The sequence below is a fragment of the Rhizobium quercicola genome (assembly GCF_021168455.1).
Classification (GTDB): domain Bacteria; phylum Pseudomonadota; class Alphaproteobacteria; order Rhizobiales; family Rhizobiaceae; genus Ferranicluibacter; species Ferranicluibacter quercicola.
On record NZ_JAJOZR010000014.1, the window covers coordinates 57,672 to 141,000 of the forward strand.

Genomic DNA, 83,329 nt, shown 5'->3' on the forward strand with positions numbered 1-83,329 from the left:
AGCCCGAACTCCTGCCGCCGCAGGACATCGCCATCCTGCGCCACGCGATCGGCCTGGAAATGCGCGCGCAGGAGCGACACGCGCTCGGCGAAGGCGATGCGCTTTTCGGCGACATCGCCGGCCGGGAGGCCGAACGCATTGCCATCCTCTGGCTTGCTGCCGCATAGCATTTCAAAGGTCATGCCTGTTGAGAAGCGCACGGCCGCCGGCTATCTCTGCGGCATGTCCCGCTCCGCCCGCCTTCTCGATCTGTTGCAGATCCTGCGCACCCACCGCCGGCCGGTCAGCGGCGCGGCCCTGGCGGAGGCGACCGGGGTCAGCCTGCGCACTCTCTATCGCGATATCGCCACGCTGCAGGCGCAGGGTGCCGACATCACCGGCGAGCCGGGCCTCGGCTACATCCTCCATCCCGGCTTTCTCCTGCCGCCGATCATGCTGTCGAGCGAGGAAATCGAGGCGCTGGTGCTGGGCGCACGCTGGGTCCGCGCCCATACCGACGATCGCCTGAAGCAGTCCGCGGCGCACGCGCTTGCCAAGATCGCTGCCGTTCTCCCGGGCGACCTGCGGCGGGAACTGGAGACTTCCGCCCTCCTCGTCCCCGACACGCGCTGCCGGCAAGGCCCGGAGCGCGATCTCGGCGCTTTTCGCGATGCCATCAAGGCAGGCGTAAAACTCGACATCACCTATCGCGACGAGCGCGCGCAGGAAACACAGCGCCGCATCTGGCCCTTTGCCCTCGGCTATTTCGAAGGGCTGCGCATCCTCGTCGCCTGGTGCGAGCTGCGGGAAGGCTTTCGGCATTTCCGCATCGACCGCATGATCGAGGTCACATCGACGCGGGACATCTACCCCCGTCGCGGCGAGGTGCTTCTGGCCGAATGGCGCCGTGAGAACGGCATCGTCCACGATCTCTGACGACGCATCCCCTGCTGACGGAAACTGACAGGCGCACGGTCTAAACCCGGTTTGCCGGACAATCCGGCCCATCAGGAGACAGCCATGCAACCGACCTACGTTCTTCTCGCCGTCGACAATCCGCTCGCGAGCGCCGCCTTCTACGAGACCATTCTCGGCACGCCGCCGCTGGAAGCACAGACGACCTTCGCCCTTTTCCGCATGAATCCGGCGATCATGCTCGGCCTCTGGTCGACGCATTCGATCCAGCCGCCCGTCGCCGTCGCCCCCGGCAGCGCCGAGCTCTGCTTCGTGCTGGAAAGCGACGAGGCCGTGGATGCCTGCCATGACAGGTGGAGGGCACAGGGTCTGCCGATCCTGCAGGCGCCGGTCGAGGCCGATTTCGGCTACACCTTCACCGCCACCGACCCGGATGGTCATCGCCTGCGCGCGTTCTGCCCGATGCGACAGGGATGACGGCACCGGCCGCCACAGGCGGGTGATTGCGCGCGCGCGCCGAACGCGGTATTTCACCGCCCATGACGAACAGCGCAACGACACTGCCCCCGGAAGCCCAAGGCTCGTTTCTGGTCGCGGCCCTTTACCACTTCGCCCGGCTCCACCGGTTCGTGGATCTGCGCGATCCGTTGCAGGCCGTCTGCGACGAGAACGGGGTAAAGGGCACGCTTCTGCTGGCGCAGGAGGGCGTCAACGGAACGATCGCCGGGACGGACACCGGCATCGCCGCCGTGCTCGCCTTCCTGCGCGCCCAGCCCGAATTCAGGGAGCTGGAGCACAAGGAGAGCCGCGCGGCGGCCATGCCCTTCCTGCGCATGAAGGTGCGGATCAAGAAGGAGATCGTCACCATGGGCGTCGAGGATATCGACCCCCTGACGATCGTCGGCACCTATGTGGAGCCGAAGGACTGGAACGCCTTGATCTCGGACCCCGAAACGCTCGTGATCGACACCCGCAACGATTACGAGACCGCGATCGGCACCTTCCGCGGTGCGCTCGATCCGCAGACGAAGACCTTTCGCGAATTTCCGGACTGGGTGAAGAACAATACCGGCCTGCACAACAAGCCGAAGATCGCCATGTACTGCACCGGCGGCATCCGCTGCGAAAAGGCGACGGCCTTCATGAAAAGCCAGGGCTTCGACGAGGTCTACCATCTCAAGGGCGGCATCCTGAAATATCTGGAGGAAACGCCGCCGCAGGAGAGCCTGTGGGAAGGCGCCTGCTTCGTGTTCGACGATCGCGTTTCGGTGACGCACGGGCTGGGCGAGGGCGAGCATACGCTCTGCCACGCCTGCCGCCAGCCGCTGACGCTGGAAGAGCGCGCCTCACCGGTGCATGAGGAAGGTGTGGCATGCGTTCACTGTCATGACACACGAACCGACGAGGACCGGGAGCGCTACCGGCAGCGGCAGCGCCAGATCGAGCTTGCGAAGAAGCGCGGCTCCAAGCATTTGAGAAGCTGAGGCCGAAAGGGACGTGTATGGCTCCAGTCCGCTTCGAGTTCGATTGGAATCCGGCAAAAGCACAGACCAATCTCCGAAAACATGGTGTATCCTTCGCCGAGGCGCTCACCATTTTCGACGACCCGCGAATGCTCTCGTAGTATGACGAGCAGCATAGCGACAGCGAGGATCGGTGGATCACGATGGGCATGACCCGCTCGCTCCATCTGCTCGTCGTCTGCCACACCTATACGGATTTGGCAGCGGACCGTATTTCGATTAGACTGATTTCGGCACGACGGCCCACGGCGCGCGAACGTTTGCAATATGGGAGCGGACCATGAAGGAAGAGTACGACTTCTCGCATGCCGAGCGCGGAAAATTCCACCGCCGGGGTGCCACGCTTGTGGCCCCCGTCCACCTGGACGACGATGTCATCCACGCACTGTCGCAGGAAGCAGGCCGTCAGGGCGTATCCCTGAGCGATCTGGCAAACCGGCTTCTGAAGCGGGATCTCGATGAGATGCAGCGTACAGGCTGAGCACCGGCTGCCGTTCTCCTCTCAACCCGCTGTGTAATTGCCCTTCGGGAACGCGCTGGCGAGATCCCTGTACCAGAGACCGCTCTTCTTGATGGTGCGGACCTGGGTCTCGTAATCGACATGGACGATGCCGAAGCGCATGCGGTAGCCTTCCGCCCATTCGAAATTGTCCATCAGGCTCCAGGCGAAATAACCCTTCATCGGATAGCCCTCGGCGATCAGGTCGGCCGTAACAGTGAGATGTGCGGCGATGTAGTCGAGCCGCGGCTGGTCGTTCACCTCGCCGTTTTCGACGCCCATATTGTAGCAGGCGCCGTTCTCGGTGATATAGCAATCCGGCAGGTCGTAACGGTCGTTGACGGTGCGGATGAGATCGCCCAGCGCCTGCGGGAAGATCTCCCAGCCGATATCCGTCTTTGCCGCGCTGACGAAGGGCGCCGGCTTGGTGGCGGGAAACTCCGCGCCCTCGGTCGCATCGTCGCTGACGCGCATCGGCGTGTAGTAGTTCACGCCCCACCAGTCGAGCTTCTGGCTGATTACGGCCATGTCGCCGGCCTCGACCTCCGGCATGCGCGCGCCCAGAGCCTCGAGCACGCTGTCGGGATAAGCACCCTTGAAGATCGGGCCGAAGAACACGCCGTTGTGGAAATCGAACGCGCGTTCGGCCGCGGCCTTATCCGCGGCGCTGTCGCTGCCGGGATAGACATGCATGGGATTGATGACGATGCCGACCGGCAGGTTCGCCCGCTCTTCGCGCACGGCGGCAACGCCCAGACCGTGCGCGAGATTGGTCACGTGCATCGCGTGCAGCGCCGCTTCCATGTTCTTTTCGCCCGGCGCGTGGATACCATAGAGATGGCTGAGCCAGACCGAGCACCAGGGCTCGTTGAAGGTCGCGACCGCATCCAGCCGATCGCCGAGACGGGCGATGACGGTGCGGGCATAGCGCTGGAACGCGAACGCCGTGGAGCGCGCGGTCCAGCCGCCGTCCCCGGCCAGCGTCAGCGGCAGGTCCCAGTGATAGAGCGTCGCGAAGGCCTTGATGTTGCGCGCCTTCAGCCCGTCCACCAGCCGGTCGTAGAAATCGAGGCCCGCTTCGTTCACGGGTCCGGTGCCATCGGGAATGATGCGCGGCCAGGCGATGGAGAAGCGATAGGCCTGCACGCCGAGGCTCGCGATCAGATCGAGATCGTCCTCCAGGCGATTGTAATGATCGCAGGCGACATCGCCATTGTGCCGACCGAAGACCCGACCCGGCATGTTGGAAAATGCATCCCAGATCGACGGCTTGCGCCCGTCCGCCTTCGACGCGCCCTCGATCTGGAAGGAGGCCGTGGCCACACCGAACAGGAAATCGCCGGGAAAGCGCGCGGCCAGCGTCTTGGGATCGGTCATCACTCGTGTCCTCTTCAATCGTCGTCTCGGGCGACGCCCTTACCGCTGCCGCGCCGGGAAAGCCAGTGCGGCAAAGCGCGGCAAGCTGGAAAGACTATCCACGCCAACATGAACGGCGGATGACCGCAGACGCAAAGGCAACACGAAAACGCCACCGGACGTCGAACATCCGGTGGCGATCATCCGCAAGCGTGTGGGCGGATCAGACCGAGACCCAGGCGCCGTTCCGCTTGGAGGAGCGCACGCAGGCATCCACGAACAGCATGCCCTTCATCCCGTCATCGATCGTGGGATAGGTGACGGCCGGATCGACCTTGCCGCCGGAGCGCTTTGCCTGGATGGCGCGGGCGGCCTCCGCATAGATCGTCGCAAAGCCTTCGAGATACCCTTCGGGGTGGCCGGACGGGATGCGGGAAACGCGGTTGGCCTCCTCCCGCGCGCCCGCGCCCATGCGGGTCAAGAGCTGCTTCGGCTGGCCGAAGGGAGTGTACCAGAGATAGTTCGGGTCCTTCTGCGTCCATTCGAGCCCGCCCTTGGTGCCGTAGACGCGCACCTGCAGCCCGTTTTCGTGGCCCGGCGCCACCTGGCTGCACCAGAGCAGGCCCTTGGCGCGCACGCCGTCCTTCTCCTTGAAGCGCAGCATCACATGGGCATTGTCGTCGAGCGCACGCCCCTCCACGAAGCTGTCAAGATCGGCGGCGAGTTCGCCGAGCTCCAATCCGGAAACGAAGGCGCCGAGGTTATAGGCATGCGTGCCGATATCCCCGGTCGAGCCACCCGCCCCGGACCGCGCCGGGTCCGTGCGCCACTCCGCCTGCTTGGAGCCCGACTTCTCCACCGCATCCGTCAGCCAGTCCTGCGGATATTCGACCTGAACGAGACGCACCGTGCCGATATCGCCATTTGCGACCATGGCGCGCGCCTGCCGCACCATGGGATAACCGGTGTAATTGTGGGTAAGAATGAACAGCGCCTCGCTCTCGTCGGCAAGCGCCTTCAGCTTGCGGGCGTCGCCGAGTGTCGAGGTCAGCGGCTTGTCGCAGATGACATGGATGCCACGCTTGAGAAACTCCCGCGCCGCCTCGTAATGCACATGGTTCGGCGTGACGATCGCCACGGCCTCGATGCCGTCCTTCAGCTTCGCCTCGCGGATCGCCATCTGCCGATAGTCGGCATAGGTGCGGGCCGGATCGAGCCCGAGTTCGAGGCCCGAGGCCTGCGCCTTTTCCGGCGTCGAGGACAAAGCGCCGGCCACCAGCGTGAACTGGTCGTCGAGACGCGCTGCCATGCGATGCACGGCACCAATGAAGGCACCCTGCCCGCCGCCCACCATTCCGAGCCGGATGCGCGGCTGGCGCGCCTCCGCTGCCTTACCTTCGATGGCCATTCACGTTCTCCGTTTTCGTGTCGCTTTGATCTGCTGTCGTCAGATACCGAGCATGCGCCGGTTGGCGGCCTCGTCCGTGCCGCCGGTGGCGAAATCGTCAAACGCCTTTTCCGTCACGCGGATGATATGGTGCTTTACGAACTCGGCGCCTTCGCGGGCACCATCCTCCGGATGCTTCAGCGCGCATTCCCACTCGACCACGGCCCAGCCGTCGAAATCGTTCGCCGTCATCTTGGAGAACACCGCGCCGAAATCCACCTGCCCGTCGCCCAGCGACCGGAAGCGGCCGGCCCGGTTGACCCAGCTCTGGAACCCGCCATAGACGCCCTGCCGGCCGGTCGGGTTGAACTCGGCATCCTTGACGTGGAACATCCGGATGCGGTCCTTGTAGATGTCGATATTGTCGAGATAGTCGAGGCACTGCAGGATGTAGTGCGACGGATCGTAGAGCATGCAGGCGCGGGCATGGTTGCCGGTGCGCTCCAGAAACATCTCGTAGGTGATGCCGTCATGCAGGTCTTCGCCGGGGTGGATCTCATAGCATATATCGACGCCGCACTCCTCGGCATGGTCGAGGATCGGCTTCCAGCGCTTCGCCAGTTCGTCGAAGGCGGTTTCCACGAGCCCTGCCGGACGCTGCGGCCACGGATAGAGATAGGGCCAGGCAAGCGCGCCGGAGAAGCTCGCCATCGCGTTGAGACCCAGATGCTTCGACGCGGTCAGCGCGAGCTTCACCTGATCGACGGCCCAAGCCTGCCGCGCCTTCGGATTGCCGCGCACCTCCGGTGCTGCAAACCCGTCGAACCCCTCGTCATAGGCCGGGTGCACGGCGACCAGCTGGCCCTGAAGATGCGTCGAAAGCTCTGTGATGACCACGCCGTTGTCGCGCGCCTGGCCCGCCAGATCGTCGCAATAGCCCTTCGACTCCGCCGCCTTTTTCAGGTCGATGAGGCGCGCATCCCATGTGGGCACCTGCACGCCCTTGTAGCCGATATCGGCCGCCCATTTCGTAATGGCATCGAAGGAATTGAACGGGGCCTCATCGCCCGCAAACTGCGCCAGAAACAAGCCCGGCCCCTTGATCGTCTTCATCTTGCAACTCCTCCATCCTGTCGATCGGCCGCAGCGCGGCGATCGTCCTCGGGCAGGCCTCCCGGCCCGCCGTCCTCTTCATCATCCCGCCCGCCTGCAACGTTGCAGCCCGGCGGCACGGTATCACTCTGACATCGGCGCGCAACCCGTTCCGGCCATCGGCCGTGAGACGTTCCGTCCGCGCAGGGCATGAAAAAGCCGCCTGCGGATGTCCGCAGGCGGCCCTCGATCGCTGATCAGAACGGCGAATCCGGGAAATAAAACTTCTCGGCATTCTCCTTGGTCACCAGCGTCGCATCGAGCGTGTAGGTGCCGCTGACGGGGACCTGATCGTAAAGCGCGGACGCCGTCAGTTCCATCGCCGTGCCGACCATGGCCGGGGGATAGAGCACGTCCACCGGGATCATCGTGTCGCCATCCATGACCTTCTTGATCATGTCCTTGGAACCGGCACCGGCGACGACATACTGGATGTCCTTGCGACCGGACTGCTCGATCGCCTGCAGCACGCCCACGGCCATGTCGTCGTCCTGGCACCAGACCACATCGATCTTCTGGTACTTGGTCAGGAAGTCCTGCATCACCTTGAAGGCGTCGTCGCGGTTCCAGTTGCCGAACTGGCGGTCGAGCACCTTGACGTTGGAGCCGGCAATGCCCTTGTCGAAGCCGTCCTGACGCTGCTGGTCGATCGGGATCGGCAGACCGCGGATCACGACGACTTCGGCGTCCGGCGTCTTGCCCGCGATGTACTTGCCGGCGACTTCGCCGAGCGCCGGGTTGTTGCCGGCGACGTAGAGATCGCGGATCGTGTCGTCGTTCACGCTCGGTGCGCGGTCGACGATGGTCACGAACTTGCCCTTGTCCTTGACTTCCCGGATGGCGTTGACCAGCGGATCCGGATCGGACGGCAGGATGACGAGCGCGTCGATGCCCTGCGTGTTGAGGTCCTGCACGGCGTTTGCCTGATTGGCAGCGTCCGGCGATGTCTTGACGATGACATTGAGGCCGGGATGTTCGGCCATCAGAAGCTTCGCCACGCGCTCGGCATGGAACACCACGCCGGACGTCCAGCCGTGGTCGGCGGCCGGGATCGACACGCCGATCGTCTTCGTCTCCTGCGCGAAGGCACCAGATGACAGGGCCGTGCCTGCCAGCGCCATAACGAATGCCAGTCCCAGAATACGTTTTGTCATGTTTCTCTCCTCCCGATGATGCGGGCTTCTGGGCATTGGCTCGGGCGCCCGCAAACCCTTATCCCGTTCACGGCCGCCGGATCAGGAACCTCTGGACCAGCATGGCGATGATGATGATGGCGCCCTGGATCGCGCTCAGCAGATATTCGCTGACCACGTTCGACAGGAGCATGATGTTGCCGACGATCTCCAGAATGAACGCGCCGCAGATCGTTCCCCAGATGCGCCCGACGCCGCCGCGCAGCGCCGTGCCGCCGACCACCACGGCGGTGATCGCCTGCAGCTCCCAGAGGATGCCCGTGGTCGCCGATGTGGATCCGAGCCGGGGCACGTAGATGAGAACCGCGATGGCGACGCAGACGCCCTGGATGACATAGGCGATGGTGCGGACGCGGTTGACCTTGATGCCGGAATAGCGCGCGACGTCCTCGTTCGAGCCGACGGCGACGACATGGCGACCGTAGCGCGTGCGATAGAGCACGAAGGCTCCGATGGCGGCCGTGACGAAGATCACGACGATCGGCACGGGAACACCGAGGATGGTGCCGAAATAGGCCGGACGATAGAGCGACTGGACGGCGGGATCGCGCAGCGTGATGGCCCCGCCCTGCGAGAGCCATGTCGTCAGCCCGCGATAGATGCCCATGGCGCCGAGCGTCGCGATGAACGGCTCGATCCGCCCGACGGTGGTTACCAGACCGTTGGCGAGCCCGCAGGCCGCCCCCACCAGAAGGGCGATGCCGACCCCCGCCAGAAGCGTCATGCCGGGACTGCCCGCCGCACCGCTGTTCAAAAGCAGGATCATCACGCTCGCGACGAAGGCGACCATGGCCCCGACGGAGAGATCGAGCCCGCCGGACGAAATGACGAAGGTGGCGCCGACGGCGATGACAGCGATGAAGGCACTGCGCGCGAGCACATTGGTCAGGTTGTCGATGCTGAGGAAATTCGGATGCGCGAAGGCGCCGAGCACCAGCAGCAGCGCCAGAGCGATGAAGGGCGCGACGGCCCCGAGGTCGATATTGCGAATGGATCGTGCCGGCTTTGCGCTGTCTGCAGTCATATTAGTCATTGTCCCCCGCGTCACGCGGCCTCCCCAGAAACGCCCCCGGACACCCCCGTGGCGAGCACGACGATATCGTCTTCCGTCATCAGCTCGCCCGAAACCTCGCCGACGATGCGGCCCGACCGCATGACGACGATCCGGTCGCAGATGCCGATCAGTTCCGGCATTTCCGAGGAGACGACGATGATGGACCGGCCCTCCTCGGCCAGACGGGCGATGAACGCGTAGATCTGCTCTTTGGTGCCGATATCGATGCCGCGCGTCGGCTCGTCGATGATGACGATCTGCGGATCGAGCATCATCATCTTGGCGATCAGCAGCTTTTGCTGGTTGCCGCCGGACAGCTGGCCCGCAAGGAGGTCCTTGCGACCGGTTCGGATATCGAAATCCTTGATCGCCGTATCGAGCGCCGCATGCTCCTTCTTGCGATCCACCTGAAAGCCGCGCACGAAGCGGCCGAGCGATGCGAGCGTCAGGTTGACGCGCAGATCCTTGGTCAGCAGCAGCCCCTTGCCCTTGCGGTCCTCCGAGAGATAGACGATGCCGGCCTTGAGGCTGGCATGCACGTCGCGAAACTGCACCGGGCGGCCGCGCAGCATGACGGTGCCATGCGCCGGGCGCAGACCGACCATACCCTCCATCAGCTCCGTCCGCCCCGCGCCGACGAGACCGGCAAAGCCGAGGATCTCCCCCTTGCCGAGCCGGAACGTGGCATTCGTCGCATAGCCGGGCACGGACAGGCCGGACACCTCAAGCACCGCCTCGCGCGAGGCGACGGAGACGCGATCCGGATACAGCTTGGCGACGTCGCGCCCGACCATGAGCCGCGCCATGTCGGCGGGCTGCAACGTATCGGCCGGATGCGTGGCGACGGTGCGGCCGTCGCGCAGCACGGTCACCGTATCGGCGATATCCTTCACCTCCGGCAGGCGGTGGGAAATGTAGAGCACGGCGACCCCGCGGTCGCGGATGTGCCGGATGACCTGCAGAAGCGCTGCGGTCTCGTGCGGCGTGAGAGACGCGGTGGGCTCGTCGAAAATGACGACGCGGTGAGGCACCAGCAACACGCGGGCGATCTGCACGAGCTGGCGCTGCGCGATCGACAGCCGGGCAACGATCGTGCGGGGATCGATATCGGCACCCAGCGCACGGACCGCGTCGCGCGCGCCCTCGTTCATCGCCTTGTCGTCGAGCGTCAGTCCACGGATCTTTTCACGGCCGAGATAGATGTTCTGCGCGACGGTGAGATCGGGCGCGAGCAGGATTTCCTGGTGCACCAGCACGATGCCGCGTGCCTCCGCATCGACAGGCCCGGACAGCGTCACCGGCTGGCCGTCGATCAGGATCTCTCCTCGCGTCGGCGGAAGATTGCCGGCGATGAGCTTCATCAGCGTCGATTTTCCGGCGCCGTTCTCGCCGATGATCGCATGCACCTTGCCAGCCTCGATCGTGAGATCGATGCCCTTCAGTACCTCGACGATACCGAATGTCTTCGACAGTCCCCTTGTCTCCAGCAGGGGCGAGAGGGAAACAGCGGCGCCGCTCATGCAGCGCTCCGCATCGCGAACGCCCGATGCGACCTGCGGCATCCGGAACAGAAACGCAAAAATACAGATCGGCGCGCTGACGGGTGTCCGCCGCAAGCGCCAAAAGGTGCTGTCGAAATCACGCTGAATCTCCTCCGAAATCGAAGCTAGCGCAATTGATGAGGTACGTAAAGCAGCTTTGTTCGTCTGATCACGGAGAGGTGTTCGCCTCTCTCTAAGATATTGTTAAAGTACGATGAACCTGAAAAATGGGGTTTGCGGCGCATGAAAAACACATCCGGCGCGTTCGCGTCCACGAACGCGCCGGATGTGGGTCATGTCTCGGTCATCTAGACGTAGCGGTTGACCACGTTCTCCAGATATTCCTGCCGGCCGGAGCGCGGCTGCGGATTGAGGTCGGTCGCCTCCACATGGGCTGCAAGGTCCTCGAGCGACATGGATGTCAGCCGCTTGCGGCCGTCTTCCGTGCTCCAGCCCGCATAACGCGCATCCAGCGGTCCGGACAGAGCCTTGTCCTCGATCATCTTCGCCGCCGCCTTCAGGCCGCGGGCGCAGCAATCCATGCCGCCGATGTGGCCGATGAGAAGGTCTTCGGCATCCAGCGACTGCCGGCGCAGCTTGGCGTCGAAATTGGTGCCGCCCGTGGTGAAGCCACCACCGGCCAGAACCTGATAATAGGCGAGCGCCATTTCCGGAACATTGTTCGGGAACTGGTCGGTATCCCAGCCGGACTGGTAGTCGTTGCGGTTCATGTCGATCGAGCCGAACAGGCCGAGCGCATTGGCGAGTGCCAGCTCGTGCTCGAACGAATGACCGGCCAGAATGGCATGGCCCTGTTCGATGTTGAGCTTCACCTCGTTCTCGAGCCCGTAGGACTTGAGGAAGCCGTAGACGGTCGCGACGTCGTAGTCGTACTGGTGCTTGGTCGGCTCCTGCGGCTTCGGCTCGATCAGGATCGCGCCCTTGAAGCCGATCTTGTGCTTGTACTCCACCACCATGTTCACGAAGCGGCCGAGCTGGTCGAGCTCCTGCTTCAGATTGGTGTTGAGCAGCGTCTCATAGCCTTCGCGCCCGCCCCAGAGCACATAGTTCTCGCCGCCGAGCTTGACGGTCGCGTCCATGCAGGTCTTGACCGTCGCGGCCGCGAAAGCGAACACATCAGGATCCGGATTGGTGGCCGCACCCGACATATAGCGGCGATGCGAGAAGAGGTTCGCGGTGCCCCAGAGCAACTTGACGCCAGTCTGCTGCTGTTTGCCGGCGAAGTAATCGACGATCTCGTTCAGGTTCTTCGTGTTTTCGGCAAAGCTCTTGCCCTCCGGCCGCACGTCCGCATCGTGGAAGCAGTAATAGGGCACGCCCAGCAGGTCGAAGAATTCGAACGCGACGTCGGCCTTCAGCTTCGCCGCCGCCATGCTGTCTTCGAACCAGGGTCGCTCGAAGGTCTGCCCGCCGAAGGGATCGCCGCCCGGCCAGACGAAGGTGTGCCAATAGGCAACGGCAAAGCGCAGATGGTCTTCCATCCGCTTGCCCATGACCACCTCGTTCGGGTCGTAGTGACGGAAAGCCAGCGGGTAGGTGCTGTCGGGCCCTTCGAAGCGGATCTTCTGGATATCCTTGAAATAACCGGTGCTCATAATGTCTCCTCCAATGATGTCTGTGTTTTGGATCAGTAGGCGGCGCGGATGGCCGGGTAGAGCCGGCCATAGCGCTGATAGGCATCCTCGTAAGCCTCGCGCAGCGAAGCGACAGGCTCGACCGTGTGCGCGGTCTCGGGCGGCGTGAAGACGGACAGCGGATCGGCACCGGTGGCCGCGACGAGGCCGAGACGGGCAGCCCCGAAGGCCGCGCCGAAATCGCCATCGGCCGGCACGTCGACCGGCAGGTCGAGCGCGGTCGCGATCGACGACAGCCAATAGGCCGAGCGCGATCCGCCACCGATCGCGGTCACCCGGTGCAGCTGCGTTCCCGCATGTTTCAGGGCCTCGAGGCTGTCGCGGATGGCGAAGGACACGCCTTCCAGCACGGCCTGCGTCAGCACGGCCCGGCTGCTTTCATGGCCAAGGCCGAGGAAGGCGCCGCGGATGGCCGCGTCGTTGTGCGGCGTGCGCTCGCCGGAGAGATAGGGAAGGAAGGTGACGCCGGTCGGCGCCTGCAGCGTGCTCCCCAGCTCCTGCGTCAGCTCGGAGGCGCTGCGGCCGGTGACGCCCGCATGCCAGTTCAGCGCATCGGTCGCCGACAGGATGACGCCCATCTGATGCCATGTTTCGGGCAGCGCATGGCAGAAGGCGTGGACCGCACTTTCCGGATTGGGCAGGTAGCGGGCATTCGCCGCAAAGAGCACGCCGGAGGTGCCGAGCGAGACGAAAGCATGGCCCTCGCCGATGGTGCCCATGCCGCAGGCAGATGCCGCATTGTCGCCGGCACCGCCCGCCACGACGACCCCCGCGCCCATGCCCCAACCGGCGGCGAGATCGGATTTCAGCATGCCCCCAGGCGCCGTTCCCTCGACCAGCGACGGCATCTGCCGTTCGCTGAGCCCCGTTGCCGCAAGCAGGCTTTCCGACCAGGCGCGCTTGCCCGTATCCAGCCAGGACGTGCCGGCGGAATCCGACATTTCCGAGATGTGCTCGCCCGTCAGCCAGAGACGCAGATAGTCCTTCGGCAGCAGCACCCAGCGCACCTTGGCAAACACGTCCGGCTCGTTCTTCGCCACCCAGGCGAGCTTCGGTGCGGTGAAGCCGGGGAACACGATGTTGCCGGTGATGGCGCGAAACTGCGGATCGGCATCGAGCGCCGCGGCCTCGGCATGAGAGCGCGTGTCGTTCCAGAGAATGCAGGGGCGCAGCACGGCGTCACTCTCGTCGAGCAGCGTCGCGCCGTGCATGTGCCCGGACAGGCCGATGCCGCGCACGGCGGCAAGCTCGGCGGGATGGGATGCCTTCAGGCCGGCGATGGCCTCCTGCGTGGCGCGGACCCAGTCTGCCGGATCCTGCTCGGACCAGCCGGGATGCGGGCGCAGGACGTCGCAGGCGCCGGTCGCCGAACCGATAATGCGCTGCGCGCCGTCGATAAGCAGCGCCTTGACGCCGGACGTGCCGAGATCGATGCCGAGATACATGGAATGCTCCTAGTTTGCGCCACTGGCGGCGCCGGATGGGCGAAGGGACAGACCGTCCGCGTCGTCTGCGAAGGGCAGGTTGTCCTTGAGAAAGATATCGATGCGGATGCGCTCCTGCGCCTCGACCGCGGGAATGCCGTCCGCCTTGGCCTTGAGAACGCGGATGGCGCTGCGCACCTCGTGGCCGGCATCCTGGTTGAGCACGGCATCGATCAGGTCGCCTTCGAGGGCAGCGCGGGTATGGGGCGTCAGCTCATGCGCGATGACGGCGCGGGGGCGCGGCCGGTTATGACGCTGCAGGGCGGCGATGAGGCCGCGATTGCCGGCGCCCAGACTATAGATGCCCGCGACATCCGGGTAACGCGCCAGAAGATCGGCGATCAGCCGCTCCGTTGCCGCCGGGTCGTCCTGCCCTTCGAGCACCGGCAGCAACCGGCAGGTGCCGGACAGCGCGGCGCGGAATCCGTCGAGCCTGTCGCGGTGGTCGCGCACCAGCATGGAGCCGGCGAGCACGGCAATCGTGGCACGCTCCTGCCCGACGAAGCGGCGCATCAGGCTGCCGGCCGTGCGCCCGGCCGCGTGGTTGTCGATACCGGCGAAATGGTCGCGGCAGGAGGGTCCGAGGTCGGACACCAGCGTCACCAGGGGGATGCCGGACGCCTGCACGCGCAGCGCGGCCTCCACCACGTCGGGCGCATCCACGGCCACGACCGCGATTCCGGCCGGCTCGGCCGCGATCGCCGCGTCGAGCGCTCGGGCGACCGCCGCCCCGTCGAACGGGGGAACGATGACGAGCGAGATCGCCACGCGGTCGGCGGACGGTCGTGCCATGGCCTCGCGCACGTGCCGCTCCAGCCCGCGCATGAACGAGTTGTCGCCGGAAGGAAGAATGAAGGTGAAGGGATAGACCCGGCCCTTGGCAAGGTTCGCGGCGGCCATGTCGCGGACGAACCCGATGGCCGCGATGGCGGCCTCGACCCGCATGCGGGTCGCCGCCTTCACGCCCGGCCGCCGGTTCAGAACCCGGTCGACCGTGGCCAGGCTGACGCCCGCCTCTGCAGCGATATCGTGAACGGTCGGTCGCATGACTCCTCCGGAAACGAGGTCTAGAGGAATTCTTGATGTACGTAAATCAGAAATTATCGCGCCCTATCGGCAAAACGAAAAACACCGGCATTCATGCCGGCGTCGATCACAGAGAATAGGCGTCTGTCAGTGCCCGCCCCCGGCACTGGGCGCCACGGGCTTCGGCTTCTGGATGACGAGGACGCAGAAGATCAGCGCACCAAACAGGCCCGTCAGCAGCACGAAGATATCGGCGAACGACAGGATGGACGCCTGCCGCTGGACGATGCCGGCAAGCTGCTTCATGGCGATCGTCGCGCCGTCCATCCCGTGGGCATTGTAGTTTCCGGCGATCTGGTTCAGCTGCTCCATCGCCTCCGGGTTGCTCCAGGTCACATGCTCGGAGAGCTGGGCGTAATGCACGTCCTGCCGCCGCGTGAGGATCGTGTTGATCGCCGCTAGGCCCACCGCGCCGCCGAGATTTCGCGTGAGGTTGAACACGCCGGACGCGCCGCGGATTCTGTCGGGCGACAGCGTGCCCAGCGCCACGTTGTTGATCGGCACCATGCACATCATCATGCCGAATCCGCGCAGGATCTGCGGGACGAGGAGTTCGTAGAAGTCCCAGTCCGTGGTGATGTTGGTCATGATGTAGGTGCCGCTGGAAAACGAGGCGAAGCCGATGACCATCAGCACACGCGGATCGAACTTGCCCGAGAGAATGCCGGCGATCGGCGCCGTACAGAACATGGCGACGCCCGAGACGAACATGGTCTCGCCGATCATCAGCGAATCGTAATGCCGGATCTGCCCGAGATAGAGCGGATAGAGATAGGTGAGCCCGTAGAGCCCGATGCCCATGATGAAGGAGAAGAGTGAGCCGAAGGCGAAGTTCCGGTTGGAGAAGGCACGCAGGTCCACCACTGGGAAATCGACCGTGAACACCCGGTAGAAGAACACAACGGCCGCGACGACGCAGGCGACGGCGCCCATCACGATATGCCCGTCGCTGAACCAGTCGTTCGTGTTGCCCTCTTCCAGCACATATTCGAGGCATCCGAGAAACACGCCCATGGAGAGAAGGCCCCACCAGTCGAATTTCTTGACGAGGCTGAGCTCCGGCTTGTCGAAGTCGATGTAGTTCCAGGTGACGATCGCCACCACGATGCCCGGGGGAATGTTGACGAGGAAGAGCCAGTGCCAGGAGAAGGCATGGCTGAGATAGCCGCCGACGGTCGGCCCGATGGTGGGCGCCAGCGTGGCGATGAGGCCGATGATCGGCGAGACGATGTTGCGCTTGGACGGCGGGAAGATGGTGAAGGCTGCGGCGAAGACCGACGGGATCATGCCGCCGCCGATGAAGCCTTGCAGTGCGCGATAGATGATCATCTGGTCGATGTTCGTGGCGGTGGCCGCGAGAGCGCTGGCGATCGTGAAGCCGGCCGCCGAGCAGGCAAAGAGAACGCGGGTTGAGACGATGCGCGCCAGCGTGCCCGAGAGCGGGATCATGATGACTTCGGCGATGAGATAGGCCGTCTGCACCCAGCCGATCTCGTCGGAACCGGCCGAGATCCCGGCCTGGATCTCGGCGAGCGATGCGGAGACGATCTGGATGTCGAGGATCGACATGAACATGCCGACCACCATCGCGAAGAAGGCGATCAGCCTGCGCGGGTCCATCTTCTCGTCCACGCCGGCTTTGGAACCCGCGCCGGAGCCCGCCGTCATCGCGCCAGGCCGCCCGCCGGCGGTCGCAGTTGCACTCGCAGCCATGGGCTTGCTCCCGTGCGAACGCCGCCGCCTCTCGAAAGGCCTGCGGAACGCTCGATATCGTCAGAAAGGAATCGTCCCGGGCGGCGGGGCGGAGCCGCTGTCGCCCGGGAGGCAGAGAAAACGCGATGTTATCGCGCGGCAGCCGTGTCGGTCGTCTGCGGCGCCGTGCGCGTGTCCACGTCCACGACGACGCTGAGGCCCGCCTGCAGGCGACCGCTGTCGAGCACGTTCTGCGGCAGGGCGATGCGCACCGGCACGCGCTGGATGACCTTGGTGAAGTTGCCGGTGGCGTTCTCCGGCGGCAGCAACGAGAAGACCGAGCCTGATGCCGGCGCGATGGACTCGACGGTCGCCTCGATCGGCTTGTCGTCATAGGCGTCCACATGCACCATGACCTTGGACCCCGGCACGAGACCGGCAATCTGCGTCTCCTTGAAGTTCGCATCGATATAGAGCTTGTTCACGGGAACGAGTGCTGCAAGTCGCTGGCCGGCCGAGACGAGGTCGCCATCCTGAACCGCGAGATTGCCGACGACGCCATCATACGGAGCCTTCAGCACCGTGAAGGCAAGATCGCGCTCGGCCTTGTCGCGCGACAGTTCCAGCGATCGGATCGTGCTTTCCGCCTCGGCGCGCTGGGCCTGCAGCACGGAGACATTGGCCGCCGCCGCCGCAATCGTCGCATCGGCTGCGAGCACGTTGGCGCGTGCCTGGTCGAGCGCCACATTGGCGCTGTCGAGGGAAGCGACCGAACCCACGGCCTTCGACTGGAGGTCGCTTGCACGCTTCTGCGTGATCTCGGCCCCGCGCACGGTCGCTTCCAACGCGGTCTTCTGTGCCCGGGCCTGCAGCAGGCTCGCCTGGGAACCGGCGATCTGCGCATCGAACCGCGCCAGAGACAGTTTTTCGGTTTCGATCTGGGCCTGCGCCTGATCGGCGGCGATCCGGTAATCGCCATTGTCGAGCGTGACGAGCGGATCGCCTGCCTTCACCCGCTGGTTGGCGACGACGTTGACCGCCTCGACATAGCCGGAGACCTTCGGCGCGATCGAGGTCAGGTCGCCCTCGATATAGGCGTCGTCGGTCGAGATCATGAAGCGGCCGTTGGTCCACCACTCGTAGCCGAACCATCCGGCCGCGCCGAGAACGGCAAGGCCGATGATGGGCACGACCAGACGGCGGCGCTTCGGCTGCTTTTCCGGTGCGTCCGGAGCCGGTGCGGCAATGGGCGCGACGGCGGCAGGCTTGTCCTCGGCCCGGGCCGTGGCCGCACCCTCTGCCGTGTCGAAATCCTCACCCACCGGACGCACATGCGCTGCCGATGTCTTGCTGGAACCTGCCATGGTCGACGTCCCCGGAAATAGTAAGAAAAGCAAACTGAACCGCTCAGTTCGATTTGACATAGGCAAGTCCTTCCCGCATATCAAGCGAAATCGAACCGCGCGGTTCGAAAAGTTAACAGAGGGAGAATGCGATGCCTGCGCTGCAGCGAGCCGATGCCCGAGCGACCGCGATCGAGGACACCACGGTCGAGGACGAGGCGCCCGCGACCGAGGCGACGCAGCACGGCGTTTCGCGGAATCCCGCTCCGGCGGATACGGCAACGGGGGGCCGGCGGGCGGCGGGCGAGGACCCGGTCAAGCGCGAGCAGATCATCGACGGCGCCAAGCGCGTCTTCATGGCCGTCGGCTTCGATGCCGCCAGCATGAACGACATCACCCGCGAGGCGGGCGTCTCCAAGGGCACGATCTACGTCTATTTCGACGGCAAGGAAGATCTGTTCGCGGCCATGATCGAGCGCGAGCGCGCGAAAGTGGTGGCCAGCATGAAGCATGTCCTGCAGAGCAATCACGGGCCCATCGACGCCGTCCTGCAGGATTTCGGCGTGACCTTCGTCACGCATATGTGCGCCGACAAGACGGTGCGCGGCATGAAGATGGTGCTGAGCGTCAGCGAGCGCATGCCGGCCCTCTGCCACCGTTTCTTCTCGGCCTCTCCCGAAAACGGCTACACGATCCTGCGGGCCTATCTGGAGGACAAGATCGCCGAGGGACTGCTGGCGATCGAGGACACGGATCTCGCCTCAAGGCAGTTCATCGAGCTCTGCATGCCCGGCCTTTTCAAGCGCCGTCTGTTCGGCTGGCTGCCCGTTCCGCCGGACGCGGACGAGATCGACCGGACGGTGCGATCCGCCATTGCGATGTTCCTGACGTTCTACATCGCGAAAAAGTGAAAGAACGTGACGCCGGGACGGGTTCGGCGCGCGGCGGGCGACTTGTCGCGTCACGATTTGCCTTTACATGGGGAGCGTTGAACGCCTGCAGCCGCAGGCACCCCGCACCAGCCTCTCACTGAGGCCACCCCTATCGAGGAAGGACCCGCCCCGATGCAGGATATCCTGCTGCTCATGCAAGACCCAGCCGCCTGGATCGCGCTCATCACGCTTGTTGTCATGGAGGTCGTGCTCGGCATCGACAACCTGATCTTCATCTCCATTCTGACGAACAAGCTGCCCCCGGAGCATCGCGACAGGGCCCGCAAGATCGGTATCGGCCTGGCTCTCATCATGCGCCTCGGCCTGCTCTTTGCCATTGCATGGATCGTCAAGCTCGATTCCGATCTGTTCACGATCGCCGGCATGGGCTTCTCCGGCAAGGACCTGATCCTGATCGCCGGCGGTATCTTCCTCGTCTGGAAGGCCACGAAGGAAATCCACCACTCGGTCGACGTCCAGGACCACAAGGAAGACCTCGTCGGCGCCGGCAAGAACGTCGTGAAGATGACCTTCGGCGCGGCGATCGGCCAGATCCTCGTGCTCGACCTCGTCTTCTCGATCGACAGCATCATCACCGCGGTCGGCATGACGCCGCACGTGCCGATCATGTTCATCGCCGTCATCACGGCCGTCACCGTCATGCTGGTGGCCGCGACGCCGCTCGCCAACTTCATCGAGAAGAACCCGACCATCGTCATGCTGGCCCTCGCCTTCCTGCTGATGATCGGCGGAACGCTGATCGTCGAAGGCTTCGGCGTTCATGTTCCCAAGGGCTACATCTACGCCGCCATGGCCTTTTCGGCCGGCGTCGAGGCGCTCAACATGTTCTCGCGCCGCAAGCGTGAGCGGGAGCGCGCCGCCAACGGCGGCGTCACGCCGACGCAGCATTGATCGCCTGAACGAAAGGGTCCGGCCGCAAGGCCGGGCCCTTTCGCTTTGCCTAGACCCGCCGCACACCGCCTCCGCCTTGACGCGCGCCGGGGAATATGGTCTCACGCCCGCGATTGAAGATGCCCGGCCGCCCGCACGCCGCGTGGCCGCGCGTCTCCGCCTTTGAGGGCTCGGGCCGGTGCGGCGGCGCTTGCCCGGAAACGCCAGCAGCACGCCAACAGGCCGAGATCATGACAGACACACCAGTCCGGGTGCGCATTGCCCCCTCCCCCACCGGCGAGCCGCATGTCGGCACGGCCTATATCGCGCTGTTCAACTATCTCTTCGCAAAGAAGAACAACGGCACCTTCATCCTGCGTATCGAGGACACGGATGCGACGCGTTCGACGCCGGAATTCGAGACCAAGGTGCTCGACGCGCTGAAATGGTGCGGGCTGGAATGGTCGGAAGGCCCCGATATCGGCGGTCCCTATGGTCCCTATCGCCAGTCCGACCGCAAGGACATCTACAAGCCCTATGTCGAGAAGATCGTCGATGCCGGCCACGGCTTCCGCTGCTTCTGCACGTCCGAGCGCCTTGCGGAGATGCGCGAAGCCCAGCGCGCCGCCGGCAAGCCGCCGAAGTACGATGGCCTCTGCCTGCATCTGAGCGCCGAGGAGGTGACGCGGCGGGTGGACGGCGGCGAGCCCCATGTCGTGCGCATGAAGATCCCGACGGAGGGCGTCTGTTCCTTCGTGGACGGCGTCTACGGCCCCGTCGAGATTCCGTGGGATGCGGTCGACATGCAGGTCCTGCTGAAGGCCGACGGCATGCCGACCTATCACATGGCAAACGTCGTGGACGACCACCTGATGCGCATCACCCATGTGGCGCGCGGCGAGGAGTGGCTGTCCTCGGTGCCCAAGCACATCCTGCTCTATCGCTATCTCGGCCTCGAGCCACCGGTGTTCATGCATCTCTCGCTGATGCGCAATGCCGACAAGTCGAAGCTCTCCAAGCGCAAGAACCCGACCTCGATTTCCTACTACTCCGCGCTCGGCTATCTGCCGGAAGCGCTGATGAACTTCCTCGGCCTGTTCTTCATCCAGATCGCCGAAGGCGAGGAGATGCTGACCATGGCGCAGCTGACCGAGCATTTCGATCCGGAGAACCTGTCGAAGGCGGGCGCGATCTTCGATGTCCAGAAGCTCGACTGGCTGAACGGCCGCTGGCTGCGCGAAGGTCTTTCGGAAGACGCCTTCGTCGGTCGCGTGCTGGCCTGGGCCATGGAGAACGACCGGATCAAGGAAGGCCTGCGCCTCTCCCAATCCCGCATCTCCAAGCTCGGCGACCTGCCGGATCTCGCCGGCTTCCTGCTGAAGGCCGATCTCGGCCTCGACGCGTCGTCCTTCGCCAAGGTGAAGACCGCGCCGGAAGAGCTGGTCGAGATCTTCAAAACGGTGCAGCCGGATCTCGAAACCATCGTCGAATGGAACGCGGAATCGGTGGAAGCCGAACTGCGCGCCAGCGCGGACCGCATGGGCAAGAAACTGAAGGTGGTTCTCGCACCGCTCTTCATCGCCGTTTCCGGCTCGTCGCGCTCGCTGCCTTTGTTCGACAGCATGGCCATTCTCGGCCGCTCCGTCGTGCGCCAGCGCCTGAAGGTCGCGGGTCAGGTGGTAGCGGCGATGGCGGCTGCGGCAAAGTAAAGTCGCGGGCTTGGCTGCCCTTCATCCGGCTGCCGCCACCTTCTCCCCGCATGCGGGGCGAAGGGACACGCGGCATCCGCCCACCTCTTTCAGGGCACGTCCCCTCGCCCCGCCTGCGGGGAGAGGGCTAGGGTGAAGGGCAGAGGCACCCGCCGACACATACGAAGACATCGCGGCCTTGCCGCCACAGGACAGGCAACCATGACCGAAACGCTTGACACCACCCTCTCCTCCGACGTCACCGAAGTCCGGGCCCAGAAGCTGAAGCTGCTGCGCGCGCAGATCGGCGATGTCTACCCCGCGCATTTTCACCGGACGATCACCAACGCCGAGCTTGCGGAGAAATACGAGGGGCTGGAGCCGGATGCGGTGACCGAGGATGTGGTCACCGTTGCCGGCCGCGTCTTCTCGTCGCGCAATTCCGGCATGTTCATGGATATCCGCGATGCCGGGGCTAAGATCCAGATCTTCTCGCACAAGGACACGACGCCGGAGGAGGCGCGCGCCCTGCTGCCGATGGTCGATATCGGCGACATCATCGGCGTTACCGGCGTCGTGCGCCGCACCAAGCGCGGCGAGCTGACGATCAACGCGCAAGAGATCACCATGCTGACCAAGGCGCTGCTGCCCATGCCGGAGAAGTGGCACGGCCTCTCCGACGTCGAGCTGCGGTATCGCAAGCGGCACCTCGACATCCTGACCAACGAGGATTCGAAGCTGCGCTTCCAGCAGCGCGCCCGCATCATCTCCGGCATCCGCCGCTTCATGGAAGAGGACGGCTTCATGGAGGTCGAAACCCCCATGCTGCATTCCGTCTATGGCGGCGCGACAGCCGAACCCTTCAAGACGCACCACAACACGCTGAAGCTCGACATGTATCTGCGCATCGCGCCGGAACTGTTCCTGAAGCGCACGCTGGTCTCGGGCCTCGCCGACAAGGTGTTCGAGGTCAACCGCAACTTCCGCAACGAAGGCGTCTCCACCCGCCACAATCCCGAATTCACGATGATGGAGTGCTACTGGGCTTATGCCGACTACGAGGACATCATGGACCTCGTGGAACGCCTGTTCTCGTCGCTCGCCATGAGCATCCACGGCTCGACGGACGTGACCTTCGGCGACAAGACGATCTCCTTCGCCGGCCCGTTCAAGCGCGTCCCCATGCCGGAGGCGGTCAAGGACGTTACCGGCATCGACTTCCTCGCCATCAAGACCGACGAGGAAGCCCGCGCGGCGTCCAGGGCGGCCGGCTTCGAGATCGAGAAGGACTGGACGTGGGGCGAATGCCTCGCCTTCATCTTCGAGGAAAAGGTCGAGGGCACGCTGATCCAGCCGAGCCACGTCACGCATTTCCCCAAGGACATCTCGCCCTTTGCCAAGGAAGTGCCGGGCGAGCCGCGCTTGGTCGAACGCTTCGAGACCTACTGCAATGCCTGGGAAGTCGGCAATGCGTTCTCCGAGCTGAACGACCCGGAAGAACAGCGCCGCCGCATGGTCGAGCAGCTGGAGCAGGCGCACGCCCGCGGCGAGAAGGAAAAGCAGCTGGACGACGATTTCCTCGATGCGATCGATCAGGGCATGCCGCCCGCAGGCGGTCTCGGCATCGGCGTCGATCGCCTGGTGATGCTGTTGACGAACGCCCCGTCGATCCGCGACGTCATCCTCTTCCCTGCCCGCCGCAAGGCGGACTGAGCAAAGCGTCTTCCCGGATCGGCGCCATCAATGGGTGGCGCCGGTCTCCTCGGGCGTCACGGCATGCGGCACCGCCGCCTCGTGCTCCGCCTCGGTCGCGACAGGGGCATGGGCCGCGTCGTCCGCAATCACAGCATGTCCCTCGGCCTCGGCCGCATCCTTTCCGTGACCGCCTTCGGGCGCCGTCACAGCCTGTTCGGGTGCTTCATGTTCGGGCGTCCCATGCTCCAGCGCCCCATGTTCGGGCGTCTCGGGTGCAGGGTCGGCATTCGCCACCGGCGCCTCCGCCGTGTCCCCGCCCAGTCCCGGAATCAGGCGCATGACCGTGGACAACATGCCGTCCCGAGCCGGTTCCGCAGCCTTCGCCGTCTCCCCATCCGCATGCGCGGTCTTGCCGCCCATTCCTGGGATCCAGGCGGTGACCGTGGAGACCCATCCGCCCTCTGCGGCCGCGGGCTGTTCGCCACCGGCGTTATCCTCCGCGTGTTCGCTCGCCGGTGCCGCGTGGCCGGCTTCGCCCTCGGCGGCCGGCGCATCGTGCCCTTCGGCCGGCGCGCCATGCTCTGCCGCAGTCTCGCCATGGCCTTCCGCAGGCGCACCATGTTCGCCCGCGGCTTCGCCATGCCCGTCAGACGGCGCATCATGTCCCTCGGCGGCAGCTTCGCCATGCCCGGCGGGCTTGCCGTGTCCGCCGACCCCATCGCCCTCGACCGCGACGGACGCATCGGCGACCAGTGTCTCGCAATCGGCGCGATCGGTCATCGCCGTCAGCGTCGCGCGGATGTCGTCGGGAGAGAGCGCCTTGCGCTCCCCGTAGAACAGACCGACCGCGTTGGCCTTGCCGTCGGCGTAGCGGGCGATGAAGGGCTGGTCCATGTCCGGCAGCTTCGTCGGGTCGGGCGCAAACAGCACCTCGGCGCCGATCGCGGCACCGCGCAGGTTCGCCCTGCCTTCCGGCCCCGCCCGGTCGAGCACGACGATCTGGTAGAGATCCGCCTTCTCCGCCTTCGCGAGCACGCCGGCGACGCGCAGCGCGGTGCGGACCCGCTCGATGCCGTCGACATTGTCGGTGCGGACATATTTGCGCAGCCAGCGCTGGCCGCCGCGGTTGAGCTTGATGAAATCCGACGTGGTGCAGGCGACGCCCGACGGCTGCGCAGCCGTCATCTCGGCCTCGGCATGCGACAGAAGCCCGCTCTGCAGAACGTAGACGCCGGCGCCGCCCAGGAGGACGAGCACGGCAGCCGCGCCGAGAAGACGCTTCTTCGACAGCCGGACTTTCAGGGACATACCTTTCACCTCGGCCGCTCCATGCCCTATCACGCGCTCCAAAAGGCCTGCCGGCGGCAGACATCACGGCGGGACCGTAAACGAACAGGGTTGAGGAAGCTTTAATCCGCCCGGTCCGCAGGCATGCCGTACCTCGCGAAAAACCGCGCGCAGCCTGTGTTTGCCCTTGATTGCCGATGGCCGGATGGCGCATGAGCTTGGGCAACAGGCTTCTCGAGCAGCGGACGGAACGGCATGGCACGGATCGGCATAGTGGGCGGCGGCATCATCGGCTGTGCGACAGCGATCCACCTGATCGCGCGCGGCCATGACGTCACCCTGTTCGAGCAGGACGCGACCGGCCTTCCCGCCTCGGTCGGCAATGCCGGCATCATGGCGATCCCGGAGATCGACCCGATCGCCCGGCCGGACATGCTTCTCTCTGCCCCGCGCTGGCTTGCCGATCCGCTCGGACCGCTGACGCTGCGCTGGACCGACCTGCCAGCCCTGACCCCCTGGCTGCTGGCCTTCCTGCGCTCGGCCCGCCCGGCGCAGGCCGCCCGCACCCGCAGCGCGCTGCTCGGCCTCATGCGAACCGTCCTCGACGACCACAGGCACCTCGCCGAGATGGCCTCGCTCGTCGATCCCGTGCAGCACACCGGCGCCATGACGATCTTCGACGCACAGACCGCGCTCGATGCGGCCTTTCGCCATGAGAGCGAAACGGCAAGGCTGCTCGGCTTTGCCGTGGAGCGACTCAGCCCCGCCGAGGTGCGCGCGCGCATTCCCGCCCTTGAGGGCGCGATCGCGGGCGGCATCTTCTCGGCCGGCTACCACACCTTCCGCCACCCCGAGACGTTTCTGCGCGCGCTGCAGGCGCATGTCCGTGCCCGGGCGACCCTGGTCGATGCGGGCATTGCCACGGTGCGTCCGAGCGCGGACGGCATCACGCTCACGACCTCCGCCGGCGTCGGCCACAGCTTCGACAAGGCCGTGATTGCCGCCGGCGTCTGGTCGCGCGACCTCGTGCGCGGCCTCGGGCTGCGCGTCTCGCTGGAAACCGAGCGCGGCTACAACACGACCTTTACCGATCCGCATCTGACGCTGCCCATGCCGATCTTCTTCTCCGAACACGGCTTCTGCGCCACGCCCTTCGACAATGCACTGCGGGTCGGCGGCGCCGTGGAACTGGCGCGCCCCGATGCCCCAGCCAACTTCGCCCGCGCGAAAGCGATGCGCACCAAGATGCGCCGCTATGTGCCCGCCCTGCCCGAAACGGGCGGCAAGGAGTGGATGGGCCGGCGTCCCTCGACGCCCGACAGCCTGCCGGTCATCGGCCTCAGCCCGGACGATCCGCGCATCGCGCTCGCCTTCGGCCACGGCCATCTCGGCCTCACGCTTTCGGCCACCACCGGCCGGCTCGTCGCGGAGCTGTTCGACACGGGCGAGCAACCGGCGCTCGCGCCATTCAGCATCCGCCGCTTCCAGCGCGGCACCAAGACCTGAGGGGGCATCATGCACAAAGTCATTTTCGATACCGATCCCGGCGTGGACGACGCCATGGCGCTGCTCTTCCTGCACCAGCACCCTGACATCGATCTCGTCGGCATCACCACCATCTTCGGCAACGCCTCCATCGAGACGACGACCCGCAACGCGCTGTTCCTTAAAAGCGCCTGGGACATTCCGGCACCGGTCGCAAAGGGCGTGGCCGAGACGATCGACCCCGCCCGCGCGCATGTCGGCTGGCCCGTCATGATCCATGGCCATGACGGGCTCGGCAATATCGGGGTTCCCGACACGGTCGAAGGCGCGCCGGATGCACGCCCCGCCCATCGCTTCATCATCGACACGGTGCGCGCCCATCCGGGCGAGATCACGCTCATTGCCGTGGGACGCATGACCAATCTCGCCCGGGCGCTCGCGGAAGATCCGCAGATCGTCTCGCTGGTCAAGGCCGTGGTCATCATGGGCGGCGCCTTCGACGTCGCCGGCAACATCACGCCCGCCGCCGAGGCGAATATCCACGGCGACCCGGAGGCCGCCGACATCGTGATGGGGGCCGCCTGGCCCGTCACCGTCGTCGGCCTCGACGTGACGATGAAGACGGTCATGACCCGCCCGGCCCTGGCTGCCATCGCCGCCGCCTCGGGACCGCGCGCAAAACTGCTGGCTGATATCTCCGACTTCTACATCGACTTCTACGCCCATATCGTCGCCGATGGCATGGTTGTGCATGACAGCTGCGCCTGCGTCTATGTCGTGGCGCCCGAGCTTTTCACCACGCGGACCGGCGCCATCCGCGTCGTCTGCGGCGGCATCGCCGATGGCCAGACCATCCAGAAGGCAGACGGTCGCGCCTTTCCGCCGAGCCCCTGGGACGGCCTGCCGAGCCAGACCGTCTGCACCGATATCGACGCGGATGCCGTGATGGCGCTGATCACCGAAACGCTGTCGCGCGCGTAAGCGTCTGCTGCAAAGAATCCCGGCCGCCTCTCTGGCGGCCGGCCCCGGTCCGGCTATCTAGATCCTCATGAGACCGGAAACGCTGCTTTATCCCACGCCCAAGGGCCTGTTCTGCGAAGCGGGCGGCTTTTACATCGATCCGGTGCATCCGGTCGACAAGGCGCTGATCACCCACGGCCATGCAGACCACGCCCGCTCCGGCCACGGCGAGGTGCTGGCGACGCGGGAGACGCTGGAAATCATGGCGATCCGGTACGGCGCGGATTTCTGCCGCCAGTCGCAGGAGGCGGTGCTCGGCGAAACGATGGCGATCGGCGATGTCACGGTCAGCTTTCACCCGGCCGGCCACGTTCTCGGCTCCGCCCAGATCGCCGTCAGCCGCGGGGGCACGAAGATCGTCGTCTCCGGCGACTATAAGCGCCGCCGCGACCCGACATGCCTGCCTTTCGAGCCCGTGCCCTGCGATGTCTTCATCACGGAGGCGACGTTCGGCCTGCCGGTCTTCCATCATCCGCCGGATGCGGACGAAGTCGGCAAGCTTCTGACCTCGCTGCGCCAGTTTCCCGAGCGCGCCCATCTGGTCGGTGCCTATGCGCTCGGCAAGGCCCAGCGCGTCATCATGCTTCTGCGGGAGGCGGGCTATCACGAACCGATCTACATCCACGGCGCGCTGGTCAAGCTCTGCGATTACTACCTCTCCAAGGGCATTCCCCTCGGCGAGCTGCGCCCGGCGACCGTGACGGCGAAGGAGAAGCCGGCCTTTGCCGGGGCCGTCGTCATCGGCCCGCCCTCGGCTTTTGCCGACAAATGGGCCCGCCGCTTTCCCGATCCGATCCCGATCTTCGCCTCCGGCTGGATGCTCGTGCGCCAGAGGGCAAAGCAGCGCGGCGTGGAACTGCCGATCATCATCTCCGACCATTGCGACTGGGCGGAACTGACCGATACCATTCGCGAGATCCGGCCAGGACAGGTCTGGGTGACCCATGGGCGCGAGGAAGCGCTCGTCCGCTGGTGCGAACTGGAGGGCATCAAGGCCCGCCCGCTGCATCTGGTCGGCTATGACGACGAGGGCGAATGATGCGGGATTTTGCAGAACTTCTGGACCGCCTCGTCCTCACCCCGTCGCGCAATGCGAAGATCCGGCTGCTGACCGACTACTTCCGCACGGCACCCGACCCGGATCGCGGTTATGCGCTCGCCGCTCTGGCCGGCACGCTGACGCTTTCGACCGTCAAGCCGAACGTGCTGCGCCAGCCGATGCTGGAGCGGATGGATCCGGTTCTCTTCCAGTATTCCTACGACTATGTCGGCGATCTTGCCGAGACCATTTCGCTCGTCTGGGAAGGGACCGAGCCTGACGAGGCCGACCTCGGCGATCTCTCGCTCGGGGCGATCGTCGCGCAGCTCCAGACGGTCGGCCGCGCGGATGTGCGCAATCTCGTGCGCACTCTGCTCGACCGCCTCGACGGCTCCAGCCGCTTCGCCTTCCTCAAGCTCATCACCGGCTCCATGCGCATCGGCGTCTCGTCCCGCCTCGTCAAGCAGGCCCTGGGCGAGATGGGAACGGTCGATGTCGGCGAGATCGAGACGCTGTGGCATGGCCTGCTGCCACCTTATGTCGAACTGTTTGCCTGGCTCGACGGCCATTCAGGTCGCCCGGAACTCACCATGCCCGCCGTCTTCCACTCGGTCATGCTGGCAACACCGGTGGGCGACAGGGATCTCGACGGGCTCGACCCGGCCGATTTCGTCGCCGAATGGAAGTGGGACGGCATCCGCGTGCAGCTTGCCAATCTCTCGGGCACCCGCCGGCTCTATTCCCGCAGCGGCGACGATATTTCCGGAGCCTTTCCCGACATTCTCGAAGCGGTCGACTTCGAAGGTGTGATCGATGGCGAGCTTCTGGTCGGGGGAACGCTGCGCTCCAACCAGGCGACGCGAACCTTCTCCGACCTGCAGCAGCGGCTGAACCGCAAGGCGGTGACACGCAAGACCATCGAGGAATACCCGGCCTTCCTGCGCGGCTACGATCTCCTGTTCGACGGCCCGCGCGATATGCGCCCGGAGCCCTTCGACGTCAGGCGCGACGCGCTGGAAAGGCTGATCGCCAACACGCCGCCGCTGCATTTCGACCTCTCGCCGCTCGTGCCGTTCGCCTCCTGGGAGGAGCTCGACCGGCTGCGAACCGCGCCGCCGGATCCCGTCATCGAGGGGATCATGCTGAAACGCCGCGATTCGCCCTATACACCGGGGCGGATGAAAGGGCCGTGGTTCAAGTGGAAGCGCGAGCCTTACAATATCGATGCCGTGCTCATGTACGCGCAGCGCGGCCATGGCAAACGCTCGAGCTATTACTCCGATTTCACCTTTGGCGTCTGGACGGAAGGCGATGCGGGTCAGGGCGACATCCTCGTCCCCGTCGGCAAGGCCTATTTCGGCTTCACCGATGCAGAGCTCGAAGTGCTCGACCGCTATGTCCGAAACAACACGGTCGAACGCTTCGGCCCGGTTCGCTCGGTCCGGGCGGAGCCGGACCAGGGCTTCGTGGTCGAGGTCGCGTTCGAAGGCATCGCTTTCTCGTCCCGCCACAAGTCGGGCGTCGCCATGCGGTTTCCCCGCATTTCCCGCCTGCGCACCGACAAGCTGCCGCGCGACGCCGACCGGCTGGAGACGCTGGTATCGATGATCGATGCGGGTGCTCCGGTAATCGACGACGCGTGATCCGGACGGCTCGGGCCGACGGCTTTTTGCAACCGGCCGGATGGCGCGGACCGTTACGCCTGTTTGTTCCCGATGTCGTGTCGCGACAACGTCCGACCGGCCGAAGGAGGGTGATTCTCCCTCGGGCCTGGATCTCGACCGTTCGTCGTCGGTAACGCGACCGCCACGGCGACCAGTGCCCGCCCGATGCGGCGGGACCGACACCGAAATCGCGCAGCGAGCCGGTTTCGAGGCCCGAAAGAGCCGAATGCGGCGCTCCGATCCTGCGGCAGACAGCCGAAAAGCGAATAAGGAAAACACAACCCGCATGCATGGCACGGATTGGGACACATGCGGAAATAATCAATTGCAACAGATGATTAGAACGGATCCGGCTGTCCGCCGCCATGTGGTCCGCGCCACATCGTACGCGCGAAGCGTGGCATGCGGGGAACACTTTCAGACAATAATGCGGAAGGCCCTCAGCTTTCGGATTGTTTCCTCGCTTCGGATGGTGAACATGGTAAAGACCAGATGTGAATCATTCGTTACCGGCGCATCATCTGCCGGATGGGGACCCTTATGAAGATTGCTCAAGCGCTCCTTCCCATGAGCATGCTCCTGCTGTCCGGCTGCGTGGTGGGTCCGGATTACCAGACGCCGGCCGACAACCTGCCGGCAAAATTCTCCAAGGCCGACACCCCTGCGGCCAACGTCACCCTGAACCCCTGGTGGCAGAGTTTCCACGACAAGAAGCTTGACGCTCTCGTCACGCAGGGCATGAACCAGAACCTGAGCGTCCAGCAGTCGATCGAACGCATCGTCCAGGCCCGCGCCAACGTCGTGATCGCCGGTGCGGATGCCCTTCCCGCGCTCAACGGCAGCGGATCCGGCAATGTGCAGGGCTCCGACGGTTCCTACCTGCAGAAGACCTCCGGCATCAGCCACACCGAGACCAAGTCGCTCGATGGCGGCCTCGGCGCCTCCTGGCTGCTCGATCTCTTCGGCCAGTACCGCCGCGCGCGCGAAAGCGCCAATGCGTCGCTCGATGCCGCCTACAACAATATCAACGTCGCCCGCCTCGCCTATCTCTCGGATCTCGTGACGTCCTACATCGACGCCCGCTACAACCAGGAAGCTCTGGCCCTGGCCCGGCTGAGCCTGTCGTCGCGGCGCGAAACGCTGAAGCTGACCAACGACATCCGCAGCGCCGGCGCGGCATCCAGCCTCGACGTCGTGCAGGCCGAGGGTCTCGTAAACTCGACCCTCGCCGAACTTCCGGCCTATGAGACCGGTTTCCATCAGGCGGCCAACCACATCGCCACGCTGCTCGGCCTGCCCGCCACCTCGGTCACCGCCGAACTGACGCGCGGCAAGGCGCAGCCCTGGCCGAAGTTCAACACCAAGGTCGGCGTTCCCGCCGATCTCGTGCGCAACCGTCCCGACATTCGCGTCGCCGAGCGGCAGCTGGCCGCCGCAACCGCCAATATCGGCGTGGCCGAGGCGCAGCTCTATCCGAGCCTCTCGCTCAGCGGCTCGATCAATGCCGGCCGCACCTTCGGCAATGCCGTCACCGGCAACCTGACGAGCTGGTCCTTCGGCCCGACGCTCGACGTGCCGATCTTCAACGGCGGCCGCCTGCGCGCCAATGTCGAGGCCCAGCGCTCGATCGCACAGGAACAGTATCTCGCCTGGAAGCAGACCGTCCTTAACGGCATCGAGGAAGTCGAGAACGCGATGATCGCGCTGCGCAAGAACTACGAGACGGTGTCGGCCCTGCGCCGGGTCGTCGCCTCCTCGGAGCAGGCCCTTGGGCTGGCTCGCGAAAGCTACCGCGGCGGCGCGACCTCGCTGCTCGACGTTCTCGACGCGGAACGCACGCTGTCCGACAGCCGCATCCAGCTCGCAGCGGCCATCCGCAGCCTCGCTGCCAACTACGTCGCCCTCAACGTGGCCCTCGGCGGCGGCTCGGGCATCGAAGTCGCGACGAAGTAAGCGACGGCAACAGAACCAGCAACCAAACGCACCGGAGATACCCTCTCCGGTGCGTTTTGCGTTTTTGCAGGGACGCGGCCTTTGGGCACCCCGCGCCATGGTCGAACGGGGGCGACCCAGATCACGACGCAGTCACGCAATGTTTCCTTGGCGCTCCGGCGCACGGAACGTTAGGCAAGGCGACATCCGACAAAAACATCGCAGGATGTTTATAAGACAAACTGGAAAAACGACGCGAAGCATCTATTTGCAACGTTCGCGGGTTGGCATCGCGGCGGAATACCGGCATAAATTTCCGGCATGTCGCGCGGCGTTCGCCCGCGCCGACCCTTCACGCCACCCGGCCCCGAAGGCTTCGTCCGCCGCTGCATCGCGCCGTGGCCGGCACGAGGACGCCGACATCGTAACGATCAAACTGGGGACATGACCATAGAGATCGCGCAAACCCTGCTGCTGTTGCTCGTGCTCACGCCATTCGTGGGAAGCCTCATCGCCATCAGCCTGCCGAGCGACCGCAGCACGATGGCCGCCTGGCTTTCGGGCTCCATCGCCTTCCTGTGTCTGGCGATCACGACGTCGCTGTATGTCTTCGTGATCGAAGGCCGCGTGCTGCGCACCGATATCGCCTGGATTCCGCAGTTCGGACTGAATTTCACGCTGCGCATGGACGGCTTTTCCTGGCTGTTTTCGGCCCTGATCAGCGCGATCGCGCTGCTGGTCGTCGTTTATGCGCGCTACTACATGTCGGCGGAAGATCCGGTTCCCCGGTTCTTTTCCATGTTTCTCGCCTTCATGGGCGCCATGCTCGGCCTCGTGCTCTCGGGCAATCTCATCCTCCTGTCGATCTTCTGGGAACTGACCAGCATCATCTCCTTCCTGCTGATCGGCTACTGGTATCACAATGCCAATGCGCGCGACGGCGCCCGCATGGCGCTGACCGTGACGGGCACAGGCGGTCTCTGCCTGTTCGTCGGCCTGCTGCTCGTCGGCCATGTCGTCGGCAGCTACGACCTCGACGTGGTGCTCGCCTCCGGCGATACGATCCGCAACCATCCGCTCTATGTGCCCATCCTCGTGCTCGTGCTCATGGGCGCGCTGACCAAGAGCGCGCAGTTTCCGTTCCACTTCTGGTTGCCGCAGGCCATGGCGGCGCCGACGCCCGTCTCGGCCTTTCTCCACTCGGCCACGCTGGTCAAGGCCGGCGTCTTCCTGCTCACCCGGTTCTGGCCGGTGATGGCGGGCACGGATGCCTGGTTCTGGCTGGTCGGCCTTGCCGGGCTCTCGACCCTGCTGCTCAGCGCCTATTTCGCCATCTTCCAGCAGGACCTCAAAGGCCTGCTCGCCTATTCCACCATCAGCCATCTCGGCCTCATCACCGTTCTCCTGAGCCTCGGCAGTCCGCTCGCCGCCGTCGCCGCGATCTTCCACACCATGAACCACGCGACGTTCAAGGCGTCGCTGTTCATGGCGGCCGGCATCATCGATCACGAGACCGGAACCCGCGACATGCGACGCCTGAGCGGGCTCTTCAAATACATGCCGATCACCGCCACGCTCGCCATGGTCGCGAGCGCCTCCATGGCAGGCGTGCCGCTGCTCAACGGCTTCCTCTCCAAGGAAATGTTCTTTGCGGAGGCGATCGAGACGCACCGGGTGAACCTGCTCGACACGCTGACGCCCTATGTGGCCACGCTGGCGAGCCTCTTTGCCGTCACCTATTCGCTGCGCTTCATCTACACGGTGTTCTTCGGCCCGAAGCCACACGACCTCCCGAACGAGCCGCATGAGCCGCCGCACTGGATGATCGCGCCGATCGGCTTCCTGGTTCTTGCCTGCCTCGTGATCGGCATCGTCCCGAGCCTCACCATCGGGCCGCTCCTGCACACGGCCGTGGTCTCCGTGCTGCGCGAGGAGACACCGGTCTACAGCCTTGCCGTCTGGCACGGGTGGAACCTGCCCTTCTTCATGAGCCTCTTCGCGCTCGTGGCCGGCATCCTGCTCTACGTCGTCATGCGACCCTATCTCGCCACCAGCGTCGAGGGTCCGCCCTATTTCCGCAGGCTGCAGGGCCAGCGCGTCTTCGAGCGCATCCTCGTCACCATCTCCTGGAAATGGGCGCGCATGGTGGAGATGAAGGCCGGTACGCGGCGTCTTCAGCCGCAGATGCGCATCCTCGTCTTCGTCGCCATCGTGGCCGCCGCGACACCCCTTCTCTGGGGACGCTTCCAGCCCGCCGATTTCGCGTTCCGCAACATAGACCCGGTCTTCGCCATCCTCTGGCTGATCGGCATGGCCTGCGCCGTCGGCGCGGCCTACCAGGCGAAGTTCCACCGGCTGGCATCCCTTGTTCTTCTGGGCGGCGCCGGCCTCGTCACCTGCATCACCTTCGTCTGGCTGTCGGCGCCGGATCTTGCCGTGACCCAGCTTCTGGTCGAGATCGTCACGACGGTTCTCATTCTCCTCGGCCTGCGCTGGCTGCCCAAGCGCTTCGAGAAAACCGATGCCGCCGCCATGTCCGTCGGCGTGCGCATGCGCCGCCTGCGCGATCTCGTTGTCGCGGTCACGGCCGGGGTCGGCCTGATGCTGATCTCCTACACGGTCATGACGCGGCCGATGCCGGAGACGATATCCAGCTACTTCCTCGAGCGCGCCTATTCCGAAGGCGGCGGCACCAATGTGGTCAACGTGATCCTGGTCGATTTCCGCGGATTCGACACGTTCGGTGAGATCGCGGTTCTCGCCATCGTCGCGCTGACGGTCTTCTCTCTGCTCCTGCGCTTCCGCCCGGCGGCCGAAAGTCTCGAGCGTCCGGAACAGCAGCGCGTCCAGAATGCGTTCGACGCGCGCCATCCCGAGCGGGAGACCGGCGAGAGCGTGGCGGAATATCTGCACATTCCCTCGGTCATCATGCGTTGGCTCTTTCCGGTCATCGGTATGTTCGCGGCCTTCCTGTTCTTCCGCGGTCACGATCTGCCGGGCGGCGGCTTTGCGGCGGGCATCGCGCTCTCCATCGCCTTCATCCTGCAATATATGAGCAGCGGTACGCGCTGGGTGGAGGAGCGGCTGCGCATCCATCCGCTGCGCTGGATCAGCGTCGGCCTTCTCGTCTCCACCGCCACGGGGCTCGGCTCCTGGATGTTCGGCTATCCCTTCCTCACCACGCATTCTCGCTATGCGGACCTGCCGCTCATCGGCGAGATGCCGCTTGCGAGCGCCATCCTGTTCGACCTCGGCGTCTTCTCGCTCGTCACCGGCGCCACCGTGCTGATCCTCATCGCGCTCGCCCACCAGTCCGTGCGCTCGCCGCGCGCCCATATGCGCAGCGTCAAACTGTCCGGAAAGGAGAAGAGCTGATGGAACTCGTTCTGTCCGCCGGCATCGGCGTCTTCGCAGGCTCGGGCATCTGGCTCCTCTTCCGGCCGCGGACCTATCAGGTCGTCGTCGGGCTGGCGCTGCTCTCCTATGCGGTCAACCTCTTCATCTTCGGCATGGGACGCTTGCGTCTCAACGCGCCGCCGGTGCTCGAAAAGGGCGTCGCCGGCGGTTTCCTCACGCACACCGATCCACTGCCCCAGGCGCTGGTGCTCACCGCCATCGTCATCGGCTTTGCCATGACCGCCCTCTTCCTCGTCGTGCTGCTCGCCTCGCGCGGCTTTACCGGCAACGACCATGTGGACGGGAGGGAAGAACGATGAGCTGGCTCGGTCACCTGATCATCCTGCCGATCCTCCTGCCCTTCGTCACCGCGGCGGCTCTCATCCCCATCGACGAGCGCCGACGGACGCTGAAAGGGGCGCTGAGCTTCGGCGCGACGCTCGTGCTGCTGCTCACGGGCACGGCCCTGATGATCGCCGCCGCCACGGCGCAGGACAACGGCTCGCTGGTCTACCAGCTCGGCAACTGGGCGGCACCCTACGGCATCGTCCTCGTCGTCGATCGCCTGTCGGCGATGATGATCACCCTGACGACGCTGATGGCGCTCTGCGCCCAGATGTTCTCCATGGCGCGCTGGCACAAGGCCGGCCCGCATTTCCACACGCTGTTCCAGTTCATTCTGGTCGGGGTCAACGGCGCATTCCTCACGGGCGACCTGTTCAACCTGTTCGTCTTCTTCGAGATCATGCTGGCCGCCTCCTACGGCCTCATGCTGCACGGGTCCGGCCCGATGCGCGTCAAGGCCGGCCTGCATTACATCGCCATCAATCTCGCCGCGTCCTCGCTGTTCCTCATCGGTGTCAGCCTGATCTACGGCGCGTCGGGCACGCTCAACATGGCCGATCTGGCGCTGCGCATTCCGGATCTGAGCGCCGAGAACCGCATGCTCATGGAGGCGGGTGCTGCCGTTCTCGGTATCGCCTTTCTCGTCAAGGCCGGCATGTGGCCGCTCGGCTTCTGGCTGCCGCAGGCCTATTCCGCGGCAACGCCGCCGGTGGCGGCGATGTTCGCCATTCTCACCAAGGTCGGTGTCTATATCCTGCTCCGGCTTTCGCTCCTTCTGTTCGGCAGCGAGGCCGGCACGTCCCAGGGCTTCGGACAGGGCGTCCTCCTCTATGGCGGCCTGCTCACCGTCACCTTCGGCACGATCGGCGTCATGGCGTCGCAGGCGATGGGACGCCTTGCGAGCTACTACGTGCTGATCTCGTCCGGCTCGCTGATGGCCGCCATCGGCCTCGGCATCACCGGCGTCATTCCCGGCACGCTGTTCTACCTGATCTCGTCCACGCTCGGCATCTGCGCCTTCTTCCTGCTCATCGACCTCGTGGAGCGCGCGCGAGACGCGGGCGCCGACGTTCTCGCGGTGACGATGGAAGCCTATGGCGACGGCGACGACGACGAGGCCGAGAAGGAGGTCGGCGCGGCCGTGCCCGGCACCATGGCCGTGCTCGGCATCTGCTTCGTCGCCTGCACCATGCTGATGGCGAGCCTGCCGCCCTTGTCGGGATTCGTCGCCAAGTTCGCGATCCTGCACGGCCTGTTTGCGAGCCTCGGCGAAACCGCGCCCGTCACGGCGGGGCAGTGGACCTTCGTGACGCTGCTCATCCTCTCCGGTCTCGCAGCGCTGATCGCGCTCAACCGGGTCGGCATCCGCACCTTCTGGAATTCGATCGAGGGCACCGTGCCCCGCGTCCGGCTGATCGAGATCACGCCCGTGCTCGTGCTCCTCGCCGCCTGCGGCTTCCTGACCCTGCAGTCGGGCCATGCGCTGCGCTATCTTCAGGATACGGCGACGGCCCTGTCGCAGCCGCAGATCTATATCGGCAGCGTGCGCGATGCCGTGCCGGTCGTTTCCCATGGGGGGTCCTGATGCGTTACTGGTTCCCCTACCCCCTTCTGTCGCTCCTGCTTCTCGGCTTCTGGCTGCTCGTCAACCAGTCGGTGTCGCCCGGGCAGATTCTGCTCGGCACCATTCTGTCCGTGTCCCTCTCCTGGGCGATGGTCAATCTGGAGCCGAGCAAGTCCCGCCTGCGCCGGCCGGGTGCAGCACTCCGCCTGGCGGGCTCCGTGATCAAGGATATCGCGCAATCCAACGTCGCGGTGCTGGGCGCCGTGCTGTCGCGGCGCAAGCCGCCCGTGCAGTCGGCCTTCGTCATGCTGGAACTGACGCTGAAGGACGACAACGCACTGGCACTGCTCGCCTGCATCCTCACGACCACGCCGGGCACCGCCTGGCTCGAATACGACCGCCAGACCCGCATGCTCCTCATTCACGTGCTCGACACGGCCGACGGCAAAGACTGGCAGTCGATCGTCGCCCATCGTTACGAGCGGCTTCTCAAGGAGATCTTCGAATGACCGAACTTCTCATCATCTGGTCGGTGCTGATCTCGCAGATCATGATCGGTCTCGCCATGATCTGCGCGCTCTATCGCGTTGCCAAGGGGCCGCGGGCGCAGGATCGCATTCTCGGGCTCGATACGGTCTATATCACCGGCATGCTGCTGCTTCTGACCTTCGGCATCCGCACGGCCAACGTGCTCTATTTCGAAGCCGCGCTCACGATCGCCCTGCTGGGCTTCGTTTCGACCATCGCCTTTGCCAAGTTCCTGATGCGCGGCGAGGTGATCGAATGACGTTTCTGGTCGATCTGCCTGTCTGGGCCGCCATTCCCGCCTGCCTGCTCCTGCTGTCGGGCGCCGCCATCACGCTGGCCGGCGCCATCGGCCTCGTCCGCTTTCCGAGCTTCTACGAGCGCCTGCACGCACCGACGCTCTGCACCAGCGGCGGCGTGCTGCTGATCGCCATGGCCTCGATGCTCGTCTTTGCCGTGCTTCAGAACCGCTGGATCGTGCACGAGGTCCTCATCGTGATCTTCATGATCGTCACGACGCCGGTCACGCTCATGCTGCTCGGCCAATCCGCGCTTTATCGCGACCGCGCGGAAAAGAGCGCGGACGTCCCGCGCAAGACGGAAACGGCAAAGGCCGATCCGGGCATCGATATCTAAAGCAGCTTCGGTCGCGCGCTCACCGGAACGGCTCTATAGCCCGTCGCGCCCGCGAAAACGCCGCTGATACCCGGCATCGTAAAGCGCACTCTCGCGGAACCCGTCGGCCGTGAGCGTCCGCCCGACGAAGATCAGCGCCGTCCGCTCGATCGGGCTTTCCGCCACGAGCACCTCGATCGTCTCCAGCGTACCGCGCACCACCCGCTCGTCCGGCCACGACGCCTTGACGACGATGGCGACCGGGCAGTCTCCGCCATAGAGCGGGGTCAGCTCGGCGACGATCTGCGGCAGCGCGTGGATGGCAAGGTGGATGGCGAGCGTCGCCCCGGTCGCGCCGAAATTCGCCAGCGTCTCCGCATTCGGCATGGGCGAGGCACGGCCGGAAACCCGTGTCAGCACGAGACTCTGCGCCAGCGCCGGCAGGGTCAGCTCGCGCCCAAGGGCGGCGGCAGCGGCGGCAAAGGCCGGCACGCCGGGCGTCATCGTATAGGCGATTCCCAGCGCCTCCAGCCGCCGCACCTGCTCGGCCACCGCACTCCACACGGAGAGATCGCCGGAATGCAGCCGCGCCACATCCTCGCCGGCAGCCTCCGCCCGCACATATTCCGCCTCGATCTCGTCCAGCGACAAGGGTGCGGTGTCCACGATGCGGGCGCCCGGCGGGCAGTAGGCGAGCAGGTCGCGCGACACGATGGAGCCGGCAAACAGGCAGACCGGCGAGGCTGCGATTAGATTCCGCCCGCGCACGGTGATGAGATCGGCCGCACCCGGACCGGCGCCGATGAAATGAACGGTCATACCGGCTCTCCCTGCGTGTTTTCCTGCGGGCGTTCCTGGGCGTCGTCGCCCGTGTCGTCCGGCAGCGGCCTGGTCCAGGACCACTGCGTCACCGGCATGGCCGGGCGCCAGCCCGTCATCGTGCCCACCGGCGAGGCGCGCGCAACGTCGATGCGCGTCAGGCTGCCGCCATGAGCCGCATGGGCGGCGAGCAGCACCGCCTCCATCTCGGTCGTCACCGCATTGGCGACCAACCGTCCGCCGGGCCGCAGGGCCGCAAGTGCCGCGTCCATCACACCCGGTTCGCTGCCACCGCCGCCGACGAAGATCGCATCGGGCCGGGGCGCCTCGGAGAGACCCGCCAGCGCCTGCGGCACCGAGCCCGCGACAACGCGCAGATCCGGCACACCGAAGGCGCGCGCATTGCGGCCGATGCGTTCGGCCCGCTCCGGCTGCGCCTCGATGGCGACGGCGCGCAGTGACGGATCGGCCAGCATCCACTCGATCGCGATCGATCCGGCGCCCGCGCCGATATCCCAAAGCCACTCCCCCCGTCGCGGCGAGAGCGCCGAAAGCGTCAGCGCGCGCACCTCCCGCTTGGTGATCTGCCCGTCATGCTCGAACAGATCGTCGGCAAGGCCCGGCGACAGCGCAAGAACCCTGGCTTGCCGACCCGCAACCACCGCGATGGCGCAGACATTGAGCGAATGGCAATCCACGAGATCGAACCCGTCCGCCGTATGAAGGCTGACCCGCTCCTGCGGCCCCCCCATCGCTTCGAGCACGGTCAGGGCGGAGGCGCCGAAGCCGGTATTTCGCAGAAGTTCGGCGACGGCCGCCGGGCCGTCCCCATCGGAGGTCAGCGCGAGGATCCGCGTTCCCGCGTGCAGATGCGGCCGGATGAGGTCGAGTGGCCGGCCGTGCAGCGAGAGGCAGACGGTGTCCTGCAGCGCCCAGCCGAGCCGCGCCGCCGCGAGACTGAAGGCCGAGGGCGCAGGCAGGACGCGCATCTGCGCCGGGTCGATGCGGCGCGACAGGGTGACGCCGACGCCGAAAAAGAAGGGATCGCCCGAGGCGAGCACGACGACCGGCATGCCGGCCATCGCCACCACGACATCGATGGCGGTCTCGAACGGGCTCGACCAGGGGCAGCTTTCGCCGGTGATGAGCGGCGCGGCCAGAGCCAGATGCCGCGTGCCGCCGAAGACGAGGCGCGCCCCGGCGATCGCCTGCTTGGCCTCCTCGCCGAGACCCGCTAGACCGTCTTCTCCAAGGCCGACGATCGTCAGCCAGGGCTGCGTTGTCAGGGAAGCGTTCTCGCCGTCACACATGGGCCATCATATCCTTCTTCTCGGCGGCACCACGGATGCCCGCGCGCTGGCCGCTGCGCTGGCGCAAACCACGCACCGCGTGGTGCTGTCGCTGGCCGGCCGCACACGCGCGCCGATGGCGCAGCCCGTTCCCACCCGCATCGGTGGCTTCGGCGGCGCCGAGGGCCTTGCGCGGACGCTGAGAACCGAAGGCTTCGATCTTCTCATCGACGCGACGCATCCCTTTGCAACCCGTATCTCGGACAATGCCGCCAAGGCCGCCCGCGACACCGGCATTCCCGCCTTCGCCCTCCGTCGTCCGCCCTGGGAGCGTCAGGCGGGCGATCTCTGGACCTGCGTTCCCAGCATCGGCGCGGCCGTTGCGGCGCTGGGCGAAAGGCCGCAGCGTATTCTTCTGGCCATCGGCCGGCAGGAGGCGGCGCGCTTCGAGGCGGCACCGCAGCACGCTTATCTCGTGCGCAGCGTCGATCCCGTCACCCCGCCGCTCACCCTGCCGGATGTCCGGTACATCCTCGCGACGGGGCCGTTCGGTGAAGCCGAAGAGCATGCCTTGCTCGTGGAACACCGCATCGACCGCATCGTCGCCAAGAACAGTGGCGGCAGCGCCACCTATGGCAAGATCGCCGCGGCCAGAGCGCTGCAGATCCCCGTCCTTCTCGTCGAACGCTCGAGCGGAGCGGCGCTGCCCGCGGTCGGGACGGTGGAGGCGGCGCTCGCCCGCATCGATCACGAGCTCGCTCCGGGCAGGAAACGCGGCGTATAGACCAGATCGCCAAGGCTCGGCCGGGCGATGACACGGGTTTCCGGCGAGCCGATGATGACGCAGGTCGCCATGTCGGCCACCGTCGCATCCGCCTCGGCCAGCGGCATGACGCGCATCCGCTCGTCCGGCCGGCCGGCCGCGCGGCCGAAGATCACCGGCGTCTGCGCCGGCAGGATCGGCCGCAACACGTCGAAGGCGGCGCCGAGCTGCCACGGCCGCGCCTTGCTGATGGGATTGTAGAGCGCGATCACGAGTCCCGCCTCCGCCACCAGCGCCAGCCGCCGCGTGATGATCTCCCAGGGCTTCAGATTGTCGGAGAGCGAGATGGCGCAGAAGTCGTGGCCGAGCGGCGCGCCGATCCGGGCCGCAACCGCCAGCATGGCCGTCACGCCGGGCGTCACGCGAAAATCGATGCCGCGCCAGGCGGCCGGCCCGTGGTCGATCGCCTCGCAGACCGCGGCGGCCATGGCGAAGACGCCCGGATCTCCGCCGGAAACAACGCAGACGTCGGCCCCCTCTGCCGCTTGGGTGAGCGCAGCTTTCGCACGGTCGAGCTCCTCGCGATTGTCCGAGGCGACGCGCATCTGATCGGGCCGCAGCGACAGGCGGTCGAGATAGGGCCCGTAGCCGAAGAAATGGCTGGCGGTGGCGATCGCCTCCAGCGCCTCCGGCGTCGTCTGGCGCGGATCGCCCGGCCCGGTGCCGACGATGGTCAGACGGCCGCTCATAAAGAACCGTCCGCGATCCGGCCGCTCCAGCCGGGCACGAGCACGAGCGAAAAATAGGGCGCCTCGTCGGTCGGCTTGTCGGCAAGCGGCGTCATCGCCGCATTCGCCATCGTGCCGCGCTCGACATAGATGGCGTTTTCGAGCTTGCCGGCGGCGGCAAGCGCACGGCGGATTTTTGGAAGGTTGCGCCCCACCTTCATGATCACGGCCGCCTGGGTATCGCCGAGCCGGCGGCAGAGTTCGGCTTCGTCCATGGTGCCCGGCAGCACGGACAGCACGTCGTCGCCCTGCACGATCGGCAGGCCCGCAAGCGACCAGCAGCCCGACATCGCCGTCACCCCCGGCACGACCTCGGCGGCGTAGCGCCCGGCGAGCCGCACATGCAGATGCATGTAGGAGCCGTAGAACATCGGATCGCCTTCGCTGAGGATCGCGACTGTCCGCCCGGCATCCAGATGCGCGGCGACGCTGGCGGCCGAGGCGTCGTAGAAGCCGGTGATCTGACCCTTGTAGTCCTCGTGCTCCTTGTCGATCTCGACGGTGACGGGATAATAGAGCGGCAGCTCGATGCGGCCCGGCTTCAGGATGCCCTCCATCTGTCCCGGCGCAAACAGGCCGGCAAGGCCGGACACCTTGCCGAGGCCGTCGAGAATGGTGCGCCCGTTGCCGCGCCGGCCGGCCTTTGCGAAATAGGCAAGCACGTCGGCCTCGGCGAGCGCCCGCACGGCCTTCAGCGTCAGCAGCTCCGGATCGCCCGGCCCGGTACCGACACCGATGAGCCGCCCGGCCGTCACGCCCGCAAGGGCTGCGCCGCCGGCGCTCAGCTCCACCGTTTCCAGATCTCCGGTCATCGATGCTCTCACAGGCCCGGCCTCGCCAGCGCGTTGATGGCGGCCGCCGTGATGGCGCTGCCACCGAGCCGGCCGCGGACGATGGCAAAGGGCACGCCATAGGACTGTTCGGCAAGCGCATCCTTGGATTCCGCCGCGCCGACGAAGCCGACCGGCATGCCGAGGATCGCCGCGGGCTTCGGCGCGCCGTCGCGCAGCATTTCCAGAAGATGGAAGAGCGCGGTCGGGGCATTGCCGATGGCGACGACGGCGCCGCCCATGCGCTCACCCCAGAGCCGCAACGCGGCAGCGGACCGGGTATTGCCAATCTCGCGGGCAAGCCCCGGCGTTTCCGGTTCGCGCAGGGTGCAGATCACGTCGTTTCCCGCCGTCAGCCGCGCGCGCGTCACCCCGTTCACCACCATGAAGGCATCGCAGAGGATCGGGGCGCCGCCCGCCAGCGCCGTGCGCGCCGCCGTCACGAAGCCGGGCGAGAAGACGAAGTCGCGGGCCGCCTCCACGAGACCGCAGGCATGAACCATGCGCACAGCAACGTCGGCCTCCTCCGGCGAGAACCGCGACAGGTCGGTTTCCGCCCGGATGATGGCGAAGGAGCGTTCGTAGATGGCGTCGCCATCGCGGATGTAGTCATAAGCCGGCATGGTCAATCCCGTTGAAGCGAGCCCCTGAAAAGGCGGCGGCGATTCCCGCCGGCCCCAGCCGCGTCAGGCAGGCGGCAGCCGATTCGCCCTTCTCTATCGTCTGGGCAACCCATCGGCCAAGCGCCGTGATGGCGCAAGCGCCGTCTTCGAGCCGCATTGTCGCAACCGGAGCATCGCCGGCGCGCCCGTCGACGACGAGGCCGATCCCCGGCCGGCCGTCACAGGGTGCCGCGACCAGGGTCAGATCCGCAGCGCGCGGCCGGGCGCAGCCCTTGGCGCAACCGGACACATGCAGGTCGAGCGAACCGTCCATCAGCACCGGCGCCTGCGCGATCAGGCGCTGGGCAAGGGCATGCGTATCGATGCGCCCGGAGGCACAGCCACGCGCACCGGCGCAGGCATCGATCCGCAAAGCGGGATCGCCGGCGTCCACGACGAAGCCGAGCGACGTGGCGAGGCGCGCCAGCGTCGACAGATCGCAGCCGGCAGGACCGACGAGGAGAAGCGCCCGCCCGGGTGCCAGCCGCACCTCGGAGAGGCCACCCGCCCTGGCGGCGGCGACCAGCTGTCGAGCGACCTGCGCTTCCATTTGCCCGAACGGGGGCGCCACCCCCAGCACGACATGCGCGCCGAAATCGAACCGGTCCACCGGCGACATGGCGACATCCCGTTTCGTGAGCGACGACGAACCGGACGGCACCCGCTCCGCCGGAAGGTCGCGCGCCCGCGCCGCTGGCCCGCAGGCCGCGATATTAGCGACCACCGACATCGCGGCGTCGAGCATGTCGTCCCCGGAGCCGGAAAGGCCTGTCGGCCGCCCCGCTACGAGCAGATGCCAGAGCGGCGAGCCGCCGGACGCTTGCGCCACGAGCTTGATATCGGCCGCGAGGCCATCGAGATGCAGCCTTCCCCCGCCATCGACGACGACCGCCAACTTCGGCGCAAGATGAAAGCCGCTGTCGCCGATCCGGTCGGCAAGCATTCGCGCGAGCGGGCGCGGATCGGCCCCTTCGGACGGGTCGAGCCCCGCAAGCGGCGGCATTTCCACGGCAATGCCTTCGCACGGCACGATGCCGGCCTGGGCGACGGCCGCCGACAGGGGCGCGACGCTTTCGGGGCGCAGCCCGCGGATCTGCAGGTTGCCCCGCGCGGTAATGTCGAGCCGGCCCGAGCCGAACGCCTCCGCCGCATCCAGAAGCGCTAAAAAGGCCTCGGCCGTGAAGAAGCCGGAGGCCGGCCGCAACCGCGCAAGCAGGCCGTCGCCGGTCTGCATCGGGGCGGCCAGCGTCGGGCAGACACCGCGGCGCAGCGCCGATGGTGATCCCGTCGTCGTTCTATCCCTGTGCAGTGCTGTCCCGGCCGTCATCATCTCGGTGCCCTTCGATCAGCCGTCATACAGCATGCGGCAAGGGCCGCGCAAATCCCGGCTCAAAGGCCTGTCGTCTCTGCCGCCGGGGGCGTCGCGGGCCTACGCAGGAGATAGATGTCCATGATCCAGCCATGCCGCGCCCGTGCCGTGGCACGCGCCGCGACGATCGCCTCGCGCACCGCACCGAGCCGTCCGGCAATGGTGATCTCCTGCGGCAGGCCCAGATAGGCGCCCCAGAAGATCTCGGTCTCGAGATCCTCGACCGCCAGAAACGCCTCTTCGCCGTCGAGCATGACCACGACCGCCTCTGCCGTCTGCGGGAAAACCTCCGAAAGCCGGCGGCCGGGCGTGATGGTCACCGGCTGCCCGATGCCGTTGATCGGAATGCGGTGGCGCGCCGCCAGCAGCTGCATGCTGGTGATGCCCGGCAGCACGGAGACCGTAAACGCAACGCGCCCGCCGTCGCGCACACGCTCCAGAATGCGGATCGTGCTGTCGTAGAGCATGGGATCGCCCCAGACGAGGAAGGCCCCCGTCTCTCCCTCCGCCATATGGTCGAGAAACAGCCGCTCGTGGATATCGGCGATCGCGGCATGCCAGAGATCGACGCCCTGCCGATAGCCGACGCCATCTGTCTGCCGCCGCGGCACGGCGAAATCCACAAGCTTCACCCCGGCCGCTCCGTGCCGGGCGATCATGCCGCGACGGACATCGGCAAGCTCGGCCTTGTCCTCGCCCTTGGTCGGCACGAAGATCACGTTCGCCGCGCCGATCACCCGAATGGCCTCGAGCGTCAGGTGGTCGGGATGTCCCGTTCCGATGCCGATCACCAGAATCCGTCGCATGGCCTCTCCTTCACGGCACGGTCTTGCCGGGCGCATTCGCCCCGCCGCAGCACCTGCGGCCTTCTGCCCGTCCCTATAGCCCGCCGGGCCGAAGAACGGGTAATGCTAAAATAAAATCGAAAATGCGCGTTCGGTGATGAAAAATTGACATCATCCTCTCTAATGTGCCTGCATCTACAAGGGCAAGCGACCGCGGACGGTGGCTTGACGTTCGGGATGGCAGGCGGCTGCGGGGCGCTCGGGGTGACGATGACACAGATCAGACAATCGGGCGCCGAACCGGCGCAGGCATTGCGGGATTGCAAGGGCGCCTTCATCGGCGTCGGTGTCGCCAGCGCGCTCGTCAACGTGCTCTACCTCACCGGCTCGTTCTTCATGCTCGAGGTCTACGACCGCGTCCTGCCGAGCCGCAGCATTCCGACGCTTGTCGCGCTCTGCATTCTCGCGCTCATGCTCTACGCCTTCCAGGGCGCATTCGAGTGGATCCGCGGCCGCATGCTCGTGCGCATTGCCGGCGCGCTCGATGAGGCGATGACGGGGCGGATCTACCGCACCGTCGTGCGCCAGCCGCTGAAGATGCGCACGGCCGGCGACGGCCTGCAGCCGCTGCGCGATTTCGATCAGGTGCGCGCCTTCCTGTCGGGCGCCGGCCCCGCCGCCTTCTTCGACCTGCCCTGGCTGCCCTTCTATATCGGCATCTGTTTCCTGTTCCATCCGGTCATCGGCATCGTCTCGGTCGTCGGCTCGCTGATCCTCATCGCCCTCACATTTCTCACCAATCGGGGAACACAAGGGCCGTCCAAGAAGGCGTCCGAAACCGGAAACCTGCGCAATGCCTTCGCCCAGGCCTCGCAACGCAATGCCGAGGTCATGCAGTCCATGGGCATGCTGGGCCGCATGTCGACGCTCTGGGGCGAACGCAACGATGTCTATCGGCACCACAACCTCGTCAATTCCGACGTCTCGAACGGCTATGGCGCCCTGTCGAAGGTGTCCCGCATGATCCTCCAGTCGGCGGTTCTGGCCACGGGCGCGGTGCTCGTCATCGAAGGTCTGGCCTCGCCCGGCATCATCATCGCCGGCTCGATCCTCACGGCCCGGGCGCTGGCGCCGGTGGAACTGGCGATCGGCAACTGGCGCTCCTTCGTGGCGGCACGCCAGAGCTGGAAGCGTCTCGGCGAACTCCTCACCGCCCTTCCCGAACGCGACGCGCCGCTGGAACTGCCGGTGCCGCGCGAAAAGCTGACCGCGGAAGGCATTGCCGGCGGACCGCCCGGCGTGCAGCGTCTCACCTTTGCCGACGTTACCTTCACCCTGAAGAGCGGCAGCGCGCTCGGCATCATCGGGCCGAGCGCCTCCGGCAAATCGTCGCTCGCCCGCGCATTGATCGGCATCTGGCCGACCCTGCGCGGCGCGGTGCGTCTCGACGGGGCAGCACTCGACCAGTGGGACAGCGACCGTCTGGGCAAGCATATCGGCTATCTCCCGCAGGACGTCGAACTGTTCTCCGGCACCGTGGCGCAGAACATCGCGCGCTTCGAGGACGATGCCGCGCCGGGCGCGATCGTGGAAGCCGCCAAGGCCGCCCGCGTCAACGATCTCATCCTCAAACTGCCGAACGGCTATGAGACGGAGATCGGCGACGGCGGCTCGTCTCTGTCGGCCGGTCAGCGCCAGCGCGTCGCCCTCGCCCGCGCGCTGTACGGCGAGCCCTTCCTTGTCGTACTCGACGAGCCCAACTCCAATCTCGATGCCGAAGGCGAGCAGGCGCTGAGCGAAGCGATCCTCGGCGTGCGTGCCCGCGGCGGCATCGTCATCGTCGTCGCCCACCGCCCCTCTGCGCTGGCGAGCGTCGATCTGGTGCTGATGATGAACGAGGGCCGCATGCAGGCGTTCGGGCCGAAGGACGAGGTTCTGGCGCAGATCCTGCGCCGGGAGCCACTGCGCCCCGCAGCTGGACAAGCCTTCCAGCCGAATTTCCAGACACAGCTGCAGGCGCAGCCGCCCGTGCTGAAAGCCGTGGGCAATGGACAGGAAACCGCATCATGAGCACCAGCGAACCGTCCGCCGCAACGCGCCCCGCCCCGTTACACCCCGCCCCGCTACGCCCGGCACAATCGCGCCGCTCCCTCTCCCGCCACATAACGGCGGTCGGGGCCATGGCAGTGGTGCTCGTCGGCGGCATCGGCGGGTGGGCCGGCACGACGGAGCTTTCGAGCGCCATCGTCGCCTCCGGCACCGTCGTCGTCGAGAACAACGTCAAGAAGATCCAGCACCTGACCGGCGGCATCGTCGGCGAACTAGACGTGCGCGAGGGCGAAACCGTGGAGGCCGGGCAGGTGCTCGTGCGGCTGGACGGCACCACCGTGCGCGCCAATCTGTCGATCGTCCAGAACACGCTGGCCCAGCTCTATGCCCGCCGCGCCCGGATTCTCGCCGAACAGGCGGGAGAGAAGACCTTCACGGTGCCGCCGCTCGCACAGGTCGTGCCGACGGACATGGTGTCCAGCGGCTTCGAGGAGAGCGAGCGACGCCTCTTCGACAGCCGCCGGAGCGCGCTGGTCGGCATGAAGAACCAGCTCGCATCCCGCAAGGCGCAGCTGAACGACGAGATCGAGGGGCAGACGGTTCAACTCAACGCCATTGCCGACAGCCTGACGCTGATCCGTCAGGAACTCGAAGGCGTCGACAAGCTCTATGCCCAGGGTCTCGTCTCCATGCAGCGCGTGACCGCCCTCAAGCGCGACCGCGCCCAGCTCGAAGGCGACCGCGGCGCCCGCATCGCCGCCCGCGCGCAGGCCGCCGGGAAATCGAGCGAGATCGACCTGCAGATCCTGCAGCTGGACGAGGACCGCCGCACCGAGAACGCCAAGGACCTGACCGATGTCGAGGCGCGCATCGCAGAATACGAGGATCGTGGCGTCGCCGCCCTCGACCAGCTGAAACGGCTGGACATCCGCTCGCCGATCTCCGGCCGCGTCTCCCAGCTTGCCATCCACACGGTCGATGGCGTCGTCAATCCCGGCGAGGTCCTGATGCTCGTCGTTCCCGCCACCGACACGCTGACCGTCGAAGCCCGCATCGCCACCAGCGACATCGACCAGATCACCCTCGGCCAGCCTGTCGAGATCCGCTTCAGCGCCTTCAACCAGCGCACGACACCCGTGGTCGAGGGCGAAGTCGCCAATATCGCGCCGGACCAGGTGACCGACCAGCGCACGGGCGCCAGCTATTACCCCTTGCGCATCCGCCCGAAGCCGGAGAGCCTCACCGCTCTGAAGGGCCTCACGCTCTATCCGGGCATGCCGGCGGAAACCTATATCAAGATCGCCGACCGAACCGTCATCTCCTATCTCGCCAAGCCGCTGACCGAACAGATGCAGCGCACCTTCCGGGAGGACTGACGGGGCGAGCGGGCACACGGGCCTTCAGGCGCCTCGTTTTCCGCAGCAGGCTGCCGCACCCAGCCCGTTCAACCGGTTGAAGAATTCCGCGGGAAACCGGTACCGGTCCTCCACATAATGCAGTAGAGACAGGCGTGCCCGACCGGGGCATGTCCCAAAAGACCTGAGTGCGTCCATACGGTCGTCGAGGCGAGCACGGCAAGACGACTGATGACATCCAAGCGCAAAGGCTATCTCTTCGTCTTCATCGCGATCCTGATCTTCACGTTGCAGGATGCGACGTCCAAGCACATGGGCGGGCTCTATCCCCCCGTCTTCATCACGATGATCCGCTACTGGGCGTTCGCGGCCTTCGTTCTCATCCTGGCGGCCCGGTCGAGCGGCGGGCTGAGGGCGGCGGTGACCACCAGGCATCCCGTCCTGCAGATCCTGCGCGGGCTCTTGCTGGTAAGCCAGATCGTGCTGGTCATCGCCTCCTTCGCCAGCGTCGGGCTTGCCCACTCCCAGGCAATCTTTTCCGTCGGGCCGATTTTCGTGGCGCTTCTCTCGATCGTCATTCTGGGCGAGCGCGTCGGCTGGCGCCGCTGGACGGCCATCTTCGTCGGCCTCATCGGTGTCATGGTCATCCTCGATCCGACGGGCGACGAACAGGCCTCCCTGCTCGTCGTTCCCGTCTCCTCCGCGCTGATCTTCGCCTTCTACGTCGTCACCACGCGCCTCGTCAGCCGCGAGGATTCGGCGATGACCAGCTTCTTCTACACGGGCGCCGCCGGCGCAGTGGCGATCACGCTGATCGGGCCGTTCTACTGGACATGGTTCGCCCCGGTCGATTGGCTGTGGATGGGGCTTCTCTGCATCACCGGCACGTCGAGCCATTTCTTCCTGATCAAGGCCTATGAGTATCTCGACGCGTCGGAGGTGCAGCCGCTGACCTATCTCCAGCTGGTCTTTGCCAGCATCATCGGCGTTTCCGTCTTCGGCGAGGTGCTCAGCGTCAACATGATCGTCGGTGCCGTCATCGTCGTTGCTGCCGGCATCTTCACCGTCTGGCGCGAAAGCGTCGTCGCCCGCCGGGCCGGCGCGGCGGGCACGCACCCGCCGCGCGCATAAGACCGGCAATCAGAGCGGCGGCAGCGCCCAGTCGATCGGCGGGCGGCCATGGGCTTCGAGAAACGCGTTCGCCCGGGAGAACGGCGCCGTGCCGAAGAAGCCATTATGCGCCGACAGCGGGGACGGATGCGCCGAGCGGAGCACCAGATGCCGGCTCTGGTCGACGAACGCGGCCTTCTTCTGCGCATAGGACCCCCAGAGGATGAACACCACCGGCCTCGGCTGGTCGTTGACGGCGCGGATGATGGCGTCGGTGAACGTCTCCCACCCCCTCTTCTGGTGAGATGCGGCAAGCGCCCGCTCCACCGTCAGCACGCTGTTGAGCAGCAGGACACCCTGTTCGGCCCAATGTTCGAGAAAGCCGTGGCGCGCCGGCGGAATGCCGAGATCGGTCTGCAGCTCCTTGTAGATATTGACGAGCGACGGTGGAATGCGCACGCCGGGCCGCACGCTGAAGGACAGCCCATGCGCCTGCCCCTCCCCGTGATACGGATCCTGCCCGAGAATGACGACGCTGACCGTGTCGAGCGGCGTCAGATCCAGGGCCCGGAAATACTCCGAGCCTTTCGGGAAGATCTGTTTTCCCGCCTGTTTCTCCGCCTGGAGGAAGCTCTTGAGCGTGCCCATGTAGGCGCTGTCGAACTCCTTCGAGAGCGCCTGTTTCCAGCTCTCCTCCAGCCTGACCGTCCCGTCCATCCTGCCCGTCCCCGCCTGTTTTCCGTGATGCCTTGCACGGCAAACGATAGATCATCGCGCCGGCATCGCAAGAGCGGTCTAGCAATGTATTTCAGCAAACATATCGCTGGCCAACCGCTCGACACGCGTTATATTCTTCGAGATATTTCGATCTCCGGAGGGGCAAGAATGCCGACGATGCAAGGACTGAAGACGAACATCGGGGCCGCACTCGCGGTTCTCCTCCTGGCGCTCGCGTCGCTGGCAAGCCCCGCGCTGGCGGCGGAAAAGGTGACGGTGTTCGCCGCCGCCAGCCTCAAGAACGCGCTGGATGCCGTGAACGACGCCTGGCAGCAGCAGAGTGGCCATGCCGTCACCGCTTCCTATGCCGCAAGCTCGGCGCTGGCCAAGCAGATCGAGGCGGGCGCGCCCGCCGATATCTTCATCTCCGCCGATCTCGCCTGGATGGATTACGTCGCGGGCAAGACGCTGATCCGTGAGGACAGCCGCTCGACGCTCCTCGGCAACCGTCTCGTCCTCGTCGCACCGGCAGCCGATGCCAGGCCGGTCGAGATCGGCGAGGGGTTCGACCTGAAGACGCGGCTCGCCGGCGGCAAGCTCGCCATGGGTGCGGTGGACTCCGTGCCGGCCGGCAAGTACGGCAAGGCGGCGCTCGAAAAGCTCGGCGTCTGGTCGTCGGTCGAAAAGGATGTCGCGGGTGCCGAAAACGTCCGCGCCGCCCTCCTCCTCGTCTCCAAGAGCGAGGCGCCGCTCGGCATCGTCTACGAGACCGATGCCGCGGCCGACCCCTCGGTGAAGATCGTCGGCACCTTCCCGGAAAGCTCCCACCCGCCCATCGTCTATCCGATCGCCATCCTGTCGGAGAGCACCCATCCCGAAGCCGCCGCCTATCTCGACTTCGTCCGCTCGCCGGCCGCAAAACCGCTCTTCGAGGCACAGGGCTTTACCGTTCTCGCCAAATAGGGGAAGGCTTGCCTCCGGCCTCGAAACCGGACCCCGGCGGCGTGAAGGACATGGCGACTTTGGACTGGCTTGCTCTCAGCGATGCGGAATGGACGGCGATCCGGCTGAGCCTCAAGGTTTCGGCCGTCGCCATGCTGGCGAGCCTGCCCTTGGCGCTTCTGGCGGCCATGGCGCTGGCACGCGGCCGGTTCTGGGGGCGCTCGCTTCTGAACGGGCTCGTCCACCTGCCGCTGATCCTGCCCCCGGTCGTCACCGGTTTCCTGCTGCTGATCCTGTTCGGCCGGCGCGGGCCGGTCGGTACGTTCCTCGAAACCTATACAGGCCTCGTTTTTTCCTTCCGCTGGACCGGTGCGGCGCTCGCCTGCGCCGTCATGGGCTTTCCCCTGATGGTGCGCAGCATCCGCCTGTCGATCGAGGCCGTGGACGGGCGGCTGGAACAGGCCGCCGCCACGCTCGGCGCCTCGCCGGCCTGGGTTTTTGCCACCATCACCTTGCCGCTGATCTTACCCGGCATCATCGCCGGCATGATCCTCTCCTTCGCCAAAGCCATGGGCGAGTTCGGCGCCACCATCACCTTCGTCTCCAACATTCCCGGGGAAACGCAGACATTGTCGGCCGCCATCTATACCTTCACGCAGGTGCCGGGCGGCGATAGCGGTGCGCTCCGCCTCACGCTCGTCTCCGTGGTCCTCTCCATGGCGGCCCTGTTGCTGTCGGAATGGCTGGCGACAGCCGCCGCGCGCCGGGTCTCCGGCACATGACGCTCGATGTCTCCGTGCGCCACCGCCTCGACGCCTTCTCGCTCGACATCGCCTTTTCAGCCGAGGGCGGCATCACCGCTCTGTTCGGCCGCTCGGGCTCCGGCAAGACCTCGCTCATCCGGATTCTGGCCGGCCTGATCCGCCCGGACGAAGGCCATGTGCGGCTCGATGGCGAAACGATTATCGACACGGCAAGCAAAGCCGTCACCCCGCCGCACCGCCGGCGCTTCGCCACCGTCTTTCAGGAAGGCCGCCTGTTTCCGCATCTGAGCGTGCGGCAGAACCTGCTCTACGGCCGCTGGTTCTCAAGGCCCCCTGCCGAGACCGGCGAAATCGAGCGCGTCGTCGGTCTTCTCGGCATCGCGCCGCTGCTCGCCCGCCCCACGGCCCATCTCTCCGGCGGCGAGAAACAGCGCGTGGCGATCGGCCGGGCGCTTCTGGCACGCCCGCGCCTTCTCCTGATGGACGAACCGCTTGCCGCCCTCGATGACGCGCGCAAGGCCGAGATCCTGCCCTATCTCGAGCGCCTGCGCGACGAGACGGCCATTCCCATCCTCTATGTCAGCCATTCCGTCACGGAGGTCACCCAACTCGCCGACCGCGTGCTGATGATCGAAAACGGACGGCTGACGGCCAGCGGCACCGCGTCGGACATGCTCAGCCTGCCCGGATCGAGCGCGGCGATCAGTCGGCGCGAGGCGGGAACCGTGATCGAGGCGACGGTCTTGCCACACCAGCCCGATCCCCGCATCGTCAAGGTCGCAGCCGGCGGCCTGACGCTGTTTCTGGCCGGCACTGCACGGCAGCCCGGACAGCGCCTGCGCCTGCGCATCGCCGCCCGCGACATCCTGCTCGCCACGAAGAGGCCCGAAGGCCTGAGCGCGCTCAACATCATCGAGGGGGTCATGACCGGCATGGCGCCGTGCGGTCAGGATCAGATCGACGTGACGCTCGATTGTGCGGGCACACGGCTGACGGCGCGCATCACCACCGTCTCCGCCGATATGCTGGCGTTGACGTCCGGAATGCCGGTCCACGCCGTGATCAAGACGGTGGCGCTGGATCCTTGAACGCCTGTCGCCCGAACGTATCGAGCGGTTTCGGGAAAGCGACTGGCCTCACGGCGAGGCGCGATGCGCCTCCAGCCAGGCGATATCGTCGGCCATGGCTGCCAGGGCCTTGTCCTCCATGGCCCGGAACCGGGCGATCAGCGCTTCGCCGAAGGGTGTGACCGCAGCGCCGCCGCCCTGCTTGCCGCCGCGCTGCGAGATGACCGAATCCTCCTCGAACATCGCATTCACCGCACTGACCAGCAGCCAGGCGCGGCGATAGCTCATGTCCATGGCACGGCCCGCGGCGGAAATGGACCCCGTCTCGCGAATATGTTCGAGCAGCGCGATCTTGCCACGCCCGAGGCGCTCCGGGCCGGAAGGGCCGAGCAGATCGAGCCGGATGACCGGCCGTGGCGGCGATGTCTGGACCATGGCGTCATCCGGATGGGCAAAAGCGACCTGCATGGGAGCGTGAAGCGACCGCGCCTGTCAACCCGCCATCGCGCGCGAAAAAAGCCTCAGCCCATCCGCTCGGACGCGTAGGAGCCCGGGCTTGCCGGAAAGACGATGGTGCGGTTGCCGTTCATGAACACGCGGTGGTGGATATGGGCATGCACGGCGCGGGCGAGAACCTGGCTCTCCACGTCGCGGCCGATGGAGACGTAATCGTCGGGCGACTGCGCATGGGTGATGCGGGCGATGTCCTGCTCGATGATCGGACCCTCGTCGAGATCCTCGGTCACGTAGTGGGCGGTCGCGCCGATCAGCTTCACGCCGCGCTCATAGGCCTGCTTGTACGGGTTTGCCCCCTTGAAGCTCGGCAGGAAGGAGTGGTGGATGTTGATGATGCGGCCCGACATCTTCTTGCAGACGGCATCCGAGAGCACCTGCATGTAGCGGGCCAGCACGATCAGCTCGGCATTGGACTGTTCGACGATCTCCATCAGCCGCGCCTCGGCCTCGATCTTGTTCTCCTTCGTCACTTTGATGTGATGAAAGGGAATGTCGTGATTGACGATCACCTTCTGGTACTCGAAGTGGTTGGACACCACGCCGACGATCTCCACCGGCAGCGCGCCGATCTTCCAGCGATAGAGAAGATCGTTCAGACAATGTCCGAAACGCGACACCATCAGCAGCACCTTCATGCGCTTGGCGCTGTCGTGGATCTGCCACGTCATGGCGAAGGTTTCGGCGACCGGCACGAACCCCGCCTGAATATCCGCCTCGGCGACGCCCTCCTCGGAGATGAAGCTGACCCGCATGAAAAACAGGCCGGTCTGCAGATCGTCGAACTGCGAACTGTCAACGATATTGCAGCCTTGCGTCGTCAGATAGCCGGAGATGGCAGCCACGATGCCGCGGGTGGATTTGCAGCTGACGGTCAGCACATAGCTCTTCATGGGTTTGTCTCTCGCCTTCGCAGATCGCCGCGGACGCAATCGTCCGGCACGCTGCAAGCTAGCGTGCTTGCGAACCTCGCGTCCATCCGCTTCGCGACATCCGCTAGCAGGAACCGGCCATCGCGTCACGCCGGCGCGGCCGCCATGACGTTTCGGGCCGGCCGGCGCCCCGCATGCCGTCGGTCCGCTTGCCGGCGTGCGCTTCCGTTAACGCCGCGGTTACCCTGCCGAACACATGCCCCGATCTCTGCAGCATCCATTAGTCTTTGCCCTCTACATCTGGCCCTCGAACGACCATCTGCGTCCACACGCGGCGCTGCGTCCTGTTCGGCGACGGCAATGACCCGGGAAGACCCAATGTCCACGGAAAAGCCCAAACGGCAATTATCGGTGAACTTCGCCATCAATGTCGCGGGAGCGATCGCGCCGATCGTCATCGCGCTCGTGACGGTGCCGATCCTCGTGCGCCATATCGGCGACGCCCGATACGGCGTCATGTCGATCGTCTGGGTCCTGCTCGGCTATCTCGGCTTCCTCGATCTCGGCCTGTCGCGCGCCTCGACCAATGCCCTGTCGCGCCTGCCGCTCTCGGCAAAGCAGGAGCGCTCGGAGATCGTCGCGACCTCCTTCATTCTGAACATCGCGCTGGCGACGCTCGGCGCCGTCTTGCTCTACTTCGCCGGCAACTTCCTGCTGCTCACCGTCTTCACCGTGCCGCCGGAACTCGAGGCGGAAATCGCGACCGCCCTGCCCTTCATCGCCTGTCTCCTGCCGCTCGCGCTCATTTCCGGCTTTTCCATCGGCATCCTGGAATCGCGCGAGCGCTTCCTGCTCGCCAATGCGCTGCAGATCGGCGGGATGATCGTCGGACAGATCGTGCCTGTCCTCTGCGCCATCTTCATCTCGCCCGATCTCTCGGTCATCATTCCCGCCGCCGCCCTCTCCCGCGCGGCCTCCGTCATCGTGGCGACGCTGATCGCGCTCTATACCGAGCAGGGCTTCCGCTTCGACCGGTTCCGCTTTGCCAAGGTCCGCTCTCTGATGAACTATGGCGGCTGGATCACGCTGTCCTCGATCATTCTTCCGGTCCTCAACACGCTCGACCAGATCGTCATCGGCAAGACGCTCGGCGTCAGCGCCGTTACCTATTACTCCGTGCCGATGAATCTCGTGATGCGCAGCCAGGTCTTCACCAGCTCGCTCGCCCGGACGCTGTTTCCCCGTCTGTCGAGCCTCCCGCGCGAAGAGGCCATCGCCATTTCGGAGCGCGCGATGATGGTCAGCGGCATTCTCTATGCGGGGCTCTGCGCGGCCGGCATCTTCCTCATGCGGCCGTTCCTCGACCTCTGGATGGGGCCGTCCTTCACGGCGATCGCCGGCGCCGTCGCCATCGTCCTGCTCATGGGCAGCTGGCCGAACGCCTTGACCTTCGCGCCGTTCACCCTGTTGCAGGGACAGGGCCGTCCCGACATGACGGCGAAGATCCATGTGGCGCAGATGGTGCCCTATGTCCTGCTGCTGCTGGCTCTGACGCACCAGTTCGGCATTCTCGGCGCCGCCATCGCCTTTCTCTGCCGCGGCTATCTCGATTGCAGCCTGCTCATTCTCTTTTCCCAGATGCCCCGGCGCATCTTCCGCGCACTCTTCCCCTCCGCCGTTCTGGTCGTGGCCGCCGGTGTGCTCCAGTTTCCTCTTTCGGGCTCGCCCGTCATCCTGTTCGTGGCCGCCTGCGTCAGCATGCTCATCGCCATCGCGCTCCTGCGGTTTCAGGAGCGCGCGATCTTCGATGAGACCCTGTCGGTCGCAACGGGCGCATGGAGCCGCCGGAGATCGCGAGCGGGGGCGGCACCCGTCACGAATCCGTCGACCGTGGGGCGCACCTTTCCGCCCGCGGTCGCCGCGCCGGCGACGGTCGAGAGCCAGGGAGTCTGACGGTGGTGGGCCAGCAGGAGCGGACCGAAATGCCGTCACAGACGCGAAAGCCCCTGATCGTCCAGGTCGTGCGCCAGTTCCTGCCCAATCGCGGCGGACTGGAGGACGTGGTCGCCAATCTCTGCCGATCGCTCCCCGAGCGCGGCTTTCGCGTGCGCGTCGTCACCTGCGACAGCCTGTTCTCCGAGCCGGAACGGGGACGCCTGCCGGCCGAAGAGGTGATCGACGGCATCGAGATCGTCCGCATCCCCTGGCGCGGCTCCACCCGCTATCCCGTCGCCCCCGCCGTCTTCCGGCATCTTCGTGACGCCGATCTCGTCCATGTCCACGCGATCGACTTCTTCTTCGATGCCCTGTCCTGGGGCCGCCGCCTCCATCGTCGCCCGATGGTCGCGACGACCCATGGCGGCTTCTTCCACACCAAGGCCTTTTCGGCCCTGAAAACGACGTGGTTCAACAGCGTCACGCGTATGTCGGCACAGGGATATGCCAGCATCATCGGGTGCAGCGAGGCGGATGTGCGCACCTTCCAGCCCATTGCCGGCGACCGCGTTCGCCTGATCGAGAACGGCGTCGATATCCGCAAGTTCGAGGACGCCGCCAGCCGGACGCCCGCCCGCCGGCTCGTGACCATCGGCCGCTTCTCCTCCAACAAGCGCCTGCCTCTGCTGATCGCGCTGACCGCGGCCCTGAAGGCCCGCCATCCCGACTGGAGCCTCGACATCATCGGCGTTCCCTCCGACCTCACCGTGGACATGCTGCAGGCCGAGGCCCGCAGGCAAGGGGTCGAGACGGCCGTCACCGTCCATAAGGGTCTGACCAATCCCGAGATCCGCGATCGCCTCGCCGAGGCATCCCTCTTCGTTTCCGCCTCCGACTACGAAGGCTTCGGCCTTGTGGCCGTCGAGGCCATGAGCGCAGGGCTTCTTCCGGTGCTGAACGCCAACGCGGCCTTTGCCGATCTCGCAGGGCGCCACCCGGAACTGTCCCTTTGCGATGCCTCCGACATCGCCGCGACGGCCGATACGGTGGACGCCGCCTATGCGCGTCTCGAGACGCAGGGGCCGGCACTCCGGGCCGGTCTGATGTCCGCAGCAGAGATCTATGGCTGGAATGCCGTGGCCGACCGCTACTGCGACGTCTACCGCTCGGTGCTCGGCCTTGCCTCCGTGTCGCGTCCCGCTATGTCGTTCGACACGACTGCCCCTGCCCGATGAGGACCGACACCATGCAACCGACACGTTCTCTTGCCGGACGCGCCGCCCGTCTCGTCGCGCTTGCGGCCTGCCTGTCCACCGGCGTCCAGCCGGCGCTTGCCGGCTGCTTCAACGGCGTCAATCTTGCCGGTGCGGAGTTCGGGACCATGCCCGGCGTCTTCGGCAAGGAATATACCTACCCCTCGAAGGAAACCATCGACTACTTTGCCGGCAAGGGCTTCAACACCATCCGCCTGCCGTTTCGCTGGGAGCGCATCCAGCGCAAGCTGAACGGCCCGCTCGACCGGGAGGAGCTCGCCCGCCTGAAGGAGAGCGTCGCGGCCATGCGCGCGCACGGCCAGACCGTCATTCTCGACCTCCACAATTTCGCCCGCTACAACGAGAAGATCGTCGGCACGAAGGACGTGCCGGATTCCGCCCTTGCAGACGTCTGGGCGCGCCTCGCCCGGGTCTTCGCCAACCAGAAGGGCGTCGTCTTCGGGCTGATGAACGAGCCGTTCGACATGGCCCCTACCGCCTGGCTTTCGCCGGCCAATGCCGCGATCGCCGCCATCCGTAAGACGGGTGCCAGGAACCTGGTGCTGGTGCCCGGCGTGTCCTGGACGGGCGCGCACAGCTGGCAGGCCGATATCGAGGGGTCGTCCAATGCCGCGACCATGATCCATGTCAAGGATGCGGCCAACAACCTGGCCTTCGAGGTGCACCAGTATCTCGACAGCGATTTTTCGGGCACCAACGACGATTGTCCGCGTGGCGACGATGCGGCAGCCGCACTTCGCGCCATGACGGACTGGTTCCGCGCCAACAAGACACGCGGCTTCCTCGGCGAATTCGGCGGGTCGGCGACCTCGGACTGCATGATCGGGCTCGCCCGCATGGTCGATGTGATGGCAGACGCGGACGATGTCTGGATCGGCTGGACCTATTGGGCGGCCGGCGACTGGTGGTCGCCGGACGAACCGCTCAACATCCAGCCGACAGACACCGGCGACAGGCTGCAGCTGAAAGCCCTGACGACGCGCAAGCTCGCCCGTGAGGAAGACGCCTGCCCCGCCTTGGACGCGGTCAGGCTGCGCTGAGGCGGCCGCCGGCAGGCGCTGCAGGGCTCGGGTCACGCGGCTTGCGTGCGAGCGCCGCGTCGTCGAGCACCGAAATGGTGCCGAACAGAAACCACAGCAATCCCGCCGTCTTGATGGAGTAGCCGCTGTCGCTGATGATCATCAGCAGCAGCAGGTAGACGACGACCATGCCGTGAAAGGTCCGGGCCTTGACGCTCCTGAGCGGCGCGAAGACGAGCAGGCCCCACAGCCCCATGAAGCCGAACAGGCCGAACTTGGTCAGCGTATAGGCAAGACCCGAATCCGCCGTGAACTGCGTCGTCGTCTGGGCGCCGAACACCACGCGCAGGTCGAGCGAGGTGAGGAGATGGGCGGTCACCTGGAACCGTCCGCCGATATCGTTCGGCCCGCCCTGCGTTCCCGACTGGATACCGTAATAGGCGAGCACCGACAGCATGATGAACGGCAGCACGTACCAGGCAAGGCGCGGCATGAAGCGGTAGACCGGCAGAAGCAGCGTCATCAGGATGCAGGTGTAGAGCCCGAACCGGGCATCACCGAGCGCGATCACCGTCAGCGCGAGAAAGAGCGTCACGAAGCGCAGGCGCATGGTCGGCCGGAACAGACACCAGCCATAGACGATCGCGCCGAAATTGCCGACGGACACCGGCTCCAGAAACACCGAGGACACGCGGTGCATGCCGAGAAACGGCAGGATGGTGCGCGCGCTCGGCCGCATGCCGCTGATGAAGAGGCCGGTCGTCTGCCCATAGAGCTGATCGACGGTGACGCTGCCGCGCGCGAGATAATAGCCGATGACGTTGAAGAAGGAGATGTAGACGTCGAGCGCCATGTATTCGAACAGGCCGACGGCCACCACGATGGCCGCCGAGATGAAGACCAGCCGGTCGGCAAGCTTCAGGTCCTGCAGCGTCCGGCCGGCGAAGTAGAAACCGATGGGGATGAGGATGTCGCGCACGGCCTTGAGGTCGGGCGCGCCGCGCATGGTGAAGAGGAAGATCATATAGGAGATGTAGACGGCCAGCAGCATGTAGGGTGCCGTCCGCCGCCCGAGTGCCACGATGAAGACGCAGCCGACCAGCACCATTTCCGACATCATCACATGCCCGTCGGACACGCGCATGACCCGCGTGTTGACGAGGCAGAGAAGCGCGTTGAAGACGAGGCCGCCGATGACGCTGAAGGCGGCAAGGCGCGTATAGAGCCACCGCCAGGCATCGCCGTCGTCGGTTGCCAGACCGCCGACCGGCAGGGCGTATCGCGCCGATGCGTCCTGAAGGACGCTCATCAGGCCACAGCCTCGACGATCACGACGCCGACGAGTTTGGTTCGCCACGGGCCGAGCGCCTGCGCGAGATCCTTGAGGTCGGCGCGACCCGCGCGGCCGGGCCGGATGACGATGGCGATGGCGTCGCTGTCCTTCACGAAGGCCATGAGCCGCGCGCCATTCTCCTCACCCGTCGCATCGACGACGGAAAAATCGGCCGGTGCCGGCTTGATCGCGGCCGAAAGGAGGGAGCCCGAAGCGCGGCTGCGCTGGCGCGGCATGGCATGGCGGTCGAGCCGGCGATAGGTGACGCTTTCGAAAGCCGGAACGCCGCCCATCTGCATGCGCCTGAGCGTCCCGGCAAGCGGCGACGATGCGGAGACGGAGGCAGCTGCGATATCGACGGCAGCGCCCGTATCGGCCAGCGCGAGCGCGATGTCGCCCACCAGCGCCCCGTCCGGCTTCTCCATGCCGGGCGAAAGAAACACGATGCGGGCCGGCAGGGAGGCAACGGCATCCGTCAGCACATAGGCCGCGCGCGTGACGCCCGCCTCGCGTTGCCGTTCGGCGGCATGCGACCGCGCAGCCGCCTTGCCGGACAACGGCAGGCGGCGCGTCATCCGCGCGACGAGACCGCCGGTGCGCCGCGGGTGGCCGGAAGCCCAACCATCGTCCGGCGCATCGGACGCATCCCGCGTCCGGCCCCGCATGTCGCGTGCCGCGATGCGCGCGATGACGGGAACGCCGAGCGTATCGACGATCTGCCGGTCGGACGTCACCCGCCCGTCGATGAGGTCGAGCCCGACGGCGATGGCCGAACCGGCGGCAGCCCCGAACAGGAAACCGGCGATGGCCACCAGCAGGGCGGAGGCTCGCGTCGTCTTTACCGGCGGCAGGGCCTCCGAGATGATGCGGGAATTGCCCGAGCCGATATCGTACTGGCGGCTCAGCTCTTCCGAGCGCGTGACGAACGAGGTGTAGACACCGCGGATCGCATCGGCTTCGCTCTGCAGCTGCGCCAGCGTCGTGCGCGCATCGCCGCTGGCGCCATTGGCGTTGCGCAACGCGGCGAAGCGCGTTTCCAGCGCCGCGACATTGGCCTTGCTGCGCTCGTACGTGTTGCGCACCGAATCCTGTACCCGCTTCAGCTCCGACTCCAGCGCCCGCCGCATGCTTTCGGCCTGCGCCTGCGCGGTCTGAAGCTGCGGATGGCGGCTGCCGAGGCTGGTCTGCAGCTCCGCCAGCCGGTCGAGCGTCTGCGCATAGCGCGTGCGCAACGTCGTAACCGACGTCTGCTGCAACGCTTCGGGGATCGCGCCCGAGGCGAGATCGCCTGTCGTCAGCGTACGGACCTGGTTGTAGTTGATCTCCTGCTGCTCGAGAGCGGCGCGCGCGCTGCCGAGCTGCTGCGTCACATCCTCGAGTTGCTGGTCGGTCACGAGGCCCTTCTCGCCGGTGCTGATCAGGCCGTTCTGCGTGCGGAACTTGACGACCTTGTCTTCGGCTTCCAGCAGGCGCTTGCGCAGCTCCTCGGCCTCGACCTGCAGGCTCATGCTGGCCTTGAGGCTCTTGTCTGACCCGATCTTGTTGGCCTTCTCCAGATAAATCGTCGAGACGGTATTGGCGATCTCGGCGGCGCGCGCGGCGTTCGGATGCTGGGCCGTGATGGTGAAGACCAGCGACTGGTCGGCGCGGGTGATGATGAGGTTCTGCGCGAGCGCCGCCGCGGCACCGGCTGCGGCCGCCTCCGGCGAAACGGGGGCCGACGGCGACCGGCCGAGAAGCCGGCCGATCAGGCCCGCCTTCGCGTGGAAGAAGGGGTCCTCCTGCAAGGCGAGCGTGCGCGCCGCCTCGGAGAGGACGCTGAAGGACTGCATGACATAGATCTGGCTGTCGATCGCCTGCTGCGCCTGCGCCGGTGCGGCCGTGTCGCCGGCGGCCTGGCCGACGGCGGCCAGCCGCTCGGGGTCGAGCAGGATTTGGGTGGAGGCACGGAAGACGGCCGGCTGGGAGAGGACGAAGGCAAACCCCAGACCGCCGAAGATCAGCGCCGTCACGATGACGATGCCGATCCGGCGCATCACGATCGACGGAAGTTGAAAGACGTCGATGTCCATAGGGCTTCCATATCCACGCCAGGTTGTTTTTCAGCGCTTACGTCACGGCTCGGCGGGTTTCAGACAACGACTCGCAGGCCCGCACGAGGGTCTCGATCCGCAGGATTGACAGCTTATGGTTAACAACCGCTGAACGTCGCGGCTTACGCTGATGCGAAGCTCAGCATTTGCAGGGACTTATACCGCGTGTCCCGGGCGTCGGGCCATATCAGGCGTGGCTTGAGGAAACTTTAGCTATATTCCTTAGCCCGTTTTTAGCCCGCAACCGGTATCCCTGCGTCATCGAATCCACAGGCCCGCAAGCCGCACTGCAAAGGAGTGATGCCGTGAAGACCCAGATCCGTGAGATGCTTGCCCAATATGCCTCCCTGCCCTCGGCGGCCGGTCTGGACGGCGATGCGGACCTCTATGCCGCCGGCATGTCGTCGCATGGCTCGGTGCAGCTGATGCTGGCGCTCGAAGACACGTTCGACGTCGAGTTCCCCGACAACCTGCTCAACCGCAAGTCCTTTTCCACCATCGCCATCATCGAGCAGACGGTCAACCAGCTGGTCGCCGGGAAAGAAGCCGCCTGATGGACGTCGCCCTCAACGCTCAAGGGTCGACGCTGCTGGAGCGCGCCCGCCGCGTGGCCGGCATCGCCGGCCAGCACGCCGACGACGTGGACCGCCATGCCCGCTTCCCGCGCGAAGCGGTGGATGCCCTGATCTCGGAACGGCTGCTGTCGATCCAGATCCCCGTCACCCTGGGCGGCGAGGGCGCGACGACCGCACAGATCGCGGAAGCCTGCACCGTTCTCGGCCAGGCCTGTTCGGCCTCCGCCATGATCTTCGCCATGCACCACATCAAGCTGTCGAGCCTGGTGACCCACGGCGGTGACAGCCCCTGGCACCAGAGCTTCATGCGCCGCATCGTCGACGAACAGCTCCTCATCGCCTCGGCGACGACGGAAGGCGGCATCGGCGGCAACATGCGCAACTCGATCTGCGCGATCGAGGTCGACGGGGACACCTGTCGGCTCCAGAAGGATGCGACCGTCATCTCCTACGGCCGCCACGCCGACGCGATCCTCATCACCTCCCGCGCCCATCCGGACGCCGTGACGACCGATCAGGTCATGACCGTGTTCACGAAGGACCAGTACACACTCGAGCGCACCAACGAATGGGATACGCTCGGCATGCGCGGCACCTGTTCGGAAGGCTATCTCTTCAAGGGCGAGGCCCCGAAGGAGCAGATCCTGCCGAAACCCTTTGCCGAGATCGCGGCGCAATCCATGCTGGCAAGCTCGCACCTGCTGTGGGGCGGCGTCTGGTACGGCATCGCGGTCAATGCGATGACCCGCGCGCAGGCGTTCGTGCGCGCCGCAGCCCGCAAGAGCCCCGGCCAGACTCCGCCCGGCGCGCTGCACCTCGCGGAGGCCTCGAGCCTCCTGCAACAGGTTCGCGCCAATGTCACGGCCGGCCTCGCCCGCTACGAAGCAGCCCTTGTCGAGCCGGAACTGCTCTCCTCCATGGGCTTCTCGGTTGCGATGAACAACGTCAAGCTTGCGGTCTCCCGCACCGTGCCCGAGATCATCGACCACGCCATGCAGATCACCGGCATCATGGGCTACAAGAACGGCACCCCGTTCTCGCTCGGACGCCACCTTCGCGACGCCCAGTCCGCGCAGCTGATGATTTCCAACGACCGCATTCTCGCCAACACGTCGAACATGCTTCTCGTCAACAAGATTGAAACCAACCTTCTGGGGTAACCGACCATGGATATGCAGCTTCCCTTGCTCGACCGGCTGTTTGCGGCCGGTCTCCTCATCGACACCGGCGTCGATGGCCTCTATGGCCGCAGCGGCGCGTTCGAAGATGTCATCACCCGCTTCGAAGCCGTCATCGACAGCCTCGGCGGCGTCGACAAGCCGGAGGCGATCCGCTTTCCGCCCGGCATGAACCGCGCCCATTTCGAAGGCTCGGGCTATATGAAGAGCTTCCCGCAGCTCGCCGGCACCATCCACTCCTTCTGCGGCTGCGAGCTCGACCATGTCAGCCTGCTCACCTGCATGGAGGAAGGCAAGGACTGGACCGGCCAGCAGCAGGCGACCGACATCGTTCTGACGCCCGCGGCCTGCTACCCGCTCTACCCGACGATCGCCAAGCGCGGCGCCCTGCCGGCCGGCGGCGGTCTCTTCGACCTGCAGTCCTACTGCTTCCGTCACGAGCCGTCGAAAGAGCCGACCCGCATGCAGCTCTTCCGCATGCGCGAATATGTCCGCATGGGCAAGCCGACGGACGTCGTCGCCTTCCGCCAGGATTGGATGGAGCGCGGCACCAAGCTGATGGAATCGGTCGGCCTGCCCGTCGAGATCGACGTCGCCAACGACCCCTTCTTCGGCCGCGCCGGCAAGATGTACAAGAACAACCAGCGCAACCAGAACCTCAAGTTCGAGCTGCTGATCCCCGTCAACGCCAATGCCGGCCCGACCGCCTGCATGAGCTTCAACTACCATCAGGACCATTTCGGCAAGACCTGGGGCCTGACGACGGAGGACGGCGAAACCGCGCACACCGCCTGCGTCGGCTTCGGCCTGGAGCGCATCGCGCTGGCGCTCTTCAAGCATCACGGCCTCGACGTCAACGAGTGGCCGGCGCATGTCCGCCAGACGCTCTGGGGCTGACGACACCATGCAAGCCGTCTTCCCCGGCATCGCGCCCGAGACCTATCGCCCGCATGCGCTCCACGACACGGCGCGCATGTGGCCGGAGACCAACTGCTACATCGATCTCTGGATCGAGGTCTTGAACACGCTGGGCCTGCCGCCGGAAGCCATGCTCGGCTTCACGCTGACGCAGGACTTCGAGGGCGACCAGTTCACCTTCTTCAAGGTGCCGCTGGAAGACCTCGAAGCGCTCTACGGCATCACCTGCACGGAACTCGCCATCTTCGACAGGGTCGAGCGGCATCTGGAGACCCAGATCGCCCGCGGCCGTCTCTGCCTCGTCGAGATGGACAGCTTCTTCATGCCCGACACCGCGGGCGTCGCCTACGGCCGCGAACACGGCAAGACGACGATCGGCATCAACCGGCTGGACGTGGCCACCCGCAGCCTCGACTATTTCCACAATGGCGGCTTCTTTCATCTGGAAGGCGACGATTTCGACGGGCTGTTCCAGACGCTGAGCCCTGCGGGCGCCTTGCCGTTGCTGCCCTATACCGAGTTCGCCAAGCTGCCGACCGTGCTGCCGGACGACGCGGCGATCCGGGAAAAGGCGCGGGCGCTGCTCGCCTTCCACTTCGCCCGCCGGCCGGAAGAGAACCCGTTCGGCGCCTTCGCCGCCGTCTTTCCGGCGCAGGTCGAGGCGCTGGCAAGCCGCGACTTCGATTTCTTCCACAAATACGCCTTCAACACGCTGCGCCAGTTCGGTGCGAATTACGAACTGCTCGCCACCCATCTCGGCTGGCTCTCGCCGGACGGCTGTTTCGAGGCGGAGCGGCTCGCCGCCCTGAAGATCTCCGAGGTCGGCAAGACCGTGCAGTTCCAGGTCGCCCGCGCCGTAAACCGCAAGAGGTTCGATGCGCTGGCAGGCACGCTGACGCCGGCCGCCGACGCCTGGGACGCTCTGATGCAGGGTCTGGCGGGCAAGCTCGCCTGACATCGACAGTCGCGGCCGACAGACAGGAAGCCACAGGACATCATGACAACGCTGCCCGCCCGCCTTCGTCTCGTGGATGAACGCCCCCTGACGCAAGGCTGGCGCATCGTCCTGACGCCCCCCGGTCTCCACGCCGACCCATCGGCGCTGGCGGACGAGGACGCGATCCCCGCGATCGTTCCCGGAACCGTTGCCGGTGCCTTGGAGGCGGCAGGCCTGTTCGACCGCGCGGCCCCCCGCCCGCTGAACGGGGAGGATGCCTGGTTCGTGACCGTCATCGCGGATGCGCCGCCGGGTGCGGCCGTTCTTCGTTTCGAGGGCCTCGCGACCGTCGCCGACGTCTTCCTCAACGACGAGAAGATCCTGTCCTCGCACAGCATGTTCACGCGCCACGACGTTCCCGTGCGCCTCACCGGCAACGACCGCCTCGCCATCTGCTGCCGCGCGCTCCTGCCGCATCTGTCGCGCAAGCTGAAGCGCGCCCGCTGGCGCACCAAGATGATCGTGCCGGCAGGCCTGCGCGGCGTGCGCACCACGGCGCTCGGCTATATGCCCGGCTGGTGCCCGGAGATCCATGCGGCGGGGCCCTATCGCCCGATCACGCTCCGGCGCACGGATCCGGCTTCCGTCGGCAATGTCGATATCGCCGCCTCGCTCGATGCCGGCGGCACCGGCCACCTGAATGTCCGCTTCGAGACGACGGCAACAGGGCCGATCCGGCTGCGCTGCGCCGGCGCGGAGGCCGCCATCACCGTCGAGAACGGCCGCGCGGAGGCGACCCTCGCTTTGCCCGGCATCGCGCCCTGGTGGCCGCGCAGCCATGGCGAGCCGGCGCTCCACGACGTCGAGATCCTCGTCGGGGATGATCGGCTCACCCTCGGTCGCACGGGCTTCCGCCGGATCGAGGTCGACCGGGGTGCCGATGGCACGCGGTTCGCCTTGAAGGTCAACGGCGTCGATGTGTTCTGCCGCGGCGCGGTCTGGACCAATGCCGACATCGCGACCCTGCCGGGCTCGCGGCAGGCCTACGCGCCCTGGCTGCATCTTGCGGCCGACGCCAACATGAACATGATCCGCATCGGCGGAACGATGACCTACGAGACGCAGGCCTTCTTCGCGCTTTGCGACGAACTGGGGCTGATGGTCTGGCAGGAGGCCATGCTGGCCAATTTCGACTATCCGGTCGAGGACGAGGCCTTCGCCGCGCTGCTGCGCGAAGAGGTCGAGACGCTGCTGCGGGTGACGCGCGCCTCGCCGTCGCTGGCCGTCTTCTGCGGCGGCAGCGAGATGTACCAGCAGGCAGCGATGATGGGCCTGGCCGAGCGCGTGTGGGCCGGACCTCTTACCGAAACGATCCTGCCGGGCATCGTCACAGCCGAGCGGCCCGATATCGCCTATGTCCCCAACTCCCCCTTCGGCGGCGCGCAGCCCTTCTCGCCCAATGCCGGCGTCGGCCACTACTACGGCGTGGGCGCCTATGAACGTCCGCTCGAGGATGCGCGCCGCGCCGATGTCAGCTTCGCCGCCGAATGCCTCGCCTTTGCCAATGTGCCGGAGCAAGCGACGCTCGATGCGCATCTACCCGTCGCTCCCGTCCACGATCCCCGCTGGAAGGCTCGCGTTCCCCGCGACCGGGATGCCTCCTGGGATTTCGAGGATACGCGCGACCACTATCTCGGCCGTCTCTACGACCTCGATCCGGCCCGGCTGCGACGGGAAGATCCCGCCCGTTATCTCGACCTCTCCCGCGCCGTGACCGGCGAGGTGATCGAGGCGACGTTCTCGGAATGGCGCCGGGCGGGATCGAGATGCGGCGGCGCGCTGGTCTGGACGTTTCAGGACCTCCTGGCCGGCGCCGGCTGGGGTCTCGTCGATGCCACGGGCCTGCCGAAGCCCGTCTGGCACGCCGTGCGCCGCGCTTTCCGCCCGGTTCAGGTGCTGCTCCTCGACGAAGGGACGAACGGCCTCGACATCCACCTTGTCAACGATACGGCACGCGACGAGCCGGTGCGGATCGATCTCGCCTGTCTGCGCGCGGGCCGCCAGCCCGTCGTCTCCGGCCGCCACGACGCCGTCCTGCCGGCGCGAACACGGTTGCGGCTGCCGGCGACCGACATCTTCGGCGCCTTCTTCGACACGACCTATGCCTACCGCTTCGCCGGCCCGCAGCATGACGTGACGGTTGCCCGCCTCGTCTCGGCGGACACGGACACCCTCCTTGCCGAAGCCTTTCACTTCCCGCTCGGCCGCCGCCCGGCGATCCACGATGCGACGCTGACGGCAGCGCTCGTCGAGACCGATGCGGGCTTCGTGCTCGACATCGCGACCGATCGCCTCGCCCAGTCGGTGCACATCGATTGCCCCGGCTTCCAGCCGTCCGACAACTGGTTCCACCTCGCCCCCGGCCCCGCCCGCCGCATCCGCCTCGTTCCGCGACAGGATCGGCGAGACATCGGGGAGACGCCGGCACGCCCCTCCGGCGAGGTCGCCGCCATCGGCAGCGTCCTTCCCGTTCACGTCTGATCTGGGTCGAGAGCGTCCCTGAAAAGCCGGAGGGCTCCGATCAGGAGGCCTTGCGCGTGCCTGAGGCGATCGCCAGGATCGTGTCGCGAATATGCTCGCGCAGCTCGCGACGCGCCTTGGGCGGCGTGACGTTGTGGTCGGCATCGGCAAGCAGGATGCGCGAGACGTTGGGATATCGTGCCAGAAGCTGGCCGTCCCGGCCGAAATGCTGGGACAGGCGGGCAAGGCCGATATCGCCTTCGCTATAGACGAGCGACACCGGCACCTGCCGCTCGCGCAGCTGGCGGAACGCGCGGTGGACGCCGTTGCGCAGCCTTGCCTCGACCGACAGGGAGCCGAGCACCGGAGCTGCCGTCCGCGAGACGCGGCGGGCAACGATCTTCAGAATGTTGCCGGCCGCGCGCGGCACGTCGATCTTGCCGGAGATCAACCGGTAGGCCGTCTCCATGCGCAGCGCGCGTCGCTTGTAGTCGTCGAGCGAGCGGGGATTGTAGCGGATCATCTGATCCACATCGTCGCGCGGGTCCCAGGCGAAGGTGAGGATATTGATGGCGATAACGCCGCGGCAGCGCGGATCGGCCAGCGCCGCGTTGAACGCAAGGTAGGCGCCGCTGCAGCGTCCGACGAAGACGGGATCGGGCAGGCCGATGGCTTCGATGCGATCGAGCGCGGCGCGCACGTCGGAAATCTGTCCGGGCGAATAGAGCACCTGCCGATCGCCCTCCGGCACCGGCGGGCTGTCGGCGATGCCGGCGGCGTCGAACCGGAACGAGGCGATGCCGGATGCCGCCAGCATGCGCGCCGTCTCGACCGTCGAGCGGGCCCAACCGGACTGGCGGTCGTAGCCGGTGCCCAGCAGCAGGGCGGTCCCCGCGGGCACGGCGTCGGCCGGCGTGCAGAGGATGCCGAGGAGCCGGTCGCCAGCGCCGAACCGCATGGGGCATTCGATGAAACCGCCGCCATCGACGACACCGGAGGACGGCACGCCCTGCCCGGAACCCGCCTCGACCTTGGAAGAATCGAGGCCGAGAATCCACGCCGTCAGGGCCTCGAACACCGCGACGGGCGTCTCCGCGATGGTCGGGTTCGACACGAGGTCGGAATACCCCTCGAAGACGACCCGGGTGACGTCGGCACCCTCCGTCTGCAGCTGAACAGCCAGCGCGCCATCGGCATCCGACTGCGGCCGTTCCGCCAGGAAGAAGCGGGTGGCGCCCGCCGGTTTGAACGCCTTGGCATCCGCGCTGCGCACCGCGGCGGCAACGCTGTCCTCCATTGCGAGACCGGCGATCGACGTGCCCGGACCGCCGCTGCCGGGCGGCAGGCCGAGCCCCTCGTCCACCACTTTCGCCCAGAGCGAAAGTTCGCGCAGATACCGCCGTCCGCTGGTGACAGGTGCCAGGAGCGCGACACCCGCAAACCGGAAAGAGGGATCATTGGCCTGCAGCAGATCCGGAACCGGCAGCGACCCGAAGCCCTGCGCCACCACCACCAGACGGTCAAGCCCGGAGAGATCGCGAAGGCATCGCGCAGCGGCAAGCGCGGTCTTCGCGAAGGGCTCGAGACCCGAAGGTTCGGAGAGGTCGAGCGCGTCGCCGGTGCCCGGATGGTCGTAGCGCAAGCTGGCGATGCCGGCATCGGCAAGGCTGTCGGCCAGCTCGCGCCATGCCTTGTGCACGCAGAGCTCTTCCAGCCCCCAGGGGCTGACGAAGAGAACGGCCGCACGCGTCCGCGCCGTTTGCGACGGCGTGAAGAGGCCGACGGTCTTTTCGAACGTGACCGGCCGGCCGGCCGGACGAGGCATCGGGATGGCATCCATGCTGACGGCAGTCATTGTGCATTCGGTTCCGTTGGTGGGATGCACATGCGTGCGGGACTGTTCAATCTAAAGCGGTACCCGTTAATATTCGATCATGCTGATCGACATCGATGCTCAGACCTTCGACCGGGCAGGCGCGGTGCGCCACCCTTGCAGGCGGCCGAGAAGCAAATGCCGCGAGCGTCGGGCCATCGGCCCGTCGCCCTTGAGGCCGTAGACGACCATGCCCGCGAGCGGGCGCAGGATCTCCGGAAGACAGCGCCGCATCGAAAAGCGGTGTCGCCGCAGCACATAGCCGAGCCCGGCGCCGTAGCGGTACATCTTCTGCGCATGCTCGCGCGTCCGCCGGTCGCCATGGTCTTCGGGATGGTGGGCCGTCAGCGTCGGGGAATACCATCCGGTCGCGCCCGTCTCCAGGCACGCGAGCACCATGTCCTGAATCTCATGCGCGCCCCAGATCGTGCCCGACCCCGGCCCCAGAGCCACATCGAAGCCGCCTGCGGCCTCAAACACCGGCCGCCGCACGACCACGATCCACTCCATCAGCGTGTCCCAGACCGTGTCCCGCGTAAGCAGGGTCGGCGCCGCGGCAAAACTGCCCATGATCGTCCGTCCATCGGGCGCCGTCGGGCGCCCGCTATAAATGTCGACCGGCTTCGCCGCCATCAGCGCGTCCAGCGTCCGGAAGAAGGCGTCGGGGTACCAGCAGTCGTCGTCCGGAAACATCAGCCATGTGCCGCGGGCCTCTGCCGCGCCGCGGTTGCGCGCGCGACAGACGCCCTTCTCGGCCGACCGGATATGCACGATGTCGATCTGTCCGGAAAACCGTACGAGAAGCGGCACGAGCCGGTCGTCGCCATTCTGATCGACGAAGAGAACCTCGAGATCCCGGCGCTGCTGCGCGACGAGCGACGTCAGAAGGCGCTCGATCTCGTCCACGCGCCCAAGGGTCGCCACGACGAGGGAAAAGCGATGCTGCAGTGGTCCTTCCACGTCGAACCTCCCGATCCGCCAAAGCTGCGGATACCGTGACGTTCGCCCCTGAGGGCGGCTGCATCCGGGATAGGCCAAATTCTCCAATAGCCGATTAATGGCGGCGCGAAAAAGCCGCCTAACCGTCGCGACGCGTCCTCAGGCTTCGCGGCTGCAGGCGCTTCAGCGTCTTGCCGCCAGGGTCGTTTTCCAAATGCAGCACGCGCTTGAAAAACGTGTCGTTCGGCTGCATCCGCCCGATATTGACGATGGCCGCCTTCGCCGTCTCCACCGTGAAGAAGGTGACGACGCGCTGGTATGTCTCCGGATCGAGCGTATCGAGCACCTCCTCGACCACGATCCAGCGCGGCTTGTGAAGGCCGAGCCGGGCGATGGCGAGCAGGCGCAGCTCCGCCTCCGTCGGCTTCACCTGCGACTGCAGCGACTGATCGAGCGCGGCCACGAAACGATCGAGCCCGAGGCGCGTCAGCACCGAGGCGAGCTGTTCGCGCGGGAAGCGGTCGGGCGCCGCAGGATGGATCAGGGTTTCCGCCACGCTGCCCGGCGGGAAATAGGGTGCGCGCGGAATGAACGCCATGTTCTCGGACGGCGGCAGCGCAAGCCGTCCGCGCCCCCAGGGCCAGAGGCCCGTCACCGCGCGGAAGAACGAGCTCTTGTCGACGTCGGTGCGCGCCGTGATCAGCACCCGGTCTCCGGGCAGGATCTCGACATGCGCATCGGCAAGCTTGACGCTGCCGGAGGGCGACGCGACCGCAAGGTCGTCCATGACGATGCTGCCGGCACTCGGCTCCGCATAGACGATCCGCTTGTCGTTCTCGTAGCGCTCGTCCGTCATGAGCATGGCCGAGCGGAAGGCGGAAACCCGCAGCAGCGTCGCGCGCCAGTCGGCCACCGCCTCGATATTGTCGACGAACCAGCGCAGCGACGCATGCACCTGGTTGAAGGCGCCGACGGCCATCATGAGCCCGCCGAAGGAGAGGTTTCCGGCAAAGAACACCGGCGCCGCGATGACGATCGGCGCGATGACCGTGACCCAGCCATAGCCGGCGGTGACCCAGGTCAGCCGGGTCATCGCGAACATCAGGCCGCGGCTGATCTCCAGCACCGAGGCGAGGTCACGCTCGATCCGGCGTTTCTCGTTCGCCTCGCCACCCGAAAGCGACACCGCCTCGATATGTTCGTTGACCCGCATGAGCGAGAACCGGAGGGCTGCCTCGCGCTGGTAGTGCTCGCCGTTCAGCTTCACGAGCGGCCGTCCGACCAGCCAGCTGAGCCAGGAGGCGATGCCGGCATAGAGGATGGCGGCCCAGACCATGTAGCCGGGAATGGCCACGGCATAACCCTGGAAATGGAAGACGAAGCCGGCCGAGAGCGACCAGAGCACGCCGATGAAGCTGACGAGCAGGATGCCGGACTGCACGAGCCCGATGCCGAGGCCCGCCGTCAGATCCGTCAGATGACGGGCATCCTCGTGGATGCGCTGGTCGGGATTGATGCCGAGCGAGCCGGCATTGGCCAGCCGGAAGGCCCGGGTCGGCTTCATCCATTCGGTAATCAGGTCCCGCGTCAGCCCTTCCCGCATCTTGATCTTGATCCATTGCCCCAGCCACGTCTGGATGACGTTGAGGACGAGGATGACGCCGGCGATCTGCCCGAAGACGACGAATTGCCCGAGAAAGGCCGGCAGGTCGCGCCGCTCCAGCGTGTCGTAGAACGGCTTGTACCAGCGATTGAGAAAGATCTGTCCGACGGCAATGGCGATGATGACCGCGAGCAGGCCTGCCGCCAGCAACAGGATGATGCGCCGGGACGGCGAGGCGACGAAGGCCTGCTGCATCATGCGCAGCTGCTGGCCGAGCGTCTGCTCTTCCTCCAGATCTCCTGCTGCCACGCCCACCGCGTTCCCTGTCGGCCTGTTGCGAGCGTCCCTGCGATGCGGCATGTCGGCGGCTTTCTTCCAATCCTGTTACGCTAAACTATAGCGCACCCCGCAATCTCTCCCACGGGAAAACGACCATGAAGCGGCGAGCTTGCCGCTTGCTGACCATATGGCTGAAAAGAACGCCGCAAGCGCCGGCTCCGGGGGATCGCCGACCCGAGCGGCCCGCGGGCGGACGTCGGCGTTTCCCTTCGCGCAGAGATCGTTTAAAGCGTTCGGCATCGCACGCTTTCGGAGAAGCCATTCGTGTCCGCCGAGATCTCCCTGGACGACCAACGCCGTCTCGCAGCCATCAGCGCCATGATGGGCGAGCTTCGGCACGAGATCACATCCGGGCCGCGCTGGGTGCAGCTCGCGCATCTCCTGAAGGAGGCGGGCGCGCTGGAAGAGGCCGAAAAGGCCTATCGAACGGCGATCCGGTGCGACGGCACGGAATGGGATCCGAGACTGCATCTCGCCCACCTGTTGAAGCGCCTCGACCGGCTGGCGGAGGCGCTGGCGGTGTTCGAGGCCATTCGCGCGCTTCCGGACGGACCGAATGTGGACCACGAGGTGGCCGGCTTGCGCGTCGCGCTTCTGCCGGAAAACAACGTGATCCAGCGCCCCGTTGCGCCGCCGCCCGCCGCGCCACTTGCACCGCACCTCGAGGCGCTTCTCGACGACCTCTGGAGCGAACGGGCGCGTGCCGGCCTCGATCGGACCGAGGCTGCACCGGCCGTGGACGCAACGACGCGCCCGCGTCTGTCCTCCCTCACCTGCTCGACCGACCTCAAGGCCGAGCTGGTCCCCAAGGCCCATCTGGTTCTTCGCGACGGCGGTCTCACGGGCACCACCGACAATCCGCAATTCGAGATCCGCTGCGCCACAGCCTGCGCCCCGGGCTGGATCGAGATCGAATTGGGCATCGACATGACATCGCCGATCGTCGAGCCGATCCTCTATGTCGAGCATGCGCCGCAGTGGCAGGCCTTCTCGACCTTCCGCCTCGCCCCGCGCAATGGCCGCTTCCACGCCGTCTGCCGGCTGGACGCGCCCGTGCTCAGCCTCCGGCTCGACCCATCCGATACCGCCGGCCCCTTCGCCGTCACGCAGTTCGGCCTGCGTCAGATCGGGCTGAGCCGCGTCGTGCGCCATGCGTGGAAACGCGACCGCGCCGCAACGCGCGAAGCCCTGGCCAGGCGCCGGCACGAGGGCGCCGCGGCCATGGAAGCGGCATTGGCGCAATGCCTTGCAAATCCCGCCCTCGACGCCTACCAGCGCTGGATCCGTCGCTACGAGACGCCGTCGCGTCTTGCCCCGGATCAGGCCCGCGCGAACGTTGCCCGCTGGCCGAAGAAGCCGGCTCTGGCCGTTCTCGTCGAATGGGATCCCGCGGGTGCCACCCCCCTCGCGCAGACGCTGGCATCGCTGGGCGAGCAGGTCTATCCGCACTGGACGCTCGACATCCTTTCATCCCGCCCGTTGACGGCGCAGGAACGGCAACAGATCGAGACCGTCGTTCCCGGCGCCGGCTTTCCCGACAACCTGTCGGCGGCCATCGACAGTCGACAGGGCGGCCACATCGTTCATGTCGAGGCCGGAGACCGCCTTTCTCCCGTGGCGCTCTTCCGGCTTGCGGAGGAAATCTTCGCCAAACGCGGCAAGGGCACGGACATCCTCTACACGGACGAGGATCACTGGGTGGCCGGCGATCGCCGCGACCCGCTATTCAAGCCCGATTGGGATCCGGACTTCCAAGCCGCGACCGGCTATGTCGGCAGCTTCGTCGCGATCCGCCAGGACCGGCTGAGCCAAGCATGTGCCGGCTCGTCCGGAGGATGGCAGGAGGTTTTGACGACCGTGCTGTCCGGCGCCGCGGAAACGGACGTCCTCCATATCCCCGACGTGCTGAACCATCGTCACGTCACGACGAAACCCGCCACCTTCATCCCGCAGCCTCCGACGGAACCGGCCGGCGGCTGGCCGCATGTCACGCTGATGATCCCGACCCGCGACAGCGTCGATATCCTGCGCAACGGCGTCGCCTCGCTGCTGCACGAGACCGACTATCCGGACGTCGATATCCTCATCATCGACAATGACAGCACGCAACCGGAAACGCTCGCCTATTTCGACGAGATCGCAGCCGGTGGGCAGGTCGGCATCGTCACGGTGCCGGGCCCGTTCAACTTCGCACATCTGAACAATCAGGCCGCGGCTGTCGCCAGGGGCACGGTGCTCGGCCTCGTCAACAACGACATCCTCGCCATCGAGCCCTCCTGGCTGAAGGCCATGGTGGCAGAAGCGGTGCGGCCGGAGATCGGCGCGGTCGGCGCAAAGCTCGTCTACCCCTCCGGCCATGTGCAGCATGCCGGCATGGCCTGCGGCGTCGGCTACGTCACCGCGCACCCGCAGAAGTTCAAGGCCGGGGATGACCGCGGCTCCATGGACAGCCTCATCGCCACGCACCGGGTCTCCACCGTCACGGCCGCATGCCTCGTCGTGGAGCGCCGCAAATATGACGACGTCGGCGGCATGGATGAGGCCGCGCTGCAGGTCGCCTTCAACGATGTCGATCTCTGCCTCAAGCTCGATGCCGCCGGCTATCGCAATCTGATGGTGCCCGCCGCGCGTCTCGTCCACCTGGAAAGCGCCACCCGTGGCCTCGACATGACGGGGGAGAAGGCGGACCGATTCCGCCGCGAAGCCGAAACGGTGCTTGCCCGTTGGAAGCCGCGGATTACCCACGATCCCTTCTACAACGTGAACCTGACGCGCGATCGAGAGGACGGCTCCATTAAGGATTAGACGGGAATCCCGCCTCGGCGGCGCCTGCGCCTGATAGATGTCTTGAAAGCTGCACAGACAAGTTGATACAAGCATTGTCGGCAAACAGATATTTTCAGCAACGATAGATGGACTTTTGGATGAATTTTGAGCGCCTTTCGATTTCCGACGTGGTCCTGGTCAAGCCGAACAAGATCGGTGACGACCGGGGTTACTTCATGGAAACGTTCCGCCAGTCCCTGTTCGAGGAACAGGCTGCCAAGGTCGAGTTCCGTCAGGACAATCAGTCGCTTTCGGCGGATGCCGGCACGGTGCGCGGATTGCATTTCCAGCTGGAGCCGCGCGCACAGGGCAAGCTCGTGCGCTGCATCGCGGGCGCCATCTATGACGTCGCGGTCGATATTCGCGTCGGTTCGCCCACCTATGGCCAGTATGTCGGCGCGGAACTGACCGCGCAGAACGGCCATCAGCTGTGGGTTCCCGCGGGTTTCGCCCATGGTTTCTGCACGCTGGTCCCTGCCACGGAGGTCAGCTACAAGGTGACGGACTACTACAGCGCCGAACACGACCGCGGGCTGCGCTGGGACGACCCGGCCATCGGCATCGTCTGGCCGGATGTCGCCCGGACGCCCGTCCTGTCGAAGAAGGACACGCTTCAGCCGCTGCTGGCCGACCTGAAGGAAAGCTTCACCTATACCGGCCCCAACGCCAACTCGTAACCATCAGGAATCCCGACTATGCGCGTTATTGTTACCGGCGGCGCCGGCTTCATCGGTTCGGCCGTGGTTCGTTATCTCGTCCTTGAGAAGGGCTACGAGGTTCTCACCATCGACAAGCTGACCTATGCCGGCACGCTGACCTCCCTCGACAGCATCAGCAATCAGGCGAACCACAGGTTCCTGCAGGCAGACATCTGCGATCGCAGCGCCATCCAGGAAGCCTTCGACACGTTCCGTCCGGACCGCGTCATGCACCTGGCCGCCGAAAGCCATGTCGACCGGTCGATCACCGGTGCTGCCGATTTCGTGCAGACCAACGTCATCGGCACGTTCACCATGCTGGAAGCCGCGCGCGCCTACTGGAACACGCAGGAAGCCGACGCCAAGGACGCCTTCCGCTTCCTGCACGTCTCGACCGACGAGGTCTATGGTTCGCTCGGCGACGACGGTCTCTTCACCGAAACGACGCCCTACGACCCGAGCTCGCCCTACTCGGCCTCCAAGGCCTCTTCGGACCATCTGGCCAAGGCCTGGCAGCGGACCTACGGCCTGCCGATCGTGGTGTCGAACTGCTCGAACAATTACGGCCCCTACCACTTCCCGGAAAAGCTCATCCCGCTGATCATCCTCAATGCGATGCACGGCAAGAAGCTTCCGGTCTATGGCAGCGGCGCCAACATCCGCGACTGGCTCTACGTCGAGGATCACGCCCGCGCGCTGGACCTGATCGCCGAACGCGGCCAGGTCGGCGAGACCTACAATGTCGGCGGCCGCAACGAGCGTCGCAACATCGATGTCGTTCACCGCGTCTGCGAACTCATGGACACGCTGCGCCCGCAGGGCGCGCCGCATGCCAAGCTGATCGAGCACGTCACCGACCGTCCGGGCCACGACGCTCGCTACGCCATCGACGCGACGCGTCTGGAAACCGAACTCGGCTGGAAGGCGCTCGAGAACTTCGACACCGGCATCGAGAAGACGGTGCGCTGGTATCTGGAGAACGAATGGTGGTGGAAGCCGCTGCGCGACGGCTATGACGGCGGCCGCCTCGGCCTTCTCCAGACCCAGACGAAGGCGTCCTGATGGCCCTGACCTATCTCGTCACAGGCAAGGAAGGACAGGTCGTCCGCTCGATCATCGAGCGGGCCGCCGACCATCCCGACATCGCCATCGTCACCTTCGGCCGCCCGGACGTGGATTTCGGGGCGCCGGAAACGCTCGGACCGGCCCTCGCGGCCGTCCGGCCGGATGTCATCATCTCGGCTGCCGCCTACACGGCGGTGGACCAGGCCGAAAGCGAGGAAGACCTCGCCACCAGGATCAATGGCGAGGCGGCGGGTGCCTTGGCGAGAGCGGCGGCCGGTCTCGGCATTCCGATCGTCCACATCTCCACCGATTACGTCTTCGACGGCACCAAGTCGGGTGCCTATGTCGAAAGCGACCCGGTCGCGCCGATCGGCGCCTATGGCCGCTCGAAGCTGGCCGGAGAAGAGGCGGTGGCGGCGGCCACGCCGAACCATGCCATTCTGCGCACTGCCTGGGTGCACAGCCCCTACGGCAAGAACTTCGTCAAGACGATGCTGCGCGTGGCGGCCGACCGCGACGAGATGAACGTGGTCGCCGATCAGGTGGGGTGCCCGACCTCGGCGCTCGACATCGCCGATGCCGTCCTGACCGTTGCCGGCAACCTGCTCAAGAGCGATGACGCCGCACTGCGCGGTACATTCCACCTGACCAATGCCGGCCGCGCCAGCTGGGCGGACTTCGCAACCGAGATCTTCCGCCTGTCGGCAGAGCGCGGCGGCCCCTCCGCAAAGGTCAACCCGATCCCCTCGAGTGCCTATCCGACGCCGGCAAAGCGTCCGGCCAATTCCCAGCTCGACGGCAGCAAGCTTTCCGCCACGCACGGCGTCACCCTGCAGGACTGGCGCGCAGCGACCGAAACGGTCGTCACCCGCATCCTCCAGGCTTAATTTCATTTTAGGAGTATTTCGATGAAGGGTATTATTCTGGCGGGCGGCAGCGGTACGCGCCTGCATCCGATGACGCTGGTCACATCCAAGCAGCTGATGCCGGTCTACGACAAGCCGATGATCTACTATCCGCTGTCGACACTGATGCTGGCCGGCATCAAGGACATCCTGATCATCTCGACCCCGGTCGATCTGCCGAACTTCCAGCGCCTGCTGGGCGACGGCAGCGCCTGGGGCATCAACCTGACCTATGCCGAGCAGCCGTCCCCGGATGGTCTGGCGCAGGCCTATATCATCGGTGCCGACTTCGTGGGCTCGGACCCCTCCTGCCTCATCCTCGGCGACAACATCTTCTACGGCCACGGGATCACCGAGCTGTTCGACCGCGCAAGCGCCCGCCCGGATGGCGCCACCGTCTTCGCCTATCACGTCGCCGATCCGGAACGCTACGGCGTGGTCGAGTTCGACAAGAGCATGAAGGCGCTGTCCATCGAGGAAAAGCCACCGGCGCCGAAGTCCAACTGGGCCGTGACCGGTCTCTACTTCTACGACGCCGCCGTCGTCGACATCGCCGCCAACCTCAAGCCCTCGCCGCGCGGCGAACTCGAGATCACCGACGTCAACCGGGTCTATCTGGAGCGCGGCAATCTCAGCGTCGAACTGATGGGCCGCGGCTATGCCTGGCTCGACACGGGAACGCCCGACAGCCTGCTGGATGCCGGCGAGTTCGTCGCGACGCTCGAACGTCGCCAGGGCTTCAAGATCGCCTGCCCGGAGGAAATCGCCTACCTCAACGGCTTTATCGACGCCAACCAGCTGGAGGTCCTCGGCAAGAAGCTCGGCAAGAGCACCTACGGCAAGTACCTCCTGTCGCGTCTGCAGGACGGCAAGATCTGAGCGACTTCGCACCGATCCATCAAGCATGAAAAGAGGCGCGGGCTGTCGGCCCGCGCCTCTTTTCACATATACGGCGTTCGAAAGGATCTATCAGGCGTTGGTGTCGCGCAGGATCTCGAACAGGAACCAGACGCGCTTCTCGCCATCGTCGATCCAGTTTTCGAGCAGGCTGGCCGTGGCGACGTCGCTATGTTCGTCGCAGATGTCATGCAGTTCCCGCATGCTCTGGACCAGAGCTCCATTATCCTCGCGCAGTTCCGCCAGCATTTCGTGCGGATGGACGAAGTCGGCGTCGTTGTCCTTGATCCGCTGCTGGCGGGAGATGTCGCCGATGGACTTGAGGGTCGAGCCGCCGAGCTTGCGGACACGCTCGGCCAGCGGGTCGGTGATGGCGAGCAGTTCGGCACCGTGATCGTCGAGCAGCAGATGGTAGTCGCGGAAGTTCGCGCCGGACATATGCCAGTGAAAGTTCTTCGTCTTCAGATAGAGCGCGAAGACATCGGCCAGAAGGGCCGAGGCGCCTCCGGAAACATCCTTGACGGCTGCCTGCGAAAGTCCGGTCGGCGTCTTCAGGTCGGCCTTGCGGCGTGATTTGACGGGCGTATCCATGGGTTCAGGTCCTTGCCTTGGAGAAATTGGTCTTGGAAGATGGTGACGGTGATACGGCCATCGCTGGCACGTATGGCCGGGTCACAAAGTCGTTGATGGCGGAGACGGGCGTCCGGCCATGTCGGTGTGGCGAGGCAGGAACGGATGAACCCCGGGGAAGTTCCCGCATGGCAGGCCGAAGCACCGCCCGTCGCGGGCATCTTCGAAGTTACGATCCTTTAAGCCTGCTCCTTTACGGCACCTTCGGGCCTTTCCTCTACACGTAGAGGGAACGAAGAATGGACCCAGAACCATGCCGCTAGCCCTGCGTAATTCCCCGTCGAGCACCTCTGCGCGCGGCAACCTCGAAGACAGGCTGATACAGGCGCATCGGCGTATCGAGACGGCATTTCTCGATGGCGGCGCCTCTCTAGTGGCCGTCATGGAGCTCGTGACGGGGCTCGTCGGCACGCTCGATCGGGTCACCGGCGCCCTGGATGGCGAAACGACCCAGGCCGCGATCGCCGGTCTGCACCGGACGATCGCGGAGCTTGCGCGCCTGCCGGACATCATGGCGGAACGGCAACTTTCCTTCGACGAGATCGCCGATCTCTGCGCCGCATCGCGCCGTCATGTCGATGACATGCACGAGACGTTCCGCTACCTCAAGGTCTTCGCCATCACCGTGAAGATCACCGGAGCAGGCCTCGACGAATTTGCCGATTTCGCCGACGAGATCCGGGATCGCATCCATTCGGGCGCAAGCGAGATCGAGCGTTTCGCAGACGAGCTGAAGTCCATGCAGGGCGAACTCTTCACCGCGCGCAGCTTCTCCTCCTCCGTCCTCGGCGATTTTCGCGTCGCCATTCCCGAGATCGTCGCCAACCTCACCGGCAATGCGACCCGGCTGATCGCCCAGCACGCGGCCATGGCCAAGCGCGCCGGCGAGGTCCGGGCCGTTGCCGCCAACGTCCAGACGAAGATCGCTGCGGCCCTCTCGGCCCTTCAGATCGGCGACATCACGCGCCAGCGGATCGAGCATGTCCAGGCGAGCTTCGCGCATCTCGATGCGTTCCTCGAAGGCGATGGCCGGCATCTTGGCAGCGCCGAGAGAGACGGCATCGCCGCCTGCATCCTGCATCTGGCCCATGCCCAGCTGGACGAGACGCTGCAGGATTTCCGGACGAAATGCGCCAGCGTCTTTACGACGATCTCGAGCTTCACGGCGGATGCCTCCCGCATCCTCGACCTCAGGGCAGAGCTTGCCGGCTTTCGCGACGCGCCGGGCGAGGACATCCTGAAGATCATCGCGCGCGACATTCGCCATGCCTGCGACCTCGCCGCCCGCGTCGAGGGGCGCAGCCGCGATGCGACGGCGCTCGTCGCCTCCGTCGTCGATGCGGTGCAGACGCTGATCACGGCGATCGAGATGATCCGGTCGATCAAGGTCGATATCCACTATATGGCGCTGAATTCCAACCTGCGATGCTCGCGGCTGGGCGATGCCGGACGCTCGGTCAACGTCGTCAGCGGCGAGCTGCGCACCTTCGCTGGCCGGCTGGAAGAGCCCGCCGACAACGTCGTTGCCGGCATGCGCCGGATCGAAACCTCGGCGGCCTCGCTCTCGTCCGGCAGCGGCGCGGAGATCGCGAACATCGCGATGCCGCTCGACATGGCACTCCAGTCGATCTCCGCCGTCTCGACGCAGATGGACGAAAACCTCGACGCCTTCAACGAGCAGGGCGATGCCGTCTTCGGAAAAATCGCAGCGGCCATCGGCGCGCTCGACTTCGAAAGCAGCCTCGGCACCGTTCTGGAAGCCTGCGTCGAGATGGCCGGCCGCTTCGCGCAGGATCTGGGTGCGCCCGTGCCGTCATCGGCAGCCGCAAGCCTGTCGCAGACCATCTACCGGACCTACACGATGGCGCAGGAGCGCGACATTCACCTGTCGATCTTCCCGATGGGCGAAATGGACGCGTCCCCGGCCGCGGCCTCGCCCGCCGTTGCGATGAGCGACGACGATCTCTTCGAGGACGCGTTGTTCTAGCCTCGACCCGTCAGGCTGCGTCGGCCTTGAGAGGGTTGGACTGCGCGCCCCTCGCCCGGCTCTTCACCAGCGCCTGCACCTCGTCGGCATAGCGTTCCGCGTTGAGGATCGCCTTGTCGAGATTGCTGACGCGGTCGCGGTTCATGAGATGCAGGAAGGTCTTGTATTCGAACATATCACGGAACGCGGCGCGCTCGATGATCGGCATCGAGAGCATGTGCACGGAGCGCGCCTGCAGCAGCATCTTGACCGCGAGAAGCCCGCGCGTGGTGACCATGGAATTGACCCGCGAGAGAACCACCGAGTGGGGAATGCGGATGCCCGCCTTGCGGTCGAGATAGGAGAGCAGTTCCAGAACCTGCGCCCCGCCCTGCGCATCCATCGAACTGCCCTGGATGGGGATCAGCACGTGATCGGACAGGCCGAGCGCGGTTGCCAGCAGGGGCGACTGCGCGCCGGGCAGATCGATGATGACATAATCGGCGCTTCGATATTCCTCGACCGTGCGCGGCAAGGCCGACAGCGAGACGAAGGTGGCGACCGTCAGGTTGGCAACGGGATCCGCAGCCTCGAACCAGCGGGAAATCCAGCGCTGCGGATCGGTGTCGATGATCGCGACGCGATGGCCGCGCCGCACCAGTTCGGTGGCCAGAAGCAGGACGGCCGTGGTCTTGCCGGCGCCGCCCTTGGTATTGGCGAAAGTGATGATGGCCATTGCAACCCCGTTTCCGTCACAGAGCCTGTCATCGCCCGTCCCGACCGCCGCTCGCATGGCGGCAGGCACAAGTCTTGCGACGTCATGGTTAAGGCCGGGTTAAAACGGCGAGAGCAATTTCAGCAAAAGTGCGCAGCGGTTTTGCGTCCGGAATTGCGTTGAAACAATAAGATGGAGGGTTTTCGCGATTCGGAGAAAAGCGCAAACGCGCTAGAGTCTGTCTGCGGGTAACGGAATCGGGGGCTGGCATTTTGTGTTGTTTTCTGATTCCGTATGGATTTTAGCGGGAGGCTTTCAGCAATGCCGAAGTCACTTTCGTTGGATTTGCGCAGCCGGATTGCGGCGGCTGTCGTGCAGGGTGAATCGGTTCGATCTGTTGCGCGACGGTTCGATGTGTCGGCTGCGAGTGCGGTGCGGCTTGGGCAGAAGTTGCGGGCGG

The 83,329-nt window shown here is 66.0% G+C and carries 71 protein-coding genes and 1 pseudogene (1 of these 72 running past the window's edge); 43 read left to right on the forward strand and 29 right to left on the reverse strand.

The annotated features are described in order from the left end of the window. The 6 genes and pseudogenes from LRX75_RS19560 to LRX75_RS19580 all read left to right on the forward strand — a co-directional run. On the forward strand, positions 1 to 167 hold the 3' portion of the coding sequence (locus LRX75_RS19560) for a CHAD domain-containing protein (RefSeq protein ID WP_231816326.1). It extends 748 nt beyond the left edge of the window; the window shows 167 of its 915 coding nt (coding positions 749-915); its start codon lies off the left edge, out of view; the stop codon is at positions 165 to 167. 55 nt (positions 168 to 222) lie between these two features. Next, positions 223 to 915 (forward strand): helix-turn-helix transcriptional regulator, encoded by a 693-nt coding sequence (locus tag LRX75_RS19565; protein WP_231816387.1) that lies wholly within the window; start codon positions 223 to 225, stop codon positions 913 to 915. Positions 916 to 999: 84 nt separating this feature from the next. Beyond that, entirely contained in the window at positions 1,000 to 1,371 is a 372-nt protein-coding gene (locus LRX75_RS19570; protein WP_231816327.1) for a VOC family protein, read from the forward strand. 62 nt (positions 1,372 to 1,433) lie between these two features. Beyond that, positions 1,434 to 2,378 (forward strand): oxygen-dependent tRNA uridine(34) hydroxylase TrhO, encoded by a 945-nt coding sequence (trhO, locus tag LRX75_RS19575; protein WP_231816328.1) that lies wholly within the window; start codon positions 1,434 to 1,436, stop codon positions 2,376 to 2,378. 17 nt (positions 2,379 to 2,395) lie between these two features. Beyond that, positions 2,396 to 2,701, forward strand: a pseudogene (locus tag LRX75_RS23450) (BrnT family toxin). Further along, complete coding sequence (locus tag LRX75_RS19580; RefSeq protein WP_231816329.1) at positions 2,698 to 2,898, forward strand: hypothetical protein; 201 nt, start codon at positions 2,698 to 2,700, stop codon at positions 2,896 to 2,898. Before LRX75_RS23450 ends, LRX75_RS19580 begins: the two are co-directional and overlap by 4 nt. A gap of 21 nt (positions 2,899 to 2,919) precedes the next feature. Here the strand turns inward: LRX75_RS19580 and LRX75_RS19585 are convergent, their stop codons facing one another. The 11 genes from LRX75_RS19585 to LRX75_RS19635 all read right to left on the reverse strand — a co-directional run bounded on the left by LRX75_RS19585 (position 2,920) and on the right by LRX75_RS19635 (position 17,880). Then, entirely contained in the window at positions 2,920 to 4,293 is a 1,374-nt protein-coding gene (locus tag LRX75_RS19585; RefSeq protein WP_231816330.1) for a GH1 family beta-glucosidase, read from the reverse strand. Positions 4,294 to 4,495: 202 nt separating this feature from the next. Beyond that, positions 4,496 to 5,680, reverse strand: coding sequence for a Gfo/Idh/MocA family protein (locus LRX75_RS19590; RefSeq protein ID WP_231816331.1), 1,185 nt, complete (start codon positions 5,678 to 5,680; stop codon positions 4,496 to 4,498). 39 nt (positions 5,681 to 5,719) lie between these two features. Continuing rightward, positions 5,720 to 6,772, reverse strand: a complete 1,053-nt coding sequence (locus LRX75_RS19595; protein WP_231816332.1) for a sugar phosphate isomerase/epimerase family protein — start codon at positions 6,770 to 6,772, stop codon at positions 5,720 to 5,722. A 236-nt stretch (positions 6,773 to 7,008) separates the two neighbouring features. Beyond that, positions 7,009 to 7,965, reverse strand: coding sequence for a substrate-binding domain-containing protein (locus tag LRX75_RS19600; RefSeq protein WP_231816333.1), 957 nt, complete (start codon positions 7,963 to 7,965; stop codon positions 7,009 to 7,011). 67 nt (positions 7,966 to 8,032) lie between these two features. Then, positions 8,033 to 9,037 (reverse strand): ABC transporter permease, encoded by a 1,005-nt coding sequence (locus tag LRX75_RS19605; protein WP_231816388.1) that lies wholly within the window; start codon positions 9,035 to 9,037, stop codon positions 8,033 to 8,035. Positions 9,038 to 9,048: 11 nt separating this feature from the next. After that, on the reverse strand, positions 9,049 to 10,578 hold the full coding sequence (locus LRX75_RS19610; protein WP_231816334.1) for a sugar ABC transporter ATP-binding protein: 1,530 nt from the start codon (positions 10,576 to 10,578) through the stop codon (positions 9,049 to 9,051). A gap of 329 nt (positions 10,579 to 10,907) precedes the next feature. Beyond that, positions 10,908 to 12,215, reverse strand: coding sequence for a xylose isomerase (gene xylA, locus LRX75_RS19615; RefSeq protein ID WP_231816335.1), 1,308 nt, complete (start codon positions 12,213 to 12,215; stop codon positions 10,908 to 10,910). A 32-nt stretch (positions 12,216 to 12,247) separates the two neighbouring features. Then, positions 12,248 to 13,699, reverse strand: a complete 1,452-nt coding sequence (gene xylB / locus LRX75_RS19620; protein ID WP_231816336.1) for a xylulokinase — start codon at positions 13,697 to 13,699, stop codon at positions 12,248 to 12,250. A gap of 9 nt (positions 13,700 to 13,708) precedes the next feature. Next, positions 13,709 to 14,785 carry a LacI family DNA-binding transcriptional regulator gene (locus LRX75_RS19625; RefSeq protein ID WP_231816337.1) on the reverse strand — a complete coding sequence of 359 codons (1,077 nt, stop codon included), beginning with the start codon at positions 14,783 to 14,785 and terminating at the stop codon, positions 13,709 to 13,711. 126 nt (positions 14,786 to 14,911) lie between these two features. Next, on the reverse strand, positions 14,912 to 16,537 hold the full coding sequence (locus LRX75_RS19630; RefSeq protein ID WP_420851239.1) for a DHA2 family efflux MFS transporter permease subunit: 1,626 nt from the start codon (positions 16,535 to 16,537) through the stop codon (positions 14,912 to 14,914). Positions 16,538 to 16,665: 128 nt separating this feature from the next. Continuing rightward, the gene (locus tag LRX75_RS19635; protein ID WP_231816338.1) at positions 16,666 to 17,880 is read right to left on the reverse strand and encodes an HlyD family secretion protein; all 1,215 of its coding nucleotides are present in this window, start codon (positions 17,878 to 17,880) and stop codon (positions 16,666 to 16,668) included. Positions 17,881 to 18,011: 131 nt separating this feature from the next. Between LRX75_RS19635 and LRX75_RS19640 the strand changes: the two genes are divergently transcribed. The 4 genes from LRX75_RS19640 (at position 18,012) to lysS (ending at position 23,083) form a co-directional block, all read left to right on the forward strand. Continuing rightward, positions 18,012 to 18,770, forward strand: a complete 759-nt coding sequence (locus LRX75_RS19640) for a TetR/AcrR family transcriptional regulator (protein WP_231816339.1) — start codon at positions 18,012 to 18,014, stop codon at positions 18,768 to 18,770. A gap of 153 nt (positions 18,771 to 18,923) precedes the next feature. Continuing rightward, entirely contained in the window at positions 18,924 to 19,703 is a 780-nt protein-coding gene (locus tag LRX75_RS19645; RefSeq protein WP_113150105.1) for a TerC family protein, read from the forward strand. Between the two features lie 230 nt (positions 19,704 to 19,933). Beyond that, positions 19,934 to 21,391 (forward strand): glutamate--tRNA ligase, encoded by a 1,458-nt coding sequence (gene gltX, locus LRX75_RS19650; protein WP_231816340.1) that lies wholly within the window; start codon positions 19,934 to 19,936, stop codon positions 21,389 to 21,391. A gap of 201 nt (positions 21,392 to 21,592) precedes the next feature. After that, the gene (gene lysS / locus LRX75_RS19655) at positions 21,593 to 23,083 is read left to right on the forward strand and encodes a lysine--tRNA ligase (RefSeq protein ID WP_231816341.1); all 1,491 of its coding nucleotides are present in this window, start codon (positions 21,593 to 21,595) and stop codon (positions 23,081 to 23,083) included. A gap of 27 nt (positions 23,084 to 23,110) precedes the next feature. On the opposite strand, the gene LRX75_RS19660 is transcribed toward lysS, so the two are convergent. Next, complete coding sequence (locus LRX75_RS19660) at positions 23,111 to 24,373, reverse strand: hypothetical protein (RefSeq protein ID WP_231816342.1); 1,263 nt, start codon at positions 24,371 to 24,373, stop codon at positions 23,111 to 23,113. 234 nt (positions 24,374 to 24,607) lie between these two features. On the opposite strand from LRX75_RS19660, the gene LRX75_RS19665 reads away from it, so the two are divergent. The 11 genes from LRX75_RS19665 to mnhG all read left to right on the forward strand — a co-directional run bounded on the left by LRX75_RS19665 (position 24,608) and on the right by mnhG (position 37,958). Next, positions 24,608 to 25,858 carry an NAD(P)/FAD-dependent oxidoreductase gene (locus LRX75_RS19665; RefSeq protein ID WP_231816343.1) on the forward strand — a complete coding sequence of 417 codons (1,251 nt, stop codon included), beginning with the start codon at positions 24,608 to 24,610 and terminating at the stop codon, positions 25,856 to 25,858. Positions 25,859 to 25,867: 9 nt separating this feature from the next. After that, positions 25,868 to 26,818, forward strand: coding sequence for a nucleoside hydrolase (locus LRX75_RS19670; protein WP_231816344.1), 951 nt, complete (start codon positions 25,868 to 25,870; stop codon positions 26,816 to 26,818). A gap of 67 nt (positions 26,819 to 26,885) precedes the next feature. Further along, complete coding sequence (locus tag LRX75_RS19675) at positions 26,886 to 27,896, forward strand: ligase-associated DNA damage response exonuclease (RefSeq protein ID WP_231816345.1); 1,011 nt, start codon at positions 26,886 to 26,888, stop codon at positions 27,894 to 27,896. Continuing rightward, the gene (locus LRX75_RS19680) at positions 27,896 to 29,539 is read left to right on the forward strand and encodes a cisplatin damage response ATP-dependent DNA ligase (RefSeq protein ID WP_231816390.1); all 1,644 of its coding nucleotides are present in this window, start codon (positions 27,896 to 27,898) and stop codon (positions 29,537 to 29,539) included. Before LRX75_RS19675 ends, LRX75_RS19680 begins: the two co-directional genes overlap by 1 nt. A gap of 561 nt (positions 29,540 to 30,100) precedes the next feature. Then, positions 30,101 to 31,513 (forward strand): efflux transporter outer membrane subunit, encoded by a 1,413-nt coding sequence (locus tag LRX75_RS19685; protein WP_231816346.1) that lies wholly within the window; start codon positions 30,101 to 30,103, stop codon positions 31,511 to 31,513. Positions 31,514 to 31,936: 423 nt separating this feature from the next. Further along, on the forward strand, positions 31,937 to 34,867 hold the full coding sequence (locus LRX75_RS19690) for a monovalent cation/H+ antiporter subunit A (RefSeq protein ID WP_231816347.1): 2,931 nt from the start codon (positions 31,937 to 31,939) through the stop codon (positions 34,865 to 34,867). Further along, positions 34,867 to 35,208 carry a Na+/H+ antiporter subunit C gene (locus LRX75_RS19695; RefSeq protein ID WP_092930522.1) on the forward strand — a complete coding sequence of 114 codons (342 nt, stop codon included), beginning with the start codon at positions 34,867 to 34,869 and terminating at the stop codon, positions 35,206 to 35,208. The genes LRX75_RS19690 and LRX75_RS19695 overlap by 1 nt, the downstream gene beginning before the upstream one ends. Beyond that, complete coding sequence (locus LRX75_RS19700; RefSeq protein WP_231816348.1) at positions 35,205 to 36,818, forward strand: monovalent cation/H+ antiporter subunit D; 1,614 nt, start codon at positions 35,205 to 35,207, stop codon at positions 36,816 to 36,818. Before LRX75_RS19695 ends, LRX75_RS19700 begins: the two co-directional genes overlap by 4 nt. Continuing rightward, the gene (locus LRX75_RS19705) at positions 36,818 to 37,306 is read left to right on the forward strand and encodes a Na+/H+ antiporter subunit E (RefSeq protein WP_231816349.1); all 489 of its coding nucleotides are present in this window, start codon (positions 36,818 to 36,820) and stop codon (positions 37,304 to 37,306) included. The genes LRX75_RS19700 and LRX75_RS19705 overlap by 1 nt, the downstream gene beginning before the upstream one ends. Then, a complete protein-coding gene (locus tag LRX75_RS19710; protein ID WP_113150115.1) occupies positions 37,303 to 37,584 on the forward strand; it encodes a K+/H+ antiporter subunit F in 282 nt (93 codons plus the stop codon). The genes LRX75_RS19705 and LRX75_RS19710 overlap by 4 nt, the downstream gene beginning before the upstream one ends. Then, entirely contained in the window at positions 37,581 to 37,958 is a 378-nt protein-coding gene (gene mnhG / locus LRX75_RS19715) for a monovalent cation/H(+) antiporter subunit G (RefSeq protein ID WP_231816350.1), read from the forward strand. The genes LRX75_RS19710 and mnhG overlap by 4 nt, the downstream gene beginning before the upstream one ends. 33 nt (positions 37,959 to 37,991) lie before the next feature. Here the strand turns inward: mnhG and cobM are convergent, their stop codons facing one another. Both cobM and cbiE read right to left on the reverse strand, forming a co-directional pair. Further along, positions 37,992 to 38,756 carry a precorrin-4 C(11)-methyltransferase gene (gene cobM / locus LRX75_RS19720; RefSeq protein ID WP_231816351.1) on the reverse strand — a complete coding sequence of 255 codons (765 nt, stop codon included), beginning with the start codon at positions 38,754 to 38,756 and terminating at the stop codon, positions 37,992 to 37,994. Further along, positions 38,753 to 40,066 carry a precorrin-6y C5,15-methyltransferase (decarboxylating) subunit CbiE gene (cbiE, locus tag LRX75_RS19725; protein ID WP_231816352.1) on the reverse strand — a complete coding sequence of 438 codons (1,314 nt, stop codon included), beginning with the start codon at positions 40,064 to 40,066 and terminating at the stop codon, positions 38,753 to 38,755. The genes cobM and cbiE overlap by 4 nt, the downstream gene beginning before the upstream one ends. Between cbiE and LRX75_RS19730 the strand changes: the two genes are divergently transcribed. Further along, positions 40,065 to 40,829 (forward strand): cobalt-precorrin-6A reductase, encoded by a 765-nt coding sequence (locus LRX75_RS19730; RefSeq protein ID WP_231816353.1) that lies wholly within the window; start codon positions 40,065 to 40,067, stop codon positions 40,827 to 40,829. The two genes, cbiE and LRX75_RS19730, sit on opposite strands and share 2 nt — an antisense overlap. Here LRX75_RS19730 and LRX75_RS19735 read toward each other — a convergent pair. From LRX75_RS19735 to cobF, 5 genes are read right to left on the reverse strand one after another with little or no spacing between them, the layout of a single operon-like run. After that, positions 40,793 to 41,557 (reverse strand): precorrin-3B C(17)-methyltransferase, encoded by a 765-nt coding sequence (locus LRX75_RS19735; RefSeq protein ID WP_231816354.1) that lies wholly within the window; start codon positions 41,555 to 41,557, stop codon positions 40,793 to 40,795. The two genes, LRX75_RS19730 and LRX75_RS19735, sit on opposite strands and share 37 nt — an antisense overlap. Further along, entirely contained in the window at positions 41,554 to 42,408 is an 855-nt protein-coding gene (locus LRX75_RS19740; RefSeq protein ID WP_231816355.1) for a precorrin-2 C(20)-methyltransferase, read from the reverse strand. Before LRX75_RS19740 ends, LRX75_RS19735 begins: the two co-directional genes overlap by 4 nt. Positions 42,409 to 42,416: 8 nt before the next feature. Continuing rightward, on the reverse strand, positions 42,417 to 43,049 hold the full coding sequence (locus LRX75_RS19745) for a precorrin-8X methylmutase (RefSeq protein ID WP_113150122.1): 633 nt from the start codon (positions 43,047 to 43,049) through the stop codon (positions 42,417 to 42,419). Beyond that, positions 43,036 to 44,418, reverse strand: a complete 1,383-nt coding sequence (gene cobG, locus LRX75_RS19750) for a precorrin-3B synthase (RefSeq protein WP_231816356.1) — start codon at positions 44,416 to 44,418, stop codon at positions 43,036 to 43,038. Before cobG ends, LRX75_RS19745 begins: the two co-directional genes overlap by 14 nt. A 59-nt stretch (positions 44,419 to 44,477) precedes the next feature. Continuing rightward, positions 44,478 to 45,263, reverse strand: a complete 786-nt coding sequence (cobF, locus tag LRX75_RS19755) for a precorrin-6A synthase (deacetylating) (protein WP_231816357.1) — start codon at positions 45,261 to 45,263, stop codon at positions 44,478 to 44,480. Positions 45,264 to 45,512: 249 nt separating this feature from the next. Between cobF and LRX75_RS19760 the strand changes: the two genes are divergently transcribed. From LRX75_RS19760 to LRX75_RS19770, 3 genes are all read left to right on the forward strand, one after another. Continuing rightward, complete coding sequence (locus LRX75_RS19760) at positions 45,513 to 47,312, forward strand: type I secretion system permease/ATPase (protein WP_231816358.1); 1,800 nt, start codon at positions 45,513 to 45,515, stop codon at positions 47,310 to 47,312. Then, entirely contained in the window at positions 47,309 to 48,667 is a 1,359-nt protein-coding gene (locus tag LRX75_RS19765; protein WP_269456272.1) for an HlyD family type I secretion periplasmic adaptor subunit, read from the forward strand. The genes LRX75_RS19760 and LRX75_RS19765 overlap by 4 nt, the downstream gene beginning before the upstream one ends. A gap of 210 nt (positions 48,668 to 48,877) precedes the next feature. Next, positions 48,878 to 49,777, forward strand: coding sequence for a DMT family transporter (locus LRX75_RS19770; protein ID WP_231816359.1), 900 nt, complete (start codon positions 48,878 to 48,880; stop codon positions 49,775 to 49,777). A 9-nt stretch (positions 49,778 to 49,786) separates the two neighbouring features. On the opposite strand, the gene ung is transcribed toward LRX75_RS19770, so the two are convergent. After that, positions 49,787 to 50,473 (reverse strand): uracil-DNA glycosylase, encoded by a 687-nt coding sequence (gene ung, locus LRX75_RS19775; protein WP_231816360.1) that lies wholly within the window; start codon positions 50,471 to 50,473, stop codon positions 49,787 to 49,789. A 168-nt stretch (positions 50,474 to 50,641) separates the two neighbouring features. Between ung and modA the strand changes: the two genes are divergently transcribed. From modA to modC, 3 genes are read left to right on the forward strand one after another with little or no spacing between them, the layout of a single operon-like run. Next, positions 50,642 to 51,436, forward strand: coding sequence for a molybdate ABC transporter substrate-binding protein (gene modA, locus LRX75_RS19780; RefSeq protein WP_420851240.1), 795 nt, complete (start codon positions 50,642 to 50,644; stop codon positions 51,434 to 51,436). A gap of 50 nt (positions 51,437 to 51,486) precedes the next feature. Beyond that, positions 51,487 to 52,197: a molybdate ABC transporter permease subunit gene (gene modB / locus LRX75_RS19785; RefSeq protein ID WP_231816361.1), complete on the forward strand. Its 711-nt coding sequence runs from the start codon at positions 51,487 to 51,489 to the stop codon at positions 52,195 to 52,197. Then, positions 52,194 to 53,267: a molybdenum ABC transporter ATP-binding protein gene (modC, locus tag LRX75_RS19790; RefSeq protein ID WP_231816362.1), complete on the forward strand. Its 1,074-nt coding sequence runs from the start codon at positions 52,194 to 52,196 to the stop codon at positions 53,265 to 53,267. The genes modB and modC overlap by 4 nt, the downstream gene beginning before the upstream one ends. A gap of 48 nt (positions 53,268 to 53,315) precedes the next feature. Here the strand turns inward: modC and LRX75_RS19795 are convergent, their stop codons facing one another. Then, entirely contained in the window at positions 53,316 to 53,681 is a 366-nt protein-coding gene (locus LRX75_RS19795) for a winged helix-turn-helix domain-containing protein (protein WP_231816363.1), read from the reverse strand. 86 nt (positions 53,682 to 53,767) lie between these two features. Continuing rightward, positions 53,768 to 54,652: a formyltetrahydrofolate deformylase gene (gene purU / locus LRX75_RS19800; protein WP_231816364.1), complete on the reverse strand. Its 885-nt coding sequence runs from the start codon at positions 54,650 to 54,652 to the stop codon at positions 53,768 to 53,770. A gap of 357 nt (positions 54,653 to 55,009) precedes the next feature. Between purU and LRX75_RS19805 the strand changes: the two genes are divergently transcribed. From LRX75_RS19805 to LRX75_RS19815, 3 genes are read left to right on the forward strand one after another with little or no spacing between them, the layout of a single operon-like run. Continuing rightward, the gene (locus LRX75_RS19805) at positions 55,010 to 56,584 is read left to right on the forward strand and encodes a flippase (RefSeq protein ID WP_231816365.1); all 1,575 of its coding nucleotides are present in this window, start codon (positions 55,010 to 55,012) and stop codon (positions 56,582 to 56,584) included. Between the two features lie 29 nt (positions 56,585 to 56,613). Continuing rightward, complete coding sequence (locus LRX75_RS19810; protein ID WP_231816366.1) at positions 56,614 to 57,801, forward strand: glycosyltransferase family 4 protein; 1,188 nt, start codon at positions 56,614 to 56,616, stop codon at positions 57,799 to 57,801. A gap of 11 nt (positions 57,802 to 57,812) precedes the next feature. Next, positions 57,813 to 58,880, forward strand: a complete 1,068-nt coding sequence (locus tag LRX75_RS19815; protein WP_231816367.1) for a glycoside hydrolase family 5 protein — start codon at positions 57,813 to 57,815, stop codon at positions 58,878 to 58,880. On the opposite strand, the gene LRX75_RS19820 is transcribed toward LRX75_RS19815, so the two are convergent. After that, on the reverse strand, positions 58,867 to 60,168 hold the full coding sequence (locus tag LRX75_RS19820) for a surface polysaccharide polymerase (RefSeq protein ID WP_231816368.1): 1,302 nt from the start codon (positions 60,166 to 60,168) through the stop codon (positions 58,867 to 58,869). The two genes, LRX75_RS19815 and LRX75_RS19820, sit on opposite strands and share 14 nt — an antisense overlap. Then, on the reverse strand, positions 60,168 to 62,264 hold the full coding sequence (locus LRX75_RS19825; RefSeq protein WP_231816369.1) for a GumC family protein: 2,097 nt from the start codon (positions 62,262 to 62,264) through the stop codon (positions 60,168 to 60,170). The genes LRX75_RS19820 and LRX75_RS19825 overlap by 1 nt, the downstream gene beginning before the upstream one ends. A 326-nt stretch (positions 62,265 to 62,590) precedes the next feature. On the opposite strand from LRX75_RS19825, the gene LRX75_RS19830 reads away from it, so the two are divergent. From LRX75_RS19830 to LRX75_RS19850, 5 genes are read left to right on the forward strand one after another with little or no spacing between them, the layout of a single operon-like run. Next, entirely contained in the window at positions 62,591 to 62,839 is a 249-nt protein-coding gene (locus tag LRX75_RS19830; RefSeq protein WP_231816370.1) for an acyl carrier protein, read from the forward strand. Continuing rightward, a complete protein-coding gene (locus tag LRX75_RS19835) occupies positions 62,839 to 64,020 on the forward strand; it encodes an acyl-CoA dehydrogenase family protein (protein WP_231816371.1) in 1,182 nt (393 codons plus the stop codon). Before LRX75_RS19830 ends, LRX75_RS19835 begins: the two co-directional genes overlap by 1 nt. 6 nt (positions 64,021 to 64,026) lie before the next feature. Beyond that, a complete protein-coding gene (locus LRX75_RS19840) occupies positions 64,027 to 64,935 on the forward strand; it encodes an amino acid--[acyl-carrier-protein] ligase (RefSeq protein WP_113150138.1) in 909 nt (302 codons plus the stop codon). Positions 64,936 to 64,942: 7 nt separating this feature from the next. Further along, positions 64,943 to 65,911, forward strand: coding sequence for a DUF1839 family protein (locus tag LRX75_RS19845; RefSeq protein WP_231816393.1), 969 nt, complete (start codon positions 64,943 to 64,945; stop codon positions 65,909 to 65,911). A 42-nt stretch (positions 65,912 to 65,953) separates the two neighbouring features. Beyond that, a complete protein-coding gene (locus tag LRX75_RS19850; protein ID WP_231816372.1) occupies positions 65,954 to 68,434 on the forward strand; it encodes a glycoside hydrolase family 2 protein in 2,481 nt (826 codons plus the stop codon). Positions 68,435 to 68,474: 40 nt separating this feature from the next. Here the strand turns inward: LRX75_RS19850 and LRX75_RS19855 are convergent, their stop codons facing one another. From LRX75_RS19855 to LRX75_RS19865, 3 genes are all read right to left on the reverse strand, one after another. Beyond that, positions 68,475 to 70,238 carry an alpha/beta hydrolase gene (locus LRX75_RS19855; protein WP_231816373.1) on the reverse strand — a complete coding sequence of 588 codons (1,764 nt, stop codon included), beginning with the start codon at positions 70,236 to 70,238 and terminating at the stop codon, positions 68,475 to 68,477. Positions 70,239 to 70,367: 129 nt separating this feature from the next. After that, a complete protein-coding gene (locus LRX75_RS19860; protein ID WP_231816374.1) occupies positions 70,368 to 71,246 on the reverse strand; it encodes a glycosyltransferase family A protein in 879 nt (292 codons plus the stop codon). A gap of 118 nt (positions 71,247 to 71,364) precedes the next feature. Then, positions 71,365 to 73,086, reverse strand: a complete 1,722-nt coding sequence (locus tag LRX75_RS19865; RefSeq protein WP_269456276.1) for an ABC transporter ATP-binding protein/permease — start codon at positions 73,084 to 73,086, stop codon at positions 71,365 to 71,367. Positions 73,087 to 73,431: 345 nt separating this feature from the next. On the opposite strand from LRX75_RS19865, the gene LRX75_RS23355 reads away from it, so the two are divergent. The 5 genes from LRX75_RS23355 (at position 73,432) to rfbA (ending at position 79,540) form a co-directional block, all read left to right on the forward strand. Further along, positions 73,432 to 75,972, forward strand: a complete 2,541-nt coding sequence (locus LRX75_RS23355) for a glycosyltransferase (RefSeq protein ID WP_231816376.1) — start codon at positions 73,432 to 73,434, stop codon at positions 75,970 to 75,972. 119 nt (positions 75,973 to 76,091) lie between these two features. Then, positions 76,092 to 76,670, forward strand: coding sequence for a dTDP-4-dehydrorhamnose 3,5-epimerase (gene rfbC / locus LRX75_RS19875; protein ID WP_231816377.1), 579 nt, complete (start codon positions 76,092 to 76,094; stop codon positions 76,668 to 76,670). Between the two features lie 18 nt (positions 76,671 to 76,688). Further along, on the forward strand, positions 76,689 to 77,753 hold the full coding sequence (gene rfbB, locus LRX75_RS19880; protein WP_231816378.1) for a dTDP-glucose 4,6-dehydratase: 1,065 nt from the start codon (positions 76,689 to 76,691) through the stop codon (positions 77,751 to 77,753). Positions 77,754 to 77,758: 5 nt separating this feature from the next. Then, positions 77,759 to 78,643 carry a dTDP-4-dehydrorhamnose reductase gene (rfbD, locus tag LRX75_RS19885; protein WP_231816394.1) on the forward strand — a complete coding sequence of 295 codons (885 nt, stop codon included), beginning with the start codon at positions 77,759 to 77,761 and terminating at the stop codon, positions 78,641 to 78,643. A gap of 21 nt (positions 78,644 to 78,664) precedes the next feature. Next, positions 78,665 to 79,540 (forward strand): glucose-1-phosphate thymidylyltransferase RfbA, encoded by an 876-nt coding sequence (rfbA, locus tag LRX75_RS19890; RefSeq protein WP_231816379.1) that lies wholly within the window; start codon positions 78,665 to 78,667, stop codon positions 79,538 to 79,540. 90 nt (positions 79,541 to 79,630) lie between these two features. Here the strand turns inward: rfbA and LRX75_RS19895 are convergent, their stop codons facing one another. Next, a complete protein-coding gene (locus LRX75_RS19895) occupies positions 79,631 to 80,149 on the reverse strand; it encodes a Dps family protein (RefSeq protein ID WP_231816380.1) in 519 nt (172 codons plus the stop codon). A 292-nt stretch (positions 80,150 to 80,441) separates the two neighbouring features. Between LRX75_RS19895 and LRX75_RS19900 the strand changes: the two genes are divergently transcribed. Then, positions 80,442 to 82,175, forward strand: coding sequence for a chemotaxis protein (locus LRX75_RS19900; RefSeq protein ID WP_231816381.1), 1,734 nt, complete (start codon positions 80,442 to 80,444; stop codon positions 82,173 to 82,175). A 10-nt stretch (positions 82,176 to 82,185) separates the two neighbouring features. On the opposite strand, the gene LRX75_RS19905 is transcribed toward LRX75_RS19900, so the two are convergent. Then, positions 82,186 to 82,890 carry a ParA family protein gene (locus LRX75_RS19905; protein ID WP_231816382.1) on the reverse strand — a complete coding sequence of 235 codons (705 nt, stop codon included), beginning with the start codon at positions 82,888 to 82,890 and terminating at the stop codon, positions 82,186 to 82,188. Between the two features lie 300 nt (positions 82,891 to 83,190). Here LRX75_RS19905 and LRX75_RS23455 point away from each other — a divergent pair. Then, on the forward strand, positions 83,191 to 83,329 hold a 139-nt coding region (locus tag LRX75_RS23455; RefSeq protein ID WP_420851161.1), incomplete at its 3' end, for a helix-turn-helix domain-containing protein.

Bases quoted from the DNA above. Each gene is read 5' to 3' on its own strand.
- cobM (WP_231816351.1), bottom strand. From the start codon at position 38,756: ATGACCGTTCATTTCATCGGCGCCGGTCCGGGTGCGGCCGATCTCATC.
- LRX75_RS19580 (WP_231816329.1), top strand. From the start codon at position 2,698: ATGAAGGAAGAGTACGACTTCTCGCATGCCGAGCGCGGAAAATTCCAC.
- LRX75_RS19590 (WP_231816331.1), bottom strand. From the start codon at position 5,680: ATGGCCATCGAAGGTAAGGCAGCGGAGGCGCGCCAGCCGCGCATCCGG.
- LRX75_RS19850 (WP_231816372.1), top strand. From the start codon at position 65,954: ATGACAACGCTGCCCGCCCGCCTTCGTCTCGTGGATGAACGCCCCCTG.
- LRX75_RS19665 (WP_231816343.1), top strand. From the start codon at position 24,608: ATGGCACGGATCGGCATAGTGGGCGGCGGCATCATCGGCTGTGCGACA.
- LRX75_RS19565 (WP_231816387.1), top strand. From the start codon at position 223: ATGTCCCGCTCCGCCCGCCTTCTCGATCTGTTGCAGATCCTGCGCACC.
- LRX75_RS19660 (WP_231816342.1), bottom strand. From the start codon at position 24,373: ATGTCCCTGAAAGTCCGGCTGTCGAAGAAGCGTCTTCTCGGCGCGGCT.
- LRX75_RS19895 (WP_231816380.1), bottom strand. From the start codon at position 80,149: ATGGATACGCCCGTCAAATCACGCCGCAAGGCCGACCTGAAGACGCCG.
- LRX75_RS19635 (WP_231816338.1), bottom strand. From the start codon at position 17,880: ATGGCAGGTTCCAGCAAGACATCGGCAGCGCATGTGCGTCCGGTGGGT.
- LRX75_RS19905 (WP_231816382.1), bottom strand. From the start codon at position 82,890: ATGGCCATCATCACTTTCGCCAATACCAAGGGCGGCGCCGGCAAGACC.
- LRX75_RS19840 (WP_113150138.1), top strand. From the start codon at position 64,027: ATGGATATGCAGCTTCCCTTGCTCGACCGGCTGTTTGCGGCCGGTCTC.
- LRX75_RS19600 (WP_231816333.1), bottom strand. From the start codon at position 7,965: ATGACAAAACGTATTCTGGGACTGGCATTCGTTATGGCGCTGGCAGGC.
- LRX75_RS19630 (WP_420851239.1), bottom strand. From the start codon at position 16,537: ATGGCTGCGAGTGCAACTGCGACCGCCGGCGGGCGGCCTGGCGCGATG.
- LRX75_RS19595 (WP_231816332.1), bottom strand. From the start codon at position 6,772: ATGAAGACGATCAAGGGGCCGGGCTTGTTTCTGGCGCAGTTTGCGGGC.
- mnhG (WP_231816350.1), top strand. From the start codon at position 37,581: ATGACGTTTCTGGTCGATCTGCCTGTCTGGGCCGCCATTCCCGCCTGC.
- LRX75_RS19730 (WP_231816353.1), top strand. From the start codon at position 40,065: ATGGGCCATCATATCCTTCTTCTCGGCGGCACCACGGATGCCCGCGCG.
- LRX75_RS19745 (WP_113150122.1), bottom strand. From the start codon at position 43,049: ATGCCGGCTTATGACTACATCCGCGATGGCGACGCCATCTACGAACGC.
- LRX75_RS19640 (WP_231816339.1), top strand. From the start codon at position 18,012: ATGCCTGCGCTGCAGCGAGCCGATGCCCGAGCGACCGCGATCGAGGAC.
- xylB (WP_231816336.1), bottom strand. From the start codon at position 13,699: ATGTATCTCGGCATCGATCTCGGCACGTCCGGCGTCAAGGCGCTGCTT.
- LRX75_RS19585 (WP_231816330.1), bottom strand. From the start codon at position 4,293: ATGACCGATCCCAAGACGCTGGCCGCGCGCTTTCCCGGCGATTTCCTG.
- ung (WP_231816360.1), bottom strand. From the start codon at position 50,473: ATGGACGGGACGGTCAGGCTGGAGGAGAGCTGGAAACAGGCGCTCTCG.
- LRX75_RS19810 (WP_231816366.1), top strand. From the start codon at position 56,614: ATGCCGTCACAGACGCGAAAGCCCCTGATCGTCCAGGTCGTGCGCCAG.
- lysS (WP_231816341.1), top strand. From the start codon at position 21,593: ATGACCGAAACGCTTGACACCACCCTCTCCTCCGACGTCACCGAAGTC.
- LRX75_RS19605 (WP_231816388.1), bottom strand. From the start codon at position 9,037: ATGACTAATATGACTGCAGACAGCGCAAAGCCGGCACGATCCATTCGC.
- LRX75_RS19685 (WP_231816346.1), top strand. From the start codon at position 30,101: ATGAAGATTGCTCAAGCGCTCCTTCCCATGAGCATGCTCCTGCTGTCC.
- LRX75_RS19855 (WP_231816373.1), bottom strand. From the start codon at position 70,238: ATGCCTCGTCCGGCCGGCCGGCCGGTCACGTTCGAAAAGACCGTCGGC.
- LRX75_RS19610 (WP_231816334.1), bottom strand. From the start codon at position 10,578: ATGAGCGGCGCCGCTGTTTCCCTCTCGCCCCTGCTGGAGACAAGGGGA.
- LRX75_RS19675 (WP_231816345.1), top strand. From the start codon at position 26,886: ATGAGACCGGAAACGCTGCTTTATCCCACGCCCAAGGGCCTGTTCTGC.
- LRX75_RS19900 (WP_231816381.1), top strand. From the start codon at position 80,442: ATGCCGCTAGCCCTGCGTAATTCCCCGTCGAGCACCTCTGCGCGCGGC.
- rfbA (WP_231816379.1), top strand. From the start codon at position 78,665: ATGAAGGGTATTATTCTGGCGGGCGGCAGCGGTACGCGCCTGCATCCG.
- purU (WP_231816364.1), bottom strand. From the start codon at position 54,652: ATGAAGAGCTATGTGCTGACCGTCAGCTGCAAATCCACCCGCGGCATC.
- LRX75_RS19835 (WP_231816371.1), top strand. From the start codon at position 62,839: ATGGACGTCGCCCTCAACGCTCAAGGGTCGACGCTGCTGGAGCGCGCC.
- LRX75_RS19710 (WP_113150115.1), top strand. From the start codon at position 37,303: ATGACCGAACTTCTCATCATCTGGTCGGTGCTGATCTCGCAGATCATG.
- LRX75_RS19680 (WP_231816390.1), top strand. From the start codon at position 27,896: ATGCGGGATTTTGCAGAACTTCTGGACCGCCTCGTCCTCACCCCGTCG.
- LRX75_RS19645 (WP_113150105.1), top strand. From the start codon at position 18,924: ATGCAGGATATCCTGCTGCTCATGCAAGACCCAGCCGCCTGGATCGCG.
- modC (WP_231816362.1), top strand. From the start codon at position 52,194: ATGACGCTCGATGTCTCCGTGCGCCACCGCCTCGACGCCTTCTCGCTC.
- LRX75_RS19770 (WP_231816359.1), top strand. From the start codon at position 48,878: ATGACATCCAAGCGCAAAGGCTATCTCTTCGTCTTCATCGCGATCCTG.
- LRX75_RS19670 (WP_231816344.1), top strand. From the start codon at position 25,868: ATGCACAAAGTCATTTTCGATACCGATCCCGGCGTGGACGACGCCATG.
- LRX75_RS19820 (WP_231816368.1), bottom strand. From the start codon at position 60,168: ATGAGCGTCCTTCAGGACGCATCGGCGCGATACGCCCTGCCGGTCGGC.
- LRX75_RS19740 (WP_231816355.1), bottom strand. From the start codon at position 42,408: ATGACCGGAGATCTGGAAACGGTGGAGCTGAGCGCCGGCGGCGCAGCC.
- LRX75_RS19695 (WP_092930522.1), top strand. From the start codon at position 34,867: ATGGAACTCGTTCTGTCCGCCGGCATCGGCGTCTTCGCAGGCTCGGGC.
- LRX75_RS19690 (WP_231816347.1), top strand. From the start codon at position 31,937: ATGACCATAGAGATCGCGCAAACCCTGCTGCTGTTGCTCGTGCTCACG.
- LRX75_RS19765 (WP_269456272.1), top strand. From the start codon at position 47,309: ATGAGCACCAGCGAACCGTCCGCCGCAACGCGCCCCGCCCCGTTACAC.
- trhO (WP_231816328.1), top strand. From the start codon at position 1,434: ATGACGAACAGCGCAACGACACTGCCCCCGGAAGCCCAAGGCTCGTTT.
- LRX75_RS19625 (WP_231816337.1), bottom strand. From the start codon at position 14,785: ATGCGACCGACCGTTCACGATATCGCTGCAGAGGCGGGCGTCAGCCTG.
- LRX75_RS19845 (WP_231816393.1), top strand. From the start codon at position 64,943: ATGCAAGCCGTCTTCCCCGGCATCGCGCCCGAGACCTATCGCCCGCAT.
- LRX75_RS19735 (WP_231816354.1), bottom strand. From the start codon at position 41,557: ATGAGCGGCCGTCTGACCATCGTCGGCACCGGGCCGGGCGATCCGCGC.
- LRX75_RS19825 (WP_231816369.1), bottom strand. From the start codon at position 62,264: ATGGACATCGACGTCTTTCAACTTCCGTCGATCGTGATGCGCCGGATC.
- modA (WP_420851240.1), top strand. From the start codon at position 50,642: ATGCCGACGATGCAAGGACTGAAGACGAACATCGGGGCCGCACTCGCG.
- LRX75_RS19760 (WP_231816358.1), top strand. From the start codon at position 45,513: ATGACACAGATCAGACAATCGGGCGCCGAACCGGCGCAGGCATTGCGG.
- cbiE (WP_231816352.1), bottom strand. From the start codon at position 40,066: ATGTGTGACGGCGAGAACGCTTCCCTGACAACGCAGCCCTGGCTGACG.
- cobF (WP_231816357.1), bottom strand. From the start codon at position 45,263: ATGCGACGGATTCTGGTGATCGGCATCGGAACGGGACATCCCGACCAC.
- xylA (WP_231816335.1), bottom strand. From the start codon at position 12,215: ATGAGCACCGGTTATTTCAAGGATATCCAGAAGATCCGCTTCGAAGGG.
- LRX75_RS19795 (WP_231816363.1), bottom strand. From the start codon at position 53,681: ATGGTCCAGACATCGCCGCCACGGCCGGTCATCCGGCTCGATCTGCTC.
- LRX75_RS19700 (WP_231816348.1), top strand. From the start codon at position 35,205: ATGAGCTGGCTCGGTCACCTGATCATCCTGCCGATCCTCCTGCCCTTC.
- rfbB (WP_231816378.1), top strand. From the start codon at position 76,689: ATGCGCGTTATTGTTACCGGCGGCGCCGGCTTCATCGGTTCGGCCGTG.
- gltX (WP_231816340.1), top strand. From the start codon at position 19,934: ATGACAGACACACCAGTCCGGGTGCGCATTGCCCCCTCCCCCACCGGC.
- LRX75_RS19805 (WP_231816365.1), top strand. From the start codon at position 55,010: ATGTCCACGGAAAAGCCCAAACGGCAATTATCGGTGAACTTCGCCATC.
- rfbC (WP_231816377.1), top strand. From the start codon at position 76,092: ATGAATTTTGAGCGCCTTTCGATTTCCGACGTGGTCCTGGTCAAGCCG.
- LRX75_RS19865 (WP_269456276.1), bottom strand. From the start codon at position 73,086: ATGATGCAGCAGGCCTTCGTCGCCTCGCCGTCCCGGCGCATCATCCTG.
- LRX75_RS19705 (WP_231816349.1), top strand. From the start codon at position 36,818: ATGCGTTACTGGTTCCCCTACCCCCTTCTGTCGCTCCTGCTTCTCGGC.
- LRX75_RS19815 (WP_231816367.1), top strand. From the start codon at position 57,813: ATGCAACCGACACGTTCTCTTGCCGGACGCGCCGCCCGTCTCGTCGCG.
- LRX75_RS19570 (WP_231816327.1), top strand. From the start codon at position 1,000: ATGCAACCGACCTACGTTCTTCTCGCCGTCGACAATCCGCTCGCGAGC.
- modB (WP_231816361.1), top strand. From the start codon at position 51,487: ATGGCGACTTTGGACTGGCTTGCTCTCAGCGATGCGGAATGGACGGCG.
- cobG (WP_231816356.1), bottom strand. From the start codon at position 44,418: ATGATGACGGCCGGGACAGCACTGCACAGGGATAGAACGACGACGGGA.